Source organism: Clostridium sp. BSD2780061688st1 H5, assembly GCF_005845155.1.
Taxonomy (GTDB): Bacteria; Bacillota; Clostridia; order Lachnospirales; family Lachnospiraceae; genus Claveliimonas; species Claveliimonas intestinigallinarum.
In genome coordinates this window covers 1-113,776 of the sequence record NZ_SPGT01000005.1, presented here as the reverse complement: position 1 = coordinate 113,776, position 113,776 = coordinate 1, and the positions used below count along the sequence as shown (strand labels likewise).

Here is a 113,776-nt window from a genome sequence, read left to right as displayed (position 1 = left end):
CTATTCCCAGGTGCTACACCCTTCTGGACATGGAGGCCATGGGGCAGGCGGGCATCACCCCGGTGCAGAGCTATCCCACCCTGGAGCTGATGGGGGAAAATGTGATGATCGGATTCGTAGATACCGGTATTGACTATACCCACTCTGTGTTCCGGGGGCTGGATGGCAGAACGCGGATCGAGGCAATCTGGGATCAGACCCTGCAGGACGGCCCGATGCCCGACGGTTTCCTGTACGGCAGCGAGTACACGAGGGAGGAGATCGACCGGGCGCTGGCGGCGGAGGATCCTTTTTCCGTTGTGCCCAGCCGGGACGAGAGCGGGCATGGCACCTACGTGGCCAGCCTGGCGGCGGGGAGCGCGGACGAGGAGAACCAGTTCCTGGGAGCGGCCCCCGAGGCTGTCATCGCCGCCGTCAAGCTGAAGGAGGCAAAGCAGTATCTGCGGGATTTCTACTATATAGCGGAAAATGCGGCCTGCTACCAGGAAAATGATATTATGCTGGGCATCCAGTACCTGGTGGACCTGGCGGAGAGGAAGGGACTGCCGCTGATCCTGTGCGTTGCCCTTGGCAGCTCCCTGGGCGGACACAACGGCACCACTCCACTGGCTGTGATGCTGGAATACTATTCTAACAGCCTCAATAAGGGCGTGGTGGTGGGAACCGGCAATGAGGCCTCACAGAGACATCACTTTTACGGCGCCCTGGAGAGCGGGGAGGACCGGGAGGAGGTGGAGATCCGGGTGGGGGAGAATGTGCGGGGATTTGTCACGGAGCTGTGGACAGATATCCCCAATATCCTCACCGTGTCTCTTGTATCACCCTCCGGGGAGGTGAGGGAGAGAATTCCCATCATCCAGGGAGGCAGCTCCCAGTTCCGGTTTGTCTTTGAGGGGACTCTCGTGACCGTGGACTACCGCCTTCTTGTGGAGCGGAACGATTCCCAGCTCATTTTTATGCGGTTTGGCGCGCCGGCTCCTGGGATCTGGAAGATTCTGGTGGAGCCGGTGCAGCTGGCGGGAGGCGCCTTCCACATGTGGCTCCCGGTGCAGGAGTTCCTGGACGGAGAGGTCTACTTCCTGCGGTCCAATCCGGATGTCACCCTGACGTCTCCGGCAGCAGTGCGATCCGCTATCACGGCGGCCTTCTACAATGGACGGGAGAATAGTGTTGATATTCATTCCGGCAGAGGATATACTAGAACTGACAAGATAAAACCGGATCTGGCAGCCCCCGGAGTGGACGTGAAGGGAGCGCTGCCGGGCGGCAGGTTTACTGTCCGGTCCGGCTCCAGCGGGGCGGCGGCCATCACGGCCGGAGCTGCGGCGCTCCTGATGGAGTGGATCCTGTACTACACAGGCAGCAGAGGGGCGGACACCCTTCAGCTGAAAAATCTTCTGATCCTGGGGGCGCGTCAGAGACCAGGGGAGGACTATCCCAACAGAGAGTGGGGATACGGGACTCTGGATCTGTACAGAACATTGGACCGGTTAAGACAGATCTGAGGCAAAGGAGAGATGAGATATGGCAGATTTTTTTGATGAATTCGGCAAAAAAGTGGCAGATGCGGCGAGCGACCTGAGCAGGAAAGCAGGAGACACCATAGAAGTACAGAAATTAAAAAGCGAGATCCGCTTTTTGAAGAGAGGAAACCAGCGGGATTTCGTGGATATTGGAAAATCCATCTATGAGAAATTCACGAAAAATGAGATACAGGATATGGATATGATCGCCCTCTGCGAGGCCATTGAAAAGAGAGATGAGCAGATCGAAAAGTACGAGGAGCAGATCGTGCGCATTAAAGAGGAAATGTAGATGATATTTTGTACCATTGCGGCCGCGTCTGCGGCGCTGGATCTTGGGATCAAGCAGTATGTCCTGGACAATGTGACCGAGGGAGAGGACCGGGAGCTGGCCGGCGGCCGCCTGGTCCTGCGCAGAGTCTACAACCGGGGCGCTGCCTTTAATTTGCTGGAAAAATCTCCGCAGTTTGTGACAAAGCTCTCAGCCTGGCTGGGAGCTGTCCTTCTTGTGCGGGATGTATTTCTCCTGAGGAAGAAGGGACACACAGCGGAGAAGACAGGGATGATGCTCCTCACAGGGGGAGCCCTCAGCAATCTTTACGACCGCATCATGCGGGGAAAGGTAGTGGACTATCTTGCCGTTAAGAGCAGATGGAAGAGACTTTCCAGACTGACCTTTAATCTGGGGGATGTATGCATTGCCGCAGGCGCTCTGCTGGCGGCTTTGTCCAGAAGAAAATAACCATAGCAGAAGAGGAAGACAGACATGATACATAGCAGAAAAGACAAAAATCAAAGGTCTGCAGATGGCAGCAAAGGGATAAAGGAACAGAGGGAAAGAAGGAAAACACAGAGACTGATACTGGGGACAGCTGTCCTGATTTTGGCGGTGGGCATTGCGGGGGGCTTTGCCATGCACCATGCCTCCCAGGAGAAGGCCCGGGAGGCGGCGCAGCAGAGGGAGGAAGAGCGCCAGGAAGAGAAAGCCCGGGAGGAGGAGCAGCTGACGCCTGAGGAGGAGAAGGCCCGGGAGATCGCCGAAGTCAAGGAGCAGGCCAGAGAGGAGGGCTGCCCGGAGGAGATCATCGGCCTTATCGACCAGAACGAGGAGACCCTGGATTTTGTGCGGGACTATGCTGAGAACAAGGACAAGCCTGTGCCGGAGACGGTGGAGGCCTCCACAGGGACCGGAACCATTCCCCACTATCTCCAGTGGGACGAACGGTGGGGCTACAGCTCCTACGGCACCAGCACCATCGCCTCCAGCGGATGCGGCCCGACCTGCATGTCCATGGTCATTGTAGGACTCACCGGGGACACGACGGCCACTCCCTACCGGCTTGCGAGGTACAGTGAGGAGAACGGCTTCATCGACGAGGAGAACAATACCTACTGGGCCTTCCTTGACAGCGCGGCCCGCCAGTGGGGGCTGAACTGCCGGGAGGGAATGATGGACGAGGGCACCCTCGCCGCCCAGCTGCAGGCAGGTAACCCGGTGATCTGCAGCATGCTGCCGGGAGATTTCACGGACGGGGGACATTTCATCGTGCTCACCAGCTATGAGAACGGCCAGGTGACGGTCAACGACCCCTTCAGCATCAGCAACACAGAGAAGACCTGGAACTACAGCGACATCTCCGACCAGATCAAGGAGATGTGGACGGTCTCCAGGGCATGAGGGAAAAATTATCTGAAAGGGAGCGGTCAGATGTTCCGCTCCCTTTTTCTATGGCTTTACCGTATGAGCGAGAAACAGAATGACAGGGGAATATTCAGGGTGTTATAATAGGGTAAATAGATTGAGAACGTGGAAGTTAAAGAGGTTAAAAAATTATGGAAAAAGAGAAAATCAGGTTTATATGTTTTTTGTTTGCTTCAATATGTTTCTTTATAGTGGCAATAATGAATTTTATGGATAAGAATACTGCCCCGGCAATAACATTTTTATTATTAGGTATTTCATTTTTACTTTTGTCAACTACACATTTAAAAAATGATCAATAAGTACAATTCCTAATGTCTGGAGGTGTCGAAAATGAGAATAAATTTCCGGACGCAAATAATCGTTTCTATGATTTTAATTATTATGGGATTTATAAGTTCTTTATGGTTCACTAAGGATATGTACTATAATCTTGCGTGGGCTTTTACAGGTTTTCTTTTTTTCATTAACCCTGTATATCCTATAAATATAACAGATTTAGAACAAGACAAAGTGAAAAAGGGAATACGAATAGCAGGGATGATTTTAGTTTTTATCGGATTAACAAATGGATTTGGTGTTTAAATCCTAATTTGCTAACCGGAAGATTGAAAAAATTCAGAAAATAGCACTCGAGTGTTGACAGTGCTAACAAAAAGTGTTATAGTTCTAATAGAACAGGAAAACCAGGTGCCTGAGAGGGCACCTTTTCAGTGAAAGGCAAGGAGGGACCTTTATGAATATAAATAAATTTACACAGAAATCCCTACAGGCAGTCCAGGACTGCGAAAAGACAGCAATGGAGTATGGCAACCAGGAGATCGAGCAGGAGCATCTTCTCTACGCTCTGCTGACCCAGGATGACAGCCTGATCCTAAAGATGATGGAAAAAATGGGCCTGGATAAAAATCTGGTCATTGACCGGGTGGAGCAGGCCATAGCAAAGCGCCCCAAGGTGCAGGGCGGCCAGCCCTATGTGGGGCAGTACCTCAACAAGGCGCTCATAAGCGCTGAGGATGAGATGAAGCAGATGGGAGATGAGTATGTCTCTGTGGAGCATCTGTTCCTGGCTCTTCTGAAGCATCCAAGCAGAGAGATGAAACAGCTCTTCCGGGAGCTTGGCATTTCCAGGGAAGGCTTTCTGCAGGCACTCTCCACAGTGAGAGGAAACCAGAAGGTGACAAGCGACAACCCGGAGGCTACCTACGATACACTGAACAAGTACGGCACAGACCTGGTGGACAGAGCCAGAGAGCAGAAGCTGGATCCGGTCATTGGGCGTGACAATGAGATCCGCAACGTGGTCCGGATCCTGTCCCGTAAGACGAAGAATAATCCGGTCCTCATCGGTGAGCCCGGCGTCGGCAAGACAGCCGTCGTGGAGGGCCTGGCCCAGAGGATCGTCAGCGGAGATGTGCCGGAGACGCTGAAGGACAAGACTATCTTCTCCCTGGACATGGGAGCTCTGGTGGCCGGCGCAAAATACAGAGGCGAGTTTGAGGAGCGTCTGAAGGCTGTTCTGGAGGAAGTCAAGAACAGCGACGGCAAGATCATCCTCTTTATCGATGAGCTCCACACCATCGTGGGAGCGGGAAAGACAGACGGCGCCATGGACGCCGGCAACATGTTAAAGCCCATGCTGGCGCGGGGCGAGCTCCACTGCATCGGAGCGACTACGCTGGATGAGTACAGACAGTATATAGAGAAGGATGCGGCTCTGGAGAGACGTTTCCAGCCGGTTATGGTGGATGAGCCCACAGTGGAGGATGCTATCTCTATCCTCCGTGGATTGAAGGAGAGGTATGAGGTCTTCCACGGCGTGAAGATCACAGACGGCGCCCTTGTGGCGGCGGCCACCCTCTCACACAGATATATCTCTGACCGGTTCCTGCCGGACAAGGCCATTGACCTGGTGGATGAGGCCTGCGCCATGATCAAGACAGAGCTTGACTCCATGCCGGCAGAGCTGGATGAGCTTCGCCGGAAGGTGATGCAGCTTGAGATCGAGGAGGCAGCCCTCAAGAAGGAGGACGACCGCCTCAGCCAGGAGCGCCTGGAGCATCTGCAGCAGGAGCTGGCAGAGATGAGGAGCGAGTTCGCCACCAGAAAGGCTCAGTGGGACAACGAGAAGGTAAGCGTGGAGCGGGTACAGAAGCTCCGCGAGCAGATCGAGCAGATCCGGGGCGATATCCAGAAGGCGCAGCAGTCCTATGACCTGGAGAAGGCGGCAGAGCTGCAGTACGGTAAGCTGCCTGAGCTTCAGAAGACGCTGGAGGCCGAGGAGGCGAAGGTGAAGGACGAGGATCTCTCTCTTGTGCACGAGAGTGTGACGGAGGACGAGATCGCCAAGATTGTCTCCAAGTGGACGGGTATCCCGGTGGCCAAGCTGAACGAGAGCGAGAGGAGCAAGACGCTGCATCTGGCAGACGAGCTCCACAAGAGAGTTGTAGGCCAGGACGAGGCCGTGGAGCTTGTGACCGAGGCTATCATCAGGTCCAAGGCGGGCATCAAGGATCCCACCAGACCCATCGGCTCCTTCCTCTTCCTTGGCCCCACAGGCGTGGGCAAGACGGAGCTGGCAAAGGCACTGGCCCAGAGTCTGTTTGACGATGAGAACAATATGGTCCGCATCGATATGAGTGAGTACATGGAGAAATACTCTGTGTCCAGGCTCATCGGAGCGCCTCCGGGATACGTGGGGTACGATGAGGGCGGACAGCTGACCGAGGCGGTTCGGAGAAAGCCCTACTCCGTAGTCCTCTTTGACGAGGTGGAGAAGGCCCACCCGGATGTGTTTAACGTGCTCCTCCAGGTGCTGGATGACGGCCGTATCACAGACTCCCAGGGGCGGACGGTGGACTTCAAGAATACCATCCTCATTATGACCTCCAATATCGGATCATCCTACCTGCTGGAGGGGATTGACGAGAATGGCAATATCAGCGAGGCCAGCCAGAAGGCAGTGACAGAGGACCTGCGGGCTCATTTCCGCCCGGAGTTCCTGAACCGTCTGGACGAGATCATCATGTTCAAGCCTCTGACCAGAGACAACATTTACCACATCATTGACCTGCTTGTGGCAGATGTGAACCGCCGTCTGAAGGAGAAGGAGGTCAGCATTGAGCTGACCGAGGCCGCTAAGGCCCGCATCGTGGAGGGTGGCTACGAGCCCATGTACGGTGCAAGGCCGCTGAAGAGATATCTCCAGAAGAATGTGGAGACCACTGCCGCAAGGCTGATGCTGGAGGGCAATGTGGGAAGCGGCGACACGATCCTCATAGACGACGAGAACGGAAAGCTGACAGCCAGGGTGAAGGAAGGACTGACTGCCACGGATTGATCCGCCAGGCATTGCAGAAGCGACAGCAGGAAGCAACAGTAAGAAGCAACAGTAAAGGGAGACGTTTCACAGGGGCGTCTCCCTTTTTTGTGATTTGATTAACCTTGTTGACATTTCCGGCGGGCCGGATACAATAATGAAATAAGAAATCCCAAGCTTCCAGGAGAGGAGGAGAGCCCATGTCCCGCATCATATTTCACATAGACGTCAATTCAGCGTATCTGAGCTGGACCGCTGTGGAGCAGCTGAAAAGCGGCGCTAAGCTTGACATCAGGACTATTCCCGCCATCATAGGCGGGGACCGGAAATCCAGACACGGCGTCGTGCTGGCCAAATCCATCCCGGCAAAAAAGTATGGGATACACACCGGGGAGCCGGTGGCAAATGCTCTGCGGAAATGTCCGGATATCCACATGGAGCCGCCCAACCATGCCCTGTACCACGAGTACAGCAGAAGGCTCATGGACTTTCTGCACACCTACACGCCGGATATCGAGCAGGTCAGCGTGGACGAGTGCTACCTGGACTTTACCGGCATCGCCCACAGGTATCACTCCTGCGTGTCCGCAGCCTTTGAGATCAAGGACAGGGTGCGGGAGAAATTCGGGTTTACAGTCAATATAGGCATCTCCACCAACAAGCTGCTGGCCAAGATGGCCTCAGATTTTGAAAAGCCGGACAGGGTCCACACCCTTTTTCCAGAAGAAATTAAGGTGAAGATGTGGCCCCTCCCTGTCCGGGAGCTGTATATGGCCGGCGGCTCCAGCGTGGAGACCCTGAAGAAGCTGGGCATCCGCACCATTGGGGAGCTGGCCCAGGCGGACCCGAAGATACTGGAGCTGCATCTGAAAAGCCACGGCAGGATGCTGTGGAATTATGCCAATGGCATCGAGGACTCCCCTGTGGTTACCTGGAAGACAGAGGCAAAGGGCATCGGCAACTCCACCACCCTGCCTGCGGATGTGACAGAGCGGGGGGAGGCCGCAAAGATCCTCCTTAAGCTGGCGGAAAGCGTAGGAGGAAGGCTCAGGAAGGCCGGGCAGAAGGCGGGCATGGTCAGTGTGGAGATCAAGTACGCAACCTTTGAGACAAGCTCCCATCAGAAGCAGCTCTTCGGGGAGACGGCGAGCGATACCGTGATCTATCAGGCGGCTATGGAGCTCTTTGACGAGCTGTGGGACGGACGCCCCATCCGCCTCCTTGGCATCCGCACCTCCAAGCTGGTGAGAGAAGACGAGCCCTGGCAGATGAGCATCTTTGACCTGCCCCAGGCGCCGGCGCAGACGGGACGAAGGATGGCTAACAACGGACCTGGAAAGAAGGATCCCGGACAGAAAACCCCCGGAAGGGCAGGAGGCGTGCGGGGAGACGAGATGGCAGAGGCCGGGAAGCCGGAGAGGAGCTCCGCAAACGCCCTGAAGCAGGAGAAGCTGTCCCGGGCCCTGGATCAGATCCGCCAGAGATTTGGGGAGGACGCGGTGGTGCGGGGCAGCTTTCTCAAAAAGGCGGAGGATACGGAAGATGATATATAAAGGAGAGACCCTGGAAGTTGCCCTGCCTGTCTGCTATAATGACACATATAATATATTGAAGCAGCAGTGCCCGCAGGACAGGAAAGGATGAAAATATGCAGCTTTTATTAAAGGATCACCCGGTTATGGAAATACAGGACAATGGCGCCTGCCATATTCTGGATCATGACAGGCTGCCGTTTGCCCTAAGAAAAGACAGGGTTTCTCTGGAGGATTTTATAGAGTGGGCGTCGGGGAGGACTCTCTCCATAGGGAGGAGCTATGCCAAGGAGATCCTGAACACTCTCCGGCTGTCTCAGACAAACCGGTATGCGGTGTGCAAGGCCTGCCGGGGATTAAATCTCGAGGATGCCTACTGGATCCGGCAGGATGGAGATGAGAAGACATGGCAGGAGGTCAATCTGTACCATAATCCTTTGTCTCTCTTTGTGACAGAGGTTTCCCTGTCAGGAACCAATGTCCATTATACGGCAGAGACCCGTGAGACAAGGGAATTACACACGCCGGAGCTGACAACGCTGGGAGCCAGCGCCAAGGGCTGGATACGGAGAGACGGAACACTCTATCTCCACAAGGTGGGAAAATATGAGATCCCCGCAGACCAGATTTTGACGGCCCTGGATATTCCCCATATCCACTATCAGCTCTCCACTGAGGAGGAGACAGACTCCTATCTGACGGAGGAGAGAAAACAGTGGATCAGGGGAGTGGGGGAAGCGGTGGTCAACTCCCGGATCTTTACATCGGAGGATGTGTCCCTTGTGACATTTGAAGAGTTCCGGATCTACTGTGAAAATAATGGTATGAACGCTTTCAGGGAAGCATTTGAATTTAACAATGAATTTTATATAGGGATGCAGATTGCAGACTATCTTCTCAATAATAATGACCGGCATGAGCAGAACTGGGGCTTTCTCATGGACAATGCCACGGGAAAGCTGACCAGGTATTGCCCGCTTTTTGACCACGATCACGCATTTTCTTCCTATGAAAATATCCTGTCCCAGACGACGGAATTTACTTCCACCTTAAAGGAGGCGGCCCGGGAGGCATGGGATCAGCTTCCCATGGACCTTCGGGTACTGGATGAGATGGACAGGCCAGAGCTTTTAAGTGAGCAGCAGTGGAGAGACGTGCTGGGGAGAAAAGAGGAGCTGGAACGCGGACTGTGATGACACAGGTGATTGACAGACCTGCGGCAGACCGATATAATGAATAAGTAAAAGAGCAGCAGCGAATTATATTTTTATAGTTTGCAGCTGCTTTTTTGTTGTGACATAGTGTGTATGAAAGGAAGGCAGAATAAATGAAAAGCATTAACTGGAAAGAGACGGGCATAGACATACTGGTGGATATCTTCGCGGGTATGGTCATTGCCATTGGAATTTATAACTTTGCCCTCAACGCGAACTTCCCGGTGGCGGGATTTTCCGGGATGGCTATTATCCTGTATCATCTGCTGGGAATTCCGGTGGGGGCGGGAACCATCCTGCTGAATGTGCCGGTAGCGGTCTTCTGCTACAAATTTCTGGGCAGGACATTCTTCCTGAAATCCGTCAAGACGACAATTATCTCCTCTATCCTGATGGACTATGTGTCGCCCCTTCTCCCGGTATACGACGGGGACAGACTTCTGGCGGCTCTGTGCATGGGAGTGCTGACAGGGCTGGGCTACGCCCTGATTTTCATGAGGGGCTCTTCCACAGGGGGGCAGGATTTCATCAGCATGTCCATCAAGAAAGTAAAGCCCCACATGACGCTGGGCGTGATCACCTTTGTGCTGGATATGCTGACCATCCTGCTGGGAAGCGTGCTCGTGTTCAAGGATGTGGACGGCTTTATTTACGGACTTATCGTGACCTACCTCATGGCCACGGTCATGGACCGGATCATGTACGGCATCGACGAGGGAAAGATGACCCTGATCGTCACAGACAAGGGCAGGGAGGTTTCCGGCAAGATCGACGAATATCTGGACAGAGGATCTACCATCATCAAGGGAACCGGCAGCTACACGGGTCAGGAGAAGGACATTGTCATGTGCGCCAGCAACAACAAGGAAATGTACACCATCAAGAGGCTGGCCAGACAGGTGGATCCCAAATCCTTCACCATCATTATGGAGTCAAACGAGGTAGTGGGAGAGGGATTCAAGGAAGAGCTGGAGGAGCTGTAAACAGGATCCATGGAGACGGATGTCAAAAGGGGCATAAAAGGGCATATAAAAGGGGCCCATTACTTGACAAGCCAGGGTGTTCCTGCGTTATAATATGCTGGTATAAATCTGTACGGAGAGAAGGTCAGAAAGCATGGAATTTAAAGAGAGAACATTCATTCCCGTCCTCCTTGGCGGGGATATCAATACCTACAGCGTGGCGCGGGCTTTTTACGAGCAGTACCAGGTGAAATCATACGTCTTTGGAAAGTATCAGACAGGACCCAGCTTCAACAGCCAGATCACAGTCTATGAGGGAAATCCGAAGATCGATACAGACGACTATTTTCTGGAGAGGATCAGCCGTTTCGCCGGAGAACACAGCGATAAGAAGATCCTGCTTATCGGCTGCGGGGACAGCTATGTGGCGCTGGCAAGCCGGCATAAAAAGGAGCTCCCGGACAATGTCATTGCCCCTTACATTGACTTTGATCTGATGGACAGCCTGCAGCAGAAGGAGCGGTTTTACCAGCTCTGTGAGAAGCACGGTGTGGACTATCCGAAGACGATTGTGTACAAGAAGGAGATGGGGCTTGACTTTGCCTGTGATTTCCCGTATCCGGTGATCCTCAAGCCCTCCAACAGCATTGCCTACTGGGAGCATCCCTTCCCGACCCAGAACAAGATCTACAAGCCGGGAAGCAGGAAAGAGCTGGAGGAGATCATCACCCAGATTTACGATGCGGGATACGACGATGACCTCATTATCCAGGACATGATACCGGGAAATGACGAGTACATGCGGGTCCTCACATCCTACTCAGACCAGAACGGGAAGGTGAAGATGATGTGCCTGGGACATGTGCTCCTGGAGGAACACACCCCTCACGGCCTGGGCAATCACGCGGTCATCATCACAGAGCCAAACAGAGAGCTCATGGGAAGGGTGAAAAACCTTCTGGAGGATCTCCACTATGTGGGATTTTCCAACTTTGATATCAAGTACGACAGAAGAGACGGCACCTACCGCTTCTTTGAGATCAACACGAGGCAGGGGCGCAGCAACTACTACGTGACAGGCTCAGGCTTTAATGTGGCGAAATATTTCGTGGAGGACTACATTTATAACCGGGAGCTGCCCTACGAGGAGGCCACCGAGGAGCACCTCTGGATGACGGTACCAAAGGGCGTTGCCTACAAGCATGTGAAGGATCCTGCCATGGTGGCGAAGATGAAGAAGCTTGTGAAAGAAGGCAAAATGGTCAACCCTGTCTTCATGCGGGGAGATTTAAAGCCCATGCGTTTTCTGCGGATGCTGAAGACCCACTGGAAGCAGTACGGCTATTTCAATAAATATTACCAGTAGACTGGCAGGGATAAGTAGAGGAGAGCCAATGGAAGAAGGAAAAGGAAAAAAGATACTCGGCGTGATCGGGGGCATGGGACCGGAGGCCACCAGCTATTTCTACGAGAATGTCATCACCCACACAAAGGCGCAGAAGGACCAGGATCATCTGAACATGGTGATCTTGAGCCACGCCGACATACCGGACCGCACGGAGGCTATCAAGAGCGGAGAAAGCCAGAGACTGATCCGCATGCTGCAGGAGGATGCGAGGACACTGGAAAAGCTGGGAGCGGCCAACATTGCCATCACCTGCAATACGTCCCACTATTACTATGACCAGATCCAGAAGGCTGTGTCCATCCCTATCATCAACATGATCCATGAGAGCGTGGCGTATGCGGTGAGGGAGCTGCCGGATGTGAAGCGGATCGGTATTATGGGGACAGACGGGACCATCGGCTCCCGGATCTATCACAAGGAGTGCAGAAAGCTGGGGGTGACGCCGGTGAAGCCCTCGCCGGAGAGGCAGAAGGACGTGATGTCTCTCATTTACGATGACATCAAGAGCGGAAAGCGGGGAGACAGAGCTAAATTTGACCGGGTCATGAGTGAGTTCATGAGAAAAAACTGCGACGCGGTGATCCTGGCCTGCACGGAGCTGTCTGTATTTAAGGGAAAGCACGAGATACCTACCATGTGTCTGGACGCCATGGACGTGCTGGTGCGGGAGGCCATCCTGCGCTCAGGGGCGGAGTATCAGTAGAAACCAGTCATACATAAGAAAATCATTGAGGGAGATTGTTAAAAATGGGAAAGATGCAGTATTATACCGTAAAGGACTATGTGGAGCTGCTTGAAACAAGGGGTATGCTCCTGGAGGCAGACGTGGAGGGAGCGCAGGACCATGTGATCCGCACACTCACCTACAACTCAAAGGAGGCCGGAGCAGACACCCTGTTTATCTGCAAGGGGGCGGCCTTCAAGCTGGCCTATCTGCGGGAGGCCCTGGAGAGGGGAGCAGTCTGCTATATCAGCGAGAAGGCCTTTGACCTGGAGCGGCAGGTGCCCTGTATTCTTGTGAAGGATATCAGGGAGGCTATGTCCGTTCTGGCCAATTTCTTCTACAACCGTCCCTGGGAGGACCTGGTGGTGACAGGTATCGGGGGGACGAAGGGAAAATCCACCTCCGCCTACTATATGAAAGCAGTGGTGGACGACTACATGGCGGCCCAGGGGAAGAAGGAGAGCGCCGTCATTTCTTCCATTGATATCTACGATGGCAAGAGCCGGGTGGAGTCCCACATCACAACGCCGGAGGCAGTGGAGCTGCAGCAGCACCTTCGCAACGCCCTGGACTGCGGTATTGAGTACGCTCAGATGGAGGTCTCCTCCCAGGCGCTGAAATATCACCGGGTGGACGATATGCGGTTTGACGCGGCCATTTTCCTCAATATCTCGGAAGACCACATCAGTCCCATTGAGCACAAGGACTTTGAGGACTATTTCACATCCAAGATGCGTATGTTTGCCAAGGCAGACCGGGCTTTTGTCAACCTGGACGCGGATTACATCGACCGTATACTGACATACGCAAAGGACGCGAAAGAGTTTTATACCTTCAGTACAAAGAAGCCGGAGGCGGATTTTTACGCCTACAACATCCGCAAGGACGGACACGAGACGCTGTTTTTTGTGAAATGCGCTGACTTTGACGAGGAGTTTGTCCTTACCATGCCCGGGCTTTTCAATGTGGAAAACGCCCTGGGCGTTATAGCGGCGGCCACAAAGCTGGGGATCCCCAGGGAGTATATCCACTCCGGCCTCAAGAGGGCCAGGTCCAGCGGCCGCATGGAGCTCTATGCAAGCAAGGATAAGACGAAGATTGCCATCGTGGACTACGCCCACAACAAGCTGAGCTTTGAGAAGCTGTTCTCCTCCATGAAGGAGGAATACCCGGATTACGATATTATCTCCATCTTCGGCTGCCCGGGAGGGAAGGCCCTGATCCGCCGCCGGGATCTGGGAACTGTGGCAGGCCAGTACGCAAAGAAGGTTTACCTTGTGGCGGAGGATCCGGGATATGAGCCGGTGGCTGACATATCTGCTGATATAGCCCAGTACGTAAAGGCCCAAAACTGTCCCTATGAGATGATCGAGGACCGGGGCGAGGCCATAAAGGCCGCTATCGAGAGCTCTCAGGGGAAGACGCTCTTCCTCATTACCGGAAAGGGTGCCGAGACAAGGCAGAAGTACGGCAGCGACTATCTGGACTGCCCCTCTGATGTGGACTATGTGAAGAAATATCTGACAGAGTACGACGAGAGAGCAGAGGGCAAATAGGAGGGACAACAGGAGCCAGGAAAATAAGGGGCGGAGAAAATGGAGATAGCTGACAGGAGGATAGACGGGGGAAAGCCCTTTGACTGGGGCAGAACGTCTGAAGATTACGCAAAATACAGGGACATCTATCCACCGGAATTTTATCGGAGGATCCTGGACCGGGGACTGTGCAGGGACGGCCAGCGGGTGCTGGACCTGGGAACCGGGACAGGAGTGCTCCCGAGAAATCTGTATGCATATGGGGCAAGGTGGACAGGGGTGGACATTTCCGAAGAGCAGATCCGGCAGGCCCGGCTCTTATCAGAGGATATGGACATCCGCTATCTTGCTGCATCGGCAGAGGAGCTGGATTTCCCGGATCGGTCCTTTGACGTGGTCACGGCCTGCCAGTGTTTCTGGTATTTTGACCACGGGAAGCTTATGCCGGAGCTCTGCCGTCTGCTGGAGCCTGGCGGACGGATCCTGATCCTTTACATGGCCTGGCTGCCCTTTGAGGACCGGATTGCCGGGGAGAGCGAAAGGCTGGTCCTGAAATACAGCCCAAACTGGAGCGGTGCCAAAGAGACCATGCGGCCCATCAGGATACCGGATGTCTACAAAGAGAAGTTTGAGCTTGTGTATCACGAAGAATTTCCCCTGCAGGTTTCTTTTACCCGTGAGAGCTGGCATGGGAGGATGCGGGCCTGCCGGGGAGTTGGCGCTTCACTGACAGAGGCGGAGCTTGCCCTGTGGGAGGAAGAGCACAGGAAGCTCCTTGAGAAGATTGCCCCTGAGAATTTCGAGATCCGGCACTACGGGGCTGTGGCTGAACTGAAAAAAGACAGGATGGATAAGAAGAAGGTCCGGCCTGGAAGGAGGAAGCAGTATGCTGATTGACTTTAACGCGATAGAGGAAATCCGGGTGCCCGGGATGAACGGCGGCACAGGCGAGATGTCCGCCAGGATGTTTATGGATCAGGGGGGAAAGATCATTCCCTGCCGTATTCACGCGGGCGGCTCCATAGGCATGCATCCTCATCCCACAAGCGATGATATAAACTATATCCTCTCCGGGACAGGGAAAGCTGTCTGTGACGGAAATGAGGAGCTGCTTGCTCCCGGCGTCTGTCATATCTGCAGGAAGGGCTCCGCGCACAGCATTGTCAACACCGGGAAGGAAGATCTGGTCATGCTGACCATTGTGGTGGAAAGATAAATCATACTTGTAATGAAGAGGGCAGGAAATTCCTGCCCTCAAGTCATATCTTATGTCTGCTTTGCCAGCTCCTGCACTGTCTCCGGGTCCACCTCCAGCTCCCTGGCAATGGCCTCAACAGATTTGCCCTTTGCCAGCTTCTTCTGGACCAGCTCCCGGAGCAGATCTGTCCTACCATCCTGGTAGCCGTCCTCGTACCCCTCCTGGTGCATGGCCTTCTCATATTTCTCCTGATCAAATGTCTCCAGAACCATCTGGATCACCTCCGATTTTTGCTCCAGCAGAATATCCCTCAGCACATTGTTTTCAATGCACGTATCCACTGCCTCTGAAACTGCCTCCCTGAGGGGGAGTGGCCGTTTCAGGTTCTCCCGGACTGTGTCCACGAAGATGGCGTACTCCTTCAGACGGCGGCACTTCTCCATCAGAGCCCTGTTGTGCCCGTAGTTGATGTTCAGCATCACGGTCTCGCACTCCAGGGCGGGCCGCCTGCCCTCCGGGTCTGCCTCAAAGAGATCGCTGAGCCGGAGCACCATCCTGTCAGGCTCCTCCCTTGTCCCGTTGTAGAACACGATGTGCTGGGGAAAGGGGAGTCTCTTGACTGCGCTGCTGTAGATGTTGATGCCATTTTTTACCACGTGCTTTTCGTACAGCCTTGCCAGATACAAAAGTCCCCGCAGGGGCATGTTCGGGTTGTAGGTGCTCTGGTGCTCGTACAGGCTTAAGGTGCCGCTGACGAGGAAGGAAAGGTCGTTCTTCATGGACAGATACAGGACGTTTCCCAGCGTGTTGATCTCCAGGGCGCCGGGGTCTGAGTAGTCCGTTCCGTTGACGGCGTTGTACAGGTCCAGAAGGTCAGCGGGCCGCTGGAAAATAAAGCGGAAAAGCCGGTCCTTGTACTGCCTGTCAGCCTGGGGATATTCTTCTGTTTTGGTCGAATACATTTTCAAATGCTACACTTCCATTAAAGAATGTCATTTTGAAATGACACAGGGGAAAAAGAATTTTCCGCCAAGTGGTTTACATTATACCTGACATAAAGCGGCCTGACAATAGGGCAAGGATAAAATTAAAGAAATCTTAAGACCGTCTCATTGCATGAGAGGGTGTGCTTTTATATAATGAGGGCAGGAGGTGGGAGGCATGGCGTTAAGACTGGTGAAGGGAAGTTATAAATATCGAGATCAGATGATCGAGATGCTGAAAGAGTGGATAGCTTATAATAATGCTCATCCTGAGGCTAATAAATCTCCAGCTGCTATCTTTAAAAATGATTACCATGATTTTGATTATTATTTGAGTCATCTGGAATATGCAGAGCCGCATGGCGGACTGGTTCCGGATTCCACTTTTTTCTGCCTGGATGATGAAAGAAATATCATGGTGGGCGCAGTCAATATCCGTCACGAGCTTAACGAGTATCTGCTGCAATATGGCGGTCATATCGGTGATGGCATAAGACCTGGCGAAAGAAGAAAAGGGTATGCCACTAAGATGATCAGTCTGGCTTTAGAAGAATGTAAGAAGCTGGGGATAAGGAAAGTGTTGATGGTATGCGATAAAGAAAATACAGGCTCGGCAAAATCAATCCTAAAAAATGGCGGCGTTCTGGAGAACGAAATCATGCAGGGGGAACATGTTATGAAGAGATACTGGATCGATCTGAGGGAAGGAAATTAATCCGGTATGCAAAGACTGAGACACGGAGATGTTTTGAAAAAAAGAGGTGGGGGACATGGCAAATGAGGAGAAAAAGGATTTTAACGCAATGCTGCACAGGGAAACGGATATGCCCAAAATACAGATAGTCACGGATGAGGCCACTATAAAGAAATACGGCGGGGAGAGGATGTATTTTGCTCCGCCGGTCACCTATGACGAGATTATGAAAAAGGTTCCTTTCGGGAAAGTGATTACGGTCGGCGCCGTCAGGGAATACCTGGCAAAAAAGAACAACGCTGATTTTACAGACCCCATCACAGCCGGGATCTTCGTATCTATCGCGGCCTGGGCCAGCCATCAGCGCCGTGAAGACAAGACGCCTTACTGGCGGACCCTGAAGGCAAAGGGGGAACTGAACGCGAAATATCCCGGAGGCGTTGAAGCCCAGAAAGAGAAGCTGGAAGCAGAGGGGCACACCATCATCGAGAGAGGAAGGAAGAACATCAGATACTATGTGAAGGACTATGAGAAGTTCCTATTTGAGATTGAATAGAACGGAAGCTGACAAACCAGGGAGCTGCCACGGTCTGTCTGGGAGCCTCTGTGTTTGCGGCTTTATGCTGCCTGACCTTTGTGGCCGTACAGAGGTATCACCGTCCAAGGATTATCAGGTTGACAGAACGATAAAGACTAACTGTGTAGTGGACTGGTGTACAGAAAAGATCAGCTCTGACGATGCCCTTATCACTCGAAGAGGAAAAAACTGGTATGTGCAGGCAGACCATTGTATCATAACTGTAAACGCACACAGCTACACCATTATCACTGCTCACAGGGAGAGATAATAAGAGATAAAAGGAGAAACTGGATATGAAACGGGAACTGGGAATAGCAAGATGCGGTCTTGCCTGCTGTCTCTGCGGGGAGAATACAAGCTGTCATGGCTGCAATTCTGGAGAATGTCCGGATAAGGACTGGTGTGAGAATAGGAAATGTACTCTGGAGAAAGGCATTTCTCACTGCTCTGAGTGTGACCGGGACTGCAAAAAGGGGCTGCTCGGGAAAATCAAGCCCTATGGGTTTACACTGTTCATCAGGCGATACGGCGTGGAAGAATTGCTGGACTGCCTTGAGAGAAATGAAAAAAACGGGGTTGTATACCACCGGGAAGGCGTATTCGGGGATTACGATGACTTTGAAGATGTGGAAGAGCTGATCCATTTTATTAAAACGGGAGAGCGGTAAACTTTGAGAGAGATAATAACAAATAAAGTGGAGGAATACCTGGCCAGGGAATACTGGTGCAGCCCATCCAGGCTGCATGCGGGCGGCGTCGTCTATACCGTCCATGGGACGGCTAACCGGCCCTGTATTAAGATCATGGCGTACAGAGACACGGTGGTTGTCTGCACGTCAAAGGATCTGGCCGGACGGGTAAGGACCCTGGTGGAGAACAAAAGCAGAGATGAGATTTTTGAGCTGCCGCTGGTTTACGGACAGACGATCCACTATGTGCCGGACCGGAATGACAGAGGCGAAGTGCTGGCGCCGGCAGCCTTTGACAGTACCTTCCTTTACGGAGACGAAATTTTTTCGCTGAAGGGCCTGCAGGGATTTGACAATTCTCTGGCTTTTGATGACAGGGGGTATACACCCACGAGGGCTGCATACATTGCAAGAGATCACGATAAAATTATCGGTGTGTCCGGGGCGGCGCCAGTGTCACCGGAGGGCCTGTGGGAAGTGGGAGTGGATGTCCTGCCGGAATACAGAAATTCCGGAATGGGGACATACCTGGTGGCAAAGCTGACCCGTGAGCTCCTGAAGCGGGATATGGTTCCCTTTTATTCGGCTTCGGTGACCAATATAGGTTCCCAGATGGTGGCGTCAAGATGCGGATACATTCCTGCATGGGTGGACACGTATGGGACTGTTCTGGATGGGGGTTCGCCGTATGGCGATCTGCTACATATATAATGCATCGGATAAATAGAAACGAATATCGAGGGAGAGGAGCATGCTGGGAAAAATCGTGAAAGTGACGGTGGACAGACCTCTGGGGAGCTGTCATCCGAAGCATCCGGATATCTGCTATCCTGTCAACTATGGATATGTGAAAGGGGTTATGGCTGCTGATGGAGAGGAACAGGACGTCTATATCCTGGGCGTGGATGTCCCTGTAAATGAATTTACAGGCAGAGTCATTGCCATCATCCACCGCCGTGACGATGTGGAGGATAAATGGGTGGCAGCGCCGGAGGGACAGACATTTTCGGCGGAGGAGATAGAAGCCCGGGTGGAATTTCAGGAACAGTATTTTGAGTCGGAGGTGATTGCAGTATTATGAGTCGTACATTTGAATTTGACGGAGAAAAATACAAAAAAGCGTCCAGACACCAGAAGGAGTGGGGCAGCAGCCTGATTGGAGAATTATCTTTGCGGGGCGATGAGAAAATACTGGATCTGGGCTGCGGAGACGGCGTGCTGACAGAGCAGCTGTCAGAGCTGGTGCCGGATGGAAAAGTTGTGGGAATAGACGCGTCTGCGGGAATGATCGCCGAGGCGCAAAGCCGGTCAAAGCCGAACCTGACGTTTGTGCAGATGGATATAAACGACATGGATTTTCAGAACGAGTTTGATGTCATTTTTTCCAATGCGGCGCTCCACTGGGTCAAGGATCACGGCAGACTCCTTAAAAACTCATTCAGGGCATTAAAGGATGGCGGCCGCCTCCTGTGGGATTTTGCAGGGGACGGAAACTGTTCCAACTTCTTTGCTGTCATCCGCAAAGAAATGGAAAGCGAAGAGTACAGGCAGTATTTTAAAGAGTTTGAGTGGCCCTGGTATATGCCGTCCAGGGAGGAGTATGCAAAGACAGTGGTCGCCTCCGGCTTTTCTTCCTATGGTATTACTGAGGTCAACAGAGACAGATTTTTCTCCGATGCGGATGAGATGATCAGGAGGATAGACCAGCCCAGCATCGTGCCTTTTATCAAGGTTCTTCCCGAGGGAGCAAAGGAAAAGTTTCGCGATGAGGTTGTCAGGGCTATGCTGGAGAGGGCGTTGCAGGCAGATGGGACCTGTTTTGAAACCTTCCGACGCATCCATGTAAGGGCGGATAAGTGATGAGAGGCTGAGGAAAAGGAGGAATCTTATGGAAGATGAGAAAAGATTTGCCGCATTTCTGCGCGGTATCAACGTAAGCGGTAAAAACAAGATCCCAATGGCAGATCTGAAGAAGGGCTTTGAAAAGCTGGGGGTTGGAGGAGTGAAGACATACCTGAACAGTGGGAACGTGGTTTTCTCCTGTAAGGAGGGCGATACGGGCAGGCTGGCAGGGCAGATTGAAGAGATGGTGCAAGATGAGTTTGGGGTAAATGTCCCGGTATTTGTTATTTCCGGTGAGGAGCTGGAGGATATTCTGCAGCATGCACCTGACTGGTGGGGCGATGAAAATCAAGACATCTATGATAACCTCATTTTTATACTGCCGCCGCTTACATTTACGGATGTGCTCCGTGAGATTGGGGAGCCAAAAGAAGGCTTGGAGCGGGTCATGGATTACAAAAACGCCGTCTTCTGGTCCTTTGTCCGAAAGGATTACCAAAAGACAAACTGGTGGTCAAAAACGGCAAGCTCTGGCATTGCCGGAAGACTGACGATCAGAACGGCCAATACAGTCAGGAGGATAGACGGGGCATGTTAGCGCGTGTTGCTTGCGGCAACGGCCGGTTTTTCATACAATAACGATAACAACAAAAAAGAAAGAAGGTTATCCAGATGCTGAATGAAAACATAAAAATCATCAGAAAGTCGAAGGGGCTTTCCCAGGAAGAGCTTGCCGTCAGGCTGAACGTGGTGCGCCAGACCATTTCCAAGTGGGAAAATGGGTTGTCTGTTCCAGATGCCGACATGCTGATCTCCATATCGGAAGTGCTGGAAACTCCAGTGAGCACTTTGCTTGGAGAAACGGTTGCCAGGCCGGAGGCCGACGATTTAAAGGCAATCTGCGAAAAGCTGGAGACGATCAATTTGCAGCTCGCCCGGAGGAAGGATGCGGCGCGAAAAATACTCCGGGGACTGCTTCTTGGCCTGTGCGCGGTCATCGTGCTCATCTTTGCTGCCCTGGCCGCGCTAAACAGTCCATACCTGGGCTGGGATTACAGTGACCCGGAACTGAGTGTTGCCGGAGTGGTTTTTCATGCGTTTGAGTGGCTGTTTGTCAGACTGGCGCCGTTTGTCCTTGCGGGGGCAGCAGCCGGGATTTTTCTGACGCGGAAGAGGGGTAGCTCCGGGTTGGGAGCAGTGTGAGTCTTTGTAAAGGGAAGTAAAGTCTATGGAGCAATACCTGAGAGAAACTCCTATGTTAAACTTTTTGGCTGCAAACATACAGAGGTTGATAAGTGACAGACAATGGGAAAATGCGGATGCGTATCATCGTATCAGGAAGATATATGATTTTGTCCGCGATGAAATTTTATTTGGATACAACGTGGATGACAGTATTCCGGCGTCGAGAGTTTTGTCTGATGGATATGGGCAGTGCAATACAAAAGGAACCCTTTTTATGGCGCTGCTGCGCGGCGTGGGGGTTCCCTGCCGGGTACATGGGTTCACGATCGATAAAAAACTGCAAAGAGGCGCAATGACTGGTATCGTATACAAAAATGCACCTGAAAATATTTTTCACAGCTGGGTGGAGGTTTACCTGGAGGGTGTTTGGTACGAGCTTGAGGCGTTTATCCTGGATCAACAGTATCTTTCCCGGCTGCAGGAGATAAACGCCGGCTGCCGGGGCGCTTTTTGCGGATATGGCGTTGCGGTAAAGGATTTTCACAATCCGGTGATTGATTTCAATCGAAATAATACTTACATTCAAAGCGAGGGGATCAATCAGGATTTCGGGATCTATGACTGCCCGGATGACTTGCTGAAAGAGCATCATCAGGAAATGTCGGCTTTCAAGGCCTTTCTATATAGAAATCTGGGAAGGCACCTGATGAACTACAACATTAAAAAAATCAGAAACCAGAAAGCTTCGGTGGAGTAAAATGTCACCGGTACAGTGACGATATATAAAAATAAGATAAGCTGGCTGTTTGTCCTTTCATCCTGCCAGGGTTGTACTGGAGATTTTTGGGGATATGATGTGATGGAAAAGCAGGTGAAAATTCTATGAAAGTGTTCCTGGTCATTATTTTGGTATTGATCATATATATTCCGGTCATTATGCTGATTTCATTTGTGCGGGCGCTTTTTTGTGTGAGAAAAGGGAAAACATATGCCAAAGAAAAGTTTTGGGATACTTTCCTGAGCTTTTTCCTGGAATTGTTAAATCCCATGAACTGGTTTTTGTAAAGTAAAGGGAAATTGGATGCACATGGAAGCCTATCTTGATCATGAAACCGAATATGGCTGGTATCTCTGCCTGGATGGCGGACATATTGTGGGCGGTCTTGGAGTCATTGAAAATGATTTTCACGACAGGAAAGACCTTGCGCCCAATGTGTGTGCGGTGTATACGGAGAAGGAGTACCGCTGTCAGGGAATTGCAGGGCGCTTACTTGACATAGTTGTAAAGGATATGAAGTCTAAGGGGATAGCCCCGCTTTATCTGATCACAGACCATACAACCTTCTATGAGAGATATGGCTGGGAATTTTTTTGCATGGTTTGGGATGAGGACGGATCCAGTGTGACAAGAATGTATATCCACAGATAATTTTCCATCTGTGACGCGATAGGAGAGCTTATGAAAAAAATCAGTTTGTTCATAGCGATGAGCCTTGACGGATATATCGCAGACAGTAAGGGCAGCGTTGACTGGCTGGCCGGACAGGGCAATGAGGATGAGAACGTTGACGCATATTCTGAATTTGTGAAAGATATCGATACGGTAATAATGGGCTGGAATACCTATCATCAGATTGTTACGGAGCTTTCGCCAAAAGAGTGGGTTTATAACGACCTTACAACCTATGTTGTGACGCACAGCCCCAAAGCATCTTCTGATAAAATCCATTTTACCAATGAGGACCCCGCCCTGCTGCTCAAAAAACTGAGAGAAGAAGGCGGAAAAGGCATTTGGATATGTGGCGGGGCAAACCTGGTCCAGCAGCTGGTCAGAGAAGATATGGTTGACTGTTATCATATTACTGTTATCCCAACAATTCTGGGTTCAGGTATTCGGCTTTTTGAAAAGACTGACCGTGAAATCAAGTTAAGGCTGCTTAAAACACGATCGTACAATGGTATGACGGATTTAATCTATACAAAAAGATGAATTGTGATTTGAGGAGGGATAAGAATGGTTAAGGTGATAAAGGAAGAATTTGCTGTCATTGGGAAAGAGGGATCAACATCGGACGGTGAGGGATTTATCCAGAAATTGTGGGATGATGCAAATGGTCATTTTAGCGAAGTGGCACATCTGGCAAAGAGGGACTCGAACGGGGGGATTGTAGGAATATGGGGCGCTATGTCTGATATTTCCCGCTCATTTAAACCGTGGGAGGATGGATTTAGCAAAGGATTGTATCTGGCAGGAGTGGAATGCGTGGACCATGCGGAAGCTCCTGATGGATGGACTAAGTGGACAATACCAAGCTATGAGTATATAGTTGCCGAAAACTATAAGGGAGCGTTTGAAGAAACCCTCGGACAGATGAATGAGGCGGGTATGTCTCTGGCAGGAGCAGTTCACGACTATACTGATCCGGCAACAGGAAAGGGCTATCTGTATTTTCCTATAAGAAAAGTATAGCAAAGCCTATGGTGTTGGACGGAAAATTGGAATTTACGGAGGGGATATTGTATGTTGGATAGTAAAAGGATACCCTGATTTATCAATGCTGGCTGCTAAACTGTCTATAAACTATCGGACGAGAGAACTAAACCAGCAGTTGGTTGAGTATAGAATGGAGGAAATGATATTATGCAGTCATCAAATCAAAGGAGTGTAAACACAATGAAAAAACAAACTTTTGGATCTATGATTGCAGCCTTCCGTAAAGAGCAAGGTATGACCCAGCTTGAACTGGCTGAGAAAATGGGCGTTACAGATAAAGCTGTATCAAAATGGGAACGAGATTTATCTTTTCCGGATGTAAATTCGCTCCCCAAACTCGCCGAAATTTTCAATGTGTCTATTGACGAACTCATGCAGGTAAAGGAAGAGATGAGAGAGAATACAGACGACAACCATAAGGGCTCTGAAATTGTTAATATTGCACTGAAGGGCATCGCGTTGGCAATGGGTATTGCAGTTGTTGTTCTGTCATTTATAAACGAACTTGAAACCCGCAGTGCAGTCAGTATGTTGGGGATAGGTTTGGCTTGTTTGGCTCTAGTACAGTTTTCGCAAAAGAATGACATATAACGGAGGAGACAGATGGAATACGTAGTAGACGACAGGAAGCTCACGGCTTCCGTTTTCCTGGACTTTGTAAATCAGGTCTGGCAGGGAGATTATGATATGGAACGCACGCGGCAGGCTCTGTCCAGGACGCTGAATATCACAGCTTACGATGATGGAAAGCTTATCGGCTGCCTGCGCATTCTCACAGATGGCTACTTTTTCGGGACGATCACAGAGCTGCTCGTACTTCCTGAGTATCAGAAAAAGGGGATAGGCAGCAGGCTTCTTGAGCTGGCCCGGGAGAACACTCCCAGCATGCTGTTTTTTGGAGCTCAACCGGGGGTGGAAGGATTTTATGAGAAGAATGGCTGCCAAAAAAGCCTGCAGTCCTACATCATAGAAAAAAGGCCGTAAATTCTGGGGGGAATTTCTGTCGCAGATTAAAGAAGAGGCAGACCTGGATGAACTGTCGGATAAGGAGAAAAGCCGGCACGCTGCAGAGGTACTGAAAAGGATAGCTGCTGAGCAAAAGATTGAGCTGCGGCTTCGAAAGAAAGGCTGCCAATCATGAGACGCCGACAGAGGCAAAACAATTGAATTAAAGGAGAGACTTTGCGATGACAAAAGTAGCATTTATCTGTGTGCATAATTCCTGCCGAAGCCAGATTGCCGAGGCTCTCGGAAAATATTATGCTTCGGATGTATTTGAGAGCTATTCCGCAGGGACTGAGACAAAACCTAAGATCAACCAGGATGCTGTGCGCATCATGAAACAGCTCTATGGGATTGACATGGAGAAGACCCAGCGGAGTAAGCTTCTGTCTGACATCCCTCCGGTTGATGTCGTGGTCACAATGGGATGCAACGTGAATTGTCCGTATTTGCCCTGCAAACACAGGGAGGACTGGGGGCTTGAGGACCCCACTGGGAATACCGATGAAGTGTTTGTCGAGGTGATAAAAAGCATTGAGCAAAAGATATTCGAATTGAAGGAGAGGCTCAGCGAAGTAAAATAGTCGAAGTAAAGTAGCGATATAAAGCAATGACAGGGAACTGTGTATAAGAAGCGCAGGCAGCCACCGGACTGCCTGAGCTTCTTATATAAAAGATGAAAGGGTCTTACCTGCCGGACAGCTCCGGCCGCCTTTGTCACGCCGCTGTCACGCCGCCGTTGCTGCCATCATCCCCAGGGCCACTACCCCGAAGATGGCGTAGATGAGATTGATGACCACACAGATTTTCATCAGTGTGTTCTGTACCTGGTATTTTGTGTAACATACAAGAGTAAAAATACCGGAAAATATCATGAAAATCGCATAGCATGCTATGATTATGCCGGCGGCCGGGATCTCCAGCGCCCAGGGCTGGGTGCGGAGGGGAAGGATGGTCCATGGGATAAAGACCATGATGGCGCAGAGGGCGGTCAGGATGGCCGCCTTTGTCGGGTCTGTCTTGGGGGTACGCATAGTAATATCACTCCTTTTTCGTTCTTGGTTTTGTTTTCCTTATTCCTTTATTTTCTCTCCCCGTGTCCGAAGGCCAGACAGGCGATGAGCAGGCACAGGATGGATATGGCTGCCGCCGCAGGGATCCAGGGAACCAGGTCGATAGTGCTGTCCGGGTTTGTGGACAGCTTCATGTAGTTTGATGTGACTACATAGAAGGGGTAGCAGGGCGGGTAGAGGAACCAGATTTTCGTGTTCAGCAGAAGCACGGAGGAAACCATGGTGGCCAGCCCCAGTCCGATGGAGAACACAGGCGTGGTCAGGCAGACGGACATCAGCCAGTACAGAGACATCATGGGCAGGGAGGAGAGAAAGAGCGTTCCCGATACCTTCAGCACCATGCCGGTCTGAGCCGTCAGATCAGCGTTCACGTAGGAGGAGGCAATCCGGGCGCAGAGGAAGTAGAGCCCCGTCATGGCCGCTGCCTGGACAAGGGCCAGGAGCACAAGGACAAGGAACTTGGCAAGGCACAGAAGCCTGGGGCTTATGGGCAGCGCCAGCATTTTCAGGAGCCCCTTGTTTTTCTGTTCCAGCTGCTGCAAAAGGACTGTGCACACGATGATGCTGGCGGGAAAGATGAACCAGGCAAAGCCCATAAAGCTCTGGATGAAAAAATTGTTCCCCGGCGTGATGCCCGCCATCACAGGTGTGAGGCTCATGTCCGCGTTGATGATATTGGGGATCCACAGGATCACCAGGGGAACAAAGAGAAGGGGAAGGATAAAGGAGCGCCGGATTTTTTTGACCTCGGCAGCAGTAAGTGTAAATAAATTCATAGTGAGTACCTCCTTATGCGGATAAAAATACAGGCGATCAGGCCAAAGAGCAGAAGCTCCGCACCCGATGCGGCGGCGTAGGCGGTCCAGTCGCTTCCCGCGCTGGCCAGGTCCCTAAAGGGCGTGACAAAGGGAACCAGCGTGAGCAGGAAGGGGCCCTCCGGCAGGACGGTTCCCATGGACATGAAGATGACGCCGATGCCAAGGCTCACCCACATGCTCTGGCAGGCGGAGGCCACCAGCAGCATAAAGAGCAGGGTGGGCAGTGTGAGGAGAGCGGCAAATCCCATATTTTTCAAAAGCTCCGGGATAAAATCTCCTGTCATCTCAAACCAGTGCATGGTGCAGAAGGCGTAGGAAGCGCTCTCCAGGGCCAGGAGAAATAAAAATCCCAGAGTCAGGAGGAGAGCCTTCCCGAAAAACAGGGACTCTCCTCTGAGGGGCAGGGTCAGCATCCTGCGGATGGCGTGGTCCGCGTACTCTGTGTGGTACATCAGGCAGGCGCCGCAGATGATAAGGATCAGGTTCAGCATGGTCACCATCTGCAGGTTGGCGTTAAGGAGGATGGACAGGGGCGAGCCCTCCAGGGAGGTGAAAAGCTCTGTCCGAAACCCTGTGTTGGCTATGGGCACGAGGGCCGCCACCAGGCCTCCCACAAAAAAGGATGTAAAAAATCCTGTGGATTTCAGTTTTTTCAGTTCGATACCAATCGTCATCACATAGGCCTCCGTTTCCTGTTGTCTTCATCCACCAGCGCCAGGAAGGTCTCCTCCAGATTGTCGGAGGGGAGCCCCTTCATGGCCGCCGTCTCCCGCAGCTTTTCCATGCTCCCCTCAAAGAGGAGATGGCCCCGGTTTAATATCCCCACGTCGTCCGCCATGAGCTCAATCTCCGGCAGGAGGTGGGAGGACACGAGGACCGTGCAGCCAATCTTCCCGGGCAGGGACCGGATGAGGGTGCGTATCTCATGGATGCCCACCGGATCCAGCCCGTTGGTGGGCTCGTCGAGGATGAGAAGGGGCGGGCGGCCGATGAGGGCTCCCGCAAGGCCCAGCCGCTGCTTCATGCCGAGGGAGTATTTCTTTGCCGGGCGATCTCCGAACCGGGTCAGGCCTGTCAGCTCCAGGGCGTCCTCCACAGCGGAGGGCTTAAGCCCAAGGATGCGGCGGATCAGGTCCAGATTTTCCCGGCCTGTCAGATTGCCGTAGAAGGAGGGCTCTTCGATGAGGGAGCCGGTCTTTCGCAAAATCTCCATCCGGTCCCTGGGGTAGGACATCCCGTCAACGGTGAATGTGCCGACTGTGGGGCGCACAAGCCCCAGGAACATTTTCATGGTGGTGGACTTTCCGGCCCCGTTTGGCCCGAGAAATCCGTATACAGTTCCCTTCCTTATATGAAGGTTCAGCCGGTAGACGGCTGTGAAATTTCCGTAAGTCTTTGTCAGTTCATGTGTCTCGATGATCGGTTTCATAGCTTTGTGTGCCTCCTTTGTCTTTCTGGCTCTATTGTACCGGGCCATCCTTACAGGCACATTTCCTCTGCCTTACATTTACCTTACAAAGAGGGAAGCGATGGAGTGAGAGCGTGGAAATATGGTATAATGACCACATCGTGGTCATTGTACCTGCGCATAAAGCGGTTTCTGCGGAACCGCAGAAATCCGCTGCGCATCAGCCAGAGGCCCGTGGCCGCTGTGCGGCCATGGTATAATAACCACACTGTGATACACTTTCATCAAAAACAGAGCAGGAAAGGAAATGAAAACTATGGACACAGAATATCTGAAGGGCAAGCGTATCCTTCTTGTGGACGATGAGGAGGAGCTGCTGGACATGGTTTGTTCTATATTAAAAGAGGAAGGATACCTCCATATCCGGAGGGCCGGGACCGTGAGGGAGGCCCTGGAGGCGGCTGCGGATTTTCAGCCGGAGCTGGCCATCCTGGATGTGATGCTGCCTGACGGGGACGGCTTTTCCCTGTTTGAGAGGCTGAAGAAAATGGGGGACTACCCGGTGCTCTTCCTCACGGCCCGGGGTGAGGACGAGGACAAGTTCAGGGGCCTGGGGCTGGGGGCCGACGATTACATGGTCAAGCCCTTCCTCCCCAGGGAACTGATCCTGCGGGTGGGAGTGATCCTGAGGAGAAGCTATAAGAACGAGACACCCCTTGTCCGCCTTGCCGGCAGCCAGATTGATTTCCAGCGGGCGGAGGTGGTGAAAGAGGGAGAGCGTATTTCCCTGACAGCCAAGGAGTTTGAGATCCTATCCGCCCTGTGCAGGAATGCGGGGAAGATCGTAACCATCGATGCTCTCTGCGAGGCGGCCTGGGGAGACAATCCCTTTGGCTACGAGAATTCCCTCATGGCCCATATCCGCAGGATCCGGGAGAAGATAGAGAGGGATCCCTCCCACCCGGAGTCGCTGGTCACAGTGAAGGGCCTGGGATACAAGCTGACAGTGGAGGGAAGATAGATGAAAAATGCGCTGAAGCTTCTGCGCCGGCTGGTGGTGGGCATGTTTCTTGTCTGCCTGCTCTTGCCGGTGCTGGATCTGGTTATCCTTTTTTCTTTTACTGTGAAATACAGCAGCAACGGCTCTCCCTACACCATGGCGGAGGAGGTGGCGGAGGGGCTCTCTGAGACGGAGGATGGCTACTCCCTCTCTCCCCAGGTGCAGGAGAGCCTGAAGCAGGCGGGAGCATGGGCCATGCTCATCCAGAGCGGCACCGGACAGGTGGTCTGGCACACGGAGAACCTTCCGGCCGAGGTGCCCCTCTCCTACAGAGCCTCGGACATCGCCTCCCTCACAAGGGGCTATGTGCAGGATTACCCTACCTTTCCGGCCAGCCGGGGCGAGGATGTGGTGGTGGCGGGGTATCCGAGGGATTCCTTCTGGAAGCACATGTACCCGGCCTGGGATATGGGGCTTATCAAAGACCTCATTCCCTTTGCCGCAGCCGTCATCCTGGCGGACATCATTGTGATCATCCTCATCTACCTGGTGACGGACATGAAGCTTCTGAAGTCTGTGGGCCCCATTGTGGACGGCATTGAGCAGCTCTCCCGGGGACGGACCGCCTACATCCGCAGGAAGGGGCTTCTGTCTGAGATCGCCCAGAGCGTGAACAAGACCTCGGAGATCCTGCAGACAAGAAACCGGGAGCTGCGAAAAAAAGAGACGGCCCGGGCCAACTGGATCGCCGGCGTCTCCCACGATATCCGCACCCCTCTTTCCATGGTCATGGGCTACGCCGCTCAGCTGGCGGACAGCCCGGGACTTACGGAGGAGGAGCGGCGGAAAGCGCAGGTCATCTGCCGCCAGAGCCAGCGGATGAAAAATCTCATCAACGACCTGAACCTGGCCTCCAAGCTGGAGTACAACATGCAGCCCGTGGACAGGGAGCAGGTCAGCCTGGTAGCTCTCATGCGAAAGACGGTGGTGGACTTCCTGAACATGGACGCGGAGGGGAAATATCCCATAGAATGGCTGACCAGGGAGGATGCGGCGCCCTGCTTTGTGTATGCGGATGCCGCTCTCCTGGCGAGAGCGGCCGGCAATCTCATTCAGAACAGCATGAACCACAACCCGGAGGGCTGCTCCATCTATGTCACGGTGGAGCGGCAGGAGACCACCTGCTCTGTCGCTGTGGAGGATGACGGGGCCGGCATCACGGAGGAGAAGCTGGAGGAGTTAAATAACGCGCCCCACTACATGATGTGTGATGAAAACGTGACCGGACAGCGGCACGGCCTGGGCCTCCTCATTGTCCGCCAGATCGCCCAGGTACACGGCGGGGACATGGAGGTCGGCCACAGCGCCCGGGGAGGCTTTGCCGTCAGGATCCGGCTTCCCCTGACGGAGCGGAAGGCGTAGGCTGCGGCTGCGCCCGCAGAAGAGGAGCCATAAAAGAGGATAAGGATTGATTATTGCGCTTGACACTTTATCATGGTAAAATAACGGTTAAGACCATTTAGGGTTAAGAGAAAACGAAGGAGGCATACGATCATGGGTATGACAATGACACAGAAAATACTGGCCGCTCATGCGGGGCTGGATCATGTGGAAGCAGGCCAGCTCATCATGGCGGATCTGGATGTAGTCATGGCGAATGATATCACGGGTCCTATGGCGATCCCGGTATTTAAGCAGATGGCTGATAAAGTATATGACAGGGACAAGGTGGTGCTGGTACCGGACCATTTCACTCCCAACAAGGACATCAAATCCGCGGAGAACGCAAAGGCTCTGCGGGAATTTGCCAGGGAGCAGGAGCTGACCCACTACTATGAGGTGGGACAGATGGGCATTGAGCATGCCATCCTGCCTGAGAAGGGTATCGTGGTGGCAGGAGAGTGTATCATCGGCGCGGACTCCCACACCTGTACATACGGAGCTCTGGGAGCATTTTCTACAGGAATGGGAACCACGGACATTGCCACAGGAATGGCCACAGGACAGATCTGGTTCAAGGTGCCAAGCGCCATCAAGTTCGTGCTGACCGGAAAGCCGTCCAAATATGTCAGCGGTAAAGACATTATCATCCATATCATCGGAAGGATCGGCGTGGACGGTGCTCTCTATAAATCCATGGAGTTCACAGGGGACGGCATCGCAAGCCTGTCCATGGACGACCGCTTTACCATGGCAAACATGGCCATCGAGGCGGGCGCAAAGAACGGCATCTTCCCGGTGGACGCTCTGGCGGAGTCTTACATCAAGGAGCACTCTGACAAAGAGTATAAGATCTATACAGCGGATGAGGATGCGGTGTACGAGGACGTGGTGGAGATCGACCTCAGTAAGGTGCGCCCCACAGTGGCATTCCCGCACCTTCCGGGGAACGCCAGGACCATTGATGAGGTGGAGGCTATGGAGCCCATCAAGATCGATCAGGTGGTTATCGGTTCCTGTACAAACGGACGGATGGAGGACATGCGTAGGGCGGCGGCTGTCTTAAAGGGACACAAGGTGCACCCGGATGTGCGCGTCATGGTCATCCCGGCCACCCAGAAGATCTACAAGCAGTGCATTGACGAAGGTCTTGTTGACATCTTTATCGATGCCGGATGTGCTTTTAATACACCAAGCTGCGGACCCTGCATGGGCGGACACATGGGCGTCCTGGCAGCAGGAGAGAAGTGCGTTTCCACCACAAACCGGAACTTTGTCGGCAGAATGGGACACGTGGACTCCCTCATCTACCTGGCATCGCCGGAGACAGCGGCGGCAAGCGCCATCGCGGGCTACATCGCTAATCCAGAGAAAGTAGGTGAAAACTAATGAAAGCAGAAGGAAGAGTTTTTAAATACGGAGACAACGTGGACACAGACGTGATCATCCCGGCCAGATACCTGAATTCATTTGACCCCCAGGAGTTGGCAAGTCACGCCATGGCGGACATTGACCCGGATTTTGTGAATAAGGTACAGCCCGGCGACCTGATTGTGGCGAACAAGAACTTTGGATGCGGTTCCTCCAGGGAGCACGCGCCTCTCTGCCTGAAGACAGCGGGCGTGAGCTGCGTCATTGCGGAGACCTTTGCCAGGATTTTCTACAGGAACGCCATCAACATCGGACTGCCCATCATCGAATGTCCCGAGGCGGCTCAGAACATCGAGGACGGCGATCAGGTGGAAGTGGACTTTGACAGCGGAATGATCTACAACCGGACAAAGGGAACCCAGTTCCAGGGACAGCCCTTCCCGGAGTTCATGCAGAAGATCATCGCTGCCGGCGGCCTGGTAAACTATACAAACAACAATAAAAAATAAAATTTATAGAAGGATACAGTTATTGTTATGGAAAAGAAAGGAAGAGCAGTCGCCCTTCTGCCCATCGGAGTTTTCCTTGTGATCTTCCTGGGCTCGGGCGTGCTGACGGGGGATTTTTACTCCATGCCCACCATCGTGGCGTTTCTCATCGCCCTGTGTGTGGCATTTCTGCAGAACAGAAAGGTCAGCTTTGACGAGAAGATCCATATCATCGCAAAGGGAGTGGGAGACGACAACATCATCACCATGAGTCTTATCTTCCTCTGCGCAGGAGGCTTTTCCGGCGCTGTGACAGCGGCCGGCGGGGTGGAGAGCACGGTAAACCTGGGGCTCTCCGTTCTGCCGCCTGGCGTGGCGGTGGCCGGACTTTTCGTCATCGGATGCTTTATTTCCGTGTCCATGGGCACCTCCATGGGAACCATCGCTGCCTTGGCGCCCATCGCTGTGGGCATCAGCGAGAAGACCGGCTTTGCCATGGCTATCTGCATCGGCGCTGTAGTCTGCGGCGCTATGTTTGGAGACAACCTGTCCATGATCTCAGACACTACCATCGCGGCGGTAAAGACACAGGGCTGTGAGATGAAGGACAAATTCCGGGAGAACTTTCTCATCGTGCTCCCGGCTGCTATCCTCACAGTGCTCATCTTCCTGTTTATCACAAGAGACGGCAACGCCATGGTAATGGAGGATCTCTCCTTCAACATATGGAGGGTAGTGCCCTATGTGCTGGTTCTTGTGGGGGCCCTCATAGGGATCAATGTGTTCGTGGTGCTGATCGGCGGCACCATCCTCTCCGTGGTGGTGGGGATCGCCACGGGCAGTCTCGCCTGGGATCAGATCTTTCTGGCCATCGGCGGGAACACAGTTATAGGCGGACAGGAAATCAGCGGCGTCATCGGCATGTATGACATTACGGTCATCTCCATTATCGTGGCCTGCATTGTGTCTCTTGTGAAGGAGTACGGCGGCATCCATTTTATCCTCCAGTGGATCCACAGGATGATCAAGGGGGAGAAGGGGGCGGAGCTCGGCATCGCAGGGCTGGCTCTCCTTGTGGACGCCTGCACGGCCAACAATACGGTGGCCATTGTCATGGCGGGGCCCATTGCAAAGGAAATCTGCGAGGAGTACGGCGTCTCGCCCAGACGGTCCGCCTCCCTGCTGGATATATTTACCTCCGTGGGGCAGGGGCTGATCCCTTACGGGGCCCAGCTTCTGTCGGCGGCTACACTGACGGCGCTGACACCCTTTGACATCCTGCCCTATCTGTATTATCCCATACTGATGGCAGTGAGCGCAGTCCTGTTTATCCTGTTTCGGAGCAGGAAGGAAGCATAGAGCAATCCTTTTCTCAAAAGAGGAAGAGGTAGAAAGGTGAAGAACATGAATTTACAGTACATGAGCACGAGAAACCCGAAGATCACAGCCACAGCCTCCCAGGCGGTCTTAAAAGGGCTTGCGGACGACGGCGGACTCTTTGTCCCCGAGAGGATTCCGGCCCTCCCGGTGTCCTTAGGGGAGCTGAAGGGGATGACCTACCAGGAGACAGCCTACGCAGTGATGAAGGAGTTCCTCACAGACTACACGGAGGAGGAGCTGAAAGCCTGCATCGCCAGGGCCTACGACAGCAAGTTTGACACAGAGGAGATCGCCCCCATCGCGAAGGTGGACGACACCTACTATCTGGAGCTGTTCCACGGCCCCACCATCGCCTTCAAGGACATGGCCCTCTCCATTCTGCCCCACCTGATGACCACAGCGGCGAAGAAGAACGGAGTGGAGGGCGAGATCGTCATCCTCACCGCCACCTCCGGGGATACGGGGAAAGCCGCCATGGCCGGATTTGCGGACGTGGAGGGGACCCGCATCATTGTATTCTATCCCCAGGGCGGGGTGAGCCGCGTGCAGGAGCTGCAGATGGTGACCCAGAAGGGGGACAATGTGGACGTGGTGGCTATACACGGCAACTTTGACAATGCCCAGAGCGGTGTGAAGGAGCTCTTTGGAAATCAGGAGCTGGCAGGAAAGCTTGCCCGGAAGGGCTGCCAGTTCTCCTCTGCCAACTCCATCAATATCGGGCGCCTTGTGCCCCAGATTGTGTACTATGTGTACGCCTACGGCAAGCTCCTGGAAAATGGAGAGATCGAGGAGGGGGAGAAGATCAACATCACTGTCCCCACTGGCAATTTCGGGAACATCCTGGCTGCCTGCTACGCAAAGCACATGGGACTGCCCGTAGGGAAGCTGATCTGCGCCTCAAACGAGAATAAGGTGCTCTTTGACTTCTTCCAGACAGGAACATACGACAGGAACCGGGAATTCATGCTGACTACCTCACCTTCTATGGACATCCTTATCTCCAGCAACCTGGAGAGGCTTATCTACCAGATCTGCGGCCGGGACGGCAAGGCGGATGCAGAGCTCATGAGACAGCTTCAGACAGAGGGCAGATATACCATCACAGAGGAGATGAGAGAGCAGCTCTCTGACTTTGCGGCAGGCTATGCCACAGAGGAGGAGACAGCTGAGACGATCCGAGAGATCTATGAGAGGACAGGCTACGTGATGGACACGCACACAGCCGTGGCTGCCCATGTCTGCCAGGCCTACAAAGCGGACAGCGGTGACGGGACGAAATGCCTGGTGGCCTCCACAGCAAGCCCTTACAAATTTGTGAAGAGCGTCCTTACGGCCATCGGCAAAGAGGCGTACAGCCAGAAGGAGGAGCTGGAGCTGCTGCCGGAGCTGGAGCGCATTTCCGGGGTAGAGATGCCAAATGCCATAAAGGAGATCCTGAACGCAAAGATCCGCCACCATAGGGAGTGCGACGCGGACAAGATGCAGGAGACAGTGGAGGAGATCCTGGGCATCAGATAGCAGCCTTTTGAGAAAAGCAGGGAAGGACAGATAGATATGAACAGTATGGGAAGTTTTTTTGGCATTGTGGGGATCGGCGCAGGCATCTACTGTATATACGGGTATCTGCTGATGGTCAGGAGACGTCAGATTCCGAAGGGGATCATGCTTCCAAAGGATGAGGATCCGAAGAGGTGCAAAGATGTGGAGGCCTACATTAAGATGACCTCCGCTCAGCTCCTTCTGGTGGGGATTCTCCTTGCGGTCTACGGCGTACTGGAGCTGATCAACACCTATGTGGCCTCCATTGCCATACCGGTTTTTGTGGCCATTGTGCTCGTTATGGCGGCTCTTATCTGGTTTGCAGTCCGGACAAAAAAAGCCAACACCACATATTTCTGAAATGTCTGACATTTGGCGGGTTTTGGACATCATATACAGGAAAGCCAGGATGCAGAAAAATCCTCTTCATAGGAGGCGTGGTTCTGGAGCAGGGGACTGCGGACAGACCCTTTTATTCAGCAAAAACGGCTGAAAAACGTGCCCCTTACTCTGGGGGCGGAGTGATCCCGCAAGCGCAGGTGAGGAGCCTGTGGTGGCGACGAAGAGCATATTTGTGGAAAAAATGAAGAAAATGGGACGTGGCCTGGAAGAAGGAAACTTCTTCTGAAGAGTGGGAAAATGCAGGATTTGATTTGAAATCCTGCATTTTTTATCGGGAAAAGCGGCATTGTTTTTCTTAAAAAACAGAAAAATAAAAGATTAAGAATGGAAAAATTCATGTCATTGTTACTCTCTTAACATTTTATTGTTGATTTTTCATACTGTTTCCTGTATAATGTTGGCATATCGGGATTGCCGGATTACAGGCAACATATACTATAGAAAGAAAGAGGTTGAGCGTAACATGTCAAATATCGATTTAACTAAGTACGGTATCACCGGAACAACAGAAATTGTTCACAATCCTTCCTATGAAATGCTTTTTGAAGAGGAGACAAACCCGAACCTGGAAGGCTTTGACAAAGGCCAGGTCAGCGAGCTGGGTGCAGTCAACGTTATGACTGGTATCTACACAGGCCGTTCTCCTAAAGACAAATACATTGTTATGGACGAGAACTCCAAGGACACTGTATGGTGGACTTCAGACGAGTATAAGAACGACAACCACCCGGCTTCCCAGGAAGCATGGGACGCAGTGAAAGAGATCGCAAAGAACGAGCTTTCAGGCAAGAGACTTTTCGTTGTAGATGCTTTCTGCGGCGCTAACAAGGACACTCGCATGGCCATCCGTTTCATCATGGAAGTGGCATGGCAGGCTCACTTCGTTACCAATATGTTCATTCGCCCCACAGCAGAGGAGCTGGAGAGCTTTGAGCCCGACTTCGTAGTTTACAACGCTTCCAAGGCAAAGGTTGAGAACTATGAGGAGCTTGGCTTAAGATCAGAGACAGCCGTTATGTTCAACATCACAAGCCGCGAGCAGGTAATCGTGAATACATGGTACGGCGGAGAGATGAAGAAGGGTATGTTCTCCATGATGAACTACTATCTGCCGCTGAAGGGCATCGCTTCCATGCACTGCTCTGCAAACACAGATATGAACGGCGAGAACACAGCAATCTTCTTCGGACTTTCCGGAACAGGTAAGACCACACTCTCCACAGACCCGAAGAGACTTCTCATCGGCGATGACGAGCACGGCTGGGACGACAACGGCGTGTTCAACTTCGAGGGCGGATGCTACGCAAAGGTGATCGACCTGGACAAGGACTCCGAGCCGGATATCTACAATGCCATCAAGCGCAACGCTCTTCTTGAGAACGTGACGCTGGATGCGGACGGAAAGATTGACTTTACAGACAAGAGCGTGACAGAGAATACACGTGTTTCCTACCCCATCGATCACATCGAGAAGATCGTTCGCCCGGTTTCCGCGGCTCCGGCAGCGAAGAACGTGATCTTCCTGTCAGCTGACGCTTTCGGCGTGCTTCCTCCGGTATCTGTCCTGACAGCTGAGCAGACAGAGTACTACTTCCTGTCCGGCTTCACAGCAAAGCTTGCAGGAACAGAGAGAGGTATCACAGAGCCTACACCTACATTCTCCGCATGCTTCGGCCAGGCTTTCCTGGAGCTGCATCCGACAAAATACGCAGAGGAGCTTGTAAAGAGAATGAAGGCCAGCGGAGCAAAGGCTTACCTGGTAAACACAGGCTGGAACGGAACAGGAAAACGTATCTCCATCAAGGATACACGTGGAATTATCGACGCTATCCTGGACGGATCGATCCTGACAGCGCCCACAAAGAAGATTCCTTACTTCAACTTTGAGGTTCCGACAGAGCTTCCGGGCGTAGATCCCGCTATCCTGGATCCCCGCGACACATACGCTGACGCTTCTGAGTGGGATGCAAAGGCAAAAGACCTGGCACAGAGATTTGTCAAGAACTTTAAGAAATACGAGAGCAACGAGCTTGGAAAAGCGCTGGTTGCAGCTGGTCCTCAGATCGAGGAATAATCACAGATGTAAATATGACTCCCCGGCAGTACGCCGGGGAGCTTTTTTTGTGACAGTGTCTTGTGACAGCGACGGGCCAAAGTCCGGGCCTGCTTTTGCTGTTACCAGAATGGAAACAGGGAAAAACCAGAGCGGTGCTGTCCACAGGGCTGCCGATGCTGTATAGTGGAGTCAGAAAAGACAGCCGGATAGGCAAGGAGGAGATGACAGATGATGGCGCTGGGAGATAATATCAGAAGGCTTCGGGAGGAGAGGGGGATGACTCAGCAGCAGATGGCGGATAAGCTGTATGTGTCCAGGCAGACCGTGTGCCGCTGGGAGAACGGCTCCAGATGCCCGGATCTGATCACGGCGAAGAAGATTGCCACAGAGTTCGGGGTGAGTCTGGACGCGCTCATATCCGATGACGATATGGAGGATCTTGAACGGATTTCCGGAGCGGGAAAGTTTATAAAATACAAGAGAAAAGTGAAGCTTCAGGAATACCAGAGAAAGATACTGGAATTTCTCCAGGTGCTGGGAGGCGTGTACCTGTCCATCTCCCTCATCCTGCGGGTCCGCTTTGACATGCGGATGCCTGTCTGGAGCGTCGTGCTGGGCGTGTGTATTGTGGCAGGGGCATTTGCCCTGAACCGCAGGCTGGTGAAGCGGATGAAAGACCTGTGAGGAGCAGACGGGCCAAATGGAAAGAGAGAGCGGGAAACGGTTGTCCCGGCAGACCACATGGGGTATACTCTTTCTATGGGAAAACGAAAAGGAGGCTGCATATGAGACTGAAAAATGTGCTGATAGATGTCCGGGATCTGGAGCAGGCCAAAAGATTTTACGGGGAGCTGTTCGGCCTGGAGGTGGCCCTGGACGGGGACGAGAATGTGATGCTCACAGAGGGGCTTGTGCTCCAGGACAAAAAGGTGTGGGAGGCGTGCCTGGGAGAGGAGATTATTTCCCACAACAACGCTGCGGAGCTCTACTTTGAGGAGAGGGATCTGGAAGGGCTTGTGGAAAAGCTCAAAGCATACGGGGAGGAAATCCGGTATGCGGACCGCCTCCGGGAGCTGCCGGGAGGCCAGAAGCTGCTCCGGTTCTATGATCCGGACGGCCATCTCATCGAGGTAAGGACACCGGCAGAAGGGGAGGCGGCGTTATGAGTCTGATCGCGGTCATTGACGATGATGAATATATCGGAGATATGCTCAGGAGGGCGCTGGAGGGCGAGGGCTATCAGGTGGCCCGGGCCTACTCCGGCACGGAGGCCCTCCTTCTTCTTAAGAAGACAAATCCGGATCTGGTGCTCCTGGACCTGATGATGCCCGGCCTTGCGGGGGAGGAGGTGCTGAAGAGGATCCAGGGGATCCCGGTGATCGTTGTCAGCGCAAAGGCGGATGTGGAGAACAAGGTGGATCTTCTTCTTGGCGGGGCGGCGGACTATGTGACCAAGCCCTTTGATATTCGGGAGCTGCTGGCCAGGATCGCGGTGCAGCTGAGGCAGGCGGAGAGTACCGGGGCCGGGGAAGACGTTCAGGGACAGATTCTCGTGTTCGAGGATCTTCGCATGGATACGGCCGCCTGGAAGGTGTGGGCGGGGGAGGAGCTGCTGCACCTGACGCCCACGGAGTTTGCCATCTTAAAACAGCTCATGGCCCGCCCTTCCCAGGTGATCACCAAGGCCCAGCTGCTGGATGCCATCAGTCTGGACACGCCGGACTGCACGGAAGGATCCCTGAAGATCCACATCAGCCATCTGCGCAGAAAGCTGAAGCGGGATACAGACCGTGACTACATTGAGGCTGTGTGGGGGATTGGGTTTAAGATGCGCCAGGGACAGGAGGAATGTTAACTGAAAATGTTAACTGTTTCTTTACCCTTTCCTTAACCGGAAGCTTACCGGCCCTGTGCTATCATGAGTTCAGAGCTCAGAAGAGCTCTGGAATGAATGATGACAAGGAGGTAATTTTATGGAATATGTGCTGACCACGGACAATCTGACCAAGCAGTACCGGAGCTTCAAGGCCCTGGGCGGACTGTCCATGCATGTGGAAAAGGGAGCCATCTACGGCTTTGTGGGGCGAAACGGGGCCGGAAAGACGACACTGATCCGCCTCATCTGTGGCCTGCAGACACCCACTTCCGGCACCTACACACTGTACGGGAAGAAAAATACGGAGGGGAACCTTTCGCGGGAGAGGAGACGAATGGGGGCTGTGGTGGAGACTCCCTCCATCTATGGCGGCATGACGGCGGAGGACAATCTGAAGGAGCAGTACCGGGTGCTGGGACGCCCCTCCTTTGAGGGGATAAAGGAGCTGCTGGAGCTTGTGGGCCTGGGCGACACGGGAAAGAAGAAGGCAAAAAACTTTTCCCTGGGCATGAAGCAGAGGCTGGGCATAGCCGTGGCTTTGGCCGGGGATCCGGATTTCCTTGTGCTGGACGAGCCGGTGAATGGACTGGATCCCCAGGGGATCATTGAGATACGGGAGCTGATCTTAAAGCTGAACAGGGAGAGAAAGATCACCTTCCTCATCTCCAGCCACATTCTGGACGAGCTGTCCAGGCTGGCCACCCACTACGGCTTTATCGACGCAGGACACATTGTCCGGGAGGTGAGCGCAAAGGAGCTGGAGGATAGCTGCCGGAAATGTACCCGCGTGGAAGTGACGGACATCCAGGCCCTTGTCCGGGTGCTGGAAAAGAGACAGATGGAGTACAAGGTCACCTCGGAAAACAGCGCCGATGTGTTCGGCAAATGGGATGTGACGGAGATGGTTCTGGCCCTGGAGACCGAGGACTGCAAAGTGCTGGCACTCACGGAGAAGGACGAGAGTCTGGAGAGCTACTACATCAACCTGATGGGAGGTGAGAGCCATGCGTAAGCTTCTGCGGGCGGATTTCGCCAGGCTCTGGAAGGATAAGGTCTTCTGGATCGCTACAGGGGTGGTGATGCTGTTCAGTGCGGCTATCTGTCTTGCCCAGTATAACTCCATGGTAAACTATGATATGAATATGTCGTATGCGCTGCCGAGGATCTACGTCAATTCTTATATAATGCTCTGCATTGCCCTGGCAGCGTTCACGAATTTGTTTCTCGGGACAGAATACAGTGACGGCACGATCCGGAACAAGCTTGTGACAGGGTGCTCCAGAAGCGGTATCTATCTGTCCGGCTATCTGACCTGCGCGGCGGGAGGGCTTTTGATGCAGGCTGCATTCATGGCGGTAGCTACCATCATGGGAGTGCCCATGTTCGGGTTTAAAACAGCATTCCTCAGACCGGTCGGAACCTACACCCTGGTGGGGGCGCTCCTCATTTGCTGTGAGGTTGCCATTTATACCATGGTCTCCATGCTCTGCCAGAACAGGGCAGCGGTGGCAGTGCTCTGCCAGGTGGTGACCTTTGCTCTGCTCATGTACAGCACCTACCTGATGAACGCGCTCTCCGCACCGGAATTCTATGATGCCGCCACAAAGGCGGCGGACGGGAGCTTCATCATGGAGACAGTCCGAAATGAGAGATATCTGACAGGACAAGAGAGGAAGATTTATGAGTTTCTCACAGAGTTTATCCCCATGGCCCAGGGATATGTGGTCGCGGGACTGAACTCGGCTCATCCCGCCCTTTTGGGCCTGTACTCCGTAATCGTCGGGGGTTTCAGCACAGCGGCCGGGCTGCTCGGCTTCCGGAGAAAGGATCTGAAGTAGAGGAGGAAGAAGTATGTATCTGCTGGGAGGCGTCTGCTGCCTGCTCCTGCTGGTCTGCGCGGGACTGGGGATAAAAATAGTTTCCATGAGAAGAGGGGCAGATGAGCTGCGTCTCCAGTGCGGAGCGCGTCTTGCGGAGGACACTAACGTGGGGATTGATATCGGCGCCATGGACGGGAGGATGCGGGCTCTTGCCGCGGAGCTGGACAGGCAGATGAAGGATCTGCGTCAGGCGAGGCTGCGGTACGAGCAGGGGGACGCGGAGCTGAAAAAGGCGGTTACCAACATTTCACACGACCTGCGCACGCCGCTCACCGCCCTTTGCGGCTACATGCAGCTGCTGGACAGGGAGCAGGTCTCTCCGGAAGTGCGGGAGTATCTGGACGTCATGAAAAACCGCATCCAGGCCATGACAAAGCTGACGGAGGAGCTGTTCCAGTACTCCGTCATTGTCTCCACGGAAAAGTACAGGGAGCGGGAGAGGATTTCCCTGGGAGCTGTCCTGGCCGAGAGCGCTGCCGGATTTTACGGAGTCCTGAAGGAAAAAGGGATCACGCCGGATATACGTATGCCGGAGGAAGAGGTCTTTGTGTATGCCAACCGGGATGGACTTTTGCGGATTTTCGGCAATATTATCAGCAACGCCGTGAAGTACAGCGACGGAGACCTGAAGATCACCCTGCATCCGGACGGTCGGATTACCTTTGCCAACCACGCGTCAGGACTTGACGAGGTGGAGGCGGCCAGGCTCTTTGAAAGGTTCTATACGGTGGAAAACGGCAGCGGGAGCACTGGCCTGGGGCTGTCCATTGCCCGGACTCTGACAGAGCAGATGGGCGGGCAGATTGGCGCCTGCAGGGAGGACGACTGTTTCGTGATCTGGACTGCCTTTTTGCGGACGGAGGACGGAAAAGAAAAATCTGTGTAAAGAACAGGTAAATACAGGAAGTATATTTTAGTTGAAAAGATGGAGACAATAGAGTATAATGTCTTTAGGAAACCTGGGATGCTCGACAATTCCTGTAATTTTGAACCTACAAAACTTTAAACGGGACTCTTATTATCTCTGTAATATGTCAGGCCTCCGTACTAGCAGTGGAAGACAGAAAAACAGATGCGGACGCCCACCTGGCTGCGGCTAGGAGTCAAAATACAGGAACCGGCATTTTGGGGATGTACAAAAGATGAAAGGCAGCTGCGTATATGCAGCTGTCTTTTTTCATACATTTAAGAAAAAGGTGCAAAAAGGGACAGCTTTGAGAAGAACATCATTCAGAAAAAGAAGAAAGAGAAATGTTTATGGAAGATATGTAGCAGCCATTTTCATCTGGCTGCTTTTCATAACCGGGATCGTCCACATGATTTCCCGGGAGGAGGGGGGCTTTGGAGGCACGGACACGGAGAGCAGGCTGGACGTGCCGGAGGGAGAGCTGCCGGAGCCTACCTCCGGGAGCACGATCCGGGTGCTCCTCATGACAACGGGCTATGGCGGCGAGATCCACAGTGAAGTGAGAGTCTCCTCGGACGCGGGACTGCGGGTGAGCTGCGCAGGGGAGAGTATTGAGTGGAACAAGGCGGATACATATCAGATCCTCCCGGACGATGCCCGGTTCCAGAAAGGGAATATACGGATCGAGTCTCTGGGCCAGGGAGGGCAGATCAGGCTGGAGAGCGTAGAGAGGGGCTGCGGTGTCCCCTCCTACAGCGGGGCCCTGGAGCTGCGGGCGGCCTCCGGCGGTATAGCGGTAATCAATGAGCTTCCCGTGGAGACTTACCTGTGCGGCGTGGTGCCAAGCGAGATGCCCGCCTCCTACGAGCTGGAGGCCCTGAAGGCCCAGGCGGTGTGCGCCAGGAGCTACGCCTTCCGGCAGATGACCTCCTACGGCTATCCGGAGTATGAGGCCCATGTCAACGACAGCACGGATTTTCAGGTGTACAACAACAGTGAAAGGCAGGAGAGCAGCACCCGGGCCGTGACTGAGACGGAGGGACAGGTTGTCAGGTATAAAGGGGAGATCGCCACCACATACTATTATTCAACCTCCTGCGGCAGGACCACCAGTCTGGAGGCCTGGGGAACAGACCCCGGGGAGGGAGGCGGATACCTGCAGAGCGTGAATGTCTGTGGGGACAACGGGGATTATGAGAAGGATCTGCCCTGGTACAGATGGACGGCCCAGGTACCGGTCCAGACCCTGTCCGCTCTTGTCAGCACAAATACAGGGGTGAATGTGGGTACCCTCTCCGGCGTGGAGGTGATAAAGCGGGGGCCCGGAGATGTGGCCCTGCAGATCGTGGCCTCCGGGGACGCGGGCAGCGTCACGGTGGACACGGAGAACAAGATACGCGCGGCCCTGGGCGGGAGCGGCTACACCATCACGAAAAATGATGGCAGCACCAGCCAGAGTACGTCCCTTCTGCCCAGCGCATTTTTTACCATAGAGAGGAGCGGCGACACCTTTGTTATCAGCGGAGGGGGCTTCGGCCACGGCATCGGCATGAGCCAGAACGGGGCCAATGAGATGGCAAAGCAGGGGGCGGATTACAGGGAAATCCTGCAGCTGTTCTACCGGGATGTGGAGATCGGATGAGGGATGGACAGAGGAACGGCGGAGAAATCAGCTTGAATATTTTGCGGGCAGATGGTATGATTTCTCTATAAAAATGGCGGGTGAGCCGCTGCCTGCCTGAAAAATGACAGCGGGGGAGGACTATGATCAGGAAGATTTTTCAGAAAGCGATAGATGTGTCCGAGGAAGTGGGAAAAGACCATGTGGGGGCTTACGCTGCCCAGACGGCTTATTTTTTTATGCTCTGTATGATCCCCATCATCCTGCTGCTTTTGACTCTGGTGCAGTATACGCCGGTCACAAAGGCAGATGTGATGACCGCGGTGGTGCAGGTGTTTCCCTCCTCTGTGGACTCCCTGATCGTCTCTATTGTCAATCAGGTCTACAATCAGTCCATGGGCATCATCCCTGTGACCGCGTTGGTGGCACTCTGGTCTGCGGGCAAGGGCGTGCTGGCCATGACAGGCGGACTGAACTGCATTTACGGCTGTCATGAGACGAGAAACTATGTTTTCCTGCGGATACGGTCCACCATCTACACGGTGCTCTTTATCGTGGTCATCCTTTTGCTTCTTGTGGTCTCTGTCTTTGGAAACACGCTGAACATTTTTATCACGAGCCACGTGAAATTCCTGAAGCCGGTGGCGGACTGGCTGATCCAGCGGCGGACCGTCATCACGCCGGTGGTGATGATGGGATTTTCCCTGCTTATCTACAAGTTCCTCCCCAACCGGAAGGATACCTTCCGCAGGCAGATCCCGGGATCTGTGTTTACAGCCCTGGCCTGGATGGTTATCTCCTGGGTGTTCTCCGTGTATGTGGATATTTTCCAGGGGTTTTCAGATATGTACGGGAGCCTCACAACCATTGTGCTGATCATGCTCTGGCTCTACTGCTGTATGTACAGTATCCTGCTGGGAGGTGAGCTGAACAAGCTGACAGCTGACAAAATGTTTTCCTGACGCAAGGGAAAAATGTCCGCCTGCGGGCAGGGTTTTCCTTGACATCCCGTTTTCTTGTGTTAAAATGAAAAAAGCGATTGAAATATCAGAAAGGCTTTGACCGTGCAAGTAGAGACTCATTTTCCGGCAGAGAGGGGAGATCGCTGGCTGAAAGTTTCCCCGGGTTCAGATGAGGATCGAATTTCCCACGTGAGCCGCGCATCTGAACAGGGCTGTCTGATCGGCCAGTAGGGTGTGCCGTCTTTGTGCACGTTACGCATGTCTGAGAGTCCGCCGCGCAAAGCGCAGCGGGAAGCAGGGTGGTACCGCGGGTTTGTATGTCTCGTCCCTTTTCAGGGATGAGGCTTTTTTTATTGAATGTTGAACGGAGAACCGAGTCCTCCATTCGATCAAAACGTCCCTGTGTTACATTTCATAAAGAAAAGGAGAAAAATGATGAAAGAGAAATTACAAAGCATTAAAGAAGAGGCGATCCGTCAGATTGAAGCTTCCGATGTGCCTGAAAAGCTCAACGAAGTGCGGGTGAAGTTCCTGGGCAAAAAAGGAGAGCTGACCGCAGTTCTGAAGGCTATGAAGGACGTGGCACCGGAGGAGCGCCCCAAGGTAGGACAGATGGTCAACGAGACGAGAGCGGCCATTGAGGAGCTCCTGGAGGAGACAAAGAAGAATATGGAGAGGAAGATCCGGGAGGAGAGACTGAAGCAGGAGGTCATCGACGTCACACTTCCCTCGAAGAAAAATATGGTGGGACACAGCCATCCCAACACTATCGCCCTGAACGAGGTGGAGCGCATTTTCATCGGTATGGGCTACGAGGTGGTGGAGGGCCCGGAGATCGAGTACGACCTCTACAACTTTGAGAAGCTGAATATCCCCGCCGACCATCCGGCCAAGGATGAGCAGGACACCTTCTACATCAACAAGGATATTGTGCTTCGGACACAGACATCCCCTGTGCAGGCCCGCATCATGGAGCAGGGAAAGCTCCCCATCCGTATGATCGCGCCGGGACGCGTGTTCCGCTCCGATGAGGTGGATGCCACCCACTCTCCTTCCTTCCACCAGATCGAGGGACTTGTGGTGGACAAGAAGATTTCCTTCTCTGACCTGAAGGGAACCCTGGAAGTCTTCGCAAAGGAGCTGTTCGGGCCGGAGACAAAGACGAAATTCCGTCCCCATCACTTCCCCTTTACGGAGCCCAGCGCCGAGATGGACGTGACCTGCTTCAAGTGCGGCGGAAAGGGCTGCCGCTTCTGCAAGGGCTCCGGCTGGATCGAGATCCTCGGCTGTGGTATGGTGCATCCCCATGTGTTCGAGATGTGCGGCATTGACCCGGATGAGTACACAGGCTTCGCCTTTGGTGTCGGCCTGGAGCGAATTGCCCTTCTGAAGTATGAGATCGATGACATGCGGCTTCTGTACGAGAACGATATCCGGTTCCTGAAGCAGTTTTAGACACAATACACACAATAGTACACCAGTTAGTGTAATTTCAGACGTAATACTTTTTAAAAGTGTTACGTCCCCTGTTAAACTATTAACGTAAAGGAGAATACAATGAATACATCATTATCATGGATAAAAGCATATGTGCCGGATCTGGATGTCACTGCGCAGGAGTACACGGACGCCATGACCCTTTCCGGGACAAAGGTAGAGAATTATGAGAAGCTGGACGCGGATCTGGACAGGATCGTGGTGGGCCAGATCGATAAGATCGAGAAGCATCCGGACGCGGACAAGCTGATCGTGTGTCAGGTGAATGTGGGCGCGGAGTCTATACAGATCGTGACAGGCGCGCCCAACGTTCACGAGGGGGACAAGGTGCCTGTTGTCCTGGCGGGCGGCCGCGTGGCGGGAGGCCACGAGCCGGGAAGCCGTGTGGCTGGCGGCATCAAGATCAAGAAGGGGAAGCTGAGAGGCATTGAGAGCAACGGTATGATGTGCTCCATCGAGGAGCTGGGCTCCAGCCGGGACATGTATCCGGACGCGCCGGAGAACGGCATCTACATCCTGCCCCAGGATACAGAGGTGGGCGCGGATGTGGTGAAGCTGCTGGGCCTTGACGACGTGGTCTTTGAGTACGAGATCACATCCAACCGGGTGGACTGCTACAGTGTCATCGGTATCGCGAGGGAGGCGGCGGCCACCTTCCGCAAGAAGTTCTGCCCGCCCCAGGTGACACCGACCGGAAATGAAGAGGATGTGAACGACTATATTAAGGTGACCGTGAAAGACACAGACCTGTGTCCCAGATACTGCGCCAGAGTTGTAAAAAATATCAAGATCGGCCCCTCACCCAAGTGGATGCAGAGAAGGCTTGCCTCTGTGGGTATCCGTCCCATCAACAACCTGGTGGATATCACCAACTACGTGATGGAGGAGTACGGACAGCCCATGCACGCCTATGATCTGGACACCATTGCCGGACATGAGATTATTGTGAAGCGCGCCGAGGAGGGGGAGAAATTCACCACTCTGGATGGACAGGAGAGGCAGATGGATCCCTCTGTGCTGATGATCTGCGACGGGGAGAAATCCGTGGGCATTGCCGGCATCATGGGCGGCGAGAACTCCATGATCACCGACGATGTGAAGACGATGCTCTTTGAGGCGGCCTGCTTTGACGGCACCAACATCCGCAAGTCCAGCAAGAAGGTGGGCCTGCGCACAGACGCTTCCGGCAAGTTTGAGAAGGGGCTGGATCCCAACAACGCCCAGGCTGCCATTGACCGTGCCTGCCAGCTTGTGGAGGAGATGGGAGCCGGCGAAGTGGTCGGCGGCATGGTAGATGTTTACAGCAGGAAAAAAGAGCCTGTCCGCGTGCCCTTTGACGCGGATGCGATCAATGCTCTCCTGGGAACAAACATCCCCAGGGAGGATATGCTCTCGTATTTCCGCATGATCGATCTGGAATACGATGAAAATACAAACGAAGTGATTGCCCCCACTTTCCGGCACGACCTGTTTCGCCTTGCGGACCTGGCGGAGGAAGTGGCAAGGTTCTACGGGTATGACAATATCCCCACCACGCTTCCCAAAGGCGAGGCCACCACAGGAAAGCTGTCCTTCAAGCTGCGCATCGAGGAGGTGGCCAGAAACGTGGCGGAATACTGCGGCTTCAGTCAGGGCATGACCTACTCCTTTGAGAGCCCGAAGGTGTTTGACAAGCTCCTGCTCCCCGAGGACGCGCCGGAGAGAAAGGCCATCAGCATCATGAACCCCCTTGGGGAGGACTACAGCATCATGAGGACTATGTCTTTAAACGGCATGCTCACGTCCCTGGCTACAAACTACAACCGAAGAAATAAAAATGTAAGGCTTTATGAGCTTGGAAATATTTACCTTCCCAAGGCTCTGCCCCTGACAGAGCTGCCCGAGGAGAGAATGCAGTTTACCCTCGGCATGTACGGGGAGGGAGACTTCTTCAGCATGAAGGGCGTTGTGGAGGAGTTCCTGGAGAAGGCAGGCCTCTCCCAGAAAGAAATCTATGACCCCAAGGCAGGAAAAACCTTCCTGCACCCGGGACGCCAGGCCAACATCATTTACGATGGAACTGTGATCGGCTACCTGGGCGAGGTTCACCCGGATGTGGCGGACACCTACGGCATCGGCGAGAGGGCCTACGTGGCTGTTATCGATATGCCTGAGGTCGTATCCCGGGCAAACTTTGACAGGAAGTACGAGGGAATTGCCAGGTTCCCGGCCGTGACCCGAGACATCAGCATGGTGATGCCCAAGGAGATCATGGTAGGACAGGTGGAGAAGGTCATTGAGGACAAGGGAGGACAGTACCTGGAGAGCTATGCTCTCTTCGACCTCTACGAGGGAGCCCAGATCAAAGACGGGTATAAATCTGTCGCCTACTCCATTGTGTTCCGGGCAAAGGACAGGACTCTCGAGGAGGCGGACGTGTCTAAGGCCATGGACGCCATCCTGGGCGCTCTCGAGGAGATGGGAATCGAGCTGCGCAAGTAGACCTGTAGGAATAGAGACCGCGTATATAGCTTCATAAAAGAGCTGTCGCGGACAGAGAAGATGTGATACGATACAGGGGGACCGATCCGGCTCCCTGTATCGCTATGTTATGCACTGTACCGCGTAGAAAGGAAGAATAGATATATGGAAATGAGACGACAGGATTTCAGCTTCGATCTGCCCCAGGAGCTCATCGCCCAGGATCCGCTGAAGGATCGGGCCAGCTCCAGGCTCCTTGTGCTGGACAAGGAGACCGGGGAGACCTCCCACCATGTATTCCGGGAGATCAAAGATTACCTCCATCCCGGGGACTGCCTTGTGATCAACGACACAAAGGTCATCCCCGCCAGGCTGATCGGCTCCAAGATCGGAACGGACGCAAAGATAGAAATTTTATTGTTGAAAAGAAAAGAGGATAATGTCTGGGAGACGCTGGTGAAGCCGGGGAAAAAGGCGAAGCCGGGCGCCAGGATCAGCTTTGGAGAGGGGCTTCTGATCGGGGAGGTCATCGATGTGGTGGAGGAGGGAAACCGCCTGGTGCGCTTTACCTACGACGGCATCTTTGAGGAGATACTGGACCAGCTGGGACAGATGCCCCTGCCTCCCTATATCACCCACCAGCTGGAGGACAAGAACCGTTACCAGACAGTCTACGCAAAGCACAGCGGATCGGCGGCAGCGCCCACGGCAGGGCTGCACTTTACGCCGGAGCTTTTGCGGGAGATAAAGGACGAGGGAGTGGACATTGCCAGTGTCACCCTTCACGTGGGACTTGGCACCTTCCGTCCTGTGAAGGTGGACAATATCCTGGAGCATCACATGCACTCGGAGTTTTATCAGATCGAGGAGAGCGAGGCCGAGAAAATCAACCGGGCAAAGGAGAAGGGCGGCCGGATCATCTGCGTGGGGACCACCAGCTGCCGGACCATCGAGTCCGCGGCGGACGAAAACGGGCACCTGCGGGCCGGGAGCGGATGGACTGATATCTTCATCTATCCGGGCTACAAATTCAAGATACTGGACTGCCTGATCACCAACTTCCACCTGCCTGAGTCCACCCTGCTGATGCTGGTCTCCGCCCTGGCGGGGAGAGAGCATGTGCTGGCCGCCTACGAGGAGGCGGTGAAGGAAAGATACAGATTTTTCTCCTTTGGCGACGCCATGTTCATCAAATGAAAATATGTAAATTATTTATGGAAAATGTAGAATAGAAGACAGCGACGTGATATAATAGTTATGTTACCGCCCCTATACCTTGGTACGGAAAGGGGGTGCGCTTCTATGGAGCTGTTGATATCTTTTCTTGTCACTGTCATGGCGGGTGTGGTTTGCCACCTTATCTGCAAATGGCTAGACAGTGATGAATAGTGGTAACTAGCCTGCGGATTAAGCCTCCGCGCCGGAAAAAGGAATAGAAGACCCCGGAGTCTGGTACACTCCGGGGTCTTCGCATGCGCCTCACATGGAGACTTGATATCTTTTCTTGCCTACTGGCATTATAGCATATGTCTCTTTGGAACGCAATATGTCTCCCTGAGGAAAATTTACACGATTTTTTTGAAAAAATATACCAAAATCATTCGAAATAGTGTATATTACGAAAGTAGCATTTTTGAATGTCGGAGGTACAAAAGTATGTTTGAAATGAAAGTAAGATTTGCTACGCCGGAGCAGATCAAGAGCTTCTGCTCTGTATGCCAGAAGATGACATCAGATATTGATGTGGTGAATGTGGCTAATCCCTACGACAGGATTGACGGAAAATCCATTATCGGTCTTATGACTCTTGAGCTCAATGTGCCGCTGCTCGTGCAGATTCACGGTGAAGATGAGACGTGCGCGGGAGAAAAGTTCTCAGAGTTCGCGCTGGATAGCGCAAAGTAGGCTGGTTTTAAGAATTCCGAACACAAAGCGTCTGCGCAGGCCCCGCCTAAGAGGCGGCATGACCTGTAACGGCGCTTTTTTTGTTTCCTGCGAAAGCTTTTTTGTTAAAATGTATTCCTCGATAATGCGGCCTGTGCGGCACGCTCCAAATACAGTCCTCAAAAAATACAGCCCACAATGACATTCCCGCCTCATGGGGGTATAATAGAGCTGTGAACAGGACGGAATACCCATTCAGAAGGAGAAGGGAGGAATTTGTATGGCAGTGGCAGGCGGGATCATGGTTCCCTATCCGCCCCTCATCGTCCCGGAGATCGGGCAGGGGGAGGAGAGGAGGGTGCAGGAAACTACTGACGCCTATCGCGAGGCTGCGAGGACTCTGGCTGCCTGGCGGCCGGACACAGTGGTCATTCTGTCGCCCCACACGGTGATGTACGCGGACTATTTTCACATCTCCCCGGGAGACGGGGCAATGTATCCAGAGAACAGCCGGGAGGCTGAACCGCCGGATCGCGGTTGTGGGCAGCGGCGACCTCTCCCACAAACTGAAGGCGGAGGGGCCAGGATACCGTATGAGGGACCGGGATGCCACAGACGTGGAGCGGATCTATGTCCTCCGGGAGCGGGCAGCAGCGTATCTTCGGCATGTATACACAGGAAATTGTTAGATTTCACAACTCTGTGCAAAGAAATGTGCTATACTGGGAAGCAGCACCTGGCGGCAGCCGGGGATCGAAAATGAAAGCGAGAGGAAGACAGCCATGAGGCAGGAACGGTTTAAGATGGAGAGAGAGGGGCTTGTGGAGGAGGGCCAGGAGGTGGAGATCAGCGAGAGGAGTCCAAGCACGGGGCGGTATACCTATCTCGTGGAGCCATCGGTGGCTATGTCCGGCATCTACCGGACCAACGACAGGATCAAGGCGAGAAAGGGCAGGATCGCCAGGATCGAGCACACCCAGAAGGGTTTTTATCTGGTTGTGGAAGTAGAAGAATAAAAACAACAGGAGGATTTATAGGATGGAAAGAAAAGCACCTGTATTGGGAAAAGAGGAGCTGGAGGAGTTCAGACAGAGGACAAAGGATTTCTATGAGGGAAAGATCACAAAAAATGATTACAAGGGATATTCCGGAAGATATGGAAGCTATGCCCAGAGGGGCGGCAAATGCAGCATGATCCGTCTGCGCATGGCGGGCGGCAGGCTCACAAAGGACAAGCTGCTGTACATTGCGCAGAGTATAGAGAAATATCAGGTGAGGAAGGCGCATCTGACTACCTGTCAGACCATCCAGCTCCATGATCTGGATGCGGACGCGGTCTGCGGCATCATGGAAGGAGCCATAGAGCATGGGATTATCACCCTGGGAGGGGGCGGTGATTTTCCGAGAAATGTCATGGCTCCGCCTCTGTCCGGAACCGAGAAGGGAGAATACTTTGACGTGCTTCCCTACGCCGCAAAGGCGGAGGAGTTTTTGCTGTCCTTCCTGGATGCAAAGAAAATGCCAAGGAAGCTGAAGGTCTGCTTCTCCAGCAGCCCGGCCAATGTGACTCACGCCACCTTCCGGGATCTGGGATTTGTGGCCAGGCCGGACGGAAAATTTGATGTGTACAGTGCGGGCGGCCTGGGAAATCAGCCGAAGCTTGGCCTTTTAATGGCGGAGGCGGTGGATCCGTCCCGGATCCTCTACTATATCCTGGCTATGCGGGAGGTGTTCCTGGAGCACGGTAACTACGAGCAGAGGGGAAAGGCCCGCACCCGATATATGAGAGACAAGCTGGGCGATGAGGGCTACAGGCAGGCGTACCTGGAAAAACTGGCCCAGGCGGAGGCCGGGGAGGATCTGACCATCCAGGTGGAGCCGGAGGAGATAGCCAAGAAGCCGGATGGGACGAGAGTGTCCGGCAGCCGCGTCCTGGAGCAGAAGCAGGACGGACTCTACTCTGTCCTCTACCATCCTCTTGGAGGATGCCCGGATCCGGCTATCTTCGGCAGACTCTACAATGCGATCAAAGACATGGAAGAGGTGGAGCTGCGCATCGCGCCGGATGAGACGCTCTACATTGTCAATCTGACAGGGGCCGAGGCGGAGCAGGTGCTGGACGTAACCCAGGACAGCGCCCGGACGCCCTTTGAGTCCTCTGTGGCCTGCATCGGGGCCTCTATCTGCCAGGCGGGTGTGAGGGACTCCCAGAGTCTCCTTGAGGAGGCGGTAGAGGCGGTCCGGAAGGCTGATCTTCCAGCCTCTGCCCTTCCCAGAGTCCACATTTCCGGCTGTCCTTCGTCCTGCGGCACTCACCAGATCGGGCAGATCGGCTTCCGGGGCGGCGTGAAGATGATAGACAAGACACCCCATCCGGCCTTTGAGGTGTTCTTCTTCGGCTGTGACAGGCAGGGCGAAGAGAGGCTTGGCGAGGCGGCAGGGACCATGCTGCAGGAGGACATTCCCGCCTTCCTGGTGGAGGTGGGAAAAGAGGCGGCGGCCTCCGGACTTTCCTACGCTGACTGGGAGAGGGCCAACAGAGACAGACTGCTTGAGATCGCCGGCAAATATACGGCGTAGACGGACGACAAAGGAGGATGTCTATGAATGAGGGAGTGAATGTGGGGTTGCTGATGTTCCTTACGCTGGCAGTTCCGGGGCTGCTCTTTATACTGGCGGGGATACTGGTCCTTGTGATGGAAAAGAGGAGAAAGGGCCGCTGCACGGCCATGACAATGGGGACAGTAGTCCGGTACAGCTATGTAAATGGAACGCCGAGCCCTGTGGCGGCCTACAGGGTTGGCGGCGTCTCCTACGAGAAAAAGCGCAGGTTCCGGGGCGTGGTGGAGGTGCGCAGGAGTCTCTCCCCAAAGGACTGGACAGGGGAAAATCAGAGCTGCTACGTCAGTGAGAACGATGTGCTCCACATCCGGGGCGGCGCTGTGCTGAACCTGGGGGCCATGGCCGAGAGCCTGTACCCCATGGGCTCCTCTATCCCGGTGTGGTACGACCCGGAGAAGCCCCGGAGAGCCTATGTGGAGAGGATCCCGGTCAAGGGCTCCCTTGTGGGATGGCTCTTTATCTGGGTCGGACTGGGATTTGCGGTTCTGGGAACCTTTCTCTCCCTTGTGCTGTAACCTGGGAGAAAGGCCCGGGGAGGGGGACTGTGGGAAAGGCAGTTGACGGACAGCCCCAAACAGTATAGAATAGAACATGTTATTTTGAAGAGAGAACAGGGAATGTGGTGAAAATCCACAGCAGCTCACTCTACTGTGAGGAATGACGAAACCCGGCGTATGCCACTGCCCGGTCCGGCGGAAGCCCTCCGCCGGCTGTCGGGTGGGAAGGCAGGGGAGTAGGCTTTAGTTCCGAGCCAGGATACCTGTTGTAATACAGCAAACGTGATCTTTCGGTGAGGATTTAAGATTACACTGTGTGAGATTGCGCTCGTGCGCAGTCTCATTTGTTTTAATTGGGGAAATTTTTGCTCTGGATAGAGGGGGAGAGGAAAATGGGACTTCGCTTTCCGGTATTTCTTGATATTGAGGACAAAAAAATACTGCTGGTGGGAGCCGGGCAGGTGGCGGTCCGCCGGATCCGCACCCTCCTCCTCTTCGGGGCGGACATCGCGGTGATAGCCCGGGAGGTGCCTGAAGGGCAAAGACAGGAGCTGGAGGAATTCCTGGAGACGGGAAAGGTCCGCCTGATCCGGAAGTGCCTTGAGAAGGCGGATATCACGCCGGAGTATCTCCTTGTCATCTGCGCTGCCGGCGACCCGGAGGCGGACCGCATCGCGAAGGAGAGGTGTCAGGAGCTGGGCATCCCGGTAAATATCGCCTCTGACAGGAGACTAAGCGATTTCTATTTCCCGGCTGTTGTGACCGGGGAGAACCTGGCGGTGGGGATTGCCGGGGATGGGGAGGACCACGGCAGGACAGCCAGGGCGGCGGCCCTGATCCGCAGCTGCCTTGCGGGGGAGGAAGAGACAAAAAAGGACAAAGGAGACAGGACATGAGGATCACAGTGGGAAGCAGACAGAGCCGTCTGGCCGTGCGGCAGGCGCAGATCGTCATGGAAGAACTGAAGAGACATCACCCGGAGGCGGAGATCAGCCTGGTCACCATGAAGACCACCGGGGACCGGATCCTGAACAGGACGCTGGACCAGATTGGGGGCAAGGGACTCTTTATCAAGGAGCTGGACCTGGCTCTCCAGGAGGGACGGATCGACCTGGCTGTCCACAGCCTGAAGGACATGCCCATGGAGACCCCGGCGTATTTTCCAGTCCTGGCCTGCACCAGGAGGGAGGATCCCCGGGATGTGCTTGTGCTGCGCAGGGGACTGGAAAATCTGAAAGAGGGCAGCGTCATCGGCTGCTCCAGCCTGCGGAGGAAGCTGCAGCTTGGGGCTCTGTACCCGGAGGCGCAGATAAAAAATATCCGGGGCAATGTGCTGACCCGGCTGGAGAAGCTGGACGCGGGGGAGTACGACGCCCTGGTGCTGGCGGCCGCCGGCCTCATCCGCCTTGGCCTTGAGGAGCGCATCAGCCGTTTCTTCAGCGCAGAGGAAATCCTCCCCTCGGCGGGGCAGGGCATCATGGCTGTCCAGGGACGGCCGGCGCTGCGGGAGATGGCTGCCTGTACAAATGACAGGGAGGCCGCCCTGGAGGCCGCGGCGGAGCGTGCCTTTGTCCGGGAGCTGGAGGGGGGCTGCTCCTCCCCGGTGGCGGCCCACGCCAGGGTCTGTGGAGATACCTGCCGCTTAAGGGGGCTGTACTACGACGAGCAGTCCGGCGGATACAGCATCGGGGAGAGGACTTTTAATATAGAAGAAAATGATCCGGCCCAGGCGGCGCGGACGGGAAGGGAGCTTGCTCATGAGCTTAGAGACAGATACGCAGGAAAATCGTAGAGTGGGAAAGGTGTACCTTGTGGGGGCAGGCCCCTCAGATGTGGAGCTGATCACTGTGAAGGGAAAGCGCCTCCTTGAGGAGGCGGATGTGATCGTCTACGACAGGCTGGTGGGCAACGGCATTCTCATGTGGGGAGGCAGGAATGCCCGGTATATCGATGTGGGCAAGCGATCCGGCCATCACCCGATCCCTCAGGATGAGATCAACCAGATCCTTGTGCGTGAGGCCCGCAAAGGGCAGAAGGTGGTGCGGCTGAAAGGGGGCGACCCTCTCGTCTTCGGCAGAGGCGGCGAGGAGGCAGCTGTCCTTGAGCAGGCCGGCATTCCCTTTGAGATCGTGCCCGGCATCACCTCCGCCATTGGCGTTCCATCCTATCTGGGCATCCCTGTGACCCATCGGGATCTGGCTTCTTCTGTCCACATTGTGACAGCGCACAAAAAGGACGGAAGCCTGCCGGATATCCACTACCGCTCTCTGGCCGAGGGAGGAGGAACAATTGTGTTTCTCATGGGAGTGAGCACCTTGGGTAACGTCATGGAGGGACTTTTGAGGGAGGGCATGTCTCCGGACATGCCGGCTGCCGTGCTGGAGAGGGGCACCACTGCTGCCCAGAGAAAAATTGTCGGCACTGTGGGAACGATAGCCGGAAAGGCAGCCCGTGCGAAGGTTCAGTCCCCGGCCATCATTCTGGTGGGCTATGTGGCCGCCTTCCAGGCTATGGACTGGTATGAGAGCCGTCCCCTGGCGGGGCGTAAGATCCTTGTCACAAGGCCCAGGGAGCGCGGCTCCCGCCTGGCCGCCATGCTCCGAGGGGAGGGGGCGGAGGTGCTGGAGCTGCCCACTATCCGCATTGAGCCTGTGACAGAGGAGGAACCTCTGTCCAGGGCGCTGGCCGAGCTGGAGACCTTTTCCTGGATCGTCTTCACCAGTCCCTCCGGCGTCCGGGTGTTCCGGGAGGAGTTAAAAAAGAGAAGGCAGGATGCCCGCAGTCTGGCACACCTGAGGATCGCCGCCATCGGCGAGGGCACAGCGGGGGAGCTGGAAGCATGGGGCTTTTACCCGGACCTGATACCCGAACAGTACGACGGAGACCATTTGGGAGAGGCGCTGGCGTCCAGTGTGCAGGCCGGAGAGCGGGTGCTTATCCCCCGGGCCAGAGCAGGCAATCAGGAGCTGGTGAGAAGACTAAAGGAAGCAGGCGCCCGGGTACTGGATCTGCCCATCTACGACACAGAGTACGAGTCCTTCCCCTGGATGGACTGTGAGAGGGAGTTTGAGACGGGGAACTGCTGGGCCATGTTCACAAGCGCCTCCACTGTCCGCGGCTTTGTGAGGACCGCGGGGGAGCTGGATCTGTCAAAGGTGACTGCCCTGTGCATCGGGGAGATGACGGCAGGAGAGGCGAAGCGTGCAGGCATGAGGACCTTCACAGCAGCCCGGGCCACCCTCCGGGATCTGGTGGACCTGGCCCTGCAGATGGCGGCAGAGGAGAGAGAAGATGGAGAAGGACAGAGTAATCCGGATGGAGAAAAATAAAAAAGGCCTGCGAAGGGGCTGGACCACCGGCACCTGCGCCCAGGCGGCAGCCGCAGCGGCCGCGGAGGCTCTCCTGGCGGGCGGCCTTCCACGAGATCGGGAGAGCTGGACCGTCACGGTCCGCCTGCCGGAGGGACAGCCCTTCGCCCTGCCGGTGCGGTCCGGAACGGAGGCGGAGAGGGACGACAAAGGCCGACTCACCTCTGTGACCTGTGCTGTGAAAAAGAACAGCGGGGACGATCCGGACGTGACCGACGGCGTTACAGTCTATGCCACCGTGTCCCTCCTTCCAGAGGACCGGATCGAGATCGACGGGGGAGCTGGTATTGGGAGAGTGACCAAGGCAGGGCTTGCCCAGCCTGTGGGGAGTGCGGCTATCAACCCTGTCCCCCGGGAGATGATCCGAAGAGAGCTGGTCCGCCTGAAGGAGGCGGCAGGATGGGAGGGAGGATTTCGGGTTCTTGTGGAAATCCCCGGCGGGGAGGAGCTGGCAAAGCGGACCTTCAACCCAAGAATCGGCATTGTGGGGGGACTTTCCATTCTTGGAACCAGCGGCATCGTGGAGCCCATGAGCGAGAAGGCTCTCATCGATACCATAGAGGTGGAGATCAAAGTAAAGCTGGCGGAGGGAAGACGGTGCCTCATTGCCGCGCCGGGCAATTATGGCCTGGATTTCCTCCGTGAAAAGTGGGGAATTCTGCCCCGGGACACCGTCAAGTGCAGCAACTACATCGGCGAGACCATTGACCTGGCCGCGGAGCAGGGGGCTGAGGGCCTTCTCTTTGTGGGACACATTGGCAAGCTGGTGAAGATTGCCGGGGGCATCATGAACACCCACTCCCGCCAGGGGGACTGCCGGATGGAGCTTCTGGCGGCGGCAGCCCTGCGGGCCGGCCTTCCCGGGAAGAGAGCAGCGGCGCTGCTTGACTGCAACACTACGGAGGATGCCCTGCAGTCCCTCTCGGCAGAGGAGAGAGGGAAGGTGACGGCCAGTCTCCTGGAGAAGATCCATGCGTATCTGAAGATCCGCGCCGGAAGCAGCGCGGGACCTAGGATGCGGACCGGGGCTATCCTCTTTTCCAACGTGTACGGCCTGCTGGGGATGACCCGGTACGGGGAGGAGCTTCTGGAAGAGAGCCGGAAAAAATGACACAGAGATATAGGAGAGAAACAGCTATGGAAGGAATTTTGTACGGCGTCGGGGTGGGCCCCGGCGACCCTGAGCTTATGACACTGCAGGCGGTGCGCGTCATCCGGGAGTGCGACCTGATCCTGGCCCCGGGGAAGGAGCCAAGGGAGACAGTGGCCTGGAAGATCGCGGCGGGAGCCGTGCCGGGGCTGGAGGAGAAGGAGGCCCTGGGGATCCATATGCCCATGACCAGAGACCCAAAGACCCGACAGGAGGCTCATGAGGCCGCCGCGGAGCGGATCGTACAGGAGCTGGCAAAGGGGAGAAGGACGGCCTTTCTCACCCTGGGGGATCCCTGCATCTACTCGACCTACCTGTACGTCCATAAAAGGGTGCAAGACGCCGGATACCGGGCGGAGATCATCAGCGGCATCCCCTCCTTTATCGCCGCCGCCGCGGCCGTGGGGGAGGGCCTTGTGGAGAACGACCAGATGCTTCACCTGGTTCCCGCCTCCTACCCGGCAGATGAGGGAATGGATCTCCCCGGCACAAGGGTGCTGATGAAGGCGGGTAAGGCCGCTGCCCAGGTGCGGGATGAGCTGCTGGCCCGGAAAGAGAAGGGCTGGGCCGTGGAGAGATGCGGGATGGAGGGAGAGCGTATTTTTCACTCTCTGGATGAAATTCCTGATGATCTGAGTTATTATTCTATTATAGTGGCAAAAGAGGCAGGTGAATAGCAGATGGTACATTTCGTGGGAGCGGGTCCTGGAGACCCGGACCTGATCACAGTAAAAGGAAGAAGGCTTCTGGAGGGCGCGCAGACAGTGATCTACGCGGGCTCCCTGGTCAATCCGGCTCTCCTGGAGCTGTGCCCTGAGGACTGCCGGATCTTCGACAGCGCCAGGATGACTCTGGAGGAGGTGATCCAGGTGATGGAAGAGCGCCATGAGGCGGGACAGGATGTAGTCCGGCTCCATACGGGCGATCCCAGTCTCTACGGGGCTATCAGGGAGCAGATGGACCGGCTGGATGAGCTGTCCATCCCCTATGAGGTGTGTCCCGGCGTCAGCTCCTTTTCCGGGGCGGCTGCGGCCCTGGGGCTTGAGTACACTCTGCCGGGCATTTCCCAGAGCGTGGTCATCACCCGCATGGAGGGGCGCACGCCGGTGCCGGAGAGGGAGAAGATCCAGTCCTTTGCGGCCCACCAGTCCACCATGGTCTTGTTCCTGAGCACAGGCCTTCTGGAGCAACTGTCAGAGGCCCTGATAGAGGGCGGCTACCCGCCGGACACCCCGGCAGCCATCGTGTACAAGGCCACCTGGCCGGATGAGAAGAAGATACTCTGCCAGGTGTCAGAGCTGGCGGAGGCAGCCCGGCGGGAGGATATCCGGAAGACCGCCCTCATCATCGTGGGGCGGGTGCTCTCAGGGGAGGCTTACCAGCGCTCCTGCCTGTATGATCCCGCCTTCACCACAGAGTTCCGGAAAGGAAAGGGACGGGATGAGGATGGAAAATAGGACGCTTCTTGTAAGCTACACAGACCGGGGGAAAGCGAAGATGGGAGAGATCCGCAGCCTGCTGGAGTCAGAGGGGCGCACAGTCCTTGCGCTGGAGCGGCCCAGGGGAGGCGCTTTTCTTCAGGAGCACTGGCAGCAGGTTCGGGAGATTGTCTTCATCGGCGCGGCAGGCATCGCGGTGCGGCTCATCGCCCCCTATATCCGGGATAAATTTACAGATCCCGCCGTGCTGGTGCTGGACGAGGGGGGACGGTTCGTCATCCCCCTCCTCTCCGGGCATGTGGGAGGTGCCAACGACCTGGCCCGTTTTTTGGCCCGGGCCACAGGGGCGGAGGCAGTGATCACCACGGCCACGGACGTGAACGGCCGCTTCGCGGTGGACGTGTTTGCAAAAAAATGTGGCCTTGTGCTAACTGACAGGACAAAGGCAAAGGATATTTCCGCCCGCATCCTGAAAGGGGAGAAGGTGGGATTTTACAGTGAATTCCCGGTTCTTGGCAGGGTGCCGGAGGAACTGACCCTGGTGGACAGCCGGCAGAAGCTGGGCCGCTTTTCCGCAGCCATTGCGGTGGAGGAGAGGGCGGGAGGGGAGGCCGGGGACCACATCCTCAGCCTTCTGCCTATCAACCTGACCGCCGGGATGGGCTGCAAAAAGGGTGTTCCCCGGCAGGAACTGGAAGAATTACTTCTTCGAGGACTGGAAGCTGTGGGCTGCCGCCCCGGCCAGGTGCGGCGCCTTGCCAGTATCGACCGGAAGGCACAGGAGCCAGGCCTTGCGCAGCTGGCGGAAAAATGGCAGATCCCTTTTGAGACCTGGACAGCCGGGCAGCTTGAGAAGGTGACCGCGGTCACAGGCGAGTCTCCCTTTGTGGAGTCGACAGTGGGAGTCGGTAATGTGTGTGAGCGGGCCGCCATCCTCGGAAGCGGCGGTGGACGGCTCGTGCTGGAGAAGACAGCGGAGCGGGGCATGACGCTTGCCCTGGCCGCGGAAGATTGGAGTGTGGATTTTGACAAAACTGTATGTGATCGGCCTGGGGCCGGGAAGCTATGAAGATATGACCATGCGGGCGGCGCGGGCTCTTGAATCCTGCGACGTGATCGCGGGCTACACGGTGTATGTGGATCTTATAAGGGACTATTATCCGGAGAAGGAATTTCTCACCACTCCTATGAGAAGGGAGGAGGAGAGGTGCCGTCTGGCGCTGGAGATGGCGGCGGCGGGCAAGACCACGGCCATGGTGTGCAGCGGGGACGCCGGCGTCTACGGCATGGCGGGACTGATCTACTCCATAGGGAAGGATTATCCCCAGGTGGATGTGGAGGTGGTCCCCGGTGTGACGGCAGCCCTCTCGGGGGCGGCGCTTCTGGGGGCGCCCCTGATCCACGACTTTGCTCTTATCAGCCTGAGCGACCTTCTGACGCCCTGGGAGAAGATCGAGAGGAGGCTGCGCTGCGCGGCTCAGGCGGATTTTGTCATCTGCCTTTACAATCCTTCCAGCAGGAAGCGGGCGGATTATCTGAAAAAGGCCTGCCGGATCATAGAGGAATTTAAGAGTGCCGACACGGTCTGCGGCTACGCGGCCAACATCGGCCGGGAGGGGGAGACGTACCATATCTGTACCCTGGGAGAGCTGGAAAACGCCCGGACAGATATGTTTACAACAGTGTTTATCGGAAACTCACAGACAAAGGCATTAAAAGGACACATGATAACACCAAGAGGGTATGAAAATGGCTAGTATTTTAATTTTTGCGGGTACGACAGAGGGAAGAAAGATCGCGGAATACCTTCGGGGGCATGCGCCGGAGGTATATGTGTGCACGGCCACTGAGTACGGCAAGGAGCTTGTGGAGGACGGGGAAAATATCCATGTCCTGGCAGGCCGCCTGGACGTGGCGGGGATGGGGGAGCTGGCACAGGGATGTCAGGCAGAGCTTGTCATCGATGCCACCCATCCATTTGCCATGGAAGTGTCAAAGAACATCAGGGCCATGTGCGAGAAGGCGGACATTCCCTGCGTGCGGGTCCTCAGAGAGGGCTCCGCGGGGGGAGAGAACGCCGTGTGGGTGAAGAATATCAAGGAGGCTGCCGCCTATCTGGCGGACAAGAAGGGCAATATCCTGATCACTACGGGCAGCAAGGAGCTGGATCCCTACACCCGTATTCCGGATTACAGGAGGAGATGTTTTCTGCGGGTGCTCTCCACAAAGGAGGCGGTGGAGCACGCGGTATCCAAGGGCTTTGAGGGAAAGCACCTCATCGCCATGCAGGGCCCCTTCTCCGAGGGCATGAACGAGCAGCTTCTCGTCCACGTGAAGGCCCGTTATCTGGTGACGAAGGACTCGGGAAAGATCGGCGGCTTCCAGGAGAAGATGGAGGCGGCCAGGAAGGCCGGAGCCGTGCCGGTGGTCATCGGCAGGCCCCAGGAGAGAGGGATTCCTCTGAAGGAGGTCTTTCTCATGCTGGCGGAGAAATACGGCTTCCGGGATCCCAGGAAGATCACGCTCATCGGCGTGGGCCCGGGCACCGGGAAATGTCTCACCGCCGAGGCCCGGGAGGCCATTGAGAGCGCCGACGTGCTGATCGGGGCGGAGCGGATGCTGAAGGTGGCGGAGGACGTTGGCGTGGAGCGCCACGAGGAGTACCGGGCGGAGAAGATCCACGAGTTCATCCAGATGAACTCCCGGTACCGCCGGGTCGCTATCCTCCTCTCCGGTGACACGGGCTTTTACAGCGGAGCGGCCAGCTTAAAGGAGGAGCTGAAGGAGTACGATGTGACGGTTCTGCCGGGTATCTCCTCCGTCTCCTGCATGGCGGCCCGAATCGGCGTGGGACTGGAGGGAGTGCCTCTTTTGAGTATCCATGGGAGAAGCTGCAACTACCTGGATTATCTCCGGGAATACGGCCGTATTTTCCTGCTGGTGAGCAGCGGAAAGGAAATCCGGTCCGTGTTGACAAGGCTGTGTAAATATGGGTGGAAGCAGGCCAGAGTATACGTGGGCAGCCGCCTCTCCTACCCGAAGGAGAGGATCGTCCAGGGGCTGGCAGAGCGGCTGGCGAAGGCAGAGACGGAGTGGGACGGGCTGAGTGTAATCTACATTGAGCTGCCCCGTCACCGCCGCCCGGAGCCCTCTGATGCAAAGGATGAGGAATTTATCCGGGGAAAGGTGCCCATGACCAAGAGCGAGGTGCGAAGCGTGATCCTCTCCAGGATGGCGCCTGCAAAGGACGCGGTCATTTACGATGTGGGGGCCGGCACCGGATCAGTGTCCATCCAGCTCGCCAAAAAGGCTATAGACGGCACAGTATACGCAGTGGAGAAAAATCCGGAGGGTCTCTCTTTGATCCATAAAAATAAGGTTCACTTTCACGTGTCCAACATCCGGCCTGTCCACGGGGAGGCGCCTGAGGCTCTCCGTGACCTGCCCGCCCCGGACCTGGCCTTTGTGGGGGGCAGCGGCGGCAGCCTGCGCCCCATCCTGGAGACGATCTGGGAGAAAAATCCGGCGGCCAGGGTCGTGGTGTCGGCCATCACCATCAATACGGTGGCGGAGTGCATGGCCTGCATGCAGGCCTTTTCGGATCACCCGGCACAGATCCTGCAGGTGCAGGTGTCTAAGGGAAAGAAGGCCGGGCATTACCAGATGATGGAGGGCCAGAACCCGGTCTATATCGTCACATTTGAAGGAGAAGAAAAGAAATGAGAAAAAAAGCGCCCAGGCTTGTCATTGCCGCCCCCTCAAGCGGCAGCGGCAAGACGCTGGTGACCTGCGGGCTTTTGTCAGCCCTGAAAAAGGCGGGGCGCCGGGCGGCAGCCTTCAAGTGCGGCCCGGATTACATTGATCCCATGTTCCACGAGACGGTTCTGGGGACACCCTCCAAGAATCTGGATACCTTCTTCGCCGGGGAGGAGCTGACCCGGCAGCTCTTCCTGGAGGATGCGGCCCTGGCGGATCTCTCCGTGGTGGAGGGAGTCATGGGGCTCTACGACGGCCTGGGAGGAGTCACCACACAGGCCAGCACCTGGGACGTGGCCCGCACTCTGGAGGCGCCGGTCATCCTTGTGGTGGACGGGGCGAAATCCAGCGTGTCCGTCCTGGCTCTGATCCGGGGGTTTAGGGACTTTATGGAAGAGAAGCGGATCCGGGGCGTGATCTTCAACCGGGTCTCCCCCATGCGCTATCCGTCTCTGAAGTCTATGACAGAGGATCGGCTGGGCCTTTCCGTCTGCGGCTATCTGCCGAAGCTGGAGGGGATTGTCATGGAGAGCCGCCACCTGGGCCTTGTCATGCCCCAGGAGATAGAAGGGCTGAAGGAGCAGATGGACCGGCTGGGGCAGACCTGCCTGGAGACGCTGGACCTGGAGCTGCTGGAGAAGATCGGGGCGGAGGCGCCGCCCCTGGAGGAGACAAGAGAGCTCCTCTTCCCGAACCTGCATCTTGGGGAGGGAGCCTCCGCAAAGGGGCCTGCCATCGCCGTGGCCAGGGATCCGGCCTTTTCCTTCTATTATAAAGACAATCTGCGGCTCCTGGAAAAGCTGGGAGCCAGACTCCTCCCCTTTTCTCCCATGAAGGACAAAAGAGTCCCCGGGGAGGCGGACGCCCTTCTGCTGGGGGGCGGCTACCCGGAGCTCTACGGCGGGGAGCTGGCGGAGAATGGTTCCATGAGGGACTCCATACAGAGCAGCCTTCAGGCGGGGATGCCCTGTCTTGCGGAGTGCGGAGGCTTTCTCTATCTCCTGGAGGAGCTGGAGGACAGGGAGGGGAGAGCTCACCGGATGGCCGGCTTCCTTCCCGGGAAGAGCCATTACACAGGAAAGCTCTCCAGGTTCGGCTATGTCACCCTGACCTTGACGGAGGACGGGAAAGCTGCGACATCCGCAGAGAGCGGAAGATTTCCGGCTACGGCAGAGCACGGCGGACTCCTTGGGCCGGGGGAGAGTATCCAGGGCCACGAGTTCCACTATATGGATACGGAGGGCACAGGGGAGGCTCTCCTTGCCAGAAAGCCGGTCACAGGAAGGAGCTGGACCTGTGGACATATAGGGGAGGGCTTCTGCGCGGGATTTCCCCACCTGTACCTGTACTCCTCCCCAAAGGTGGCCGCAAGATTTGTCAGAAAGGCGGAAGAATATGGAAACAAGAGACAGTGAGATAAAAATACCGGGAAAGGGGGACATCCCCGCCCTCGATGAGGCGGCCGTGGAGAAATGCCAAAGCAGGTGGCTCTCCATAGCAAAGCCTCTCTTTGGCCTGGGCACCCTGGAGGATGCTGTCACGCAGATAGCGGGTATAACCGGCACGGCGGACGTGTCCATTGACAAAAAGGGACTCATCGTCATGTGCGCGGACAACGGCGTGGTGGAGGAAGGCATCTCCCAGACCGACAGCAGCGTCACCGCGGTGGTGACAGACAACTTTTCCAGAGGGCTTACCTCCGCCTGTATTATGGGCCGGACAGCCGGGGTGGATGTGTTTCCCATAGACATTGGCGTGTCAGTGGACACGAAGGTGTACACCGATAAGATAGCCTACGGCACAAAGAACATGTTAAAGGAGCCGGCCATGACCCGCAGGGAGGCGGAGGAATCTATCCTTGCCGGTATCCGGGCGGCAAAAAGGCTGAAAAAACAGGGTTACCAGATCCTTCTCACCGGGGAGATGGGCATCGGCAACACCACCACCAGCAGCGCTGTGGCTTCTGTTCTCCTGGAGGAGGATCCGGAGGGGCTCTCCGGGCGGGGCGCCGGACTGTCGGATGCGGGGCTTCAGAGAAAGCGGGAGGTAATCCGCCGGGCCATCGGGCTGTGGAAGCCGGACCCGGCAGACCCCATAGACGTCCTTGCCAAGGTGGGTGGATTTGACATCGGAGGTCTGGCAGGAGTCTTCCTGGGCGGCGCCATGGAGCGCCTGCCGGTGGTGATGGACGGATTTATCTCCGCGGCGGCGGCTCTTCTGGCCTGCCGCATCGCCCCAGGGACGGAGCGTTTTATCCTGCCCTCCCACATGTCCGGGGAGCCGGGCATGGGGCGGATTTTAAGAGAACTGGATAAGGAGGCCTTTATCGGCTGTCACATGAAGCTGGGAGAGGGGACAGGGGCTGTGGCCCTGATGCCCCTTCTGGACATGACGCTGGAGGTCTACCGGAAGATGCCGGACTTTGACGGCATCCAGATCGAGGCCTACAAGCCCCTGGGCGGGGAAGCATAGGAAAGAGAGGAGACGAGCGATGCTGTACATGATTTTTGGAGGCAGCGGCAGCGGCAAATCCGCCTACGCGGAGGATCTGGCTGTGAAGCTGTGCCCCGAAGAGAAGGTCTACCTGGCCACTCTGACAGACATTGACGAGGAGATGGAGCAGAGGATCCGGGACCACAGAAAGATGCGGGAGGGTAAAAATTTCCGCACAGTGGAGCAGGGACTGGCCCTGGAGACACTGGACCTGTCCGGGGAGCGGCTTGTACTTCTGGAGTGCATGACCAATCTGCTGGCCAACGAGCTGTATGACCCGAGGGCCAGGCATCCGGAGGCTCCGGCCGCCTACATCATGGAGGGGATCCGGCATCTGAAGGACCAGGCGGAGAACCTCATCGTCATTGCCCAGGACGCCTTCTCGGAGGTGCCCATGGATCCGGAGCTGCGCAGGTATGTAAAGGAGTCCGGCCGGGTGAACCAGCTGCTGGCAAAGGAGGCGGACGTAGTGGTGGAGGTGAAGTTCGGCCTGCCCCTGGTGCTCAAGGGCAGTGAGCTCTTAAGCGAGGTGGAGAGACGATGAGACAGGTCAACAGCTTTCTCGTTGCCTTCAGCATGTACTCCCGCATCCCGGTGCCCCAGCCGGACTGGGAGCGCTCCTCCATGGACTATGTCATGTGCTATTTTCCCTTTGTGGGGACCGTCCTGGGGGCGCTCGCCTGGCTCTGCTTTCAGGGGGGGCGCTTGCTGGGACTGTCCCCTCTCCTTCTGGGGGCTGTGCTGACGGCTCTGCCCCTGTGGATCTCAGGAGGCATCCACATGGACGGGTACATGGACACCCGGGACGCCCTGGCCTCCTGCGGGGATAAGGAGAAGAAGCTGGCCATTTTAAAGGACAGCCACACAGGTGCCTTTGCGGTCATGGGCTGCGGCCTCTACCTGCTCCTCTCCTTTGGCGCCTGGTGCGCTGTGAAGCCGGGGCAGGGACTCCTGTGCGTCTGCCTGGGCTACACGGTCAGCCGGACATTGAGCGGCCTGTCCGTGCTCTGTTTTCCAAAGGCGAAGAAGAGCGGCTCCTATGTGACCATGTTCGCAAAGAGAGCCAGCAAGGGGAGGGCAGTCCTCTTTCTCGCCCTTCTCCTCGTCCTGGAGGGGGTTCTCCTTCTGTGGCTTGGCGGCTGGAGAGGAGGGCTTTCGGCTGCAGCGGCGGCGGCCGTCTTTGGCTGGTACTATTACATGAGCAGAAAACAATTCGGAGGGATCACCGGAGACCTGGCGGGATATTTTGTGCAGCTTTGCGAGCTGGCCGTCCTGCTGGCCATGGCGGTGACAGGTTAGAGAAGATGGAAATCATACTGGTCCGTCACGGACAGACAGAAGGAAATAAAATACACAGATTTATCGGGGGCAGGACGGACGAGCCGGTGTCCCGGGAGGGGATGGAGGCGCTGAAAAAGAGGACATACCCCCAGCCGGAGCACATTTTTTCCAGTCCCATGCTGCGCTGCGTCCAGACGGCGCAGAGCATCTTTCGGGGACGCAGCCCGGAGGTGGTGGAGGGCTTCCGGGAGTGCGACTTTGGCATCCTGGAGGGGAAGACCCACGAGGAGCTTTTGGGGGATCCGGCCTACGACGCCTTCATCGGCACAGAAGGGGCGGACACTTTCCCCGGCGGGGAGAGTATCCCCGGCTTTAACGCCCGGTGCCTGGAAGCGCTGAGGGAAACGGTGGAGATAAGCCGGAAGAGAGGCTATGGCTCCATCGCCTGCTGCGTCCACGGGGGCGTCATCATGGCGGTTCTCTCCCAGGTCATAGAGGGCAGCAGCTACTATGGATGGAATGTGGAGAACGGAGAGGGATACATACTGGAGATTGACGAAAACAAATGGAAGGATGGACAGCTGGATGGTACAGTCACTGGCGGCATTGATCATCGGATCTATAGTTGATTTTATCCTGGGGGATCCAAGGGAGCTCTGGCACCCGGTGCAGGGCATAGGCTGGGTCATCAGCAGGCTGGAGAAAATCCTCCGGCGGCTCTTCCCGGCAGGCAGGAGGGGGGAGAGATGGGCGGGGGCCGTCCTTGTGGTCCTGACCCTTCTTGTCTCTGTGGGTGTGCCGGCCCTGCTCCTCTTCTTTTTGTCTCTTGTCCATCCCCTTCTCTCTTTCCTCCTCTCCTGCGTCTTCTGCTGGCAGCTGCTGGCGGCAAGATCTCTGAGGACAGAGAGCCTGAAGGTGGAGGAGGCTCTGGAGAAGGAGGGGCTGGAGGCCGGCCGGCGGGCCGTCTCCATGATCGTGGGGAGAGACACCCGGGACCTGACCGAGGAGGGGGTCATCAAGGCGGCTGTGGAGACGGTGGCGGAGAACACCTCCGACGGCGTCACGGCTCCCCTGTTTTACATGATCCTGGCAGGCCCCCTGGGGGGATTTGCCTACAAGGCGGTGAACACCATGGACTCCATGGTGGGCTATAACAATGAGAAATATCAGTATTTCGGCACCTGCGCCGCCAGGCTGGACGATGCGGCTAACTTTATCCCGGCCCGCCTGAGCGCTCTCTTTATGACCGCCGCCGCCTTCCTTGCCGGGTACGACGGGAAGAACGCGTGGCGGATATTGAAGCGGGACAGGAAGAAACACAAGAGCCCCAACGCGGCCCACACGGAGGCGGTCATGGCAGGGGCTCTGGATGTGCAGCTGGCGGGGGATGCCTGGTATTTTGGGAAGCTTGTCAGAAAGCCCTTTATCGGCGACGGGATACGGCCCATAGAGAGGCAGGATATCAGGCGGGCCTGCCGGCTGGAGTATGCCACCGCCCTTCTCCAGCTCCTTGTTCTGGGAGCTTTGAAGGCGGCGGTCATCTTTATACTGTAGAAGACTGAGGTGGATGGGATGGAAGACCACGGCGGAAATATTTACGACAAAGACATACGGATCGACTTCTCTGTAAATGTGAACCCCTTCGGCATGCCGGAGGCGGTCAAAGGGGCGGCCATCCGGGGGGTAGAGGAGTCCTTCCGCTACCCGGACCCAGAGCAGAGGAAGCTTAGGCAGGCCATCTCTGCCGCCTTTTGCATACCGGCAGAGCGGATCGTGGCCGGCAGCGGGGCGGCGGAGCTGATCTGGGGGATCACGGCGGCCCTGCAGCCGGGGAAGGCTCTCGTCTGCGCCCCCTCCTTCGGGGAGTACGAGGGAGCTCTTCTGGCACGGGGCTGCCAGGTGGAGCGGTTTTATCTGGGAGAAGAAAATGACTGGCTGGCGACCCGGGAGCTGGTCCGCAGGACCGGGGAGGAGCCGGGGCTTGAGATACTCTTTCTCTGCCATCCAAACAATCCCACCGGCAGGCTTGTCCCGGCAGAGATACTAGAGGATTTGGCCCGTGTCTGCCATGAGAGGAAGATCACCCTGGTGGTGGACGAGTGCTTTCTGGACCTGACCCGGGAGGGGGAGGCGGCCTCCGCCCTGGCCCTACAGAGAGACTGCCCGGAGCTCCTTGTGCTGCGGGCCTTCACGAAGATGTACGCCATGCCCGGGCTGCGGCTTGGATGGCTGGCCGCGGGCCGGGAGGAGACGGCGGAGAGGATCCGCCGGATGCTCCCCCCCTGGAATGTGTCCTGGCCGGCTCAGATGGCGGGCTGCGCGGCCCTGAAGGAACAGGAATTTGCCCGAAGGTCTGCCGCCCTCCTCCTGGAAGAGCGGGAGTGGCTGTCCTGTCAGCTCAGAAAGCTGGGATTTCGTGTCTGGCCCTCCGAAACTACCTTTCTCCTGTTTGAAGGACCAAAGGATCTGCAGGACGTCTGTCTTAAGGAGGGTATCTATATCCGGGACGGAGCCAGCTTCCCCGGCCTGTGGGCTGGAACCTGGCGGATCGGTGTGAGAACCAGACAGGAGAACCAGATCCTTCTGGAAGTACTTGGAAGAATCATGAAAGAGAGGAAAATGGACAGATGGCAAAAGTGATCATGATACAGGGAACCATGTCCGGGGCCGGCAAGAGCCTCCTCACAGCGGGACTGTGCCGGATCCTGAAGGAGGACGGGCTGCGTGTCGCCCCCTTCAAGTCCCAGAATATGGCCCTCAACTCTTACATCACGGCGGAGGGGCTGGAGATGGGGAGAGCCCAGGTGGTTCAGGCGGAGGCCGCCGGGGCGGAGCCCTCTGTCCTTATGAACCCTGTTCTTTTAAAGCCCACCACGGACACAGGCTCCCAGGTCATCGTCATGGGGAAGGTGCTGGGAAATATGAGCGCCAGGGAGTATTTCGCCTACAAAAAGGAGCTTGTCCCGGTAATACTGGAGGCCTACCGGAAGCTGGCAGACCAGTACGACGTCATTGTGGTTGAGGGGGCCGGCAGCCCGGCGGAGATCAACCTGAAGGAAAATGACATTGTGAATATGGGACTGGCCCGGATGCTGGAGGCTCCCGTGCTGCTGGCCGGTGACATCGACAGAGGGGGCGTCTTCGCCCAGCTCTACGGCACCGCCGCCCTCCTTGAGGAGGAGGAAAGAGCCCGCATCAGGGGGCTTGTCATCAATAAATTCCGGGGAGATAAGTCCATCCTGGATCCGGGCATTGCCATGCTGGAGGAGAAGATCCACATTCCGGTGGTGGGCGTGGTGCCCATGATGCAGGTGGACATTGAGGAGGAGGACAGCATTTCCGAGAGGCTGCAGGAAGACAGACAGGTGCAGGGGCTCCTGGACATTGCCGTCATCCGGTTGCCCCGTATATCCAACTACACGGATCTGGCTCCCCTGGAGAGCCGGACCTGCGCCAGCGTCCGCTACGTGTCCGGTGTGCGGCAGCTGAAGACGCCGGACCTTGTCATCCTGCCGGGCAGCAAGAATACCATGGAGGATCTGCGGTGGCTGCGGATGTCCGGGCTGGAGACCTCCATCCTGAAGCTGGCCCGGAGAGGGGTGCCTGTCTTTGGCATCTGCGGCGGCTACCAGATGATGGGGGAAGAGATCGCGGATCCCTACGGAGTGGAGGCGGGGGGAGCCATGCGGGGCATGGGACTTCTCCCGGTGCGGACCGTCTTTGGCCGATCCAAGGTGACTACGCGGGTGGAGGGCCAGACGGAGGAGCTGGAGGGCCCCTGGGTTGCCCTCTCCGGAAGAAGATACGAGGGATATGAGATTCACATGGGAGACACGGAGATTACCGCGGACCGGGAAGAGGTACGGATCCTGGCCAGGAAGGATGACCGGGCTCTGGGCATCTGCCGGGACAATGTGGCAGGAACCTACATCCATGGTATCTTTGACAGCCGGGAGATGGCCGGCGCTATCCTTGAGAAGCTGGCCGCCGCAAAGGGCGTCGCCCTGGAGGAAATAGAAGGAACAGATTTTAAGACCTACAAGGAGAGCCAGTACAGTCTGCTGGCAAGGGAGCTGCGTGCTTCCCTTGATATGGAGGCAGTGTACCGCATCATCGGGGAAGGCCTATAGAGAGTGTAAACGGTAAAGTGAAGGTACAGCAAAAGAGCAAACAGAAGGAAGGAGACAAAAAAGAGCTATGACAGAAAAACTGGAGCAGGTGTTGCCGGGAGACATTGAGAAAAGGAGCTTTGAGATCATCACGCAGGAGCTGGGAGACAGAACCTTTGATCCCCTGGAGGAGCCTGTCATCAAGAGGTGTATTCACACAAGCGCGGATTTTGATTATGCGGATAACCTTGTCTTCTCACCGGGAGCTGTGAGCGAGGCGCTGACAGCCCTTCGCTCGGGCGCCCTCATCGTCACGGACACCAACATGGGGAAGGCGGGGATCAACAAGAAAGCTCTTGCCTCCTTCGGCGGGGAGGCTCTCTGTTTCATGGCAGATCCCGACGTGGCGGAGTCTGCCAGGAGGGAGGGGACTACCCGGGCAGTGGCCAGCATGAAGAAGGCGGCGGCCCTCGCCAGGGAGACAGAGCGTCCCCTCATCCTGGCAGTGGGAAACGCCCCTACCGCCCTTGTGGAGATCTGCAGCCTTATGGATGATGGGGAGCTGTCCCCTGCCCTGGTGATCGGTGTGCCGGTGGGATTTGTCAATGTGGTGGCTGCCAAGGAGATGCTCCTTGAAAGAACCGTGCCCTCCATTGTGGCAAGAGGAAGAAAGGGCGGCAGCAATATTGCCGCCGCCATCTGCAACGCCCTTCTCTACATGGCTTAGGGCTGGAGAAGGGCCTGGCGTGCGTGGCGGATATAGAGATCACAGATGTCGTCGTACTCTCCCAGGCCTTTTAAGATACAGCAGGTCTCGTAGCCCCTGGCCTTAAAGAGGCTGTTCCAGGAGTCTTCATCCTCCCCTGCCAGATCATTGCACGCGTGATCCCCTGCCACCAGCATAAAGGGGGTTAAATACACCCGACGAATGTTCTTTTTTCCCAATTGCTCCAGCACGGCCCGGGCGTCCGGGTAGGCCTCTACCGTGCCCATGTACACATTTGGGTGCCCGGCCTGCTTGAAGGCGTAGTCCAGGGCGGCGTAGAGGGTGTTGGCATAGTGGGTGCTGCCGTGTCCCATAAAGACCAGGGCCTCCTGGTCTGACAGGGAGGGCAGCTCCTCCATCAGGGCCTCAATGACCGCAAACTGGTCCTCTGTGCTGGAGATGAGAGGAGCGCCGAAAGCAATCCTGTCAAACTGGTCCGCAAAGCGCCGCACGTCCTCCTTCATCTGGTCGTTCTCAATTCCGTTCATGATGTGGGTGGGCTGGACGAGGAGATCCCTGACCCCGTCATCCAGGGCTGCCTGAACCGCCTCCGCTACCCCGGGGATGAGGATCTGGTCCCGCTCCCGAAGCTTTCTGCGGATCATGCCGCTTGTGTAGGCGTGGTAGAATTTCCTGTCCGGAAAGGCCCCGGACAAAAGCCTCTCTATATGTTCGATATTCTTTTTTCTCGTCTCCGGATAGCTGGTGCCGAAGCTGACAACCAGAAGTCCTTTGTTTTCCATGCTTATTCTCCCTTTATTTATACTTTTATATAGATAGTGGGGTTTTAACCCTTTTGACTCTGGCATTTTATATAGTCAGTGAGCTGGTCAAAATTTCTCGGGGCAGGAAACTCTGAATTCAGCAGGCCCTCCGTCTGCAGGCTCTCAAAGACCTTTATGACAGCGGGCAGCTCAAAGCCGGCCAGCTCCAGCAGCTTTTGGTCGGTCAGGATGGAGACGGCATCTCCCTGGGCCAGCACCTGCCCCTCGCGGAAGAGAATGACCTCGTCGGCCCACTCCAGGGCAAAGTCTGCGTCGTGGGTGGCGATGACAACGGTCAGTGGGCCGGACGGAGAGCGGTCCCTTTCCAGATCCCGGATCATGTCCCGGATGATCCGGATATGGCCGGGATCCAGGGCGGCAAAGGGCTCGTCCAGGATGAGGAGCTCCGGGTACATGACAAGGATATCCGCCAGGGCCACCTGTTTTTTTTGCCCCCCGCTTAAGGCGTGGGCAGGGCGGTGGCGGAAGGGGGTGATGCCAAGCCTCCGGATGACCGCCTCCACCTCCTTTGCCGCCTCCTCCCTGGAAAGTCCCAGGTTGAGGGGGCCAAAGGAGATCTCCTGGTACACGCTGGCGCAGAAGAGCTGCGTGTCCGGGTTCTGGAACACGATGCCCACCTTCTCACGCAGAGAGAGAAGATCCCTTTTCCGGTAGGAGAGAGGCTGGCCGTCATAGTAAATCTGGCCCTCGTCCGGCCGCAGGATGCCGTTGCAGCAGAGGAAAAAGGTGGATTTTCCTGAGCCGTTGGCGCCCATGACTGCGGTGCGCCTGCCCCGCCGGATGGACAGGGACAGATCCTTTAGAGAGGGCTCCTCCCCGCTGCCGTAAGAGTATGATACATGTCTTGCTTCAAGAATACAATCGTTCATAGTCATCCTTTCTGTTCTATAGAAAAGCTCCCATCCCCGCGGCTCTGGACGCGAAAGACAGCAGGGCCAGCAGAAGAAGCGCTGTCTCAAATACCGCTATGGAGAGGATTTCCCTCGGCCTGGGCGGGCGCTGCTCCTCCAGCACCTGGATCTGTCCATCGTAGCATCGGGCCTCCATGGCATCGTAGAGGGAGCCCGCCTGCCTCATGGCCCGTATAAAGAGCATGGAGGCCAGCAGGCCCCGGGATTTAAGGACTGTCCGCAGGCTCCTGTTTCCCAGCCTGGCGTCCTGGGAGAGGAGCATGGCAGAGGCATTTTCCAGAAGCAGGAAAATGAATCGGTAGGTGAGCATCATGAGCTCAGTGAAAAGCCGGGGCAGACGGCATGCCTTCAGCACCCCCAGGATGTCTGTCATGGGGGTGTTGAAGGACAAAAAGAAGAGGGCGGACACGCTGGAGAGAGCTGTCAGGATCAGCTGCGCGGCCTGCAGCGCTCCGGCCCGGCTCCCGGTCAGATAGACAGAGCCCAGGGGCAGGGCAAAGGCGTCCAGAGGAGTCCGGGAGATATTGATCAGGATAGCCCCGGTGCCAAGGAGGAGAAAAGCCAGGGGCAGGGTCATGTATTTCAGCCAGCGCTTTATAGAAATTCCCCCTTTTTTTACAGTCAGGTACGTGGAGGCAAGAAGGAGGAGAAGGGCCGCCGGGATGGATCGGCTGACAATGCAGAGTATGACAGAAGCCAGGGAAAAGAAACACTTTTCCCCGGCGTTCACATACCGCAGCTTTGACATGTAGCAGAGCTTATCGATCTCCAGCATGGCCCTTTGTCACCTCTTTGTCCTTCCCCTTTATTTCTGATTTTTCCTCTTCATATTTTTTCATCCATTTTTTCCGTTCCACAAGGCGGCCCATGCAGAAGGCGATAATGCCCACGCCGATGCCGGTCTGGACGCAGAAGATGAGGCTCTCTACCTCCCCCGGCAGTTCGCCGCCCAGAAGGCTTTCCAGAACCGGAGTGAACCAGGGCTCGTAGGACTCACCTCTGACCTCCTCCACCATGACGCTGCCCGCGTCATCGGATCCGCCGAAGGCAGCCCCCTTTCTGGCGAAGAGGGGAATCACGGCGATGAGGACGGCGATGACAAGGAGGATCAGGACAGTTTTTGTGTTTTTGCTCATACGTCTCTTCTTCATCTTATCTGCCCTCCTTATAGTAGCCGATCAGCTTCAGCTCCGGCTGTGCGTAGGACTCAAGCGCGATGACGATGACCACTGTGAGTATTCCCTCGATGACAGCAAGAGGCACCTGAGTGGGAGCGAAGACGCCCAGAAATTTCAGGGCAGAGGCGGTCATCCCTCCCTGCTGGGACGGATAGGCCAGGGCAAGCTGCAGGCTGGTAACGCAGTAGGTGAAGAGGTCTCCCAGGGCGGCGGCCAGAAAGACAGACACTCTCCGGTTTACCTTCAGCCTCTTGAGAAGCGCATACAGTCCCCAGGAGAGAAAGGGCCCCGCGATGGCCATAGAGAAGGTGTTGGCTCCCAGAGTAGTCAGCCCTCCGTGGGCCAGCAAAATGGCCTGGAAGAGAAGAACGATGACGCCCAGAATGCTGACGCAGGAGGGGCCGAAGAGGATGGCGCCAAGACCCGTCCCCGTCATGTGGGAGCAGCTTCCGGTGACAGAGGGAATTTTCAGAGAGGAGATCACGAAGATAAAAGCCCCGGACATGGCCAGTAGTATGAGGGCCTTCCGGTTTTCACGCACGGTTCTTCTGATGGAGAAAAAGCCTGCCAGCACAAAGGGAAGGCATAGAACGCCCCAGGCGACGCAGAATCCCCCGGGCAGATAGCCCTCCATGATGTGCATGGCGTTGGCCTTCGGCGCTGCCGCAAGGGACAGGGCAAAGACGCCGGCGAGAGCCACCAGCAGCTTTTCGCGGTGTGTCATAGATGTGTTCCTCATTGTGTTGATCCTCCTTCATTTCATATCCATATCGGTATCAGATAAATGCCCCTGTCGGGATCACGACAGGGGCACCAAAATACAGAAGCAGACCTGGCGGCTCTGTCTTCCGTTTCCATACCTCTCATCATACTCCGTGACAGACGGCAGTTCCCTACAAGCAGGCAGGTCTTCTGACTCGGAGATCCGCACAGCCTTTGCCTTCCCATGTCCCTGAGTATGATGCACCCGGACACAGTGGACTATAAAGGCTGTTCCCTCCTTACAGCGGCGGGACCGTACAGGACTTACACCTGTTTCCCTATTATCCCTGCCTTCTCTTCTGTAGGACGGCAGGGCACCTGCGTGTATCTGATTTTCTTATCACAGGATAACACACTGGTATGGGCAAGTCAATCCCTACAATCCCCGGTTGCCGGCGGAGCAGATAGCAAAGGTGCTGAAGGAGAGTGTCAGCCTTGTGAAGGAGTGGATCGCGGAGGGCGCGGCTCCGGCAAAATAAAGCTCAAAGAAAGTGAAATTTGAAGATTGCAAACAGCGGATAGGGGAAGCTGCCTTCCCCTATCCGCTCATCGCGATACCTCGCTCATCTCTCGGCAGTGCCGTTCGATGACCGTTACCCGTCGGATGCCCGCTCGTGCAAGCACGGCGGTCGCCCTCCGGGCGTATCGCGCAAAAAGCAGAGGGAGCTATTCCTCTGCTTTTTCTATTTTGGGCAGAATGTCACCTTTGGAAGAAGCCGGGGGCGAGGACAGGAACTCCAGTATGTCCGGTATGCTGCGGGAAGCGCAGTGAATCTGCAGATCCGGCTCATGGATATCCCAGAGGTAGTGGGCGTCTGAGCTGGAGAGGATGCGGCAGCTTTCCAGGTAGGGATGAGCTCTCCTCAGCTGGTGCAGTTTTGTGAGATCCCGGATCTCTGCGCAGCGGAAGGCGCTCTCCGGGGGAATGAGACCCAGGTTGGACAGAAGGCTGGTGGAGGACTTGTCCAGGTGGGCCGGAAAGCAGATGCCGTGAAACTTGGCCACGAGAGCCTCCGTCCGGTAGAATGGAATGTCCGTGGCTCCCAGGAGAAGCTTTTCCAGAGTGCCTGTAACCTGGTCGCGCTCATCCATGATGAGCTGCTCTCCGAAAATGTCCGGCCGGTTGTTCACCGGGAGGAGGTGGCTGTACACATGGGCGTCGAAATCCATGGCAGCCTCAAGGGAGGGGAAGAGGCAGATTACATGAACCTCCTCAGCGGTGGTCAGCTCCATGCCGGGAATCAGGGTAATCCCCAGAGCCTCGGCGTGCTTCATGGCAGCAGGGCAGTTCCGGCAGGAATTGTGGTCGGTGAGGGCGATCACATCCAGCCCCTTTACGGCGGCCATACCGGCGATGTTGGCCGGCGTCATGTCCCCGTCGCCGCACGGAGAAAGACAGGAGTGGATGTGAAGGTCGTAGTAGAGCATGGTCACAGCAGGCTGTGCACCGTCAGAGCCGCTTCAAAGACAGGCAGCTCTGTGTAAAATACGGTGATCTCCTCTTTCTCGGCGCAGGCCAGATCCTCCGGTGTGAGGGCAGCTCCCTCTGCCAGGATCACACAGGACACATCCGCCAGGGAGGCCACTGCCAGGGTGTTCCGGTTTCCCATGACGGTGACCCAGGCACAGCCCTCGGGAGCCCTTCCCATGGCGACGCTGAGCAGGTCGCAGCAGAATACCTTTGTGACAGCCCTGTCGGCCTGGCCCCGGTTTTTCAGTTCAAAACAGTTTCTTTGGATCAGATCCTGCACAGCAGCCATTTGTTACACATCCTTTCTTCGCAGCTCCAGAGCCAGCTTACTGATGGAGTGCTGCAGATTTTGCAGATCCTCGGCGCTGATATGGCCGGAGGCCTCCAGCTCGGTGGTCATGTAGGACAGGTCCCCGGAGAGGCTCTGGATATACTCGATAAACTCATAGATACAGTCGTTTCTGGAAGCCTCGCCCCGGGCGATGTCCTCGGCCAGGGCCCGGCAGGTGGGCGCGCCGCAGGAGCCGCAGTCCAGGCCTGGGAGCTGCTCCGTCAGCTCTTCTACCATGCCCATCATCTCAAAGCTCTCGCGGAAATTATTTCCAAGGCGGAAGACAGGCTCGTACTCCACATATTCCTCCCACAGATAATCCACTTTGGGGCAGCTGTCCATGTGGGTGCCGGAGACGGGCAGATACCGGTGCAGCCGCTTGGTCTTGGCGGTGGCCACGTAGGGATTTTCTACGGTCAGAGGACCGCCCACGCAGCCTCCGTTGCAGGCGTTCAGCTCGACGAACAAAAGGCCGTGGAATTTCTCGTCCTCCAGATCGCTGAGCACCCGCAGCACGTTCATGATGCCATCGGCTGCCAGGTAATTGTCTGTGATAAGCCCGGCCGCCTCCCCTCCACTGTTGCTCCAGCCGATGCCGATGCGGCCGGAGGTGGAGAGGGGACGCAGCTTCGACTCGTCCTGGGTCATGTGGGAGAGAAGGATCGGGTACACATCCTTGATAGCCAGCACCTTGTCGATCTGACTCTTCTCAATGCCCAGAGGAGCCTTGGCGTAGGTTACCTTGGAGGGGCAGGGGGAGATGAAGAAGATTCCGATGTCCGATGCAGGAAGGCCGGTCTTCTCCATGGCCAGCTTTCTGGCAATCTGCGCCGCGATCTCCACCGGAGGCCGGATGGGAAGGAGGCGGGGGATCAGGGTGGGGAAGCGAACCCGGATGATGCGCACGATGGTGGGGCAGGCGCTGCTGATAAAGGGAGCCTCGTCCCTGTGCTCTTTTATGTAGGAGCGGGTCATCTCCGACACAAGCTCCGCCGCTGCACTCACCTCAAAGACATCGTCAAACCCCATGGATATGAGGGCGTTGAGGACAATGTCCACATTGGTCAGATTGTTGAACTGAGCGTAGAGAGAGGGAGCGGGCAGGGCCACGGTGTATCTGTAATTTCGCATCTCATCGAGGGAGTCCGACTCCGCGATCTTGGCGTGGTGGGGACAGTACCGGATGCAGCGGCCGCAGTCCACGCAGAACTGGGGCTTGATGGAAGCCTTCCCGCCATGGACCCGGATAGCCTGGGTGGGACAGTATTTGATGCAGTTGATGCAGCCTGTGCAGGCATCTTTATCCAGTTTGACAGAATGTATGAATTTATCCAAAAGATGTCCTCCTTTACAGGGCAGATCAGCCTACAGGTGTATATCCATAGTCACAGTGGTCCCTTTGCCCACCTCCGTGTCGATCTGCATAGAGTCTGAATATTTCTTCATGTTGGGAAGCCCCATGCCTGCGCCAAAGCCCAGGGACCGAACCTCCTCCGGGGCGGTGGAGTAGCCAAGCTGCATGGCCTTTTCCACATCCGGGATGCCAGGGCCTGTGTCCGCCAGTATGAGCCGGATATTGTCGTCAGTGACCATGACCTTGATGGCGCCGCCGCCTGCGTGGATGACCATGTTGATCTCCCCCTCGTACATGGCAATGGCAACTCTGCGGATGGCACCGCTGTCCACGCCCATCAGCTTGAGCTTGTTCTTCACACTGCTGCTGGCCTCTCCGGCGCGGGTGAAATCATCGCCGGGGACCTGATATTCAAATGTCAGACAGTCGCTCATGTTTCGCTTACCTCCTTGAAGACGGCGGGGCCGGCATTACAGCCCGCTGTTATACAGGATGCCGCAGGTTGTATACATTCCTTTCTCTGTGTGCAGGACGCACATCTCCTTTGCCCTTGCGAGATTCAGGATCTCACTGTCCAGGGGCTTTCCCCGGACGAAGACGATGCAGGACACATCCAGCATTTCGGCAGTGCGGATGACCTGTGGATTGCACAGACCGGTGAGAAGGACGCAGTGGGGATTGGCGAAGGCCAGTACATCGCTCATCATATCCGAGGCGAAGGCCTCTCCAACCTCATGATCCAGCATCTGCTCGCCAGACAGGATCTGCGCGTCCAGAAGGGCTTTGATTTCTCTGATCAGCATGGAAACCTCCTGTGAAAATACTGTAAAAAACAAAATGACATATAAAATGTGAAACAATATATATAAAGAGAGTATAACATCAGAAAATAGGCAAATCAAGGCAGATTGTATAAAATAGATAAAAATAAGGGGCCTGTATTGTGCATTTTTTAACATATACTGTGAAAAAATAGACGGTAATAAAGATATAATCACTAAAAAACAAACCATAAAATTGTAGATATTTAGAAAAGTCTGTGATAGAATGATTGAAGAGTGAAAGACAAAGTAATTTTCAGACAAAATTGAGAGCAAGGAGGTTCACAGATGGTTTCTACGAAGTCGACCGTTCCGTTCCGGGGAACGAAAGAGCAGGAAGAGGCGCTTCTTACCGTCATCCGCGGCATGAAGGATGAGAAGGGCGCTCTCATGCCCATTCTGCAGAAGGCGCAGGAGATATACGGCTATCTTCCCATAGAAGTGCAGAAGATCATTTCCGATGAGACGGGGATTTCCCTGGAGAAAATCTACGGAGTTGTGACATTTTATTCACAGTTCACCTTAAGCCCCAAGGGCAGGTATCAGATTTCTGTCTGTCTTGGCACGGCATGCTACGTGAAGGGCTCCGGAGACATTTACAACAAGCTGATGGAAAAGCTTGGGATCGTGGGCGGGGAGTGCACTCCCGACGGTAAATTTTCACTGGATGCGTGCCGCTGTATCGGTGCCTGCGGCCTGGCCCCTGTCATGACCATTAACGATGAGGTATACGGCAGGCTGAAGGTGGACGACATCGACGACATCCTGGCAAAATACGAATAGCCATGATGCCGGAGATCTCTCTTCACATCCTGGACGTGGCGGAGAATTCCGTCCGCGCAGGTGCGTCTCTTGTAAAGATTGAAGTGCTGGCTGACACAGCACGCAATACCCTTTCCATCACGATAGCGGACAACGGCTGCGGCATGTCCGGGGAGCAGCTGGCTAAGGTGTCAGACCCTTTTTTTACCACCAGGAGCACCCGGAAGGTGGGTCTGGGCATCCCTTTTTTCAAGCAAGCGGCTGAGGGGACAGGGGGCAGCTTTTCCATCCGGTCCAAGGAGGGAGCAGGGACGGTGACGGAGGCCGTGTTTGTCCTTGACAGCATCGACAGGATGCCCCTCGGGGACATGACAGCCACTATACATACACTTGTCACCTGCCATGAGGAGATGGATTTTTACTACAGATACGCCCGGGACGGACGTGAGTTCACACTGGATACCCGGGAGATGAAGGAAATACTTGGAAATGTGCCGCTAAGCTCACCGGAGGTGTCCGGGTTCCTGAAGGAATACCTGGATGAGAACTGGAGGGAAGTGGACGGCGGCAGTGCGTTATAGAGAACAAGAAAGATTGGAGGAAGGATATGAAATCTCTTGAAGAATTACGTGCCATAAGAGAGAAGATGCAGGGGAAAGTAGGCTTCCGCTCCGAGGACGCTACCCAGACAAGGGTGGTGGTGGGAATGGCCACCTGCGGCATCGCAAGCGGCGCCCGCCCTGTGCTCACAGCCCTGGCAGACGCCGTGCAGGAGGAGGGCCTGAACAATATCAACGTGACCCAGACAGGCTGCATCGGCCTGTGCCAGTATGAGCCCATTGTAGAGGTCATGGAGCCGGGCAGGGAGAAGGTAACTTACGTGAAAATGACACCCGAGAAGGCGATGGAGGTGTTCCGCCTGCATCTGAAAGGCGGCCAGGTGGTGACCAAGTACACCCTCGCCGCAGAGCAGCTCGGAAAAGAGTAGAAGGAGGTTACGGCTATGTATCGTTCACATGTACTGGTCTGTGGAGGAACCGGATGTACCTCCTCGGGCAGCCAGAGGATCAGAGACAGACTGGAAGAAGAGATCAGAAAGCAGGGACTGGAAAACGAAGTCGGCGTGGTGAAGACGGGCTGCTTCGGCCTGTGCGCCTTAGGCCCCATCATGATCGTGTACCCGGAAGGGTCCTTCTATTCCATGGTAAAGGAAGAGGATATCCCGGAGATCGTGTCCGAGCACCTCTTGAAGGGAAGAGTGGTCAAGCGTCTTCTCTACGATGAGACAGTAAAGGGCACGGAAGTCCTTCCTCTCCAGGAGACAAAATTTTACAAAAAGCAGCACCGTATTGCCCTGCGCAACTGCGGTGTCATCAATCCGGAAAATATTGAGGAGTACATAGGCACCGGCGGATACGAGGCTCTGGGGAAGGTGCTCACGGAAATGCAGCCCCAGGATGTGATCCAGATTCTTCTGGACAGCGGCCTGCGGGGCCGCGGAGGAGCCGGCTTCCCCACGGGACTGAAGTGGAAATTTGCCGCTGCCAACGAGGCGGATCAGAAATACGTCTGTTGTAACGCCGACGAGGGAGACCCGGGAGCATTTATGGACCGCTCCGTGCTGGAGGGAGATCCCCACGTAGTGCTGGAGGCCATGGCCATTGCGGGCTACGCCATTGGCGCCTCACAGGGCTATATCTATGTCCGGGCAGAGTACCCCATCGCAGTAGAGAGACTGAACATTGCCATCGGCCAGGCAAGAGAGTACGGCCTTCTCGGAACAGACATTTTCGGGACAGGATTTGATTTTGACATTGAGCTGCGCCTGGGTGCAGGAGCCTTTGTGTGCGGCGAGGAGACGGCCCTCATGACCTCTATTGAAGGAAACAGAGGAGAGCCCCGTCCCCGTCCGCCATTCCCGGCGCTGAAGGGCCTGTTCCAGAAACCGACTATACTGAATAATGTAGAAACCTACGCAAATATTCCCCAGATTATCCTCAACGGACCAGAGTGGTTCGCCTCCATGGGAACCGAGAAGTCCAAGGGGACAAAGGTCTTTGCCCTGGGCGGAAAGGTGAACAACACAGGACTGGTGGAAATCCCCATGGGCACCACTCTGCGGGAGATCGTGGAAGAGATCGGCGGAGGCATCCCAAAGGGCAAGAAATTCAAGGCGGCCCAGACCGGCGGCCCTTCCGGCGGATGTATCCCGGCAGAGCACTTTGACGTGCCCATTGACTACGACAACCTTATCGCCATCGGCTCCATGATGGGCTCCGGCGGTCTCATCGTCATGGACGAGGACACCTGTATGGTGGACATCGCCAAATTTTTCCTGGAGTTTACGGTGGATGAGTCCTGCGGAAAATGTACCCCCTGCCGTGTGGGTACAAGGCGCATGCTGGAGATACTGGAGAAGATCACAAAGGGACAGGGAACCATGGAGGACCTGGACCGTCTGGAGGAGCTGGCAGAGCACCTGAAATCCAATTCCCTGTGCGCCCTGGGGCAGACAGCCCCCAACCCGGTTCTGTCTACTCTGCGGTACTTCCGGGACGAGTACATTGCCCACATTGTGGATAAGAAATGTCCGGCGGGCGTGTGCAAGGATCTCCTGCAGTACCGGATCGACGCGGACAAGTGCCGGGGCTGTACGCTCTGTGCCCGCACCTGCCCCAATGACGCGATCGTGGGCAAGGTGAGAGAGCCTCACGTGATCAACCAGGAGAAGTGTGTAAAATGCGGCGCCTGCATGGAGAAATGCCGCTTTGGCGCAATCTACAAAGAATAATGGAGGATGGAGAATATGGAGAACATCAACTTAAAGATAAACGGTTTAGAAGTATCCGCTCCGGCTGGTTCCACCATTCTCGAAGCGGCGCACCTGGCGGGCATCCGGATCCCGACCCTGTGTTATTTAAAAGAGATTAACGAGATCGGCGCATGCCGTATGTGCGTGGTGGAGGTCAAGGGGGCTAAGAACCTGGTGGCGGCCTGTGTCTATCCCATCAATGAAGGGATGGAGGTGTGGACCAACACCCCCAGACTCATCAAGTCGAGAAGGCGGACGCTTCAGCTTCTGCTGTCCAACCACGACAAGAAATGCCTCTCCTGCGTGCGCAGCGGTAAATGTGAGCTACAGCAGCTCTGCCAGGAGTACGGCGTGGACGATGAAGACTATTTCCAGGGAGAGTCCAACCACTATGAGCTGGACACCTCCGCGGCCCACATGATCCGGGACAACAACAAGTGTATCCTCTGCCGCCGTTGCGTGGCAGTGTGTGAGAAGACCCAGGGCATCGGAGTCATCGGGCCCAACAACAGGGGCTTTGCCACCTTTATCGGCTCACCCTTTGGCATGGGGCTTGGCCAGACCAGCTGCGTCTCCTGCGGACAGTGCATCGCCGTCTGTCCCACAGGCGCTCTCTATGAGAAGGACTACACCGACCAGATCCTGGAGGCCATCGCGGATCCCGACAAATACGTGGTGGTGCAGACCGCACCCTCTGTCCGGGCCGGCCTTGGCGAGGAGTTCGGCTACCCCATGGGAACCGATGTGGAGGGAAAGATGGTGGCAGCTCTGCGCCGTATCGGATTTGACAAGGTGTTCGATACAGACTGGGCGGCAGACCTGACCATCATGGAGGAGGCCACAGAGCTCCTTGATAGGATACAGAACGGCGGAGTGCTGCCTCTCATCACATCCTGCTCACCGGGCTGGATCAAGTATTGCGAGCACTATTTCCCGGACATGACTGAGAACCTGTCAAGCTGCAAGTCGCCGCAGCAGATGTTTGGGGCCATGCTGAAGACCTATTTTGCCGAGAAGGAGGGCATCGACCCGAAGAAGATCGTGTCCGTCAGCGTTATGCCCTGCACGGCCAAAAAATTCGAGATCGGGCGGGATGACCAGAACGCGGCCGGCGTGCCGGATGTGGACATCGCTATCACCACCCGTGAGCTGGCAAGGCTGATCCGCCGGTGCGGCATATCCTTCACAGCTCTTCCGGACGAGAAATTCGACGATCCCATGGGAGAGTCCACCGGAGCCGGCGTCATCTTCGGAGCCACTGGCGGCGTTATGGAGGCGGCTCTCCGGACAGCGGTGGAGACTCTCACAGGCGAGGAGCTGGCCAAGCTGGAGTTTGCCGATGTGCGTGGAACTAAAGGGATCAAGGAGGCCTCCTACAATGTGGCCGGCATGGACATTAAGGTGGCAGTGGCCTCCGGCCTTGCCAACGCAAGAACCCTTTTAAATAGAGTGAAATCCGGAGAGGCACAGTACCACTTCATCGAGATTATGGGCTGTCCCGGCGGCTGCGTTAATGGCGGCGGACAGCCTCAGGTATCGGGTGAGGTGCGGAATTTCACAGACGTGCGGGCCATCCGCGCCGGCGTCCTGTACCGCAATGATGAGGCCAAGGCCATCCGCAAGTCCCACGAGAACCCGGCTATCAGGAAGCTTTATGAGGAGTATCTGGGCGAGCCCGGCAGCCACAAGGCTCACGAGTATCTGCACACTACCTATGTGAAGCGGACCATCAACGGATAAGACGATAGGACATACAAGAGACACCTCCTAATGTGATATATAAAGAAGCGGGAAGGAAGCCGGTGTGGCTTTCTTCCCGCTTCGAGTGTTATTGCTGCAGGGCTGTACAGAAGGGGGCAAAATTTCCACCTAAAACTTATGGAAACTTCTTTGGGCATGTGATATGATAGTTGCAAAGCATTATATTTCTGGCAGCTTTTTTCTTTTGCGGCGTCTGTCGTGTCTGTAAGTCTGATAAGAAGATCTAAAAGAAATCACGATGCTTCTTATTCCTAATTGACGAAGCAGAGAGGTTTCCTGAAAGCTATGCTTTGAAGCTTATGTTTTCGTCTTTACAGGCTGCCTCCTGCGATACTTGAAAAAGGGGTACCTATAAGTGGAAAAATGTATAAGATAAGACAATCCGGAAGAGGAGTCGTTTTGATTTAAGAGAAAACTAGAGAAAGAGGAGACGGATATATGGATTTATATCAGATCCTGTCTACCCACAGCCGGCCCTGGTCGGAGAGAGAAATCATGTTCTTTGGGATTTTGCTCGTTGCGGGGGCGGCCTTTTTGCTGGCGGCGGCAGGAAGTCACAGGATCAGAAAAAGCCAGGCGGCCGGGATGATGGCCATGCTGGTTTATATAGTGGTTGTGCTGGGATCAACTGTATTCACCAGGGAAGTGAGTGAACGGCAGTGTGAACTGATCCCTCTCTGGTCCTGGAGAGCTGTGCTGTCTGAGCATGACTGGGCGCTGCTGCAGGAGATCATGCTGAACTGCGTTATGCTGGCACCGGCAGGATTGCTTTTGCCATTTGCGGCGGGGAAAAAAGTGCGGCTTCGGGCGGGGATCCTGCTGGGAATCCTGCTGTCCGGTGTGATTGAGGTGAGTCAGTTTCTATTTATGAGGGGACTTTTTGAGTGGGATGACATGTTCCATAATACTCTGGGATGTGTGCTTGGCTGTGCGGTCTCCAACGCTCTGCTGGCCTTCAGGGAAAGCCGGAGGGCCGGTGATCCTTCGGAAGGGGGAGCAAAAGAATAGGAAAGAGTAGAAATCAGCATTAGCCCTTCACAAAAGACAGGATTATAAAAAAGCAGGCAGCTGTTCAAGACCGGACACCGGGAACGGTGAGGGTCAGTGACAGCTGCCTGCTTTTTTGTTCTGCTTTTGTTTCATTGCTGCTTTTCTGCCATTTTTTAGAAGAGATCTCTTGTGTAGATCTGCATATATGTGTCAAAAGAGTCTCTTAAGAAATTGCTAAATCTTCTGATCATATCTGGCACCTCCTCTTTATTTTCAATTGCATTATAGTGTGGCAGGGGATATAATTCTTGTCAAAAGGGAAGATAAATCAGCCAAATCTTGCAGGAGGGGTTTGATGCATTTTTTCTACGAGCTAAAGGAAGATCAGATGGAGATCTATGAAAAGGAGTCTGTCCACTATCCGCCCCACATCCACAAGTCCATGGAATGTATCTATGTGACCAGCGGGACGCTGGAGCTGGGAGTGGGGGAGACGCTGTGCCATATGGAGCCGGGAGATTTCGGGGTTGTTTTTCCCAATGTGATCCACCACTACCAGGTGTTCAGCCGGGAGGAGTCCAGGGCCCTCTACTTTCTGGCGCCGCCTTCATTTGCGGGCTTTTTTTCGGAGCAGCTGCTGACCTGTCAGCCTCTCGGGCCGGTTGTCCCATCGGGGCATGTCCATAGGGATATCCCTTACGCCCTGGAGAGGCTGCGGGAGCTGGAGAATCCCCGGGATGCGCGTCTGGGAAAAATAAAAGACGAGGAGGAGCTTCCGGGAACTGTGCTGCGGCAGGCCTTCACGCAGGTGATTCTGGCCAGGGCGCTGCCTTTTCTGGAGCTGCGAAGGAGAGAAGAGCAGCCGGGACACGATATCGTGTACGATGCGGTGGTCTACATGGCAAAGCACTACGGGGATGAGGAGGTATCCCTCACAAAGATGGCCCAGGATCTGGGATACAGTCCCTTTGCCCTGTCCCGGGTCTTTTCCGGTACCTTTCACACAAATTTCAACCAGTATTTGAATGAACTGCGGCTGAACCAGGCGGTGGCGCTCCTGCAGAGCTCAGAGGATTCCATCACGGATGTTGCCATGAACGCGGGATTTACGAGTATGAGGACGTTTAACAGGGTGTTCCAGGAGCGGTTCCATACGACGCCGAGAGAATACCGGAAGAGACATGCTGCAGAGGTGGATATCTAAAGACAGATATGCTAATATGTTGGCAGGTATACATGATACGAAAAAGGGGAGAGGGGATTTATAATGAATGGAGCATATCAGGAGGCAGCCTGGGGAGTCATCCGCGAGGTGGAGAAGGCTGTCGTTGGAAAAGACCAGGTGATAGAGAAGATCATGACGGCTATCCTGGCGGGCGGCCATATTCTGGTGGAGGATATGCCGGGCACCGGGAAGACGACAATGGCGCTGGCTTTCTCCAGGGCTATGGGACTGAAGGAGAAGCGAGTGCAGTTTACGCCGGATGTGCTGCCCTCTGATCTGACCGGATTTACCATCTATAAAAAGGAGCTGGAGAAATTTGTTTATCAGCCCGGAGCGGCCATGTGCAATTTCCTTCTGGCGGATGAGATCAACCGCACTTCGCCCAAGACCCAGTCCGCTCTTCTGGAGGTGATGGAGGAGGGGCAGGTGACTGTGGACGGCGTGACGAGAAAGACCGGCCGGCCTTTTATTGTCATGGCTACAGAAAATCCTGCAGGTTCAGCCGGAACCCAGCTGCTTCCGGACTCCCAGCTGGATCGCTTTATGATCTGTGTCACCATGGGATACCCGGATAAGGAAGATGAGATCGAGATACTCAAAAGGAATCAGAAGGGACGGCCGGCTGTCAGGACCAGCAATGTGTTCGGCCCGGATATTCTGTGCAAAATGCAGGAAGAGGCGGCAGATACCTATGTCCACGACCTCATCTATGGATATATAGCGGACCTTGTGGAGGCAACCAGAAGCCACGGCCTGATTTCCCTGGGTGTGAGTCCGAGGGGAGCGGTGGCCCTGGCGGCTATGAGCAGGGCCAGGGCCTGGCTGAAAGGGAGAAAATATGTTGTTCCTGAGGATGTGTCCGAAATTTTTGTTGACACAGCGGCCCACCGCATCCAGCTGTCGGCAAAGGCCAGAGTGGGACATGTCCGTCCGGCTGATCTTTTGAGACAAATCGAAGAGAAGGTGCCGGCGCCCTCCATCAGGATAAGGCGGGGATAAATATGGTGCTTCGGATCATTTTGTATGCAGTGGCTGTGGTTTTTACCGGCTATCTGTTTTTTATACTGAACGATACAGTGGTGACGACCGTTCTGATCCTGGAGATCCTCTATCCGGCCGCTGCCTGGTTTTTCCTTGCGGGGGCGAAAAGAGCGGTGGAGGCGCGCCTCGGCTTTGTGCCGGATATGGGGGAAAAGGGGCAGGAGATAGAGGTGCCTGTCCTTGTAAAGAGCAGATATCGGTTTCCTGTCAGGTGTCGGGTCAGCCTACGCGCAGGCAGCCGTTTTCTCCCAGGCAGAAGGCAGCGTGTTTCCTGTTATCTTGTCCCTGGCAGGACGAGAAAGCTTTCGGTCAGGATCCGGGCGGAGCTGAGCGGACGATTGGAGGTCGAACTGACCGGTCTGGTTCTGTGGGATTGGCTGGGGATATTCAAGAGGACTGTGAGGGCAGAAAGCCTGAAGGCAGTGGGCATCTGGCCGGATATGGAGCTCCTGCCGGTGGAGGTGACGAGGAGAACAAGAGAATTTCTTGCAGATGCGGATGAGTACTCTGAGGAGAGGAGCGGGGACGACCCGTCCCAGATTTATCAGATACGGGAGTACAGGCCCCAGGATCCGGCGCGGAACATCCACTGGAAGATTAGCGCCAAGGAGGATGCTGTGATGGTGAAGGAAAACAGCTTCCCTCTGGGGACAGCTGTGCTGGTGCGGATTGACTTCCAAAAGAGCCGGAAAATGGCAGAGGATCTCGACCATATCCTGGGGAGCGCCGCCTCTCTTTGCTTTTCTCTGACAGAGGTCAAATGTGTGCATATGGCTGCCTGGCCGGAGGAGAAAAACCGCCGGATCGTGAAACGGAGGGTGGACAGCGAGGAGAGTCTCTACGAACTGCTCTGGAGTCTGATGGAGATGGAGCCTGTCAGCGACAGAGAGCTGGCGGACGCCTGCTGGGAGGAGGCATTCAGGGGCGTCTGGTTCAGCACAGTCCTGACGATCGACAATGGGGGAGACATTCTCGTCGACGGAGAGAGGCAGGAGCTGCTGCAGGTCTGAGAGGGGGAGAGAGATGAAAAGAGAAAAGGTCAAACATATGTCTGTGAAAGGCGGAGCATCTCTTTTTGCTCTGCGTATCTTTGTGACCTGTCTGGCGGCAGCAGCCTGGTGGGAATGTCTTTTTTCTGTCTTTCCCGGGATGGTGGTGAGTAGAAGCTGGCTGTATGGCGCCGGACTTGTGCTGGCTGTCATCATTGGCGGGGCTGTGTCCTGCCCGCGGCGTAAAGTGGCAGTGCCGGCTGTGATACTGGCTGCGGCTCTTCTGTGCTGGAGATTTTTTTATGTGATACAGGGGGCGGCGGCCCATCTTGTCAACGCCTATCTGGCGGTACACCAGGAGAGAGGGTTTGAAGTCCGGTTCTGGGAGGAGGGGAGCCTTTCAGCCGGGACGCTGGCAGTTGGCACAGCGGTGCTCGTCTGTGTGCCTCTTCTTACGATCCTGCTTCTGGTGATCCGGTGGGGAAGAGGAAAGCTGGTAGCCGTGCTGATCCTCTTGCTTCCCGTACTGGCAGCTATACTGGAAGGAGCTTTTCCGTCTGCCTGGGCGACCTGGATGCTGATTGTGACAGGGGGCTGCTATCTCACTGCCGCGGGAGCGGGAGGAAGAGACATGGCAGGTCCGGCCGGCGCTGCCTGGGCGGGAACCGCTATCGCTGCGGTGACTCTCCTCGTGCTGGGAGGAGTGTCCGTGCTGGCAGGCAGAGCGGCAGATGTGATCCGCCTGGAGGAAGACGGCTTTTACAGTCAGACCAGGCAGGCGATCCAGACCGGAGTCGTGGATAATCTGAATGCCGTCCGGCTGCGCATGGAAGGTCAGGATGAAGAGGCAGACGACAGACCGGAGGAAGAAGAACAGCTGCCGCGGGAAAGGGAGGAAGACAGAGCGGAAGTGGCTGCAAAGGAGGCTCCTTCCGCTTCGGATGAGCAAAGTGAGACGCCCGGAGATAGCGGGGCTGGTACTCTTCCTTGGGACACAGAAGCGGACGGGATGACCGACCTGGCGTCAGTTGCCAGGTTTTCGCCAGACGGGACGGCAGCGGTGGATGTGAGGCTGGAGGAGGCTCCTTACGGAACCGTCTACTATCCCCTCCGATGGGGCGGCGCTTACACAGGGCAGTCGTGGGAGGAGACGTCCGGTGAGGATGGAAGAGATAGTCTCTTTCTCTCCTGGCCGGAGGGACTGGATCGTCTGGAGGAGCTGTGCGCCTCTTGGCCGTCAGATACAGTGGAGGAGGCAGAAAAACAGATTGACAGAGAGTTGACGCAGAAGGCTGTCTATGACACGGAGCCGGGAAGAACACCGACAGGGGAAGATTTCGCGGAGTATTTTGTGTTTGAGAGTGAAAGAGGATTCTGTGTGCATTTTGCCACAGCGGCTGTCCTTATGTACAGGATGATGGGATACCCTGCCAGATATGTGGAGGGCTACGCTGTCCCGGCCTCGGCCTTTTCCAGGCAGGCGGACGGGACCTATCTGGCGGTGGCGGACGGGACCATGGGGCACGCCTGGTGTGAGACATTTGAGGATGGAGAGTGGACAGTGCGGGAGCACACTCCTGCTTCCGATGGGAGCGCTTCACCAGGCAGTGAGACGCAGACAGCTTCTGACAGCGCGTTGCGGCACGGGCAGGCGGGCGACCAGGAGAAGGCCGGGCCAGGTGCTATGCGGATCGCGGGAAGGGCGGCTCTCCTTCTGGCTATAGTGGGATGCGTCATAGGCGCATTTTTCCTGCAGGCAGCAGTCCGCAGAAAAAGGCGGCTGCGCGTCCTGGGAGGAAGAAACAGAACAAAAGCGGTGGAGGCCATCTACGGAACGATCTATGACAGGAGCCGTACGATGGGGATGAAGGAGAGCAGCCCCCTGAGAGAGGAGACCTGCCGGCGCATGGCGGATATGTGGGACAGTATTAAGGAGCAGGAGATGAGATGGCTGTATCAGCTTGTGCTGGAAAGTATGTTTAATGAGAAACGTCCGTCTGCCCGGGAGTACAGGAAAGCGATGGACATATACAGGAAGACGGGGGCGGAGATGTACAGTCGGCTGCGGGGATGGCAGAGATGGAAGTATAAATATATCTGGTGCCTCTGACGCCTGGCTGCGAGGCCTGGATATAGCAAGAGGGAAGCAGGGAACAAGGAGGAAGAAAATGAAAGAGTACAAATACATTCTGTTTGACCTTGACGGCACGGTGACAGACCCGGGGGTTGGCATCACAGGCTCTGTCATGTACGCCCTGAAGGGCTTTGGAATCGAGGAGACAGACCGGACCAAGCTGTACCGCTTTATCGGGCCGCCGCTTGCGGACTCCTTCCGGGATTTTTACGGCTTTACCCCGGAGGAGGCAAGGAGAGGCATTAAGCTGTACCGGGAGTACTATAAAGACCGGGGCATTTTCGAGAACAAGGTTTATGAGGGCATGGAGGAGATGCTGGCGGAACTGAAGCGCAGGGGGAAAACGCTGGTGCTGGCCACGTCTAAGCCGGAGTACTTTGCCCGGCAGATACTGGAGCATTTTGGCCTGACCAGATACTTTGCCTATGCGGCAGGGGCTACCATGGACGAGACAAGGGTAGGCAAAGACGAGGTCATCGCCTACGCCATGGACTGCTGCAATATAACGGATCCGGCCCAGGTGCTGATGGTGGGAGACCGGTTCCACGATGTGGAGGGGGCCAGGGCAAACAGCGTGGACAGCCTGGGTGTTCTCTACGGATATGGAAGCAGGCAGGAGCTTTCGCAGGCCGGGGCGGACTACCTGGCAGAGACAGTGGAAGACATCTTGACAATTATAAAATAGAAGAAATAAAAGAAAATGCACTGTCGCATGTGGGAGGATTTCCCACGCGGGCAGTGCATTTTTCTTTGGCATTATTTTCTTATATGGCGTCTTCCCATATGGCATTTTTCTATATGGCGGATTTCAGGGGCAGCGCGGCTTTTACCTTCTCCACGCCCTCTCCGATGATGGCCTGGGTCCTGGCGGCGGACTCGTCCGCCTCAGCCTTGATGCCGGAAAGTCCGGTGGTCTCCTCCAGGGAGGAGGTGTCATTTACCGGGAGGACCGCGAAGGCGGCGCCGGCATCGGTCTCATAGCGGTACGTCCACATGGGAGTGAAGGCCGCGTCTGTGAGTGTGACCTTTCCCTTCTTGTCGCTGGAGAGAGTCAGTGTCAGCAGGTAGCTGTCCTCTGTCTCGCCGGTGGGCATTTCCGCCTGCATGTATTCGCTGCGCTGGTTGGAGAGGAAATTTCCGATGGCGTAGCAGCAGAGCATCTGGTGCTCCCCGTCCGATGAGGTGAGTACGTCTACCGGCTGGATCACGTGGGGATGGCTGCCGATGAGGGTGTCGATGCCCATATCGCAGAGCCTTTGGGCCATATCTGTCTGTTCCTGGGACTGCTGGGTCTGATACTCTGTGCCCCAGTGCATGTAGGCGATGGTGTACTGGACGCCCTCCTCCTTCATGGCGGCCAGTGAGGCCTCCACCTCGCTGTAAAATACATCCGGATTGCTGGGATCAAAGGAGTTGATAAGAGGAGCGACTGCGTCAGACAGGGCAATACCGTTGATGGACTTGGAGCCACTCCCGGCGGTGGTCTCGTACACATAGCTGAGCACGCCCACTTTGATGCCGTTTACATCGACTACATTGTATTTCTTGTGGTCTTTATCCGGCCGGGTGCCCATGTACTGGAGATTTTTCTGGCTCAGGACCTCCATGGTGCGGGAAAGTCCCTCGTCCAGCCCGTCGTACACATGGTTGCTGGCCAGGTTGACCATGTCAAATCCGTCTGCGGCCAGCGCGTCAGCCAGCGCGTCCGGGGCCTTGAACATGGGATAGCCGCTGTACCCGGCCTCCTCACCGGCCAGGGAGGTCTCCATGGTGACTGTGGAGAAATCAGCCGACTCAAGGAGCGGGCGGCAGTGGTCGAATATAGATGTGTAATCGTAGGTGCCGTCCGACGAATTCAGATACACGCCTGACTCCAGAAAGGGCAGGTGAAAGACAATATCTCCCGCCGCTGTCCAGGTGACAGTGGACGGCGTATAAGTCTGAGCCTGGGCGCTGACAGGCTCCGCTTTCCCGTCATCTGCCTTTTTTGCGCCTGACGGAAAGAAGACAGACAGGAGAGCGGCAGCCGCGATGCCGAGGATAATGGTGACAAAGACGAAAAGAAAGAATTTCTGGTCATTTTTCCTCCGGGAATGAGTTCTGGAGCGCCGTACCTCCTGGACAGCCCGCTCCCTGGCCTCCTGGGCCTGTTGCATTTCCCGGGCTTTTTTTCTGTGGTTTTCAAATTCAGACATCTTTTTTGTTTGAACCGATATTTTGCGATGGAAATACCGGCTCCCCTCCCTCTTATGTAATACTTATATTGTACGTCTGCTTCTGTATAAAAACAAGTCCTGTGGGGTGCTGATTTCAGCCTTTTTCGTTGCCCTGCCTGCACCCGGGATGCTATAATATGCATAAATATGGAAAGAGCGCTGTAAAAGGAGGGCAAAGGTGAGAGTTATAGATTTTAAGGATGCAAGCTGCCGTCACTGCTATAAATGTGTGCGGCACTGTGAGGTGAAGGCGATCTCCGTGCAGAATGAGCAGGCCCACATCATGAAGGATCACTGTATCAACTGCGGCCACTGTCTGGAGGTCTGTCCCCAGAACGCAAAGAAGTTTGCCAGCGATATGGACAGGGTACGTGGATATCTGCGCCAGGGAATGAAGGTGATCATCTCCATTGCGCCCTCCTACCTGGGGGTGCTGGACTACGAACGCCCGGGACAGGTCGTCTCAGCTCTCAAAAAGCTGGGATTTTACGCAGTCAGGGAGACAGCTGAGGGGGCGGCTCTTGTGACGGCCGAGTATCAGAAGCTGCTGCGGGCCGGGGAGATGACCAATATCATCACTACCTGCTGCCCCAGCGTCAATGACCTGATCGAGAAATATTACCCGGAGCTGGTGCCTCTGATGGCGCCTGTGGTGTCCCCCATGATCGCCCACGGGCGGCTGATCCGGCAGATCTACGGGGAGGATGTGAAGGTGGTCTTCCTGGGACCCTGCATTGCCAAGAAGGCGGAGGCCGAGGGGGACGAGCGGGTGAGCGGAGCGGTGGACGCCATCCTGACCTTTGAGGAAGTGGTGAAGTGGTGGGAGATGGCGGGGATTCATGTGTCTGCCTGCGAGGATGAGCCCCTGGCAAATCCCTGCCCTATGGTCAATCAGCTCTACCCGGTGGGGGGAGGCATCATCCACTCTGTGCTGGCAGGACCGGGAGCACCCCTGGAGGGGCAGGGGGGCTACTACAAGGTGGCTGTGGACGGCCTGTCAGCCTGCATGGAGCTTTTTGAGGAGCTGAAAAAAGGGGAGATACAGGGCTGCTTTTTTGAGGTAAACGTGTGCGAGGGGGGCTGCGTCAAGGGACCTGCCTCAGACAAATGGAACCGCTCTGCGGTCCGGGCCAAGATGGACGTGGAGAGGCATGCGGTAAAGCGGGGGCCGGCAGAGGAGACCAGCGGAACCAATGTAGACATGCACAAGACTTTTATGGACCGCCGAGTGGAGGATCCGGCGCCAACGGAGGAGCAGATGGAGGATGTGCTCCGGGCCATGGGAAAATACACGAAGTCCGATGAGCTCAACTGCGGAGCCTGTGGCTATCCCAGCTGCCGGGCCAAGGCCACGGCCGTTTTCCAGGGGAAGGCGGAGATCGGCATGTGCCTTCCCAACGCGGTGGCCCAGGCGGAGTCCATGTCCAATGTCGTCATGGACGTGACGCCCAGCATGATCCTCATTGTGGACAGCCAGATGCGGATACGGGAGTGCAACAAAAAGGCTCTGAAGATTCTGGAGGTCTCCAGGGAGGAGGCGCTGGAGCGGTACATATTTGAGTTTATCGAGTCGGACGATATAGATCAGGTGCTGGATACGAGGGAGCCAATCATCCGGAAGAAAATTCGCCTGGAGCCTGCTGGTCTGCCTGTGGTGGAGAGCATCATTTACATAGACAGGCTGGAGTCTGTGCTTGTCACCTATCAGGACGTGTCCAGGGAGGAGAAGGCGAAGGAGCAGCATTACCACCTGAAAATGGAGACAGTGGAGATGGCCCAGAAGGTTATTGACAAGCAGATGATGGTGGCGCAGGAGATTGCCGGGCTCCTGGGGGAGACAACGGCGGAGACCAAGGTGACCCTGTCCAAGCTGCGGGACTCCATTTTGTTTGAAGAGGAAGATTGATATGAGTGTTTGTCTGGATATTTCGTGGAAAAGCCTGAATAAACATAATGAAGAGCTGTGCGGCGACAAGGTGGAGGTGCTGCACACAGAGAATGCAGATATTGTGATCCTGGCAGACGGCATGGGAAGTGGCGTGAAAGCCAACATACTGGCCACTCTCACTTCCAAGATACTGGGGACCATGTTTTTGAACGGAGCGTCCATTGAGTCCTGCGTGGAGACCATTGCCCGCACGCTGCCCATCTGCCAGGTGCGTCAGGTAGCCTATGCGACCTTCAGCATCCTCCAGATCTTTCATGATGGCAATGCCTATCTGGTGGAATTTGACAATCCGTCCTGCGTCTTTGTGCGGGATAAGAAGATCGTGGACTATCCCTATGAGGAGCGCTTTATAGAGGACAAGAAGATACGGGAGTACCGGTTTCAGGTGAAGATCAATGACTGCTTTGTCCTCATGAGCGACGGAGTGATCTACGCCGGAGTGGGGGAACTGCTCAATTTCGGCTGGACATGGAAGGACATGGCCCAGTACACCCTGAAATGTACAAAGGAGACCCTGTCCGCCTCACGGCTTGCGGCCATGCTGTCCCAGGCCTGCTATGACCTGTACGGGGAAAAGCCCGGGGACGACACCACGGTGGCTGTGGTCAGAGTCATCGAGAGACAGGTAGTCAACATTTTCACAGGGCCGCCTACCAACAAGGAGGATGACGAGCAGCTGATCTGCGACTTCATGAAGAGCGAGGGGAAAAAGGTGGTCTGCGGCGGGACCAGCGCCAATATCGCCGCCCGCGTTCTGAAAAAAGAGATCGTCACTTCCGTGGACTACGCGGATCCATCAGTTCCGCCCACAGCCTCCATCGAGGGGCTGGATCTTGTGACAGAGGGCGTGCTGACCATCGGGAAGGCTCTCAGTATCCTGAAAAAGTACGAGCAGGATGAATTTGACGAGGAGTTTTTCAATGAGCTGGATGCGAAAAACGGGGCCTCAATGCTGGCCAAGCTCATTATAGAGGAGTGCACGGACCTCCACCTTTTTGTGGGGAAGGCCCTGAATCCGGCCCACCAGAACTCCAATCTGCCCTTTGACCTGAGCGTCAGGATGAACCTGGTGGAGCAGCTGAAGGACTGCGTTCAGAAGCTGGGGAAGAATGTAAAGGTCAGATATTACTAGACAATTGACACAATAGTACACCGGTTAACGTAGATGCAGACGTAATACTTTTAAAAAGTATTACGTCTGAAATTGCATTAGTTGAAATAATCATAGAACCCAGGGAAGGAAATGTCTACACAATTGGCGTCCCTGATGCGGGTCTCACCGCTGGCGGCGAGACCCGCCACGGCGAAGGACATGGCGACGCGGTGGTCAAGGTAGCTGTCGAGGACGGCGCCGTGGAGAGATTTGCCGCCCCGGATGATCATGCCGTCGTCTGTGGGAGTGACGTCACAGCCCATGGCCCGCAGGTTGGCGGTGACAGTGGCGATGCGGTCGCTCTCCTTGACCTTCAGCTCTGCTGCGTCCCGGATCACAGTGGTTCCATCGGCAAAGGCGGCCAGAACTGCGGCCATGGGCAGCTCGTCAATGAGGGTGGGGATCAGGCCGCCCTCTATAGTGACACTGTGGAGGGAGCTGTGTTTTACGAGAAGATCGGCGGATGGTTCGCCGCCGGCCTGCCGCTCGTTCAGGAGGGTAATATCCCCGCCCATGTCGCGGCAGACTGAAAGAAAGCCCGCCCGGGTGGGATTGATGCCCACATTTTTGATGAGCAGGCTGGAGCCCGGTACCAGGAGGGCAGCGGCAATAAAGTAGGCTGCGGAGGAAATGTCCCCGGGCACCACAATGTCCTGGGCGAACAGCTCCCGGCAGGGCCGGATGGACGCCGTGGCCGTGCCGTCCTCATTTGTAATAGAAGAAACATCTGCCCCGAAGCCCTTCAGCATCAGCTCTGTGTGGTTCCTGGAGAGGGCGGGCTCCGTCACGGAGGTGGGTGAGTCCGCGTACAGACCGGCCAGCAGGATGGCAGATTTTACCTGGGCGGAGGCCACCTTAGTAGTGTAGTGGATGCCGTGGAGCTGCCCCGGCTCAATGGCGAGGGGCGCGCAGCCGTTTCCCTTGACGCTGCGTATCCGGGCTCCCATCTGGGATAGGGGCTCCATGATCCGTTTCATGGGACGGGTGTTCAGGGAGGAGTCCCCGGAGAGGAGGGAGGGGAAATCCTGTCCCGCCAGGATGCCGGAGATGAGCCTTGTGGTGGTGCCGCTGTTTCCTGTATCCAATACAATTGATGCCGCCGGCTCCTGCTGCCCCTTCAGTCCCCTCAGCCCTCTCCCGTGAACCGTCACCTGTCCCGGGGCGGCCTCCACGTCGATCTGGACGCCCAGCCGACGGAAGCAGTCAATGGTGGAGAGGCAGTCCGCCCCCATGAGGAAATTCCGGATGCGGGTGGTGCCTTTGGCGATAGCGCCGAACATGACTGCCCGGTGGGAGATGGACTTGTCTCCGGGCACGGTGATCTCCCCGTTAAATGGCCGCCCGGCCGGGCGGATGATCCTGCTATTGTCTCTCATAGACGATATACCTGTATTTCTGCAGAAGCTCAGCCGCCTTCCGCGAGGAGGCGTCGTCATAGAACTCGATCCGCAGAACCCCTTCTTCAAATTCTCTGTTGTGCACAATACCTATATTCTTGATGTTGATGTTGTTGGACGCAAGAATAGTGGCGATGGTGGCAATTCCGCCCGCCTCGTCGATGATGTCGCAGTACACCGCGAACACCTTCTTGATGGGGCCCGAGGATCCTCCCGGGATGGAGTTGCGGTAATTCCTGGAGCTGTCAAAGAGCTGGTACAGCGCCTGCTCGTCCCCCTCATCCACAGCCTTTTTGGCCTCCACCAGCATATTGATATACCGCTGCAGGATGACGGAAATATTTTCCCTGTTGTTCAGGCAGATGTGCTGCCACATGGTGGGAGAGGAGGAGGCGATCCTTGTGATGTCCTTAAAGCCGCCCGCTGCCAGCTGCTTCATGAGCTCATCCTTTGTGTCCGTGTCCCGCACCAGGCACACCAGGCTGGCGGCGATGATGTGGGGCAGGTGGCTGATGGTGCCGGTGATCTGGTCGTGCTGCCGGTAGTCCAGCACAACGGGAAGCGCCCGCAGGCTCTCAACAAATGCCTCAAACGCTTCCACCTTTGCCTGTTCCACCTCCTCGGTGGGAGTCAGGATATAGTAGGCGTTCTCGATGAGCATGGCCTTGGAGTTGGCGTAGCCGCTCTTCTCCGAGCCGGCCATGGGGTGGCCGCCGATAAAGTATTTTCCAAGCCCCATCCGCTCCACCTCTCTGTGGATGCTGGTCTTCACGCTGCCCACGTCTGTCAGGACGCAGTCCTCATTAAGAAACTGGGAGACCTGCTTTAGGTAGGCGTTGTTGTAGGAGACAGGGGCGCACAGGAAAATATAGCTGCACCCCCGGAAGCTGTCGTCAATGTGGGTGGCCGCCACGTCGATGACCGACTCCTGGGTGGCCAGGGCCAGCGTCTCCTTGTTTTTGTCAAATGCGGTGATGGTGTAATCGGGATAGTACTGCCGGATGGCCTTCGCGATGGAGCCGCCGATGAGTCCCAGTCCGATAAAACCAATTTTTTTCTTCTGATCCATGTACTGTCAAATTCCTCTCTGTAAGCTGAAGCCGCCCCGTTTCATTCTTTGCTCCGGGAGAAGTCGCCTGTCCGCCTGTGAGCAGGCTTATGCGGCTGTCTGCTAAAAATTTTACTACGATTGACAGAAGTTGTCAAAAGAGTATTGAATTTGTAAAACTTGCATGAAAGAGTTGTAAAATCAGAAAATTTTTAGTACAATATACCCATGAGATTTTACAAACGCAAGGAGGCAGCTATATGAAGGTTTACAGAACGGACGAAATCAGAAACGTGGTCCTTTTGGGACATGGAGGAAGCGGAAAGACAAGCCTTGTGGAGGCTATGGCTTACGTCTCCGGTGCTATCAGCCGTATGGGAAAAGTAACGGACGGCAACACCATCAGCGATTTTGATAAAGAGGAGCAGAAACGTAAATTTTCCATCAGCACAACACTGGTGCCCATCGAGTGGGAGAAGGCTAAGATCAATGTCCTGGACACGCCGGGATATTTCGACTTTGTTGGCGAGGTAGAGGAGGCAGTCAGCGCGGCGGACGCGGCGGTCATCGTTGTTTCCGGCAAGGCCGGCGTGGAGGTCGGCACGGAGAAGGCCTGGGAGCTGTGTGACAAGTACAACCTGCCCCGCATGGTCTATGTGACAGAGATGGACGTGGACGACGCCAGCTTCCGCGAGGTCGTGCAGCAGCTCACAGACCGCTACGGCAAGGTGATCGCGCCCCACTTCCAGCCCATCCGCGAAAATGAGAAGCTGGTAGGCTATGTCAATGTCATCAAGAACGCTGGACGCCGGTACACAGGCATCGGCCAGAGAGAGGAATGCGAGATCCCGGACTACTGCAAGCCCAACCTGGAGATATACAGGGAAAAGCTTCTGGAGGCCGTGGCGGAGACAAGCGAGGAGTTCATGGAGCGGTACTTTGCGGGCGAGGAGTTCTCCGTGGAGGAGATCCGGGCCGCCATGCGCACAGAGGTCATGGACGGGGATATCGTTCCGGTGGCTATGGGCTCCAACATCCAGGCCCAGGGCGTTGCCAACCTGCTGTCCGACATCGTCCGCTTCTTCCCCAGCCCGGACTGCAGAAAATGCGCCGGACTGAACCGGACCACCAACGAGATCTTTGAGGCTGACTACAATTTCTCCGCGCCCAAGAGCGCTTACGTCTTCAAGACAATGGTGGATCCGTTTATCGGAAAATATTCCTTCATCAAGGTGTGCTCCGGCGTGCTGAAGGGGGATGACACTCTCTACAACACCTCCTCTGACACAGAGGTGAAGTTGGGCAAGATCTACACCATGAACGGCAACAAGCCGGTGGAGGTGAGCGAGATGTTCGCGGGGGATATCGGAGCCATCGCCAAGCTGCCCAACACCCAGACAGGAGATACTCTCTCTGCCAAGACAACCCAGGTTGTGTACAGCAAGACCGACTACTCCAAGCCCTATACATATATGAAGTATGTGGTGAAGAACAAAGGCGATGAGGACAAGGTGTCCCAGGCTCTCCAGAGGATGATGGCAGAGGATGTGACGCTGAAGGCTGTCAACGACAGTGAGAACCGGCAGAGCCTTCTCTACGGCATGGGCGACCAGCACCTGGAGATCGTGGCCAGCAAGCTCCTCTCCAGATATAAATGTGAGATTCTCCTGGAGACCCCGAAGGTTGCTTTCCGGGAGACAATCCGGAAGAAATCAGACGTGGACTCCAAGTACAAGAAGCAGACAGGCGGACATGGCCAGTATGGACATGTCAAGATGCGCTTCGAGCCCTCCGGCGACCTGGAGACCCCCTATGTATTTGAGGAAGAAGTTGTGGGAGGCGCTGTGCCAAAGAACTACTTCCCTGCTGTGGAAAAGGGACTTCAGGAGTCTGTTCAGAAGGGGCCCTTGGCCGGATATCCGGTGGTGGGCGTCAAGGCAGTGCTCTACGACGGCTCCTACCACCCGGTAGACTCCTCTGAGATGGCCTTCAAGACAGCCACCATTCAGGCCTTCAAGAAGGGCTTTATGGAGGCCGATCCGATCCTTCTGGAGCCCATCGCGTCTGTGAAGGTTACAGTGCCTGACGAGTACACAGGAGACATTATGGGTGATCTGAACAAGAGGAGAGGCCGTGTGCTGGGCATGAACCCGGTCAGCGGCGGACGCCAGGTCATTGAGGCGGACGTGCCCATGACAGGTATGTTCGGCTACTGCACAACCCTCCGCTCCATGACAGGAGGCCGGGGTACATACGAGTACGCTTTTGCCCGCTATGAGCAGGCGCCTCACGATGTGCAGGAGGCGGAGATCGCCAAGAGGGCAGCGGAGGAATAAGAACACGCTCTTATCTATAGAAGCTTTTCCGCGAAATCATAGATAAAATGCAGGTGTGAAAATAGCACAAAAAGAGGCCGGGGCGGCATACATTTTTTTGTGATGTATGCCGCCCTTTTCATGCCTGTTTCCGTATTGCAGAGCAGATACAAAAGTGCTATAATCCTGTTGCTGTATATCGGAAATGTACAGAGGTTCTAAAGAGAATATGGGAAAAAGAGGTATAAAAAGGTGAAGATAGTTATCATTGGCGACGGAAAGGTGGGGCATAAGCTGTGCGCCCAGTTGTCTGAAGAGGATTATGATATCGTATTGATCGACCAGAACGCAGGGAAGCTGAAGAAAGCCCTGAACCGCATGGACATTTTCTGCATCACCGGCGACGGCGCGAATGTGGAGGTGCAGAAGGAGGCGGACGTGCCTCACGCTGACCTGGTCATTGCCTGTGCATCCACAGACGAGCTTAATATGCTGAGCTGTCTGCTGGCGAAGAGACTGGGGGCAAAGCACACCATTGCGAGGGTCAGAAATCCTGTTTATTACCGTCAGATAGGACTCCTGAAAGAGGACCTGCATCTGAGCATGGCAGTCAATCCGGAGCTGGCTGTGTCCCACGAGATTGCCAGGGTGCTGCTCTTTCCGGACACAAGTAAAGTGGAGACGTTTGTAAAGGGCAGAGTGGAGCTTGTCGAATTCTGCGTGCGCGCTGACAGCAGGCTGAAGGACCTGTCCCTGGCAGATATATACAGAAAATACCAGATCCGTATCCTTGTCTGTGCCGTGCGCAGAGGCAAAGAGGTCTTCATCCCCAACGGTGACACAGTCCTTGAGGAGGGCGACCGGATCCACATTGCAGCCACCCACAGAGAGCTTGAGAACTTCTTCAACGCCCTGGGCAAGAGGACAGGGAAGGTCAAGAACGTCCTCATCTGCGGCGGGGGAGGTGTCAGCTACTACCTGGCTCACCAGCTGCAGCACAGCAGGATGCATGTGAAGATCATCGAAAAGGATTATGCAAGGTGCGAAAAGCTGACAGAGCTCCTCCCCGAAGCAACCATCATCCACGGAGATGCCACCGACCACGACCTTCTCCTGGAGGAGGGGATCGAGAGTGCGGACGCACTGGTGGCGCTGACCGGGATGGATGAGGAGAACATTATCATGGCGCTGTTTGCCAGGACCCAGAACGTGCCGAAGATCATCGCAAAGGTCAACGAGGATTCCCGGGCGCAGATGGTGGAGGGGCTGGGCATTGACAGCATCGTGTCCGCCAAGAGCGTGACGGCGGATGCCATCCTGAGCTATGTGCGGGCCAGGAGGAAATCCATCAAGAGCGCCAATGTGGAGACCCTGTACCGCCTTGTGGAGGGCAAGGTGGAGGCCCTTGAGTTCCTGATCCGTCAGGAGTGCGAGTACACGGACGTGCCGCTCAAAGAGCTTCCCACAAAGCCGGAGTATCTGATCGCCTGCATCGGGCGGAAGGGAAGGATCATCATCCCCGGAGGAGATGACCGGATACAGGCGGGGGACAGTGTTGTCATTGTCACGACAGAGCGCGGGACAGAGGACTTAAGAGAGATGTTCCGCAGATAGAGGTAGACAGATATGAACAAAAAAATGATTTTACATATCCTTGGGAAAATGATGGGGGTAGAGGCTCTTTTGCTTCTGCTCCCGGCCTTTGTGGGACTGCTTTACGGAGAGGCCTGTGCGGTCTGGTTTGTCGTCACGGCGGCGGTCCTGTTTGTGTTCTTTCTCATGACAGGCCTGAAAAAGCCGCAAAATCCAGGGCTTTACGGGAAAGACGGGCTGTTTATCGTGTCCTCGGCCTGGATACTCTGGTCCCTCTTCGGGGCCCTGCCCTTTTTCCTGTCCGGCTCCATACCAAACTATATGGACGCGTTCTTCGAGACCGTGTCCGGATTCACAACGACAGGCTCCACCATCCTGAGGGATGTGGAGGTGCTGCCCCGCTGTATGACCTTCTGGCGGAGCTTTACCCACTGGGTGGGAGGCATGGGCGTGCTGGTCTTTGTCATGGTGCTGACAAATCTGGACAAACAGAGCTCTATCCATCTGATGAGAGCCGAGGTGCCCGGGCCGGAGAAGGATAAGCTGGTACCCAAAGCCAGAGAGACGGCCCAGATACTGTACGGCATGTATTTTGTCCTTACCGTGATCCTTGTCATCCTCCTGATGGCGGGCGGCATGAACCTGTTCGACTCCCTGATCCACGCCTTCGGCACAGCCGGAACCGGTGGATTTTCCAACTACGCGGACAGCGTGGGACATTTTGACAGCGCCTATCTGGACGGGGTTATCACCGTGTTTATGATCCTTTTTGGCGTCAATTTCAACCTGTACTTTTTTATGGTGCTCAGAGACTTTAAGCCGGTCTTCAAAAATGAGGAGCTGCGGGCCTATCTTGTGATCATCGGCGGCGCTATCGCGGCTATTACCGCCAACACCTGCCACCTGTACGGCTCTGTCCTGGAGGCATTCCGCTATGCGGCCTTCCAGGTGGCCTCCATCATCACCACCACCGGCTACGCCACGGCAGACTACACCCTCTGGCCCGTGTTCTCCCAGAGTGTCCTTGCGGCTCTGATGATCCTGGGAGCCTGCGCCTCATCCACAGGAGGCGGCATCAAGGTGTCCCGCCTTCTGATCTCCCTGAAGAGCATCTGGAAGGAGGTCAAGCAGATGGCCCATCCCAAGTCTGTCAATGTGGTGCGCCTGAGCGGGAAAAAGCTGGGGGAGGACACGATCCACAACGTGTACATCTACCTGATGGCCTACGGCTTCATTGCCATTGTTTCCGTCCTGCTCGTGTCCCTGGACAACTTTGACTTTACCACAAATGTAGGCTCTGTCCTGACCACCATTGGAAATGTGGGCCCGGGACTGAACCTGACAGGGCCTGTGGGAAGCTTTGCGGACTACTCCCTGTTCTCAAAATTTGTATTTTGTATTGATATGTTGGCCGGAAGGCTTGAAATATTCCCCTTTTTGATGTTATTCTCATATATGTGGAGAAAGAAATTCTAACTCCCTCAAAAAGGAGGAATTATGAAAAAGAGTAAAAAGATCATTCTGGGTATTGCGCTGGTGCTTCTTGCAGGTATCTACTATTATATTGCGCTGCCGGCAGTCAATATCCATTCTTCGGACACCTGGTTTTTCCTTCTCTTCCTGCTGGTGGTCCTCGCGGTTGCTTATGCCGCGAGGAAACGGCTGGGGAGAGGGGAGATCAGAAAGTCCCGTCCTATGAAGTTTTTCCTTGGACTGATCCTGGGTGTGGGCATCGTATATCTGGCCGGAACACTGCTATCTTCCCCTGTCATCAACGCAAAGAAATATCAGCAGCTTATGACAGTGGAGGAGGGCGATTTTGCGGAAGATATAGAGGAGCTCTCCTTTGACAAGATCCCGCTCCTTGACAAGGATTCAGCGGAAATCCTGGGAGACAGGAAGATGGGGAGCATGGTGGACATGGTCTCCCAGTTTGAGGCGGATGACATCTACAGCCAGATCAACTACCAGGACCGTCCTGTCAGAGTCACACCGCTGAAATACGCCAGCCCCATCAAATGGCTGACGAACAGGTCGGAAGGGATCCCGGCCTACATCCTCATTGACATGGCCAGCCAGAACACGGAGCTTGTAAAGCTGGATGAGGGGATCAAATATTCCACGAGCGAATATTTTAACCGGAATATCTACCGTCATCTGCGGTTTGCTCACCCCACTTATATCTATGGGGAGCTGAGCTTTGAGATAGACGAGGAGGGGGTGCCCTACTGGATCGCCCCGGTGAAAAAATTCAATATCGGCCTTTTTGGCGGGGAGACGGTAGGAAGAGTAGTCCTCTGCAATGCCATCACGGGAGAGACGACCACCTGTGATGTGGAGGACGCGCCTCAGTGGATCGACAGAGTGTACTCGGCTGACCTTCTGGTTGATCTTTTTGACTATTACGGCACACTGAAGCACGGATTTTTCAACAGTATCCTGGGACAGAGAGACTGCCTGCAGACAACAGAGGGATATAATTATCTTGCGATGGACGATGACGTGTGGATGTACACGGGTGTGACCTCCGTCAACGGTGATCAGTCCAACGTGGGGTTTGTCCTTGCAAACCAGAGGACCATGGAGACCAAGTATTACGAGGTGGAGGGCGCCACCGAGCAGGCGGCCATGGACTCGGCAGAGGGGCAGGTACAAAATCTCAAGTACCAGGCAACCTTCCCGCTGCTGCTGAATATAGCGGATGAGCCCACCTATTTTATCGCTCTGAAGGACGACGCCGGACTGGTGAAAAAGTACGCCATGGTCAATGTGCAGAAATACCAGATCGTGGCCATCGGGGACAGCGTCAGCGAGTGCCAGGAAAACTACCGTGAGCTCCTGGTGAGCAATGGCATCAAAGAGGAAGAGGAGGCTGAGGTGGCTGAGACTATGACAGTCACCGGTGTGATCACCCGGATGGCGGAGGCTGTGGTGGACGGCAACTCCCACTACTACGTCATGGTGGAGGGCTCCGAAGAGATCTTCGATGTGCCGGTGGCGGACTGCCTGGATATCATCCGGTACCAGGAGGGGGACAGTGTCACCCTGGAGTACCAGGAGGGAACGCCGGCCAACACAGTTACGGCCGTGAAGCAGCAGTAGGGATTTTGGCGCGGAGGATGCACGATAAAGAGCTTTGCGATAAAGAATTCATTACAAAGGAGAAGTGAGATGAAAGAGACACCATGGAGATAAGCATACTGCTGGCAGAGCAGATCGCAGTCCTGTTCCTCATGGGCCTGGTGGGCTTTCTGACAGTGAAATCAGGAAAATTTAAAGAGGAGGACAGCAGGATCATCTCCAACATGGTGGTGTATATCTGCTCCCCCTGTGTGGTCATCAACGCGTTTCAGATTGATTTTACATCAGATAAGCTGATGGGCTTCCTGCTGGCGGGGGCGGCCTGCATCCTTGTCCATATCATACTGATCGGAGGGGGGCGGCTCCTGGCGGGGCCTCTGCACTTTAACGGGATCGAGAAGGCGTCTGTGGAGTACAGCAACGCGGGCAACCTGATCGTTCCCCTTGTGTCCGCGGTGCTGGGAGAGCAGTGGGTCTTCTACACCACCGCGTACATTATCGTGCAGACGATCCTGATCTGGACTCACGGACAGTCCGTGATCTGCCAGGGACAGGAGAAGAACTGGAGGAAGATCCTCCTCAATCCGAACATCATAGCGATTGTCATCGGGTTTATCCTCTTTGCCACCGGTATTCGCCTTCCCTATATCGTTGGCGAGTGTGTCGGCGGTTTTGGGGACATGATCGGCCCGGCCAGCATGCTGGCGGTGGGCATGATCATCGGGAATGTGGACCTGGGATGGGTGTTCCGGCAGAAGAGGCCCTACTTTATCTGCTTTATACGCCTGGTCTTCTTTCCGGTCATAGCTATACTGATTTTTACCTTCAGCGGGGCAGTGAGCCTGCATCAGGATGCGGAGTACATCCTGATGGTAGTGCTCCTGGCCACAAGCGCGCCGGCGGCGGTCATGGTGACACAGCTGGCCCAGATCCACGGCAGGGACGCCCGATACGCCAGCGTGATCAATGTCATGTCCGTGATCTTCTGTATTGTTACGATGCCTCTGATGGTGCTTCTCTATGAGGCGCTCATCTGACAGGCTTTGTATAAAAATTTGAAAAAACAAAGGATGGAAAAAAGAAATGGGAATTACAGAGGTTTTGCAGCTGCTTGGGGGTCTTGCTCTCTTCCTGTACGGTATGCAGATGATGAGTACCGGCCTGGAGACGGCAGCGGGAAACAAAATGAAGACGATCCTGGAGAAGCTGACATCGAACCGTTTTAAGGGCGTCATTGCGGGAGCTATCATCACAGCGGTGATCCAGTCCTCCTCGGCGACCACGGTTATGGTAGTGGGATTTGTGAATTCAGGACTTATGACACTGAGACAGGCAGTGTGGGTAATCATGGGTGCCAACATCGGTACCACCATCACAGGACAGCTCATTGCGCTTGACGTGGGAGCTCTGGCGCCCTTCTTCGCCTTTGTCGGCGTTGCCTGTATCATGTTTGTGAAAAAGGAAAAGGTAAAGCATATCAGCGAGGTTATCGCGGGCTTTGGCGTTCTCTTTATCGGTATGGATATGATGGGAAATGCCATGGTGCCCCTCCAGAGCTCCGAGGTGTTCATCAACTTTATGACCACCTTCTCCAACCCGCTGGCAGGCATCGCCATGGGAGCTGTGTTCACAGCTATCATCCAGTCCTCCTCCGCCTCCGTCGGCATCCTGCAGGCGCTGGCGACAGCGGGACTGGTGCCCCTGCACAGTGCGGTATTCATCCTGTTTGGGCAGAATATCGGAACCTGTATCACGGCTGTGCTGGCCTCCATCGGAACGAGGACAAACGCGAAGCGGACCACCATCATCCACCTCATGTTCAACATTATCGGTACCACGATATTTACGATTATCTGTATCGTGACGCCCTTTGTTGACTTTATGGCCACCACAGCGCCGAACAACCCGGCGGCCCAGATTGCCAATGTGCACACCACCTTCAACGTAGTGACGACCCTGCTCCTCCTTCCATTTGGAACCTATATGGCCAGCCTGGCGGAGAAGATCCTGCCGGAGAGCGAGAAGGAGAAGGACGAGATCAAGCGGCTCAAGTACATTACGCCCTTTGAGACCAGCTACCAGGTAGGTCAGGCAGCCATTGTCCAGGCTCAGGTAGAGCAGGAGGTGGGCCGCATGACAGGCATGGTGCGCCAGAATATTGAGGACAGCTTTGAGTCCCTGCTGAAGGGGGATGTGAGCAAGAGTGAGGAGATCGATGAGAGGGAAGAGTACATTGACTATCTCAATGTGGAGATATCCAGGTACATTGTCCACGTCATGTCCTCCGGGTCGGCCAGCCAGGATCTGAAAAATATCAGCGGCTACTACACAGTGGTAGGCAACCTGGAGCGGATCGGCGACCACGCCATGAATATTGCCGGATATGCGGTAAACCTGAAAAAATGGGGGCAGACCTTCTCGGAGGATGCCTTGGGTGAGCTGAAGAAAATGCGGGATATGTGCCTGAAGACGCTGGATGATATCCAGAACTTTACAAACGGGCAGAAGGATCATATCCTTCAGAAGACGGCCCAGAATGAGCAGAAGATCGACGACATGAGAGACGATTACAGAGACAGGCAGGTGGCCCGTATGCAAAAGGGAACCTGCCAGGCGGATACCGGCATTATTTACTCCGAGATCCTCACCGACTTTGAGCGGATCGGCGATCACGCCCTCAATATCGCCCAGAAGTACAACGAGATCGCATAGGCGGCTGGTATAGAAAAGAAGATAAAAAGACAAAAAAGGAGCTTCGGTCCAGTTTTGAAAACTGTTCCGAAGCTCTTTTTTCCTTCGCTCAGAATAAATTCCCCGGCTTTGTTAGTTTAATACCTTGCAGTCGGTCAGATCCACATCTGAAAGCTGATTCTTGTCAGCGCTGATGCTCACATAGAAATCAATGCCGCACTGAGAGGAGATCTTTTTCAGACGATCCACAAACTTCGGCATATCCTCCGCCTTGATGTGGTCCCTTTTAAGGATGCCGTCGATGAAGATGCACTCTACATCGTGGTTGGCGCTGTACATGCCGTAGAGAAAGCCTATGTACTCGTCAATGTTTGTGATAGCCTCGTAATCGTCCATGCATACAACACGAATGTCGAACGTCACGCTGCTTGTGTCACGGTGGCTGTTTTTAATAAAAACTACGTTGCCGTTACATGCCTTTGCCTGCTGATTTGCAAGCTCGATCATCTGCTGGGTCTTACCGCTGCCTTTGGGTCCTGTCAATAAATTTACCATGGGAAACACTCCTTTTTTTATGTATTTGACATACGTATTTTTCTTAACATTTATTATACATGAATTTAATCAGATACACAATATCAATTCCAGAAATCTGTCTTATCCGCAAGCTGAATGTAGGCAGCGTGGAAGACAGGATTTTTTCCCTCTCGTTTCTGCCTGGTGTAGTCCTTCAGGCACCGCAGAGCCGGACCGGCCAGGATGATGATGACTGGAAGGTTGATGAGCGCCAGAAAGCCCATGATGACATCCGCCGTACTCCAGGCCACGCTGAACTCCATGAGGGAGCCGCCGAAGACCACGACAGTGGCGAAGATCCGGAAGAAGAACAATATTTTTTTTCCGGGCTTCTTGTCGCAGAGGTAGCCAAGGCCCATCTCCGCGTAGAAATAGTTGCCGATCAGGGTTGTGAAGGCGAACAGGAACAGGGCGATGGTGATAAAGGTGGTGCCGAAGCTTCCCAGAGTTTCGGCCGCGGCTGTTTGTACCCAGGGCATGCCCTTCAGCTCATCACTTGGAGCTACGCCGGAGCAAAGGAGCATAAAGGATGTGGCAGAGCAGATCACGATGGTATCAATGAACACGGAGAGCATCTGTACAAGCCCCTGCTTGACAGGGTGGGAGACGGAGGCGCTGGCGGCCGCATTAGGGGCGGAACCGACGCCGGCCTCATTGGAGAAAAGTCCTCTCTTGATACCCTGCATGATGCAGGAGCCTGTAAAGCCGCCAAAGATGGCCTGGAAATCAAAGGCGTTTGTAAAAATATCCACGAACATCTTCGGTATCAGGCTGAAGTGTGTCACAACGATGAAGAGGGCTACTGCCAGATAGAAGATACCCATGACAGGGACAAGTATACCGGTGATCTTTGAAATCTGCGTGCTTCCGCCGAATATACAGATACAGAAGATGACTGCCAGTATGCCACCGATGACGTAGGGAGTAGTCGTCTCGTTAAAAAAGCCGTATGCCCTGAAGGAGTCGGTTATGTTGAAGGAGGCCACCATGTTGAAGCCCACCATGTAGGTGAGGATCAGGAATACGGCAAAGACGGCTCCCAACCAGCGCTTTTTCAGCGCGGCCTGGATATAGTAGGCGGGGCCTCCGTAGCAGGTACCGTCCTGGGCCTTCCTTTTATAGATCTGTGCCAGAGTGCTCTCAATGAAGGCTGAGGCGCTTCCCAGCAGAGCCGTCAGCCACATCCAGAAGACAGCTCCCGGACCGCCGATGCAGATGGCGGTGGAGATGCCGGCAATATTTCCCGTTCCTACTCTGGAGGCCGTGGAGACCATCAGAGCCTGGAAGGAGGAGAGCCCGTCCTCGCTGTCCTTTGGTTCCATGACGACCCGGATCGCTTCCCGCAGCAGGCGGAACTGTACGCCCCGTGTCCGGATGGTGAAATAGATGCCGGTTCCAACCAGAAGGACGATCAGAATGTAGGTGTACAGCAGGTCACTTAAACTGTTGATAATCTGTGCAAACATGTTTGCCCCTCTCTTTCTCATATTTTTATCTTTTGTGTCTGTGTGGTGAAAATAAAGTCGGATATCTGCCCTCAAAGCCAAGACCTCAGCCATGTTGAAAAGGGAGTGGCAGACTCCTATATCATATCTCAGAAAAAGGGGGTTTGTCCAGCAAAATTTCCCGATAAAATGCACAAAATCCGAAGTGAAAACTTGACAGACAATCTTCCTATGGTAAAATTAGAAATAGTGTACATTTACGCAAAGTATTTAGGAGGAATGAACAATGGCAGTACCTTATAACCATAAGGCGATCGAGAAGAAGTGGAGGGAAAACTGGGAGAAGAACCCGGTGAATACCAAGGTAGATAAGAACGGCAACAAGCGTGAGAAATATTACTGTCTGGACATGTTCCCGTACCCATCAGGAAACGGGCTCCATGTAGGACACTGGAGAGGGTATGTGATCTCCGATGTGTGGAGCAGATACAAGCTTCTCCAGGGCTACTATATCATCCATCCCATGGGCTGGGACGCCTTCGGCCTTCCGGCTGAGAACTACGCCATCAAGATGGGCGTACACCCGGCCAAATCCACAGCTGAGAACATCAAGCACATCAAGGAGCAGATCAACCAGATCGCGGCTCTCTATGACTGGGATATGGAGGTCAACACCACAGATCCGGAGTTCTACAAGTGGACACAGTGGATCTTTGTGAAGATGTTCAAGGCGGGGCTCGCCTATGAGAAGGAGTTCCCCATCAACTGGTGTCCCTCCTGCAAGACAGGTCTTGCCAATGAGGAGGTTGTCAACGGAAAATGTGAGCGCTGCGGCACAGAGGTGACAAAGAAAAATCTACGCCAGTGGATGCTGCGGATCACAAAGTACGCGGAGCGTCTTCTGAACGACCTGGACAAGCTGGACTGGCCGGAGAAGGTTAAGAAGATGCAGACAGACTGGATCGGAAAGTCCTACGGAGCAGAGGTGGATTTCCCGGTGGAGGGAAGAGAGGAGAAGATCACGGTCTACACTACTCGCCCCGACACTCTGTACGGCGCTACCTTCATGGTGCTGGCTCCGGAGCACGCCCTGGCGGCTTCCCTGGCCACACCGGAGAACAAGGAGGCTGTGGACAAATACATCTACGAGGCTTCCATGAAGTCCAACGTGGACCGTATGCAGGACAAGGAGAAGACAGGTGTGTTCACAGGGACATACGCCATCAACCCGCTGAACGGCGCCAAGGTGCCGATCTGGCTCTCCGACTATGTGCTGGCTGACTATGGTACAGGAGCCATCATGTGCGTGCCTGCCCACGATGACCGTGACTTTGAGTTCGCAAAGAAATTTGACATTCCCATCATCCAGGTTATCTCCAAGGACGGGAAAGAGATCGAGAATATGACAGAGGCCTACACAGAGGCGTCCGGAGTCATGATCAACTCCGGCGAGTGGAACGGCATGGAGTCCTCCGTGCTGAAGAAGGAAGGCCCACACATTATAGAAGAGAAGGGAATTGGCCGCGCTACTGTCAACTACAAGCTGCGCGACTGGGTATTCTCCCGCCAGCGCTACTGGGGTGAGCCCATCCCCATCGTGCACTGCCCGGACTGCGGCGCCGTGCCCGTTCCGGAGGAGGAGCTTCCGCTGCGGCTGCCGGATGTGGAGTCCTATGAGCCCACAGGAACCGGCGAGTCACCGCTGGCTGCCATCGACGAGTGGGTAAACTGCAAGTGTCCGGTCTGCGGAAAGCCGGCCAAGAGAGAGACAAACACTATGCCCCAGTGGGCTGGATCCTCCTGGTATTTTCTCCGCTACGTGGACAACCACAATGACAAGGAGCTGGTTTCCAGGGAGAAGGCAGACGCCCTCCTGCCGGTGGACATGTACATCGGCGGTGTGGAGCACGCGGTGCTTCACCTCCTGTACTCCAGATTTTATACAAAGTTCCTCTGCGACATCGGCGTGATCGACTTTGACGAGCCCTTTACCAAGCTGTTCAACCAGGGCATGATCACAGGAAAGAACGGTATCAAGATGAGCAAGTCCAAGGGGAATGTGGTGTCCCCGGACGACCTTGTCCGCGATTACGGCTGCGACTCCCTGCGCATGTACGAGCTCTTCGTGGGACCTCCGGAGCTGGACGCAGAGTGGGACGACAGGGGAATTGACGGTGTGTACCGTTTCCTCAAGAAAGTCTGGAACCTGCTGCAGGACAGCAAGGACAAGGATATCAAGGCCACAAAGGAGATGCTCAAGGAGCGTCACAAGCTGGTCTACGACGTGACAACGCGTCTGGAGAACTTCAGCCTGAACACGGTCATCTCCGCGTTCATGGAGCACACCAACAGCCTGGCCGCCATCGCCAAGAAAGAGGGCGGCGTGGACAGGGAGACCATGGAGACAATGGCTGTTCTCCTGGCGCCCTTCGCTCCTCACATGGCAGAGGAGATGTGGGAGGAGCTGGGCCACACAGAGACTGTCTTCCACGCAGGATGGCCGTCCTACGATGAGGATGCCATGAAGGACGACGAGGTGGAGATCGCTGTCCAGGTCAACGGAAAGACAAGGGCAGTGGTAGCTCTTCCGGCGGACATATCCAAGGAGGATGCCATCGCGAAAGGCAAGGAAGCTGTAAAGGATAAGCTGACCGGCAATATTGTGAAGGAAATCTATGTGCCGGGAAGGATTATCAATATTGTGCAGAAATAAATGTAATAAATATTTAAAAGCATAAAAGGGAAAATGGCGCAGGTAATGGAAACATTATCTGCGCTGTTTTGTGTGCCCGGCGGGCACACGTTCTAACGGGTGAAAGTCCCTGACCCGCCCGGCAGTGGGAAGGGTGCAGCTAAT

General features: G+C 55.3%; 112 protein-coding genes, 1 other RNA gene and 2 riboswitches (1 of these 115 cut by a window edge). Of the genes, 93 read left to right on the top strand and 20 right to left on the bottom strand.

Annotated features, from left to right (window positions below; translation table 11 throughout):
- From FGQ86_RS04985 to FGQ86_RS04920, 14 genes are all read left to right on the top strand, one after another.
- A protein-coding gene (locus tag FGQ86_RS04985; RefSeq protein ID WP_033126400.1) for a S8 family peptidase crosses the window boundary here: on the top strand, positions 1-1,505 show its 3' portion. 202 nt of this gene lie to the left of the window's left edge; 1,505 of the gene's 1,707 nt are visible here — the last part of the coding sequence; its start codon lies off the left edge, out of view; its stop codon occupies positions 1,503-1,505.
- A gap of 19 nt (positions 1,506-1,524) precedes the next feature.
- Complete coding sequence (locus tag FGQ86_RS04980) at positions 1,525-1,815, top strand: hypothetical protein (protein ID WP_033126399.1); 291 nt, start codon at positions 1,525-1,527, stop codon at positions 1,813-1,815.
- Positions 1,816-2,265: a signal peptidase II gene (locus FGQ86_RS04975; protein ID WP_033126398.1), complete on the top strand. Its 450-nt coding sequence runs from the start codon at positions 1,816-1,818 to the stop codon at positions 2,263-2,265.
- Positions 2,266-2,289: 24 nt separating this feature from the next.
- Positions 2,290-3,201, top strand: coding sequence for a C39 family peptidase (locus FGQ86_RS04970; RefSeq protein WP_138303123.1), 912 nt, complete (start codon positions 2,290-2,292; stop codon positions 3,199-3,201).
- Positions 3,202-3,558: 357 nt separating this feature from the next.
- Positions 3,559-3,810: a hypothetical protein gene (locus FGQ86_RS04965; RefSeq protein ID WP_033126397.1), complete on the top strand. Its 252-nt coding sequence runs from the start codon at positions 3,559-3,561 to the stop codon at positions 3,808-3,810.
- Positions 3,811-3,961: 151 nt separating this feature from the next.
- On the top strand, positions 3,962-6,565 hold the full coding sequence (clpB, locus tag FGQ86_RS04960) for an ATP-dependent chaperone ClpB (protein WP_033126396.1): 2,604 nt from the start codon (positions 3,962-3,964) through the stop codon (positions 6,563-6,565).
- 179 nt (positions 6,566-6,744) lie between these two features.
- Complete coding sequence (locus FGQ86_RS04955) at positions 6,745-8,097, top strand: DNA polymerase IV (RefSeq protein WP_243127166.1); 1,353 nt, start codon at positions 6,745-6,747, stop codon at positions 8,095-8,097.
- A 95-nt stretch (positions 8,098-8,192) separates the two neighbouring features.
- Positions 8,193-9,269, top strand: a complete 1,077-nt coding sequence (locus FGQ86_RS04950; RefSeq protein ID WP_138303122.1) for a hypothetical protein — start codon at positions 8,193-8,195, stop codon at positions 9,267-9,269.
- A gap of 134 nt (positions 9,270-9,403) precedes the next feature.
- Positions 9,404-10,273: a YitT family protein gene (locus FGQ86_RS04945; protein WP_033126393.1), complete on the top strand. Its 870-nt coding sequence runs from the start codon at positions 9,404-9,406 to the stop codon at positions 10,271-10,273.
- Between the two features lie 133 nt (positions 10,274-10,406).
- Entirely contained in the window at positions 10,407-11,618 is a 1,212-nt protein-coding gene (locus FGQ86_RS04940) for an ATP-grasp enzyme (protein WP_033126392.1), read from the top strand.
- A 28-nt stretch (positions 11,619-11,646) separates the two neighbouring features.
- Positions 11,647-12,363, top strand: a complete 717-nt coding sequence (locus tag FGQ86_RS04935) for an amino acid racemase (protein ID WP_033126391.1) — start codon at positions 11,647-11,649, stop codon at positions 12,361-12,363.
- Positions 12,364-12,407: 44 nt separating this feature from the next.
- Positions 12,408-13,940, top strand: coding sequence for a UDP-N-acetylmuramoyl-L-alanyl-D-glutamate--2,6-diaminopimelate ligase (locus FGQ86_RS04930; protein WP_243127164.1), 1,533 nt, complete (start codon positions 12,408-12,410; stop codon positions 13,938-13,940).
- 39 nt (positions 13,941-13,979) lie between these two features.
- Positions 13,980-14,816, top strand: a complete 837-nt coding sequence (locus FGQ86_RS04925) for a class I SAM-dependent methyltransferase (protein ID WP_138303121.1) — start codon at positions 13,980-13,982, stop codon at positions 14,814-14,816.
- Positions 14,806-15,135, top strand: coding sequence for a cupin domain-containing protein (locus FGQ86_RS04920; RefSeq protein WP_138303120.1), 330 nt, complete (start codon positions 14,806-14,808; stop codon positions 15,133-15,135). Before FGQ86_RS04925 ends, FGQ86_RS04920 begins: the two co-directional genes overlap by 11 nt.
- 50 nt (positions 15,136-15,185) lie before the next feature.
- Here the strand turns inward: FGQ86_RS04920 and FGQ86_RS04915 are convergent, their stop codons facing one another.
- The gene (locus FGQ86_RS04915) at positions 15,186-16,085 is read right to left on the bottom strand and encodes a hypothetical protein (protein WP_330635938.1); all 900 of its coding nucleotides are present in this window, start codon (positions 16,083-16,085) and stop codon (positions 15,186-15,188) included.
- A gap of 193 nt (positions 16,086-16,278) precedes the next feature.
- Between FGQ86_RS04915 and FGQ86_RS04910 the strand changes: the two genes are divergently transcribed.
- The 16 genes from FGQ86_RS04910 to FGQ86_RS04835 all read left to right on the top strand — a co-directional run bounded on the left by FGQ86_RS04910 (position 16,279) and on the right by FGQ86_RS04835 (position 25,170).
- The gene (locus tag FGQ86_RS04910) at positions 16,279-16,815 is read left to right on the top strand and encodes a GNAT family N-acetyltransferase (protein ID WP_138303119.1); all 537 of its coding nucleotides are present in this window, start codon (positions 16,279-16,281) and stop codon (positions 16,813-16,815) included.
- Positions 16,816-16,870: 55 nt separating this feature from the next.
- Entirely contained in the window at positions 16,871-17,350 is a 480-nt protein-coding gene (locus tag FGQ86_RS04905; protein WP_138303118.1) for an MGMT family protein, read from the top strand.
- Between the two features lie 64 nt (positions 17,351-17,414).
- Positions 17,415-17,642, top strand: a complete 228-nt coding sequence (locus tag FGQ86_RS16410; protein ID WP_081958065.1) for a DUF3781 domain-containing protein — start codon at positions 17,415-17,417, stop codon at positions 17,640-17,642.
- A gap of 25 nt (positions 17,643-17,667) precedes the next feature.
- A complete protein-coding gene (locus FGQ86_RS04895) occupies positions 17,668-18,042 on the top strand; it encodes a DUF3795 domain-containing protein (protein WP_138303117.1) in 375 nt (124 codons plus the stop codon).
- A gap of 3 nt (positions 18,043-18,045) precedes the next feature.
- Positions 18,046-18,774 carry a GNAT family N-acetyltransferase gene (locus FGQ86_RS04890; RefSeq protein WP_138303116.1) on the top strand — a complete coding sequence of 243 codons (729 nt, stop codon included), beginning with the start codon at positions 18,046-18,048 and terminating at the stop codon, positions 18,772-18,774.
- A 40-nt stretch (positions 18,775-18,814) separates the two neighbouring features.
- On the top strand, positions 18,815-19,144 hold the full coding sequence (locus FGQ86_RS04885; protein ID WP_033126385.1) for an inorganic pyrophosphatase: 330 nt from the start codon (positions 18,815-18,817) through the stop codon (positions 19,142-19,144).
- Positions 19,141-19,923, top strand: a complete 783-nt coding sequence (locus tag FGQ86_RS04880) for a class I SAM-dependent methyltransferase (protein ID WP_138303115.1) — start codon at positions 19,141-19,143, stop codon at positions 19,921-19,923. Before FGQ86_RS04885 ends, FGQ86_RS04880 begins: the two co-directional genes overlap by 4 nt.
- A gap of 28 nt (positions 19,924-19,951) precedes the next feature.
- A complete protein-coding gene (locus FGQ86_RS04875) occupies positions 19,952-20,503 on the top strand; it encodes a DUF1697 domain-containing protein (RefSeq protein ID WP_138303114.1) in 552 nt (183 codons plus the stop codon).
- A gap of 74 nt (positions 20,504-20,577) precedes the next feature.
- A complete protein-coding gene (locus FGQ86_RS04870; RefSeq protein WP_138303113.1) occupies positions 20,578-21,108 on the top strand; it encodes a helix-turn-helix transcriptional regulator in 531 nt (176 codons plus the stop codon).
- A gap of 25 nt (positions 21,109-21,133) precedes the next feature.
- On the top strand, positions 21,134-21,847 hold the full coding sequence (locus FGQ86_RS04865; protein WP_138303112.1) for a transglutaminase-like domain-containing protein: 714 nt from the start codon (positions 21,134-21,136) through the stop codon (positions 21,845-21,847).
- Between the two features lie 330 nt (positions 21,848-22,177).
- Positions 22,178-22,519 carry a GNAT family N-acetyltransferase gene (locus tag FGQ86_RS04860; protein WP_033126379.1) on the top strand — a complete coding sequence of 114 codons (342 nt, stop codon included), beginning with the start codon at positions 22,178-22,180 and terminating at the stop codon, positions 22,517-22,519.
- Between the two features lie 30 nt (positions 22,520-22,549).
- Positions 22,550-23,080: a dihydrofolate reductase family protein gene (locus FGQ86_RS04855; protein WP_138303111.1), complete on the top strand. Its 531-nt coding sequence runs from the start codon at positions 22,550-22,552 to the stop codon at positions 23,078-23,080.
- Between the two features lie 24 nt (positions 23,081-23,104).
- Complete coding sequence (locus tag FGQ86_RS04850) at positions 23,105-23,560, top strand: GyrI-like domain-containing protein (protein ID WP_138303110.1); 456 nt, start codon at positions 23,105-23,107, stop codon at positions 23,558-23,560.
- Positions 23,561-23,764: 204 nt separating this feature from the next.
- Complete coding sequence (locus FGQ86_RS04845) at positions 23,765-24,175, top strand: helix-turn-helix transcriptional regulator (protein ID WP_033126376.1); 411 nt, start codon at positions 23,765-23,767, stop codon at positions 24,173-24,175.
- 12 nt (positions 24,176-24,187) lie between these two features.
- Positions 24,188-24,568, top strand: coding sequence for a GNAT family N-acetyltransferase (locus FGQ86_RS04840; RefSeq protein WP_138303109.1), 381 nt, complete (start codon positions 24,188-24,190; stop codon positions 24,566-24,568).
- Positions 24,569-24,771: 203 nt separating this feature from the next.
- A complete protein-coding gene (locus FGQ86_RS04835; RefSeq protein ID WP_138303108.1) occupies positions 24,772-25,170 on the top strand; it encodes an arsenate reductase ArsC in 399 nt (132 codons plus the stop codon).
- 144 nt (positions 25,171-25,314) lie between these two features.
- Here FGQ86_RS04835 and FGQ86_RS04830 read toward each other — a convergent pair whose 3' ends face one another.
- From FGQ86_RS04830 to FGQ86_RS04815, 4 genes are read right to left on the bottom strand one after another with little or no spacing between them, the layout of a single operon-like run.
- Entirely contained in the window at positions 25,315-25,620 is a 306-nt protein-coding gene (locus FGQ86_RS04830; RefSeq protein ID WP_138303107.1) for a hypothetical protein, read from the bottom strand.
- A gap of 47 nt (positions 25,621-25,667) precedes the next feature.
- Positions 25,668-26,435, bottom strand: coding sequence for an ABC transporter permease (locus FGQ86_RS04825; protein ID WP_138303106.1), 768 nt, complete (start codon positions 26,433-26,435; stop codon positions 25,668-25,670).
- Entirely contained in the window at positions 26,432-27,151 is a 720-nt protein-coding gene (locus tag FGQ86_RS04820) for an ABC transporter permease (RefSeq protein WP_138303105.1), read from the bottom strand. Before FGQ86_RS04820 ends, FGQ86_RS04825 begins: the two co-directional genes overlap by 4 nt.
- Entirely contained in the window at positions 27,151-27,906 is a 756-nt protein-coding gene (locus FGQ86_RS04815) for an ABC transporter ATP-binding protein (RefSeq protein WP_138303104.1), read from the bottom strand. Before FGQ86_RS04815 ends, FGQ86_RS04820 begins: the two co-directional genes overlap by 1 nt.
- A gap of 295 nt (positions 27,907-28,201) precedes the next feature.
- Here FGQ86_RS04815 and FGQ86_RS04810 point away from each other — a divergent pair, with 295 nt between their 5' ends.
- The 43 genes from FGQ86_RS04810 (at position 28,202) to FGQ86_RS04600 (ending at position 72,090) form a co-directional block, all read left to right on the top strand.
- Positions 28,202-28,906, top strand: coding sequence for a response regulator transcription factor (locus tag FGQ86_RS04810; protein WP_033126371.1), 705 nt, complete (start codon positions 28,202-28,204; stop codon positions 28,904-28,906).
- Positions 28,907-30,307 carry a HAMP domain-containing sensor histidine kinase gene (locus FGQ86_RS04805; protein ID WP_033126370.1) on the top strand — a complete coding sequence of 467 codons (1,401 nt, stop codon included), beginning with the start codon at positions 28,907-28,909 and terminating at the stop codon, positions 30,305-30,307. It begins immediately after the preceding gene.
- Between the two features lie 132 nt (positions 30,308-30,439).
- Positions 30,440-31,714: a 3-isopropylmalate dehydratase large subunit gene (leuC, locus tag FGQ86_RS04800; RefSeq protein ID WP_033126369.1), complete on the top strand. Its 1,275-nt coding sequence runs from the start codon at positions 30,440-30,442 to the stop codon at positions 31,712-31,714.
- Positions 31,714-32,205 carry a 3-isopropylmalate dehydratase small subunit gene (gene leuD / locus FGQ86_RS04795; RefSeq protein ID WP_033126368.1) on the top strand — a complete coding sequence of 164 codons (492 nt, stop codon included), beginning with the start codon at positions 31,714-31,716 and terminating at the stop codon, positions 32,203-32,205. Before leuC ends, leuD begins: the two co-directional genes overlap by 1 nt.
- Positions 32,206-32,232: 27 nt before the next feature.
- Entirely contained in the window at positions 32,233-33,543 is a 1,311-nt protein-coding gene (locus tag FGQ86_RS04790) for a Na+/H+ antiporter NhaC family protein (protein ID WP_033126367.1), read from the top strand.
- A 45-nt stretch (positions 33,544-33,588) separates the two neighbouring features.
- Complete coding sequence (thrC, locus tag FGQ86_RS04785) at positions 33,589-35,082, top strand: threonine synthase (protein WP_138303103.1); 1,494 nt, start codon at positions 33,589-33,591, stop codon at positions 35,080-35,082.
- A 36-nt stretch (positions 35,083-35,118) separates the two neighbouring features.
- Positions 35,119-35,463, top strand: a complete 345-nt coding sequence (locus tag FGQ86_RS04780; protein WP_138303102.1) for a hypothetical protein — start codon at positions 35,119-35,121, stop codon at positions 35,461-35,463.
- Positions 35,464-35,968: 505 nt separating this feature from the next.
- Entirely contained in the window at positions 35,969-37,579 is a 1,611-nt protein-coding gene (pckA, locus tag FGQ86_RS04775; protein ID WP_033126365.1) for a phosphoenolpyruvate carboxykinase (ATP), read from the top strand.
- 210 nt (positions 37,580-37,789) lie between these two features.
- Positions 37,790-38,245 (top strand): helix-turn-helix transcriptional regulator, encoded by a 456-nt coding sequence (locus FGQ86_RS04770; protein ID WP_242842855.1) that lies wholly within the window; start codon positions 37,790-37,792, stop codon positions 38,243-38,245.
- 101 nt (positions 38,246-38,346) lie between these two features.
- Entirely contained in the window at positions 38,347-38,727 is a 381-nt protein-coding gene (locus FGQ86_RS04765) for a VOC family protein (protein ID WP_138303101.1), read from the top strand.
- Positions 38,724-39,416 (top strand): response regulator transcription factor, encoded by a 693-nt coding sequence (locus FGQ86_RS04760; RefSeq protein ID WP_138303100.1) that lies wholly within the window; start codon positions 38,724-38,726, stop codon positions 39,414-39,416. The genes FGQ86_RS04765 and FGQ86_RS04760 overlap by 4 nt, the downstream gene beginning before the upstream one ends.
- Positions 39,417-39,534: 118 nt before the next feature.
- Complete coding sequence (locus FGQ86_RS04755) at positions 39,535-40,449, top strand: ATP-binding cassette domain-containing protein (RefSeq protein WP_033126362.1); 915 nt, start codon at positions 39,535-39,537, stop codon at positions 40,447-40,449.
- Positions 40,442-41,275: an ABC transporter permease subunit gene (locus FGQ86_RS04750; RefSeq protein WP_033126361.1), complete on the top strand. Its 834-nt coding sequence runs from the start codon at positions 40,442-40,444 to the stop codon at positions 41,273-41,275. Before FGQ86_RS04755 ends, FGQ86_RS04750 begins: the two co-directional genes overlap by 8 nt.
- A 13-nt stretch (positions 41,276-41,288) precedes the next feature.
- Positions 41,289-42,203 carry a HAMP domain-containing sensor histidine kinase gene (locus FGQ86_RS04745; protein ID WP_138303099.1) on the top strand — a complete coding sequence of 305 codons (915 nt, stop codon included), beginning with the start codon at positions 41,289-41,291 and terminating at the stop codon, positions 42,201-42,203.
- Between the two features lie 67 nt (positions 42,204-42,270).
- A non-coding RNA gene (gene ssrS, locus FGQ86_RS04740) (6S RNA) lies at positions 42,271-42,453 on the top strand.
- A 78-nt stretch (positions 42,454-42,531) separates the two neighbouring features.
- Complete coding sequence (locus FGQ86_RS04735; RefSeq protein WP_243127162.1) at positions 42,532-43,866, top strand: SpoIID/LytB domain-containing protein; 1,335 nt, start codon at positions 42,532-42,534, stop codon at positions 43,864-43,866.
- Between the two features lie 122 nt (positions 43,867-43,988).
- Complete coding sequence (locus tag FGQ86_RS04730) at positions 43,989-44,807, top strand: YihY/virulence factor BrkB family protein (RefSeq protein ID WP_033126360.1); 819 nt, start codon at positions 43,989-43,991, stop codon at positions 44,805-44,807.
- A 435-nt stretch (positions 44,808-45,242) separates the two neighbouring features.
- The gene (gene pheS / locus FGQ86_RS04725; protein WP_033126359.1) at positions 45,243-46,262 is read left to right on the top strand and encodes a phenylalanine--tRNA ligase subunit alpha; all 1,020 of its coding nucleotides are present in this window, start codon (positions 45,243-45,245) and stop codon (positions 46,260-46,262) included.
- Between the two features lie 102 nt (positions 46,263-46,364).
- Positions 46,365-48,785 carry a phenylalanine--tRNA ligase subunit beta gene (gene pheT, locus FGQ86_RS04720; RefSeq protein WP_138303097.1) on the top strand — a complete coding sequence of 807 codons (2,421 nt, stop codon included), beginning with the start codon at positions 46,365-46,367 and terminating at the stop codon, positions 48,783-48,785.
- Between the two features lie 150 nt (positions 48,786-48,935).
- Positions 48,936-49,961, top strand: a complete 1,026-nt coding sequence (gene queA, locus FGQ86_RS04715; protein WP_138303139.1) for a tRNA preQ1(34) S-adenosylmethionine ribosyltransferase-isomerase QueA — start codon at positions 48,936-48,938, stop codon at positions 49,959-49,961.
- 459 nt (positions 49,962-50,420) lie between these two features.
- A complete protein-coding gene (locus tag FGQ86_RS04710; protein WP_138303096.1) occupies positions 50,421-50,669 on the top strand; it encodes an HPr family phosphocarrier protein in 249 nt (82 codons plus the stop codon).
- Between the two features lie 259 nt (positions 50,670-50,928).
- A complete protein-coding gene (locus FGQ86_RS16665; protein WP_138303095.1) occupies positions 50,929-51,411 on the top strand; it encodes a hypothetical protein in 483 nt (160 codons plus the stop codon).
- Positions 51,412-51,430: 19 nt separating this feature from the next.
- The gene (locus tag FGQ86_RS04700; RefSeq protein ID WP_033126355.1) at positions 51,431-51,664 is read left to right on the top strand and encodes a hypothetical protein; all 234 of its coding nucleotides are present in this window, start codon (positions 51,431-51,433) and stop codon (positions 51,662-51,664) included.
- Between the two features lie 22 nt (positions 51,665-51,686).
- Entirely contained in the window at positions 51,687-53,228 is a 1,542-nt protein-coding gene (locus FGQ86_RS04695; RefSeq protein ID WP_138303094.1) for a nitrite/sulfite reductase, read from the top strand.
- Between the two features lie 23 nt (positions 53,229-53,251).
- Positions 53,252-53,785: a DUF3592 domain-containing protein gene (locus tag FGQ86_RS04690; protein WP_171031512.1), complete on the top strand. Its 534-nt coding sequence runs from the start codon at positions 53,252-53,254 to the stop codon at positions 53,783-53,785.
- 55 nt (positions 53,786-53,840) lie between these two features.
- A riboswitch (cobalamin riboswitch) is annotated at positions 53,841-54,053 on the top strand.
- A gap of 106 nt (positions 54,054-54,159) precedes the next feature.
- Positions 54,160-54,663, top strand: a complete 504-nt coding sequence (locus FGQ86_RS04685) for an NAD(P)-dependent oxidoreductase (RefSeq protein ID WP_033126352.1) — start codon at positions 54,160-54,162, stop codon at positions 54,661-54,663.
- The gene (hemC, locus tag FGQ86_RS04680; RefSeq protein WP_033126351.1) at positions 54,660-55,559 is read left to right on the top strand and encodes a hydroxymethylbilane synthase; all 900 of its coding nucleotides are present in this window, start codon (positions 54,660-54,662) and stop codon (positions 55,557-55,559) included. The genes FGQ86_RS04685 and hemC overlap by 4 nt, the downstream gene beginning before the upstream one ends.
- Positions 55,525-57,096, top strand: coding sequence for a uroporphyrinogen-III C-methyltransferase (gene cobA, locus FGQ86_RS04675; RefSeq protein WP_138303092.1), 1,572 nt, complete (start codon positions 55,525-55,527; stop codon positions 57,094-57,096). The genes hemC and cobA overlap by 35 nt, the downstream gene beginning before the upstream one ends.
- Positions 57,059-58,246, top strand: coding sequence for a cobalt-precorrin-5B (C(1))-methyltransferase CbiD (gene cbiD, locus FGQ86_RS04670; RefSeq protein ID WP_243127161.1), 1,188 nt, complete (start codon positions 57,059-57,061; stop codon positions 58,244-58,246). Before cobA ends, cbiD begins: the two co-directional genes overlap by 38 nt.
- 26 nt (positions 58,247-58,272) lie before the next feature.
- Positions 58,273-58,962, top strand: a complete 690-nt coding sequence (gene cobI / locus FGQ86_RS04665; protein ID WP_033126350.1) for a precorrin-2 C(20)-methyltransferase — start codon at positions 58,273-58,275, stop codon at positions 58,960-58,962.
- 3 nt (positions 58,963-58,965) lie between these two features.
- A complete protein-coding gene (cobM, locus tag FGQ86_RS04660; protein ID WP_138303091.1) occupies positions 58,966-59,742 on the top strand; it encodes a precorrin-4 C(11)-methyltransferase in 777 nt (258 codons plus the stop codon).
- Positions 59,726-60,793, top strand: coding sequence for a cobalt-precorrin 5A hydrolase (locus FGQ86_RS04655; RefSeq protein WP_052084079.1), 1,068 nt, complete (start codon positions 59,726-59,728; stop codon positions 60,791-60,793). The genes cobM and FGQ86_RS04655 overlap by 17 nt, the downstream gene beginning before the upstream one ends.
- Positions 60,750-61,481, top strand: a complete 732-nt coding sequence (gene cobJ / locus FGQ86_RS04650; RefSeq protein ID WP_033126348.1) for a precorrin-3B C(17)-methyltransferase — start codon at positions 60,750-60,752, stop codon at positions 61,479-61,481. The genes FGQ86_RS04655 and cobJ overlap by 44 nt, the downstream gene beginning before the upstream one ends.
- Entirely contained in the window at positions 61,474-63,447 is a 1,974-nt protein-coding gene (gene cobK / locus FGQ86_RS04645) for a precorrin-6A reductase (protein ID WP_171031511.1), read from the top strand. The genes cobJ and cobK overlap by 8 nt, the downstream gene beginning before the upstream one ends.
- Positions 63,444-64,895 (top strand): cobyrinate a,c-diamide synthase, encoded by a 1,452-nt coding sequence (locus tag FGQ86_RS04640; protein ID WP_138303090.1) that lies wholly within the window; start codon positions 63,444-63,446, stop codon positions 64,893-64,895. Before cobK ends, FGQ86_RS04640 begins: the two co-directional genes overlap by 4 nt.
- Complete coding sequence (gene cobT / locus FGQ86_RS04635) at positions 64,876-65,952, top strand: nicotinate-nucleotide--dimethylbenzimidazole phosphoribosyltransferase (RefSeq protein WP_033126345.1); 1,077 nt, start codon at positions 64,876-64,878, stop codon at positions 65,950-65,952. The genes FGQ86_RS04640 and cobT overlap by 20 nt, the downstream gene beginning before the upstream one ends.
- Positions 65,953-65,971: 19 nt before the next feature.
- The gene (locus FGQ86_RS04630; protein WP_138303089.1) at positions 65,972-66,517 is read left to right on the top strand and encodes a bifunctional adenosylcobinamide kinase/adenosylcobinamide-phosphate guanylyltransferase; all 546 of its coding nucleotides are present in this window, start codon (positions 65,972-65,974) and stop codon (positions 66,515-66,517) included.
- Entirely contained in the window at positions 66,514-67,272 is a 759-nt protein-coding gene (locus FGQ86_RS04625; RefSeq protein WP_033126343.1) for an adenosylcobinamide-GDP ribazoletransferase, read from the top strand. Before FGQ86_RS04630 ends, FGQ86_RS04625 begins: the two co-directional genes overlap by 4 nt.
- Before the next feature lie 5 nt (positions 67,273-67,277).
- Positions 67,278-67,883: a histidine phosphatase family protein gene (locus FGQ86_RS04620; RefSeq protein WP_033126342.1), complete on the top strand. Its 606-nt coding sequence runs from the start codon at positions 67,278-67,280 to the stop codon at positions 67,881-67,883.
- The gene (gene cbiB, locus FGQ86_RS04615; RefSeq protein ID WP_243127160.1) at positions 67,840-68,808 is read left to right on the top strand and encodes an adenosylcobinamide-phosphate synthase CbiB; all 969 of its coding nucleotides are present in this window, start codon (positions 67,840-67,842) and stop codon (positions 68,806-68,808) included. The genes FGQ86_RS04620 and cbiB overlap by 44 nt, the downstream gene beginning before the upstream one ends.
- 18 nt (positions 68,809-68,826) lie before the next feature.
- Positions 68,827-69,894: a threonine-phosphate decarboxylase gene (locus FGQ86_RS04610; protein ID WP_033126340.1), complete on the top strand. Its 1,068-nt coding sequence runs from the start codon at positions 68,827-68,829 to the stop codon at positions 69,892-69,894.
- Positions 69,882-71,384 carry a cobyric acid synthase gene (locus FGQ86_RS04605; protein ID WP_033126339.1) on the top strand — a complete coding sequence of 501 codons (1,503 nt, stop codon included), beginning with the start codon at positions 69,882-69,884 and terminating at the stop codon, positions 71,382-71,384. The genes FGQ86_RS04610 and FGQ86_RS04605 overlap by 13 nt, the downstream gene beginning before the upstream one ends.
- Positions 71,385-71,451: 67 nt before the next feature.
- On the top strand, positions 71,452-72,090 hold the full coding sequence (locus FGQ86_RS04600) for a precorrin-8X methylmutase (RefSeq protein WP_033126338.1): 639 nt from the start codon (positions 71,452-71,454) through the stop codon (positions 72,088-72,090).
- On the opposite strand, the gene FGQ86_RS04595 is transcribed toward FGQ86_RS04600, so the two are convergent.
- The 10 genes from FGQ86_RS04595 to FGQ86_RS04550 form a co-directional block, all read right to left on the bottom strand.
- Complete coding sequence (locus FGQ86_RS04595; protein ID WP_138303087.1) at positions 72,087-72,872, bottom strand: sirohydrochlorin cobaltochelatase; 786 nt, start codon at positions 72,870-72,872, stop codon at positions 72,087-72,089. The genes FGQ86_RS04600 and FGQ86_RS04595 overlap by 4 nt on opposite strands.
- A 44-nt stretch (positions 72,873-72,916) precedes the next feature.
- Positions 72,917-73,783 carry an ABC transporter ATP-binding protein gene (locus FGQ86_RS04590; protein ID WP_138303086.1) on the bottom strand — a complete coding sequence of 289 codons (867 nt, stop codon included), beginning with the start codon at positions 73,781-73,783 and terminating at the stop codon, positions 72,917-72,919.
- 16 nt (positions 73,784-73,799) lie between these two features.
- Positions 73,800-74,600, bottom strand: coding sequence for a cobalt ECF transporter T component CbiQ (cbiQ, locus tag FGQ86_RS04585; protein WP_138303085.1), 801 nt, complete (start codon positions 74,598-74,600; stop codon positions 73,800-73,802).
- Positions 74,584-74,961, bottom strand: coding sequence for an energy-coupling factor ABC transporter substrate-binding protein (locus FGQ86_RS04580; protein ID WP_138303137.1), 378 nt, complete (start codon positions 74,959-74,961; stop codon positions 74,584-74,586). The genes cbiQ and FGQ86_RS04580 overlap by 17 nt, the downstream gene beginning before the upstream one ends.
- Positions 74,962-74,977: 16 nt before the next feature.
- Positions 74,978-75,727, bottom strand: coding sequence for an energy-coupling factor ABC transporter permease (locus FGQ86_RS04575; RefSeq protein ID WP_138303136.1), 750 nt, complete (start codon positions 75,725-75,727; stop codon positions 74,978-74,980).
- A 160-nt stretch (positions 75,728-75,887) separates the two neighbouring features.
- A riboswitch (cobalamin riboswitch) is annotated at positions 75,888-76,102 on the bottom strand.
- A 329-nt stretch (positions 76,103-76,431) separates the two neighbouring features.
- On the bottom strand, positions 76,432-77,193 hold the full coding sequence (locus FGQ86_RS04570) for a PHP domain-containing protein (protein WP_207742256.1): 762 nt from the start codon (positions 77,191-77,193) through the stop codon (positions 76,432-76,434).
- A 2-nt stretch (positions 77,194-77,195) separates the two neighbouring features.
- Positions 77,196-77,525, bottom strand: a complete 330-nt coding sequence (locus FGQ86_RS04565) for a hypothetical protein (protein WP_138303083.1) — start codon at positions 77,523-77,525, stop codon at positions 77,196-77,198.
- A 3-nt stretch (positions 77,526-77,528) separates the two neighbouring features.
- Positions 77,529-78,902, bottom strand: a complete 1,374-nt coding sequence (locus FGQ86_RS04560) for a [Fe-Fe] hydrogenase large subunit C-terminal domain-containing protein (protein ID WP_138303082.1) — start codon at positions 78,900-78,902, stop codon at positions 77,529-77,531.
- A gap of 30 nt (positions 78,903-78,932) precedes the next feature.
- Positions 78,933-79,355, bottom strand: a complete 423-nt coding sequence (locus tag FGQ86_RS04555; protein ID WP_033126332.1) for an ATP-binding protein — start codon at positions 79,353-79,355, stop codon at positions 78,933-78,935.
- A 36-nt stretch (positions 79,356-79,391) separates the two neighbouring features.
- Positions 79,392-79,724 (bottom strand): DRTGG domain-containing protein, encoded by a 333-nt coding sequence (locus FGQ86_RS04550; RefSeq protein ID WP_033126331.1) that lies wholly within the window; start codon positions 79,722-79,724, stop codon positions 79,392-79,394.
- A 306-nt stretch (positions 79,725-80,030) separates the two neighbouring features.
- On the opposite strand from FGQ86_RS04550, the gene FGQ86_RS04545 reads away from it, so the two are divergent.
- From FGQ86_RS04545 to FGQ86_RS04495, 11 genes are all read left to right on the top strand, one after another.
- On the top strand, positions 80,031-80,525 hold the full coding sequence (locus FGQ86_RS04545; RefSeq protein ID WP_033126330.1) for an NAD(P)H-dependent oxidoreductase subunit E: 495 nt from the start codon (positions 80,031-80,033) through the stop codon (positions 80,523-80,525).
- A 2-nt stretch (positions 80,526-80,527) separates the two neighbouring features.
- A complete protein-coding gene (locus FGQ86_RS04540; protein ID WP_033126329.1) occupies positions 80,528-81,085 on the top strand; it encodes an ATP-binding protein in 558 nt (185 codons plus the stop codon).
- 26 nt (positions 81,086-81,111) lie between these two features.
- Entirely contained in the window at positions 81,112-81,492 is a 381-nt protein-coding gene (locus FGQ86_RS04535; RefSeq protein WP_033126328.1) for a (2Fe-2S) ferredoxin domain-containing protein, read from the top strand.
- A gap of 15 nt (positions 81,493-81,507) precedes the next feature.
- Positions 81,508-83,295, top strand: a complete 1,788-nt coding sequence (gene nuoF / locus FGQ86_RS04530) for an NADH-quinone oxidoreductase subunit NuoF (protein ID WP_033126327.1) — start codon at positions 81,508-81,510, stop codon at positions 83,293-83,295.
- 15 nt (positions 83,296-83,310) lie between these two features.
- Positions 83,311-85,056: an NADH-dependent [FeFe] hydrogenase, group A6 gene (locus FGQ86_RS04525; RefSeq protein ID WP_138303081.1), complete on the top strand. Its 1,746-nt coding sequence runs from the start codon at positions 83,311-83,313 to the stop codon at positions 85,054-85,056.
- Between the two features lie 459 nt (positions 85,057-85,515).
- Entirely contained in the window at positions 85,516-86,085 is a 570-nt protein-coding gene (locus tag FGQ86_RS04520) for a VanZ family protein (RefSeq protein ID WP_243127157.1), read from the top strand.
- Between the two features lie 337 nt (positions 86,086-86,422).
- A complete protein-coding gene (locus tag FGQ86_RS04515) occupies positions 86,423-87,271 on the top strand; it encodes an AraC family transcriptional regulator (RefSeq protein WP_138303080.1) in 849 nt (282 codons plus the stop codon).
- A 63-nt stretch (positions 87,272-87,334) separates the two neighbouring features.
- Positions 87,335-88,291 (top strand): MoxR family ATPase, encoded by a 957-nt coding sequence (locus tag FGQ86_RS04510; protein ID WP_033126325.1) that lies wholly within the window; start codon positions 87,335-87,337, stop codon positions 88,289-88,291.
- Positions 88,292-88,293: 2 nt separating this feature from the next.
- Entirely contained in the window at positions 88,294-89,343 is a 1,050-nt protein-coding gene (locus FGQ86_RS04505; protein WP_138303079.1) for a DUF58 domain-containing protein, read from the top strand.
- 13 nt (positions 89,344-89,356) lie between these two features.
- Positions 89,357-91,432 carry a transglutaminase-like domain-containing protein gene (locus FGQ86_RS04500; RefSeq protein WP_033126323.1) on the top strand — a complete coding sequence of 692 codons (2,076 nt, stop codon included), beginning with the start codon at positions 89,357-89,359 and terminating at the stop codon, positions 91,430-91,432.
- Between the two features lie 58 nt (positions 91,433-91,490).
- Positions 91,491-92,141 (top strand): HAD family hydrolase, encoded by a 651-nt coding sequence (locus FGQ86_RS04495; protein WP_138303078.1) that lies wholly within the window; start codon positions 91,491-91,493, stop codon positions 92,139-92,141.
- Positions 92,142-92,250: 109 nt separating this feature from the next.
- Here FGQ86_RS04495 and FGQ86_RS04490 read toward each other — a convergent pair whose 3' ends face one another.
- A complete protein-coding gene (locus tag FGQ86_RS04490; protein WP_171031510.1) occupies positions 92,251-93,612 on the bottom strand; it encodes a CapA family protein in 1,362 nt (453 codons plus the stop codon).
- A 238-nt stretch (positions 93,613-93,850) separates the two neighbouring features.
- Between FGQ86_RS04490 and FGQ86_RS04485 the strand changes: the two genes are divergently transcribed.
- Positions 93,851-95,578 (top strand): [Fe-Fe] hydrogenase large subunit C-terminal domain-containing protein, encoded by a 1,728-nt coding sequence (locus FGQ86_RS04485; RefSeq protein WP_033126320.1) that lies wholly within the window; start codon positions 93,851-93,853, stop codon positions 95,576-95,578.
- Between the two features lies 1 nt (position 95,579).
- Positions 95,580-96,752, top strand: a complete 1,173-nt coding sequence (locus FGQ86_RS04480) for a SpoIIE family protein phosphatase (RefSeq protein ID WP_033126319.1) — start codon at positions 95,580-95,582, stop codon at positions 96,750-96,752.
- 77 nt (positions 96,753-96,829) lie between these two features.
- Here the strand turns inward: FGQ86_RS04480 and aroA are convergent, their stop codons facing one another.
- Complete coding sequence (aroA, locus tag FGQ86_RS04475; RefSeq protein WP_138303076.1) at positions 96,830-98,149, bottom strand: 3-phosphoshikimate 1-carboxyvinyltransferase; 1,320 nt, start codon at positions 98,147-98,149, stop codon at positions 96,830-96,832.
- On the bottom strand, positions 98,136-99,239 hold the full coding sequence (locus FGQ86_RS04470; protein ID WP_033126318.1) for a prephenate dehydrogenase: 1,104 nt from the start codon (positions 99,237-99,239) through the stop codon (positions 98,136-98,138). The genes aroA and FGQ86_RS04470 overlap by 14 nt, the downstream gene beginning before the upstream one ends.
- 239 nt (positions 99,240-99,478) lie before the next feature.
- Here FGQ86_RS04470 and FGQ86_RS04465 point away from each other — a divergent pair, with 239 nt between their 5' ends.
- The 6 genes from FGQ86_RS04465 to FGQ86_RS04440 all read left to right on the top strand — a co-directional run bounded on the left by FGQ86_RS04465 (position 99,479) and on the right by FGQ86_RS04440 (position 108,919).
- On the top strand, positions 99,479-101,554 hold the full coding sequence (locus FGQ86_RS04465; RefSeq protein WP_138303075.1) for an elongation factor G: 2,076 nt from the start codon (positions 99,479-99,481) through the stop codon (positions 101,552-101,554).
- Positions 101,555-101,785: 231 nt separating this feature from the next.
- The gene (gene trkA / locus FGQ86_RS04460) at positions 101,786-103,147 is read left to right on the top strand and encodes a Trk system potassium transporter TrkA (RefSeq protein WP_033126316.1); all 1,362 of its coding nucleotides are present in this window, start codon (positions 101,786-101,788) and stop codon (positions 103,145-103,147) included.
- 12 nt (positions 103,148-103,159) lie between these two features.
- Complete coding sequence (locus FGQ86_RS04455) at positions 103,160-104,602, top strand: TrkH family potassium uptake protein (protein WP_033126315.1); 1,443 nt, start codon at positions 103,160-103,162, stop codon at positions 104,600-104,602.
- 21 nt (positions 104,603-104,623) lie between these two features.
- On the top strand, positions 104,624-106,228 hold the full coding sequence (locus tag FGQ86_RS04450; RefSeq protein ID WP_033126314.1) for a hypothetical protein: 1,605 nt from the start codon (positions 104,624-104,626) through the stop codon (positions 106,226-106,228).
- An 83-nt stretch (positions 106,229-106,311) separates the two neighbouring features.
- Positions 106,312-107,244, top strand: coding sequence for an AEC family transporter (locus FGQ86_RS04445; protein WP_033126313.1), 933 nt, complete (start codon positions 106,312-106,314; stop codon positions 107,242-107,244).
- Between the two features lie 46 nt (positions 107,245-107,290).
- On the top strand, positions 107,291-108,919 hold the full coding sequence (locus FGQ86_RS04440; protein WP_138303074.1) for a Na/Pi cotransporter family protein: 1,629 nt from the start codon (positions 107,291-107,293) through the stop codon (positions 108,917-108,919).
- A 111-nt stretch (positions 108,920-109,030) separates the two neighbouring features.
- Here FGQ86_RS04440 and FGQ86_RS04435 read toward each other — a convergent pair whose 3' ends face one another.
- Together FGQ86_RS04435 and FGQ86_RS04430 are read right to left on the bottom strand one after the other, a co-directional pair.
- Positions 109,031-109,453, bottom strand: a complete 423-nt coding sequence (locus FGQ86_RS04435; protein WP_138303073.1) for a hypothetical protein — start codon at positions 109,451-109,453, stop codon at positions 109,031-109,033.
- Between the two features lie 83 nt (positions 109,454-109,536).
- Entirely contained in the window at positions 109,537-110,940 is a 1,404-nt protein-coding gene (locus FGQ86_RS04430) for an alanine/glycine:cation symporter family protein (RefSeq protein WP_138303072.1), read from the bottom strand.
- Between the two features lie 265 nt (positions 110,941-111,205).
- On the opposite strand from FGQ86_RS04430, the gene leuS reads away from it, so the two are divergent.
- A complete protein-coding gene (leuS, locus tag FGQ86_RS04425; protein WP_033127117.1) occupies positions 111,206-113,632 on the top strand; it encodes a leucine--tRNA ligase in 2,427 nt (808 codons plus the stop codon).
- The last annotated feature ends 144 nt before the right edge of the window (positions 113,633-113,776 follow it).

Excerpts from the sequence above, each read along its gene's own strand:
- FGQ86_RS04980 (WP_033126399.1), top strand. The coding sequence starts at position 1,525 with ATGGCAGATTTTTTTGATGAATTCGGCAAAAAAGTGGCAGATGCGGCG.
- FGQ86_RS04975 (WP_033126398.1), top strand. The coding sequence starts at position 1,816 with ATGATATTTTGTACCATTGCGGCCGCGTCTGCGGCGCTGGATCTTGGG.
- FGQ86_RS04970 (WP_138303123.1), top strand. The coding sequence starts at position 2,290 with ATGATACATAGCAGAAAAGACAAAAATCAAAGGTCTGCAGATGGCAGC.
- FGQ86_RS04965 (WP_033126397.1), top strand. The coding sequence starts at position 3,559 with ATGAGAATAAATTTCCGGACGCAAATAATCGTTTCTATGATTTTAATT.
- clpB (WP_033126396.1), top strand. The coding sequence starts at position 3,962 with ATGAATATAAATAAATTTACACAGAAATCCCTACAGGCAGTCCAGGAC.
- FGQ86_RS04955 (WP_243127166.1), top strand. The coding sequence starts at position 6,745 with ATGTCCCGCATCATATTTCACATAGACGTCAATTCAGCGTATCTGAGC.
- FGQ86_RS04950 (WP_138303122.1), top strand. The coding sequence starts at position 8,193 with ATGCAGCTTTTATTAAAGGATCACCCGGTTATGGAAATACAGGACAAT.
- FGQ86_RS04945 (WP_033126393.1), top strand. The coding sequence starts at position 9,404 with ATGAAAAGCATTAACTGGAAAGAGACGGGCATAGACATACTGGTGGAT.
- FGQ86_RS04940 (WP_033126392.1), top strand. The coding sequence starts at position 10,407 with ATGGAATTTAAAGAGAGAACATTCATTCCCGTCCTCCTTGGCGGGGAT.
- FGQ86_RS04935 (WP_033126391.1), top strand. The coding sequence starts at position 11,647 with ATGGAAGAAGGAAAAGGAAAAAAGATACTCGGCGTGATCGGGGGCATG.
- FGQ86_RS04930 (WP_243127164.1), top strand. The coding sequence starts at position 12,408 with ATGGGAAAGATGCAGTATTATACCGTAAAGGACTATGTGGAGCTGCTT.
- FGQ86_RS04925 (WP_138303121.1), top strand. The coding sequence starts at position 13,980 with ATGGAGATAGCTGACAGGAGGATAGACGGGGGAAAGCCCTTTGACTGG.
- FGQ86_RS04920 (WP_138303120.1), top strand. The coding sequence starts at position 14,806 with ATGCTGATTGACTTTAACGCGATAGAGGAAATCCGGGTGCCCGGGATG.
- FGQ86_RS04910 (WP_138303119.1), top strand. The coding sequence starts at position 16,279 with ATGGCGTTAAGACTGGTGAAGGGAAGTTATAAATATCGAGATCAGATG.
- FGQ86_RS04905 (WP_138303118.1), top strand. The coding sequence starts at position 16,871 with ATGGCAAATGAGGAGAAAAAGGATTTTAACGCAATGCTGCACAGGGAA.
- FGQ86_RS16410 (WP_081958065.1), top strand. The coding sequence starts at position 17,415 with ATGCTGCCTGACCTTTGTGGCCGTACAGAGGTATCACCGTCCAAGGAT.
- FGQ86_RS04895 (WP_138303117.1), top strand. The coding sequence starts at position 17,668 with ATGAAACGGGAACTGGGAATAGCAAGATGCGGTCTTGCCTGCTGTCTC.
- FGQ86_RS04885 (WP_033126385.1), top strand. The coding sequence starts at position 18,815 with ATGCTGGGAAAAATCGTGAAAGTGACGGTGGACAGACCTCTGGGGAGC.
- FGQ86_RS04880 (WP_138303115.1), top strand. The coding sequence starts at position 19,141 with ATGAGTCGTACATTTGAATTTGACGGAGAAAAATACAAAAAAGCGTCC.
- FGQ86_RS04875 (WP_138303114.1), top strand. The coding sequence starts at position 19,952 with ATGGAAGATGAGAAAAGATTTGCCGCATTTCTGCGCGGTATCAACGTA.
- FGQ86_RS04870 (WP_138303113.1), top strand. The coding sequence starts at position 20,578 with ATGCTGAATGAAAACATAAAAATCATCAGAAAGTCGAAGGGGCTTTCC.
- FGQ86_RS04865 (WP_138303112.1), top strand. The coding sequence starts at position 21,134 with ATGGAGCAATACCTGAGAGAAACTCCTATGTTAAACTTTTTGGCTGCA.
- FGQ86_RS04860 (WP_033126379.1), top strand. The coding sequence starts at position 22,178 with ATGGAAGCCTATCTTGATCATGAAACCGAATATGGCTGGTATCTCTGC.
- FGQ86_RS04855 (WP_138303111.1), top strand. The coding sequence starts at position 22,550 with ATGAAAAAAATCAGTTTGTTCATAGCGATGAGCCTTGACGGATATATC.
- FGQ86_RS04850 (WP_138303110.1), top strand. The coding sequence starts at position 23,105 with ATGGTTAAGGTGATAAAGGAAGAATTTGCTGTCATTGGGAAAGAGGGA.
- FGQ86_RS04845 (WP_033126376.1), top strand. The coding sequence starts at position 23,765 with ATGAAAAAACAAACTTTTGGATCTATGATTGCAGCCTTCCGTAAAGAG.
- FGQ86_RS04840 (WP_138303109.1), top strand. The coding sequence starts at position 24,188 with ATGGAATACGTAGTAGACGACAGGAAGCTCACGGCTTCCGTTTTCCTG.
- FGQ86_RS04835 (WP_138303108.1), top strand. The coding sequence starts at position 24,772 with ATGACAAAAGTAGCATTTATCTGTGTGCATAATTCCTGCCGAAGCCAG.
- FGQ86_RS04830 (WP_138303107.1), bottom strand. The coding sequence starts at position 25,620 with ATGCGTACCCCCAAGACAGACCCGACAAAGGCGGCCATCCTGACCGCC.
- FGQ86_RS04825 (WP_138303106.1), bottom strand. The coding sequence starts at position 26,435 with ATGAATTTATTTACACTTACTGCTGCCGAGGTCAAAAAAATCCGGCGC.
- FGQ86_RS04820 (WP_138303105.1), bottom strand. The coding sequence starts at position 27,151 with ATGACGATTGGTATCGAACTGAAAAAACTGAAATCCACAGGATTTTTT.
- FGQ86_RS04815 (WP_138303104.1), bottom strand. The coding sequence starts at position 27,906 with ATGAAACCGATCATCGAGACACATGAACTGACAAAGACTTACGGAAAT.
- FGQ86_RS04810 (WP_033126371.1), top strand. The coding sequence starts at position 28,202 with ATGGACACAGAATATCTGAAGGGCAAGCGTATCCTTCTTGTGGACGAT.
- FGQ86_RS04805 (WP_033126370.1), top strand. The coding sequence starts at position 28,907 with ATGAAAAATGCGCTGAAGCTTCTGCGCCGGCTGGTGGTGGGCATGTTT.
- leuC (WP_033126369.1), top strand. The coding sequence starts at position 30,440 with ATGGGTATGACAATGACACAGAAAATACTGGCCGCTCATGCGGGGCTG.
- leuD (WP_033126368.1), top strand. The coding sequence starts at position 31,714 with ATGAAAGCAGAAGGAAGAGTTTTTAAATACGGAGACAACGTGGACACA.
- FGQ86_RS04790 (WP_033126367.1), top strand. The coding sequence starts at position 32,233 with ATGGAAAAGAAAGGAAGAGCAGTCGCCCTTCTGCCCATCGGAGTTTTC.
- thrC (WP_138303103.1), top strand. The coding sequence starts at position 33,589 with ATGAATTTACAGTACATGAGCACGAGAAACCCGAAGATCACAGCCACA.
- FGQ86_RS04780 (WP_138303102.1), top strand. The coding sequence starts at position 35,119 with ATGAACAGTATGGGAAGTTTTTTTGGCATTGTGGGGATCGGCGCAGGC.
- pckA (WP_033126365.1), top strand. The coding sequence starts at position 35,969 with ATGTCAAATATCGATTTAACTAAGTACGGTATCACCGGAACAACAGAA.
- FGQ86_RS04770 (WP_242842855.1), top strand. The coding sequence starts at position 37,790 with ATGATGGCGCTGGGAGATAATATCAGAAGGCTTCGGGAGGAGAGGGGG.
- FGQ86_RS04765 (WP_138303101.1), top strand. The coding sequence starts at position 38,347 with ATGAGACTGAAAAATGTGCTGATAGATGTCCGGGATCTGGAGCAGGCC.
- FGQ86_RS04760 (WP_138303100.1), top strand. The coding sequence starts at position 38,724 with ATGAGTCTGATCGCGGTCATTGACGATGATGAATATATCGGAGATATG.
- FGQ86_RS04755 (WP_033126362.1), top strand. The coding sequence starts at position 39,535 with ATGGAATATGTGCTGACCACGGACAATCTGACCAAGCAGTACCGGAGC.
- FGQ86_RS04750 (WP_033126361.1), top strand. The coding sequence starts at position 40,442 with ATGCGTAAGCTTCTGCGGGCGGATTTCGCCAGGCTCTGGAAGGATAAG.
- FGQ86_RS04745 (WP_138303099.1), top strand. The coding sequence starts at position 41,289 with ATGTATCTGCTGGGAGGCGTCTGCTGCCTGCTCCTGCTGGTCTGCGCG.
- FGQ86_RS04730 (WP_033126360.1), top strand. The coding sequence starts at position 43,989 with ATGATCAGGAAGATTTTTCAGAAAGCGATAGATGTGTCCGAGGAAGTG.
- pheS (WP_033126359.1), top strand. The coding sequence starts at position 45,243 with ATGAAAGAGAAATTACAAAGCATTAAAGAAGAGGCGATCCGTCAGATT.
- pheT (WP_138303097.1), top strand. The coding sequence starts at position 46,365 with ATGAATACATCATTATCATGGATAAAAGCATATGTGCCGGATCTGGAT.
- queA (WP_138303139.1), top strand. The coding sequence starts at position 48,936 with ATGAGACGACAGGATTTCAGCTTCGATCTGCCCCAGGAGCTCATCGCC.
- FGQ86_RS04710 (WP_138303096.1), top strand. The coding sequence starts at position 50,421 with ATGTTTGAAATGAAAGTAAGATTTGCTACGCCGGAGCAGATCAAGAGC.
- FGQ86_RS16665 (WP_138303095.1), top strand. The coding sequence starts at position 50,929 with ATGGCAGTGGCAGGCGGGATCATGGTTCCCTATCCGCCCCTCATCGTC.
- FGQ86_RS04700 (WP_033126355.1), top strand. The coding sequence starts at position 51,431 with ATGAGGCAGGAACGGTTTAAGATGGAGAGAGAGGGGCTTGTGGAGGAG.
- FGQ86_RS04695 (WP_138303094.1), top strand. The coding sequence starts at position 51,687 with ATGGAAAGAAAAGCACCTGTATTGGGAAAAGAGGAGCTGGAGGAGTTC.
- FGQ86_RS04690 (WP_171031512.1), top strand. The coding sequence starts at position 53,252 with ATGAATGAGGGAGTGAATGTGGGGTTGCTGATGTTCCTTACGCTGGCA.
- FGQ86_RS04685 (WP_033126352.1), top strand. The coding sequence starts at position 54,160 with ATGGGACTTCGCTTTCCGGTATTTCTTGATATTGAGGACAAAAAAATA.
- hemC (WP_033126351.1), top strand. The coding sequence starts at position 54,660 with ATGAGGATCACAGTGGGAAGCAGACAGAGCCGTCTGGCCGTGCGGCAG.
- cobA (WP_138303092.1), top strand. The coding sequence starts at position 55,525 with ATGAGCTTAGAGACAGATACGCAGGAAAATCGTAGAGTGGGAAAGGTG.
- cbiD (WP_243127161.1), top strand. The coding sequence starts at position 57,059 with ATGGAGAAGGACAGAGTAATCCGGATGGAGAAAAATAAAAAAGGCCTG.
- cobI (WP_033126350.1), top strand. The coding sequence starts at position 58,273 with ATGGAAGGAATTTTGTACGGCGTCGGGGTGGGCCCCGGCGACCCTGAG.
- cobM (WP_138303091.1), top strand. The coding sequence starts at position 58,966 with ATGGTACATTTCGTGGGAGCGGGTCCTGGAGACCCGGACCTGATCACA.
- FGQ86_RS04655 (WP_052084079.1), top strand. The coding sequence starts at position 59,726 with ATGAGGATGGAAAATAGGACGCTTCTTGTAAGCTACACAGACCGGGGG.
- cobK (WP_171031511.1), top strand. The coding sequence starts at position 61,474 with ATGGCTAGTATTTTAATTTTTGCGGGTACGACAGAGGGAAGAAAGATC.
- FGQ86_RS04640 (WP_138303090.1), top strand. The coding sequence starts at position 63,444 with ATGAGAAAAAAAGCGCCCAGGCTTGTCATTGCCGCCCCCTCAAGCGGC.
- cobT (WP_033126345.1), top strand. The coding sequence starts at position 64,876 with ATGGAAACAAGAGACAGTGAGATAAAAATACCGGGAAAGGGGGACATC.
- FGQ86_RS04630 (WP_138303089.1), top strand. The coding sequence starts at position 65,972 with ATGCTGTACATGATTTTTGGAGGCAGCGGCAGCGGCAAATCCGCCTAC.
- FGQ86_RS04625 (WP_033126343.1), top strand. The coding sequence starts at position 66,514 with ATGAGACAGGTCAACAGCTTTCTCGTTGCCTTCAGCATGTACTCCCGC.
- FGQ86_RS04620 (WP_033126342.1), top strand. The coding sequence starts at position 67,278 with ATGGAAATCATACTGGTCCGTCACGGACAGACAGAAGGAAATAAAATA.
- cbiB (WP_243127160.1), top strand. The coding sequence starts at position 67,840 with ATGGTACAGTCACTGGCGGCATTGATCATCGGATCTATAGTTGATTTT.
- FGQ86_RS04610 (WP_033126340.1), top strand. The coding sequence starts at position 68,827 with ATGGAAGACCACGGCGGAAATATTTACGACAAAGACATACGGATCGAC.
- FGQ86_RS04605 (WP_033126339.1), top strand. The coding sequence starts at position 69,882 with ATGGCAAAAGTGATCATGATACAGGGAACCATGTCCGGGGCCGGCAAG.
- FGQ86_RS04600 (WP_033126338.1), top strand. The coding sequence starts at position 71,452 with ATGACAGAAAAACTGGAGCAGGTGTTGCCGGGAGACATTGAGAAAAGG.
- FGQ86_RS04595 (WP_138303087.1), bottom strand. The coding sequence starts at position 72,872 with ATGGAAAACAAAGGACTTCTGGTTGTCAGCTTCGGCACCAGCTATCCG.
- FGQ86_RS04590 (WP_138303086.1), bottom strand. The coding sequence starts at position 73,783 with ATGAACGATTGTATTCTTGAAGCAAGACATGTATCATACTCTTACGGC.
- cbiQ (WP_138303085.1), bottom strand. The coding sequence starts at position 74,600 with ATGCTGGAGATCGATAAGCTCTGCTACATGTCAAAGCTGCGGTATGTG.
- FGQ86_RS04580 (WP_138303137.1), bottom strand. The coding sequence starts at position 74,961 with ATGAGCAAAAACACAAAAACTGTCCTGATCCTCCTTGTCATCGCCGTC.
- FGQ86_RS04575 (WP_138303136.1), bottom strand. The coding sequence starts at position 75,727 with ATGACACACCGCGAAAAGCTGCTGGTGGCTCTCGCCGGCGTCTTTGCC.
- FGQ86_RS04570 (WP_207742256.1), bottom strand. The coding sequence starts at position 77,193 with ATGCTCTACTACGACCTTCACATCCACTCCTGTCTTTCTCCGTGCGGC.
- FGQ86_RS04565 (WP_138303083.1), bottom strand. The coding sequence starts at position 77,525 with ATGGCTGCTGTGCAGGATCTGATCCAAAGAAACTGTTTTGAACTGAAA.
- FGQ86_RS04555 (WP_033126332.1), bottom strand. The coding sequence starts at position 79,355 with ATGAGCGACTGTCTGACATTTGAATATCAGGTCCCCGGCGATGATTTC.
- FGQ86_RS04550 (WP_033126331.1), bottom strand. The coding sequence starts at position 79,724 with ATGCTGATCAGAGAAATCAAAGCCCTTCTGGACGCGCAGATCCTGTCT.
- FGQ86_RS04545 (WP_033126330.1), top strand. The coding sequence starts at position 80,031 with ATGGTTTCTACGAAGTCGACCGTTCCGTTCCGGGGAACGAAAGAGCAG.
- FGQ86_RS04540 (WP_033126329.1), top strand. The coding sequence starts at position 80,528 with ATGATGCCGGAGATCTCTCTTCACATCCTGGACGTGGCGGAGAATTCC.
- FGQ86_RS04535 (WP_033126328.1), top strand. The coding sequence starts at position 81,112 with ATGAAATCTCTTGAAGAATTACGTGCCATAAGAGAGAAGATGCAGGGG.
- nuoF (WP_033126327.1), top strand. The coding sequence starts at position 81,508 with ATGTATCGTTCACATGTACTGGTCTGTGGAGGAACCGGATGTACCTCC.
- FGQ86_RS04525 (WP_138303081.1), top strand. The coding sequence starts at position 83,311 with ATGGAGAACATCAACTTAAAGATAAACGGTTTAGAAGTATCCGCTCCG.
- FGQ86_RS04520 (WP_243127157.1), top strand. The coding sequence starts at position 85,516 with ATGGATTTATATCAGATCCTGTCTACCCACAGCCGGCCCTGGTCGGAG.
- FGQ86_RS04515 (WP_138303080.1), top strand. The coding sequence starts at position 86,423 with ATGCATTTTTTCTACGAGCTAAAGGAAGATCAGATGGAGATCTATGAA.
- FGQ86_RS04510 (WP_033126325.1), top strand. The coding sequence starts at position 87,335 with ATGAATGGAGCATATCAGGAGGCAGCCTGGGGAGTCATCCGCGAGGTG.
- FGQ86_RS04505 (WP_138303079.1), top strand. The coding sequence starts at position 88,294 with ATGGTGCTTCGGATCATTTTGTATGCAGTGGCTGTGGTTTTTACCGGC.
- FGQ86_RS04500 (WP_033126323.1), top strand. The coding sequence starts at position 89,357 with ATGAAAAGAGAAAAGGTCAAACATATGTCTGTGAAAGGCGGAGCATCT.
- FGQ86_RS04495 (WP_138303078.1), top strand. The coding sequence starts at position 91,491 with ATGAAAGAGTACAAATACATTCTGTTTGACCTTGACGGCACGGTGACA.
- FGQ86_RS04490 (WP_171031510.1), bottom strand. The coding sequence starts at position 93,612 with ATGCAACAGGCCCAGGAGGCCAGGGAGCGGGCTGTCCAGGAGGTACGG.
- FGQ86_RS04480 (WP_033126319.1), top strand. The coding sequence starts at position 95,580 with ATGAGTGTTTGTCTGGATATTTCGTGGAAAAGCCTGAATAAACATAAT.
- aroA (WP_138303076.1), bottom strand. The coding sequence starts at position 98,149 with ATGAGAGACAATAGCAGGATCATCCGCCCGGCCGGGCGGCCATTTAAC.
- FGQ86_RS04470 (WP_033126318.1), bottom strand. The coding sequence starts at position 99,239 with ATGGATCAGAAGAAAAAAATTGGTTTTATCGGACTGGGACTCATCGGC.
- FGQ86_RS04465 (WP_138303075.1), top strand. The coding sequence starts at position 99,479 with ATGAAGGTTTACAGAACGGACGAAATCAGAAACGTGGTCCTTTTGGGA.
- FGQ86_RS04455 (WP_033126315.1), top strand. The coding sequence starts at position 103,160 with ATGAACAAAAAAATGATTTTACATATCCTTGGGAAAATGATGGGGGTA.
- FGQ86_RS04450 (WP_033126314.1), top strand. The coding sequence starts at position 104,624 with ATGAAAAAGAGTAAAAAGATCATTCTGGGTATTGCGCTGGTGCTTCTT.
- FGQ86_RS04445 (WP_033126313.1), top strand. The coding sequence starts at position 106,312 with ATGGAGATAAGCATACTGCTGGCAGAGCAGATCGCAGTCCTGTTCCTC.
- FGQ86_RS04440 (WP_138303074.1), top strand. The coding sequence starts at position 107,291 with ATGGGAATTACAGAGGTTTTGCAGCTGCTTGGGGGTCTTGCTCTCTTC.
- FGQ86_RS04435 (WP_138303073.1), bottom strand. The coding sequence starts at position 109,453 with ATGGTAAATTTATTGACAGGACCCAAAGGCAGCGGTAAGACCCAGCAG.
- FGQ86_RS04430 (WP_138303072.1), bottom strand. The coding sequence starts at position 110,940 with ATGTTTGCACAGATTATCAACAGTTTAAGTGACCTGCTGTACACCTAC.
- leuS (WP_033127117.1), top strand. The coding sequence starts at position 111,206 with ATGGCAGTACCTTATAACCATAAGGCGATCGAGAAGAAGTGGAGGGAA.